The sequence below is a fragment of the Klebsiella sp. CN_Kp100 genome, assembly GCF_040065315.1.
Lineage (GTDB): Bacteria > Pseudomonadota > Gammaproteobacteria > Enterobacterales > Enterobacteriaceae > Klebsiella > Klebsiella oxytoca.
Genome location: NZ_JBEAIJ010000058.1, coordinates 115344 through 230686, shown reverse-complemented (window position 1 = coordinate 230686; position 115343 = coordinate 115344). Strand labels below are relative to the sequence as shown.

Sequence of the window (115343 nt, the reverse complement as noted above, 5' to 3'; positions counted from 1 at the left end):
CGCAGGCGCTGGTCGACGGCTGGAAAAAAACGCTCAATGCGCTGCCCAGGCCGCCGCAGGGCGTGCAGCCGTTGAAGGTGTTTGTTTATGATTCCGGCGAAGACAAGCCCTTTACCAGCGGGCGCTATGCTATGCCGACCGCGATTATCGAAGCAGCCGGAGGTCAAAACGTCATGGATGGCCTCGAAATAAGCTGGGGCACCACCTCATGGGAAAGCGTCGCGACGGCGGAACCCGACTTTATTATTCTTCTCGACTATCAGACCGGCAGCGGCGCCGACGCGCTGCGCCGCTTCCTCGAAAATCATCCGTTAATGAAGCAGACCCCGGCGGTGAAACATCAGCGTTATTTGAAGCTGCAGTATGCTGAACTGACGCCCGGTCCGGCGAATATTAAAGCGGCCGAAAAGCTGGCCCATGCGATGTATCCAGCGGCTAACCAATGAGTTCAACGCCATATCGTTACTACTGGGCCGCGTGGGGCGCGCTACCGGTGTTAGCCGGGTTGATGCTGCTCAGCGTGGCGAAAGGCAGCGTACCGCTATCGATGACGCAGGTTCTGGGGGCTTTACGGCTGCTTGATGTGCCAGTTTCGGACATGATGGCCCGTATCGTCATTGATTTGCGCGTGCCGCGAACGCTGCTGTCGGTGCTGACCGGGGCGGTGCTGGCGATGGTAGGCGGCCTTTTACAGACCACCACGCGCAACGATCTGGCCGATCCTTTTCTGTTCGGGCTCTCCTCCGGGGCATCGGCGGGGGCGGTGCTGGTGATTACCCGGTTCGGCGAGCGGCTAGGGGTGCTGACGCTGCCGGCGTCGGCATTCGTCGGCGGGATCTGCTCTGCGGTGGCGGTGATGCTGCTGTTTCATTTTAAAAAGCAGCGCGGCGCCGAGCATTTAGTCATTTGCGGGCTGGCTATCTCCTTTTTATTCGGCGCGCTGACCAGCTATCTGATTTTCTCCGGCGACCAGCGGGCCGCCAGTTCAGTGCTGTTCTGGTCGCTGGGCGGCCTCGGCCTGGCGCGGTGGGATAATTTACCTTATGCCGTATTCAGTCTGCTATTTCTCTGCGCTTTTATCCTGTTACGCTGGCGATCGCTGGATGGCCTGTTGGCCGGAGAACAGACCGCGCAGTCGCTGGGCATCAACGTCAGCCGCCTGCGGATGGAGGTGTTTTTCTGCTGCGCGCTGGCGACATCGCTGCTGGTGGCCTTAACCGGAGTGATCGGCTTTATCGGGCTGATGGTGCCGCATATGTGCCGCTACTTTTCCGGGGTTAAGCATCTGCGGTTGCTGCCTTTATGCGGCGTGTGGGGAGCTGTACTGCTGTGCGGCGGCGATATTGTCAGCAGGACGCTGCTGGCCCCGCAGGAGCTGCCTATTGGGATCATTACGGCCGGCATCGGCGGACTGTTTATTATTATTCTGCTGGCCCGGAGCCGGGCATAATCTTTATCAGCGCCGGGCCGCAAGCCCGGCATTTTCATCTGCTGCCACCTAAACGAATGGCAAACAAACCCTCAGAAGTTCGATCTCGCCGTCACGTCGCGGTACGTGCAACACCTTGGTAACCGAATTTATCTGTTTATAAAGCGTTTTCTCCAATGTAATTGTTTGAATATATTCTGCATGGCAGAATGTTGTCCTGTTCATTTCTTCGCAACTGACGTTTAATGAGAAAAATCCTAAAGAAAAGGGAGGTATGGTTGCCGTCGTCGGGGGCGCGAAATGTCGACAGGGTAAATTTTACGGGGATTTATCTGAAATTTGCTCGTCTGGACAATAAATATTAATCAAACCTATAATTCACCCGCTTCACTCATGGGTATATTCCCATGGCGCGTATTATACGCATTTCAATAAAGGATGATTGCACTTTCGTGAGGGAACGGAATGTTAACTATTTTCAGCCATAATCATTTTTTTAAAAGAGCCATGCGTCTGAAAATAAATGATATAAAAGCGGTCAGAAAGGCGAATCTCGTCGATCTGTGCTTAACCAGATACTCATCCAGCAGCCATGCGCAGTTTCATTTTTTGATAAATAGCTTTGAAATGAAAAAGAATTTTGTGTGTTTCAAGGTGGAAGGCAATATCATTTGCTTGATCAACAAGAGGCGCACCGCGCACATCGCCAGTATTATCGCCAGAGTCACTGACGGTATCCCTGTCGGTGAGGACATCACCCTAACGGAAAGAGAATTCCAGTATATTTTTATTATGAAATTTAACGTGCTGGCAAAAGACTATCCGGAACTGCTCGGCATCTCACCTAAAGCCTACAGCAACTATAAAAGAAGATTAATTGATAAATTCGGTTTTAACTCATTTCATGCGCTGTTGGCGCTGTCTAATTATTTACACGCTTTTTCGCTGATTGATAAATTCACCCCAGACTAATTGCCCGCGATGATACTGCGCGCAGGCTAATCTTGTTAATTACCGTCAACCTCCTGGTTTCAGTGCGCCGTTCTATCACCGTGCCATCGCTTCCGGCGCCCACTCTCCGGCTGGGCGAGCGTCGATGGCAGGCTACAGGTTTATTTGTTTACCCGGCCAATGATTTGCATAAAGCGCAGCTGCTGACCCAGCTCATCACTTCTCATGGCGGCATCGGTAGCGGCAAAATCATTATCGCACTTTTGCCACTCTAGCCACGCCTGACGGCCGGATGCCATATGACGGCAGTGATTGACCGCAAGATGCTGGCTCCCGGACCAGATTGCGCGCCAGCGGTCGGTGGTAAAAAGGGCGATGCCGCTAGCAATGAGCGCATGGATTTCAGGTCGCGTTTCAGCATCGCTGCTGCGCAGACCCGGGATGACAATAGCCACCGTTCCGCCGCCTTTGACATAAGGCGCAATGCGCTGGTCAAAGAACAGGGCATCGCGGGCAAAATAGTGCCAGGCATTGATACTGACCACGGCATCAAAGGCGTCGCGGGCAAAAATACCCAGTCCCGGCAGGGTGCTGATATCAAGATTGATCGGGGTGATTTTATTGTCCATGCCCGCTGCCGCAAAACGCCGGGCGTTATCGTCGGCGCGAACCCACAGATCCGCCGCGACCACCTCCACGCCGAATTCCGTCGCCAGATACATCGAAGATAACCCTGTCCCACAGCCCAGATCGAGAATACGCATTCCAGGCCACAGTTCCAGGGAGCGGCTAAGCTCTTCAACCAGCCTTAATACATTTGGCCCCATCATATTTTGATTAACATACGTCTGCGGGCAATTCGCCGGACTAAATTTATTCATCATCACCTTCATCCCTTGAAAATAGAGTCGTTGCTATCCGTTTCACACAATTTCTAAACAAATCTTAAACCGCCGGGCTATAATGAATGTGGATTTTGTAAAGAACTTTCAATAACGCCAGGGCTTATCTTGATACTGGAATTAATTCTGAATGCGAAAATCAGAATATACCTTTGAAAACACGATCTGGCGAATCAGGATGTTTATGATTAAGGATTTTCTGATGAAATAATTATTCATAACATTATGATTTAAATGGTTTTTAACAAATTGAAATCTTTAATTCTTCTTATCATTAGAATTTCCCTATGAGAAATTATTTATTTTGGTTAAATCTGCTGATTCCAGGGGTTGTACAAGGTGTGATTTAGAATAATTGCGGGCTCAGAACGGGGTTAATTGATGTGTGTCAATTAACAACCACCGTTTTCGTCACAGTTATTGTATTTGGTATAAAAATTCGGAACTTTTAATTTCAAGTCTCTTTGCGAATTATCGCATAATGGTCTCGCTCAGAAGGTATCTGAGATTTGATATTCTATTAATAGTTAGGGACGAAATAATATGAAATTAAAATTACTAACAGTGGCCGTCTCTACACTTCTTGCTGCAGGAACCGTGCAGGCAGCTGAGGTGTATAACAAGGACGGAAACAAACTCGACCTCTATGGGAAAGTGACCGGCCTGCATTATTTCTCCAGCGATAAGTCAGAAGATGGCGATCAGACCTATGCCCGTCTGGGCTTCAAAGGTGAAACGCAGATCAACGACCAGCTGATCGGCTACGGCCAGTGGGAATATAACTTCAGCGCCAATAACGTTGAAGGCGACAACTCCGGCGACAAAACGCGCCTTGCGTTTGCTGGCCTGAAGTTTGGCGAATTTGGTTCTCTGGACTACGGTCGTAACTACGGCGTTGCCTATGATATCGGCGCCTGGACCGATATGCTGCCGGAGTTCGGCGGTGATACCTGGACCCAGACCGACGTCTTCGCCACCGCGCGTACCACCGGCGTTGCCACTTACCGTAACAACGGTTTCTTCGGTCTGGTTGACGGTCTGAATATCGCCGTACAGTACCAGGGTAAAGAAGAGGGCAACGACCGCGATCTGGCGAAACAACATGGCGACGGCTGGGGTATGGCCTCGACCTATGAGTACGAAGGATTTAGCGCAGGTGCGGCCTACGCGGCATCCGATCGTACCGATGCGCAGGTCAGGGAAGGTCGCGTCAATCCAGACTTCTACGCCCGTGGCGAAAAAGCGGAAGTGTGGGCGGCCGGTCTGAAGTACGATGCCAATAACATCTACCTGGCGACCACCTATGCGGAAACCCGCAACATGACTAAGTTCGGTAAAGGCTATATCGCCAACACCGCGCAGAACTTTGAAGTGGTTGCTCAGTATCAGTTTGATTTCGGCCTGCGTCCGTCCATCGCCTACCTGAAATCAAAAGGCAAAGATCTGGGCCGCTATGGCGACCAGGATCTGGTTGAATACGTTGATGTAGGCGCGACTTACTACTTCAACAAGAACATGTCTACCTACGTGGACTATAAAATCAACCTGCTGGATGACACCAGGTTCACTAAAGATGCCAGCATCAGCACCGATAACATCGTTGCCGTGGGCATAACTTACCAGTTCTAAAATTCAGCCTTTTATCAGCCATGCCTGCCAGCTTACCCTCCTGGCAGGCATTTTTTATGGTGGCGAGCGGGCGATAATAAAAAGCCCGGCGCCGTTTCCCGCGCCGGGCAGAGTGAGAAGAGAGGGAATTTACGGCGCGGTAGTGAAAAACTCGCCGAATTTCACCGCCAGCCAGCCCACCGGCGTGGTGGCTCCGCCAACGATATTGGTAATTTCCGCCATCCCCTCCGGCACAGGAATATTAGAGTTGACCGCCGCCTGGGTGTATTCCCGCGAAATATCCGTTCCGACGTACAAAATGCAGGTGACCACCAGCGTGCCGGTGATAAACATGCGGAACATATTACGTTTGCAAAACGGCGTTACCATCGCCAGCAGGAACATCAGGGAGGCCAGATCGACAAACGGCAGCACGCGGTTGCCTGGCAGAATAATCGCCAGCACCACCGCCATAGGGATCAGCAGCAGGCCGGTTGCCAGCACCGAAGGTTCGCCAATAAGCAGTGCGGTATCCATGCCGATATAGAAGTCGCGGTTGGGGAATTTCGCCTTCAGCTTCGCTTCCGCGGCATCGCGCACGATCAGCAGGCCCTGCACTAAAATTTCGATCATTTTCGGTAGCAGCAGCATGGCGGCGGAAACTTTAATCGCCAGCGATACCGCCGCCGAGACATCGTACCCGGCCAGGAAGGCCAGCAGCAGCCCCAGCACGAAGCCCAGAGTGAGTGGCTCCCCGAAGACGCCGAATTTTTTATTAATGCTTTCCGGGTCGAAATTAATTTTATTGATCAGCGGGATCTTATCAATAATATAGTTACAGGCAATACCAAACGGCACGTAGGTTATACAGGTAAGATGGGGAAATGATATCCCTTGCAGATTATAGTTTTTTTGCAGATAGGGTGCGGTTAAATCCGCCGCCAGTAGCGTTAAGATAAATATGCCGAAAGTAATGCCGACGGAGAGCCAGTAGTTACCGGTACCGGCATAGACGACTGAACCCATAATGAGGAAAATCCAGTAGTTAAATATATCGATATTTACCGTTTTGGTTAATTTCAGCAGCAGCATGGCAATATTGATAACGATAAATCCCACCACAACCGGCAGCATCAGCGGCGAGCCCCAGCCGATAGTCGAGGCGGTCGGCCAGCCGGTATCGACCACCGTCAGGTGCAGGCCGATACGCTCTACCATGGCCTGCGATGCCGGCCCGAGGTTGGTTAATAGCAGGCCGATCACCAGTCCCACCCCTTCAAAGCCGATGCCTACCAGCATCCCGGCTTTAAATGCGGTGCCGATTTTAACCCCAAAGCACAGTGCGATAATAAAGAATATTACTGGCATCATCACTGATGCCCCCAGGCTAATAATGCTGTTGATAATATCCATAATATTTCCTTAAAAGGCGGCCGAATTGGGCGCGAGCGAACCCGTGCCCAATGGGCCGTAGCAAAAACCTTAAGCGGCTCTTTTAATATTTAACCGAGTTGCTTCAGCAATATTTCTGAAAAAATCTTCGGCGAATTGCTGAAGGCATCAATGGTACTGCCGGCAATATGCGGCGTTATCGTGACGTTATTCAGCGAATAAAACGCGCTATCGTCCGGCAGCGGCTCGTCATCAAAAGTGTCGAGGGCAGCGCCCATGATTTTACCCGCCCGAAGCGCGGCGATCAGATCGCCTTCATTAATTAATCCGGAGCGCGCCGTGTTGACGATGATGGCGCTCTCCTTCATTAATTCAAAATGATGGGCGTTGATCAGGTTTTCCGTTTCCGGGGTCATACGGGCATGCAGCGAAATCACATCCGCACGGCGCACCAGTTCGTCGAGAGTATCCACCTTTTCATAACTTTCATGGCCGGGGACGTACTTATCGTAAAAGATAATCTCGCTGCCGAAACCGCGCAGGAAGCCAGCCACCAGCTGCGCGATATGCCCCAGCCCGACCAGACCTACCACTTTGCCGCCCAGTTCAGGAATGGCCCGGTGGTTAGGACTCTCTTTGCGCCAGAACTTATCGCGCAGCGCATCGTGTGAGCGGGCGATATTGCGCATTTCCGCCAGAATCATCCCGACGGTAAATTCCGCCACGCTGCGGGCGTTACGCCCCGGCGTGTTCATCACCTCAATTCCGCGCGCTTTTGCCTCCGCCTGATTAACGTTTTCAATGCCGCCGCGCAGCACCCCGACGTATTTAAGCTTTGGCAGCTTGTCGAATACCGCCGCGTTAACCGGGGCGAACTGGACTATCAGGATCTCCGTCTCCTCAGCACCCTGAAGCAGAGCGGCAGGCAGCGCCAGCGCCTCAGAACCTTGCTGTTCAACCAGTAAATTATCCTCCTGCAGTTTTTCAATTGACTCGTGCGACCATTCGCGTACTTCAACTGCAATACCTTTATCTTTGAGCGCTTTCAGACCCGCGTCCATCATCGCTGCATTGATAAACAGATCGGCAATTGCCAGACATTTCATAATCATTCTCCATAAATTAACGCATCAACATACCGCCGGTGACATCCAGAGTCGCTCCCGTCATATAGCGGGTTTTCGGTGAGACCATGAAGACGCCGATGTCGGCAATTTCGTGCGGTTGGGCCACCCGGCCTACCGGTATACGGCTGACGTAATAGTCAGGATTCTGTTCAATGTTTTTACGGATCATCGCGGTATCCATGATGCCGACGGCGATGTTGTTGACATTGATTTTCTGCTTCGCCACCTCGCGCGCCAGCGAGATTGAGAAGGCCACCAGACCCGCCTTACTGGCCGCGTAATGAGCATGACCGGTGGTTGAACCGTGGAAGGCCGCCTGAGAAGTGATATTCAGAATACTGCCGGCCTGATCTTTCGCCAGGCAGTGGTTGACAAACAGCTGGCTCAGGTGGAACACCGCCTTCAGGTTGACGTTCATCACGCTATCCCACTCCTGCTGGGTGATTTCAGTGACGTAACCGCTCAGCCAGATCCCGGCGTTATTGACCAGAATATCGGCGTTCCCCAGGCGTTCGAGGCAGGTCGCGAAAAGATTCTCCCGGCTATGCTCGTCGGAAAGATCGGTTTTCACCGCAATAATTTCGACGCTGGCGCTACTTTTTACCGTAGCGATCAGCTGTTCCGGGCGCTCCTCATCACGCATATAGGTGAAGCAGATGTTGACCCCTTCTCGGGCGAGTGAAAGGACAAACTCTTTGCCGAGGCCCGTAGCGCCTCCGGTAACGATAGCCGTGCGGTGGTGTAAATTCAGATCCATACTTTCCTCACTTAATGCGTGATGTAGTTACTGCAGCTTTTCCACGGAGACTGCATTTCCGATAGCAGGTTTTTGTAAAGCTGATACTTATCCTGATAGACCTTGTTGCTGTCCGGGTCCGGTGTAACCGTTCGCGAAACGTGAACCATCTCATTTGAGGCGGCAAAGACGTCATCAAACCAGCCAACCATTACTGCGGCGGTCATCGCGGTGCCCAGCGTGCCGTGCTCTTTCACGTCGACAATCTCCAGGGTGGACTGGAAAATGTCGGCGAATATCTGCAGCCAGACCGCTGAGTTAGTCACGCCGCCCGCAATCCGAATGGTGCGGCTGAGCTGCGGGTTAATATTGCGCAACCGTTCGGTGTGATACAGGTGGCTGAAAGCAACCCCTTCATATATCGCGCGTAAAAAATGCGCTTTTTTGTGGAAACTATTCAGGCCGATAAACCCCGCAGAGGCATCCGGGATGGTGTTGGAACCGAAGACAAACGGGAAGAACAGCAGGTGGCTCTCCGCGGGCGTGGTTGTGGAGACCAGCTCATTGCACAGATCGTAGACTGACGATCCCTGCGCAGCGGCGGCGGTGCGATCGCTCTCCATAAAGTTATTGATAAACCACTCCAGATTACTGGCGGAGGTGGGGCTTGCCTCGGTAATCAACCATTTGCCCTCAATCGGATAAATCGAGGTCATAAAGAGATCCTGGTCAATAACCGGATGGTCGGTCACGTATTCGTTAATGCTCCATGTTCCGGTAATAATTGCCAGCTTATCCAGGGTATTGATACCGGATGCGACAGATGACGCCGAGATATCAAACACCCCGCCCGAGACCGGCGTTCCGGCACACAAACCGGTGAGATGCGCGACGTCATCGGTAATGTAACCGCAGCAATCGGTGGAGAGCTTGATGGGCGGAAGCTTATCGCGCAGATCGCCGAGTCCCCACCAGGCCAGCAGCGAGGCGTCATAGTCGCGGTCGCGAACGTTGATCAGGTTGGTTCCTGAGATATCGGTAAGTTCGAGAAAAGCTTCGCCGGTCAGATAAAAACGAATCAGATCTTTGACCATGAAAATGTAGCGCGCTTTACATAGCGTTTCAGGCTCGTTCTCTTTCAGCCAGGCGAGGAGGGCGACGGGCTGCCCGGCCCAGATAGACTGCATAGTTTTGGGCAAAATATCGCTAACAAACGTCGGGTCGCGGTACCACTTTTCTACCCAGGCCTTAGCCCGGCTATCGGTGGAGATAATTCCGTTGCGCACCGGGGCACCGGTTTCGTCCACCATATAAAGCCCGTTGCCGTGACCGGTTACCGCCACGCCTTTGATTTGGCTGGCGTCGATACCCGACTGCGCGATGGCTTTTTTAATGACTTCGACGTTAGCCGCCCAGAGTTCGTTGATATCCCGCTCGGTATGAAATTCCTTCGGGGTCAGCATTTGCGTTGATTTCGACGCGCTGGCCACCACGTTGCCGGCGCGATCGTAAATCGCCGCTTTTGTAACGGTGCCGCCGTTATCAATGCCCATGACATAGTGTTGTTTCATTCGCGTGGACTCCTTATGAGTTACCATAAACCGGGTTCGCTGGTGGTAATGCCTTTAAATCCGGCATGGAAAATTTTATCTACAAGGTATTTCCGCTTAACAAAGCCTCCGGCGATGAATATCACATCAAAGCCTTTTAAATTCCGGCTAATCAATTCCAGACACTGGCAGGCATATTCAGCAGGTAAGATTTCAATAGCATCTGGCGGGTTATGCTTAACAATATCGATGGAGTGATCCAGCGAGCGCGAGTCGATGAGCAGTACCCGAAAGATAGTTAACAATCCCTCTTTTTTGGCATAGCGTAGGGCCGAGAGATTGGACGAAATAACACCATCAACCTTGTAGTAATTTTTGAGCAAACTAATACCCGCCTGGTCAGGTTTAAAACCACCCAGTAGCTCGAGGTGAATAAGCACTTTCTTGCCACTCTGATGACATTTACCGATCAACGATTGCAGATTGCCAATATTCGCTTCGGATAACAGTACGTATTCTGATGCGCAGGCCAGCGCCTGTTCAAAATGTTTATATTTTCTGATTGAAGGAATGATGGTGTTATTTAAGAGCATATTAATATCCGATGTTATTTAGCCATATAGAGGCTGTAGGCATCTTCCGCTGTCGCATTTTCATGGATGATGGCATTCAGACCTGCTACTACTTTTGCCGGCTGTGGGTCCTGAGTGATATTGCGACCCACCGCCACGCCTTTTGCACCAACCTGCATGCAGTGATGAACAAATTTAAAATAACCGTCAATCCCGGTTTTCGGCCCGCCCAGCGCCAGCACCGGCACGCCGGCCGCTTCGACGATAAGCCGGTCGTCCTCGGTGCCGGTGAAGCGGGTTTTGATCACGTCAGCCCCCAGTTCAACGGCAATGCGGGCAGAGGCGGCGATAACGGCCGGATTGTTGGAGTCGTCGCTAGTGACGGGATAGCCGTACGGCAGGGATTCCACGATCAGCGGTACGTTCCAGCGGTCGGCGGCCTGCGCCAGCTGCATCGCCATGATATGCGTTTTCTCCTCATTGAACGCGCCGGGAAAAGTCATGCACACCACGCCTTCCGCCGCCACTTTCAGCGCGTCCTCAATGGAAAATACGGGGGTGGTATCGGGAACGGTATTGTCAAAAATACTCACTGTGCTATCGACGCGTAATACAACGGGGACGCAATTGAAAACTTCACGGAAATTTTTCAACATGCCCCAGGTCACCAGCGCGCAGTCCAGACCGCTGTCGACGAGGGCCGGGAGCTGGTTTATCGTATTATCAATACCATTAGTTTTGGTCGAAAAATAGTAGCCATCCAGCGCCAGAGTGACTGATTTACCATCTTTTGCGAAAATGCGAGAGAGACGACGTTCTTTAGACATTTTTGACTCCTGAGATAGAAAAAAAACAAAAAGGCCCTCAGAGACTTTCGTCTCTGAGGGCCTTCGATTCACTTACCCTTTTGATAATCGTTCAGCTACCCAAACCATTATCAATTAATTTTTCCAGCCTTACGGGTGGGGTTTAAATGGTGTTTAATTTAAATCCGTTCCCTTGCTTGAATTAATTACTAGCATGTCTGAGTTCTTTCTGTCTAGCCATTGTTGATAAACTGAGATGCCTGTCACAAATCCGGGTTGAGTTTAAACTTATCGGTACTGGCGAATGGGTTGTTGTACTGTTCTTCGCCAGCGATATTTATGATGAGAGCCTGCTGGAGGAAACTTTCAGGGGATATATTTACACCGGGAAATGTTTACCTGATTCATCATTCGGCTATTCCTTCATTTTTTTCTACTGAACTCAGATTGAAAACGATCCCTGTGCGCTGTTTCTGTTGGTCGACGCCGTGTTTTATCCTGGGGTCTGCGATGATTCGCCAATGGTCAGGAGAAAAGTCTTAAACAGATTATTTTAAAACCACGGCAGATCATCCTCTCAGTTGCCTTTTACTGAATGTAATGACGATTATTCTTATTTTTGACAGCAATAGACAGCTGCCTGTCGGGAATTTATACTTCGCCGCATTGAAATTTCAATATACATTTAGCTCAGCGTTTGTCGAATGTCTTCAGCGCTGCAGCGTCGTTTTAATAGCCCGTTATTAATCTTATTTTGCTCTCGGGGCAAAATATCTCTGTGGCGGCAACGCCAAAGCACTACATCTGGAAATGTTTATTAAGGATATATAATGAAAAAGTCTCTTCTGGCAGCATGCGCGACGTCCATTCTTTTTTGCTCCGGCGCCATGGCTGCGGACGTAACGGCTTCCGCAACGGCAAGCTGGGATGCTTCTGCAACAAAAGATACCACCAGCCTGTTGGTCGTTACGCCGCTGCGTTCCGTCTCTTTTGAATATGCCGAAGGTCTGAAAGCGTTTAATTCACAGGATGGGGCGTTTGATATTACCATTCAGGGGCAGGAGAACGCGTCCGATTTCGTTTTAACCTCTCAACTGGTGACCAACACCCTGACCCGCGCTACGGATAACTCAACGCTGGAAATTGGCGTGGCATGGAACGGTGAGAAGCTGTCCAAATCCACGCCGGTGAAAATGATGGATATTAACAATAATATTACCGCAGGCCTGGAAGCGCTGATCGCGGGATATGCTGATAAAGATAACCGCACCAGCACGCAGAGCGCCTTCCTGTTTACCGTCGATTCCGCTACCTCAAATGGTACCACCGCGACGCCTTTCGCTTCCCTTGCCGACGGCTACTGGAGCGGCGATGTGAAGGTGCAGTTTACCGCCGAGTGGACGCTGTCTCAGAGCTAATATCGCCTTTCAATATGCCAATAAGGAGGGGTCGCCCTCCTTTATTTTAATGATGAAAAAATTATACCCATTTTTATTTCTGCCGCTGTTAATCAGCGCTAGCGCGGCGGCGATTGGCGTTGGGGAAGTAACCTCCATTATGTTCGCCAATGACCAGATGCTGGCGAAAGAGATCGATAACGCCAGCGATTCGGCGCGATTTGTTAGCGTCAGCGCCCACCGCCTCTCTACGCCGATGGCAGGGGGCAAAATTATTCCGATGGAACAGCCCGGCGAGTTGCTTTCTACCCCGGCAAACGTAATTCTTCCCGCCGGCGCCAGAGAACATTTCCGCTTTATTTATCATGGTCCTGAAGATGATAAAGAGCGCTATTACCGGCTGTCGTGGCTGGATGAACCGGTGAGCGATCATCAGGCCAGCAGTAATTCACGTCACGGTATGGCGACAACCTCAGCGCAAATTAACACCATTCTGGTGGTGGCGCCGCGCAAGGCGAAATTTAACTATCAGCATCGCGGCGATACGGTGACGAATACCGGCAATGTGACCTTCCGGGTTATTTCCTATGGGCCCTGTAAAGATCCTGAAAAAAACAAAGGCGAGGGCTGCCGTGAACGTTATTACGTGATGCCCGGACTTAGCGCAAAAATAACGCATACGCAGGTCGCGAATAAACAGACGCGAATCGGTATCTGGCACGAAGGTAAATATATTCACGTCAAATAGAGAATTACAGATGTCAGGATGGTTATTCAGAAAAGGAATGCTGCTGCCGGGAATATGTCTCGTCTGTACCGTCGATGCTTCAGCCAACGAAAGCGCGGGCAGAGCGACGCTGCTGCGGGTGGGGGATTATGTTATTCCGCCCGTTTTTGCTGATGCGCTTAAGCAGGGGATGCGGGTACCGGTTTTTATCCGCTACAAAGAGGCGGAGCTGCCGTCGCGCAGTCGGCAAAAAATCGCCGATGCGCTGATTGCGACCAAGGACGGGGCGCTGACGATCCGCGAACTGACGCTGCTCTCCACGCCGGATAACCTGTCGCTATCTGCGCCGGTAGAGGAGATTGTCAATGGTCTGCAGGACCAACAATTTTCTGCGGATATGACGCTGCGTCTCTCCGGCGCGGCGCAGATCACTTTCGACGTCCGGGCATTTTACCTTGAAATGACCGTCGATCGCAGCGCGCTGGCGGCGACGACGCTTGCCAGGCACAGCGTTTTGGGCGACTCAACCGCCGGTGCGCCGTCGAACGTGCTCAATTATACCTTTGGTACTTATCATCACCGTTATAACGGCTACGACGGCACCAGCAGCTACCTGACGCTGGATAACACCGCGGCATTTCGCGAGCACCACGTGAATATCAACGGCTCTTTCTACGGTATCGGCTCTGGCGACAGCAGCGGTAACCTCTACCGGGCGATGTATGAGCGCGATATGGCAGGCCAACGCCTGGCGTTGGGAATGGTCGATACCTGGAATCTACAATCCATCGCCAGCATGAGCGCGCTGAATTCCAGCCGCATCTACGGCGTGAGCTATGGCAATAAAAGCAACTCGCGCCTTGAAGATACCGCCCTGTCCCTGACGCCGATTACCGTCTTTTTACCGGCGGCGGGCGAAGTGCATATTCTGCGCGATGGCAAATTACTGAGCATTCAGAACTTTGCGATGGGCAGCTACGAAGTCAATACCGCAACGCTGCCGTTCGGCATATATCAGGTTGAGGTGCAGGTTGTGATCAACGGCAAAGTGGCCAGCAGCCGCACGGAACAGATTAACAAAACCTACGCCCGTCGCTCGAGCGTCACCGAGCGCTGGTCGTGGCAAGTATTCGGCGGAATGCTCGAATACCATAAAACCGACTATCGACCACAACATGCCCGGCGCGAGGGGAAGCAGGAAACCTGGCTTAGCGGCGGCGCGGCGGCGGTCACGCTGCCCTGGCTCGCCGGGACTGGGTTTAAAACCACGCTATACGGTTTCGACAGCAACGCCGTAAACGAAAGCGAAGTGGATGTGATGTTCAACGAACGTCTGCGGGTTAATCAGCAGGTTTTGCTGGCCAACGACGGCAGCAGGAAAAGCATCACCACCCTCAATCTGAGTCTGCCTGCGGGCTATGGTTCACTTTGGGGTTCGCGAGAATTTACGCATATTGGCAATCACTTACCGCTGCGCAAAGGGGATTACTTTACCTGGGGGACAACGCTGCCGCTGCAATCGCTGACGCCCTACCTCGGCACATTGACCTTCAGCCGTACGGAAAACTACAGTAACAAAACGCGTTATAACAACCTTGATTACTCGCAGACGCTGGCGTCGGGGCGCTACGGTACCGTTACCCTGAGAACCGGGGTGCAGAATTACCACTATCAGCGCAACCAGGACACCACGCGGGATAAATACATTAACCTCGATTTTTCGTTGCCGCTGGCGGCGTGGTTCAGCGCCGGGGTTTCCAGCGAAAACGGCAACATGCTGGCGAATATGGCGCTCAGAAAACGCTTCGCCGATAGCGCCATAACTCAGGCGGGCATCTCAGCTTCCCGGCGGTTAAAAAGCAAAGAGAGCGAGAGCTACCGCAGCGATAAACGGGCGATCAATGGTTTTGCCAGCTACGACACTAAATACAGCAGCGGCACGCTATCCGCCACCCATGCTTCGGATAACAGTACCAACCTCAATTTCAGTACCCTGGGCAGCGTCGCCTGGGCCGGAAAAGATGTTGTTCCGGCCAAAGGAAGCCATACATCGGGGGTGCTGATCCATACCGATTTCCGCGACAACGCCACTATGACTGCCAAAATTAACGGCCAGCATTACCCGCTCAGCGGCCAGAAAAACTTTATTCCGCTGCCCGCCTATGGGCGCTACAGCGTGGAGCTGATGAATGACAAACGCAGCGCCGATAGCGTGGATATCGTCAGCGGCAGAAGCCATCAGGCGGTGCTGTATCCCGGTAATGTGGACGTTATTCGTCCGGAGATAAAACAGCTGGTTACGGTGTTTGGCCGCATTCGGCGCGATAACGGCACCGTCGCCGCCCACCTCGATATTCATAATCACATCGGCAAAGGGCGCACCGATGGACAGGGAGAATTCGCCATGGATGTTGATAAACGCTATCCGACCATCACTCTGGTCGAAAAAAACGGACAGCGCTGCGAGCTGGAGCTGAATCTGCAGGAAGCGCGCGGCGCGGTGTGGATGGGGGACCTGCAGTGCGAGGCGCAGATGCGTATGGCGGTACAGGGGGAGGGGCAGCGTGACACCTGGTAAACTGATTTGCGGCCTGGCGCTGGGCGCTTGCCTGGCGTCCACGTCATTCCAGAGCCTGGCGGTGAAAGCCAGCAGCAGCGGCTCGGGGAAAAATGACTATATGTTTATTGAAAACCATGTCGATAACGAATATTTCGTTACCCCCGGCAGCCTGGACCCGCGCTTTTCCGGCGCAAACGTCTGGACCCGCTACTCGACGAAGCAGCGCAGTCTGGGCTATATGGGCTACGTCAGCTGGAGCTATCGATCCTACTACTACGATATGTGGTTGTCGGACTCGCCGGTGAATTCACCGTTTATCGGCATTCGCTGTATGACCACCGGCGCCGACTGCCCGTCGCAGGGCTATATTTCCGGCGAGGTCATTGATAGTGAAGGTTTTTATCATACGATGTCCGGAAGCTCTTTGAACAATGGCGGCACCGGCTACGCCACGTTCTCCCCGGCAATGTATGAATATCTGCGCAACCGTCAGCCTGGCGAGAGCGATGCCTTTGTGCTCAATCTTTGTTACACCAAAACTAATTACGATGCGGCATCCGGCCAGCGCTGTCGGGATCTCGCCTCGGGCGCGACGTGGCGTTATTACACCATCAATGCCACTAAAGTCGGGCATTTAACGCTGAACAGCACCGGCGCGCTGGCGGAAATCTGGATTGCCAGCGACGGCACGCCCAGCGTCAATATCGGTAGCGAGCACTGCGAGGTCAGTATCGTCGGCGGCGAAAGTGGGATGACCTGTAAAATGGTGTCGTATCGCTATCGTCAAACCAAGCGGGTGACCTCTTCTCTGTCATTTGAAATGGTGGTCGATACCGCCAGGCTGGGCTTTAGTCCGGCGTCTAAAACCATCAAATATAGCGGCAATGGATCCACCTGGTATAACTGGAGCGCTTCCACTACCTATAGCAACGTCTTTACCCCCGAAGGCCAGTACGTTTATGTGTTCCTCTCGAAAACCTTTTTCCAGAACCTGATCCAACGCGGAATTAGCATTACCAATAACGACGATTTGTTTACCTTCTTCTTTGATAACAGTAACACCGCGCAGTCCGGGTTCTATCAGTTTACGGCGTCGAGTATGATCAATATTCTGCCGAAAGAGTATGGGATCAGTATTGTGTCCACGGACGGCAATGCTGCGCCGAAAGAGTCGGGCAATATCGGCGACCCGACGCCGATCGGCTTTGAATATCAGGTAACCGTCTCCTCCGAGCGTATGGCGGACGCGGTGACGGCTCAGGTGATCGGCGAAGGCACCTCTATTGATGGTGTCTCATACTGCCTGTTTACGTCGCAAGAGGGCGGCTGGCAGGTGCCGATCCCGGCCTTTCTCTCCTGGACGGCATCCACCGGAGAAACCCGCACCAGCCGCAATAGCTGCATCGATGCGGAGATCGATATGACCGCTGCGCGCTGGACGCAAACGCCGTGGAATGCGGCAATTGATGACGGCTACTATTTCACCACCCGCCTGCAGCTGCTGTTTCCGATGGACGATCCACGCTCCAGACGCACTCTCGACGGCAGCGACTGGATGGGAACGGTCAACGCGAGCGGCGAGGTCAGAGTGACCGCCAAATGGCTGGGCGTCGAGTGAGAGGCAGATTAATGAAAGCCGCTGCTATGCTGTTGGCCGCGTCGCCGCTGGCGGCGGCAGGGGCGTTTTTTAATGCCGTCGTGTATGAGATGCCCTCCGACCGAGCCTTTATCTCGCAGCCGCTGTATAACGACACGCCGCGTAATAATATGTACTCCATCGCGGCGTGGAAAATTGCCAAACCCGGCGCGGGGAATGAAGCGGTTCTGCCTAATCAGGGCGAACTGCTCTACGCCCCGCTGCGCTTCAATTTACCGCCGGGAAGCAGTGAATATTTCCGTCTCTATTACAAAGGCCCTGAAGATAATCAGGAGCGCTATTATCGCGTGGTATTCAAAGAGACGCCGGTGACGCTGATACCTTTCAGGACGACGCCGCAAAAGATGGATGTGCTGCCGGTGGTGGCGATGAGCACTATTCTGGTCGTCAGGCCGCGTCAGCAGCGCCTGGAGTGGCAGATAGATGAACGCCAGGGGGAGATTTACAATAGCGGAAATACGTTTTTTCGGGTGATTGTTCACCAGGGATGCGCGGGGAGTGATGAACGCGCCACGCAGCTGTATCTGCTGCCGGGCGAACGCTATCGCGACGCGGCTCTGGCAGGGAAAAACAGAAAATTCGTGGTGGCCAATCAGCGCTACTTTCCGTTGGGGAAGGCGTGCCCTGATTCTATTCAGTGAGCAACAGGGATTCGACCATCAGCTGCGCCAGCAGCAGCAGCAGGGCAATCAGCGCCAGCCATTTCGCGGGACGAAGCTTATGCTCCGGAATAGAGGTATTACGTAAGCGCACGAGCCATGGAGTATTTTTCATTATTGACGTCCTGTCCCTGATGTCTGTCAGCGAGATCGGCAGAAAATAGATCACGATCTAATTGTCTGATATTAATGGATTAGTAGGTAATAACCCATGATTAAATGAAGCTGGTTTAGCTTTCATTCAATAATTGGGACATAAATCATATCCACAATAAATAAAGATGATGGTCCATCCATAAACGCTATTTTCAGACCATCATCCGGTCGCCTGGGGTTTACAAGGGGTGGCGTCCTCCGTCTTCAGAGCTCATGGTCCCACGGCGGGTTAGCCCCCGGCCTGGAGACCGTCACCGCGGCGGCGCGCATACCGAGATCGACCGCGCGTCGCACCTGTTCTCGTGACAGTGTCACTAATTTAGGCTTCTCAAGGAGTCCGGCCTGCGAAAGGCTGGCGAGAATACCGGCATTGACCGTATCCCCGGCGCCGACGGTATCGGCAACCGTTACGCGAATCCCTGGAACATGAAGATGGAAATTAGCGGTCCAGGCATCGGCGCCGTCAGCCCCGCGGGTGACCACGATAAGCTTTGGTCCCAGAGCAAGCCAACGGCGTATGACCGCGTGTTCTTCGCCGGGTTCGGCAAACCACGCGAGGTCCTCATCGGAAAGCTTGACGATATCCGCCAGAGCAATCATCCGCATCATGCGCGCCAGGTGTTTCTGCCGGTCCTGGATGAAGATTTCACGAATATTGGGGTCGAGGAACATCACCCGGCGCGGCGCCTCTCTTACCATCAGCGCTTCATAAACGCTGCCGCACGGTTCGGCTATCAGGCTGATGCAGCCGAACAGGACGGCAGATACGTCATCACCGAGCGTCGGCAGGTCGCTTTCAGTCAGCATTCTGCCGGCGCTATTCTCATCGTAAAAGGTATAGCGCGCCTGTCCGCCTTCCAGCCTGACAAAGGCCAGCGTGGTCGGTAGCGGCGCGCGGGTTGAGGGCGAATAATCCACGCCGGAAGCGTCAAGCGTGTGGCGCAGCTTGTCACCCATAAAATCGTCCGATAAACCGGAAAACAGCGCGACCGCCATCCCCTGGCGCCCCAGGGCAATGGCGGTATTGAACGCCGCGCCGCCGACGCAGGGCGTAAAGGCGGGAGCATTTTCACGGCTCCGGCAGGGCAGCATATCGATCAGGGCTTCTCCGCAGCAAAGGATCATGGCTTTTCCTCCTGACTCACCGCGACCTGCGGCGGCGTTTCCAGGTTGTCGGCTACCTGCATCCAGTTGTTAGCAAATATCCCGCAGGCGGTCTTGATATCGACCCCGACCGGGAGCTCCGGACACTCGTTTTCCCCGTTGCTGCCCCAGTTCACCCAACCGGACTGACGGCGCTGGACTATCTGAAACGCGCCGGAGGGGCGGGAGGTCCACCAGATCATCGCCCGGCCGCTCGCTGAATCGTACTCGACGGTTTTACTGGCTGGTCCCGGGAACACGGTTTCATCCGGCATGGCGGAAACGTTGACGGGAGAATCAGTCAGGCGCCATTCCCGTTCATTCAGGTCGGCGCGAACGTGCGCCCGGGCGCGCACAACGCCAAGCCTTTCGCGGATTTCAGCTTCATCCAGCACGTTTTCCCAGCGGCAGAACATTCGCCAGTAAAGATCCCAGTGAGCGGAGGCCATATCGGCGAGCTGTTCGCGGAATTCGGCAAATTTCGGGCTCTGGTTTTCAGAGGTGGTAACGGTATGAGCCACCATGGCGACCAGCTCTTCGGCGTAGGGGTCGCCTGCGCGATAGCGGGTACCGCCGTAGGCCGCGAAGCGGTCAAACAGCAGTTTTCCCGGACCGCTTTCAAACTCGTCGCCGACGGTGATCTTGTTGGTCACCGAACGCCCGTTGATGACCGTCGAAAAGTCATCCACCCCGTAGCGCCGCTGAAACCACGGGGTATTCCAGCTGAACTTCCAGTCGATGGTGAAGTGCTTACCGCGCAGCTCCGCTAATAACCCATCGGGGATCGTGCCGTGCATGCGATAGTGATGATAGACCGGGCCTTCCTCAACAATTTCAATATCAACGAGGGTATGTTCCGGCGGGTTAATCAGCCCATTTTCCGGGGTAAAGAACGGACCGTAAAAACCGCCGATGGCGTTATTCCCGGAAGGAAGCAGCTCGACGTTGTCCTGCAAACAGCGAAAATGGCGCAGCCCCCACTTGGATGAACCCACGCCCTGGGCGGTTCCCCGACACATTTCCAGATCGAAGCAGCCGGTATTGAGGCGGACAAAACAGTCTTTCTCCCGGCCAGGCAGGCGGTGGATACCAGCGACTTCACCGACTTCAGCCGCCGTTAGCGGCCGCTCAAGCCGCATCCGGAGCGTGCCGCTGAAGCTTACCGTAGCGATAAAGGCGGTACTGTTTTGCGTCGACTCATGAGTGAGGCGCTGGCAAAGGATCCGCTGGTCCTCGCTGGTGATTGCCCACCACAGGGGCTCCTGCAGTTTCTCCGGGAGAGTAAACGTAATCGGTTCGCGATCCCGGGTACCGTTCATCGGGTCCGTCAGCGTAATGTGATATGTCATGGGCGTAGACTCCATTAAAATTTAAGCATGCGAAGACCCGCCGCCAGCGCGGCGGATAAACAAAGCGTCAGGGAAAGCTAGCGGGTACGGCCGATCTCTTTTTTCCGCCAGAAGGTAAACAGTTCCGGATGCTGCTTCAGTCCGTCAATCGCCACGGCAAGAATGATGACGATGCCTTTAATCAATAGCTGGGTGAAAAAGGGGACGCTCAGCAGAATCAGGCCGGTGCTGAGCACGCCGAGAATTATCGATCCAATCAGGGTGCCGATAATTCGCCCGCGTCCTCCGGCGAGGCTGGTGCCGCCCAGCACTACCGCCGCAATGGCGTCCAGTTCATATCCCGTACCCGCCGTAGGCTGGGCGGAAATGACCCGGGCGGCGAAGATAATGCCCGCCAGACCCGCGCAGACGCCGGCAATCATATAAACCGCCGCCAGTACGCGTTTTACCCGGACGCCGGCCAGGCGCGCGGCCTGGGCGTTGCCGCCGACGGCATAGATATGACGACCGAACCGCGTGCGCTCAAGAATGAACCACGCCAGCAGATAAACCACCAGCATAATAATGACCGGAACAGGGATGCCGGCGAGATAGCCATTCCCCAGCTCGCGGAAGCTCAGGCTACTCGATACAATAGGTTGCCCTTCGGTAATGGTGTAGGCCATCCCGCGCAGGAAGGTCATTGTGCCGAGAGTGACGATAAAGGGCGCAAGAGCGAGATAGGCGGTGAGCACGCCGTTCAGCAGACCGCAGAGCGCGCCCACGCCCACGCCGGCCAGAATCGCCAGCGGCGCAGGGATCCCGGCCATCGCCGCAACCACCGAGATCACGCCGGAGACGGCGACGATAGACCCGACGGACAAATCAATTCCGCTGGTTAAAATGACGAAAGTCATGCCCGCCGCCAGAATAGCGTTGACGGAAATCGAGCGGGCGATATTCAGCAGATTATCGACGCGGTTAAAGTTTGGCGCAAAGGTCGACATCAGGATCAGCAGCACCAGCAGAACGATTAAGATCCCCACCCGATCCCACCATTTCGCAAAATCAAACGGCGCTTTGACCGGCAGTTCCGTCACAGGTTTATTGTTGTCCATGGCATTCTCCGGATTGACTGGTAAAGGTTCCTGTTGCGTGCAGCATCACTTCTTCTTCCGTTGCTGAATATGAGGGTAACTGGTGAACGATTCGGCCGCCGCGCATAACCAGCACGCGGTCGCTGATGCCGATGGCCTCCGGTAAATCGGAGGAGATCACCAGAATGGCTTTCCCGGCGCGGGCGAGTTTGTCGATCAGTTCGTAAATTTCCCTTTTGGCGCCGATATCCACGCCGCGGGTCGGTTCATCGAGGATAAGCAGCCTCGAATCGCGCAGCAGCCAGCGCGCCAGCGCCGCTTTCTGCTGGTTTCCGCCGGACAGGGCGCTGACGGGCAGTTCGACCGCATTTTCCCGCAGCCGTAACCGGCGCATCTGCTCAAGGACGGCGGCGCGGATGGTTTTGCGTTTAACCACGCCGCTGGCGACAAAGTTCTCCAGCGAGCTGATATCAATGTTGTGCTCAACCGAATGGCCCAGAAACAGGCCCTGGGTTTTGCGGTCCTCGGTCACCATCCCGATTCCGTCGGCAATGGCGGCGGTGGGATCTGACGGCTGGCTTACCTTGCCGTTAATACGTACGCTTCCCTGGGTGCGAGGGTCGGCGCCGAATAACAGGCGGGCCACTTCGGTTCGGCCAGAGCCAACCAGCCCGGACATGCTGACGACTTCGCCCGCTTTGACCTCAAAGGAGACCGGGCCGGTTGCGCTACCCGCCAGATCCGCGACCTCCAGCAGTACTTTGCCGGGCGTACGCGGTTCGTGCTGATAGAGATCGACGATTTGCCGGCCGACCATCATGCGTACGATATCGGTGGTCGAGACGCTGCTCAGGGTTTCCGTGCCGATCCACGTACCGTCCCTGAACACCGTGACCCGGTTTGCCAGCTGCCATACCTCTTCCATGCGGTGCGAGATGTAGACCATCCCGACCCCATCCTGACGCATCTGCTCGATCAGCCGGTAAAGCTGGAGGGTCTCCGCCCGCGACAGGGCGGCGGTCGGCTCATCAAGCACCAGTACTTTTGCGTTTTCACTGACGGCGCGGGCGATCTCGACCATTTGCTGACGTCCGATGCTCAACGAGCCGAGCGGCGCCTGCGGGTCGATGTCCGCGTTAATCCGGTCCAGCTTCTCCCGGGCCTCCCGGAGCATCCGTTTGCGATCGAGAATACCGGCGAAAGAGGTCGGTTCCTGGCCGAGAAACAGATTTTCCGCCACCGTCATATCGGGAACCGTATTCAGCTCCTGATGGATGATGGCGATGCCATATTTGCGCGCATCTCTTGGCGTGCGAATATCAATCTCCTGCCCGTTGATATAGATCGCGCCGCTATCGCGCTGCTCGTTTCCGGAGAGGATCTTCATCAGCGTGGATTTACCCGCGCCGTTTTCCCCCATCAGGGCATGGACCTCTCCGGCGAATAAATCAAAGCGTACGTTGTTCAGCGCGAGGGTCGCGCCGTAGCGTTTTGAAATCCCTTCCAGCCTGAGCAAGGGGGGTGAAGTGATGTCGGCCATTGTCTTTGCCCTCCGGGATGAACCCAATTGTCATCCCGTTTTTGCCTCTTGAGTGATGATGTGATTACCAGCCCGGATAGCTATCTACGTTGTCGCGCGTGACCAGCACGCTGGGGATCAATACGGTAGGGGACGCAATAGGCTTGCCGTCAACCATATCCTGAGCAAGCGAGATGGCCTGGCGCACCATTTCGCCCGGGTTTTGCGTGGCGGTGCCGATAAAAGGTGAGCCGCTGCGCTTGAGTTCTTCAACCGCTTCCGGGCTGCCGTCTACGCCGGTGACTTTAATCGCACCGGCTTTGCCGGCCTGCTCAACGGCCAGCACCGCGCCGAGCGCCGAAGGATCGTTCATACCGAAAATACCGGAGACATCCGGATTGGCGGTGAGCATATCGGTGGTGACCATCAGGCCTGAAGCGCGGTCGTTGCGCGATGCCTGCTGCCCGACGATTTTGATATCCGGATATTTTTGCGCGACGTTTTTACAGCCTTTGATGCGGTCAATAATGGTTTGAATCGGCGTGCCGTCCACCAGCAGCACTTTGCCTTTGCCGCCCATCTGGCTGAACAGATATTCGCAGGAGGTTTCGCCGGCCTGGATGGCATTGGTCATGATCGCCGCGTCAGCGCCCCTGGCGGGCGTATCGACCGCGATAACGATAATTCCGGCGGCTTTTGCCCGCTGAATGGCCGGCTCGATGCCGGACTCATCGACGGCGGAAATAATGATCAGATCCACTTTCTGCTGAATAAAGGCGTCAATCTGCGTGTTCTGGTTTGCCAGATCGACCTGCGCATCTTGTACGTTAAGGGTTGCGCCGATTTTTGCCGCGGCCTGCTTTGCGTTCCTTTCCATTGCCGAGAAGAAGGGGTTGGACATGTCCTGGACCATTAAGCCGATGTGGGATATTTTTTTGCCCTCCTGCGGCGCGGCGCTGGCGGCGGGGATAAATCCTGTCATGGTGGTGATTACCGCAGTAACCGCGACAGCCAGAAATGCTTTGCGAAGTTTGGTCATATTCTGTTCCTTTCATTATCGTGTGGTATGACGTACGGCCAGGTGTGGGGAAGCCTCAGAAATAATCCCCTGATGTTGTTTTTTTACTGGCGGCCGATTATTCAGCCGTTATTTAAATCTCAAAATGATTAGAGAGGGCTGGCAAACGCGTTGCTAACGCTTTGCCGCTGTTAGCCGGCCCGCGCGCGCGAAGCGGCGTCGGGCAAGTCCATTCGGACGAAACGTTGTCAGCAATCTCTATAATGTCTTTTAATTGTTATGCGTTTTTTTACAGCCGCAGGACTGGCGAATAACCAGCTCGGCGGGAACTTTACGTTGGGTGTTGATTTCTCCTTTCCCTTCCGGGTTAATTAACTGGATAAGCATTTCAGCCGACTGTCTGCCAATCTCTTCGCTATTTTCATTGAGCACCGTCAGCGGCGGATTTAATAGCGGCGCCCAGTCGAATTCGTCGTAGGCAATCAGGGCCATATCCTCTGGAATGGCTATCTGGCGCTGCTGGAGCTGTTTGAGCGAACCCAGCAGAATAGGGTTGTTACCGGCAATAAGGGCATCCGGCAGCGCTTTCTGGTGGTCGAGGTACTGGCTCAGTTTGTCAGCAGCCGACTGCGCGTCGTTTTCCGTTTCGACAACTTCAAGCGTAGCGCCGCACCGCTCGGCGGCCTCGCGTATCCCGTGCTCGCGTTCAAAACGCGTGGTCCAGCGGTCCGGGTAGATAAGGAGCAGCCAGTTTTTATAGCCGTGCTGCGCCAGATGGTTTCCCACCAGCAGGCTGGCATGGTAATTGTCGGTCGTGACGCTGGGAAAGTTGTGCTCGCCGCGGGGCGGAGAATCAACGAAGACGACCGGGATATCCCATTTCGCCAGCAGAGTCAGGCTTTCCGGCTGCAGCGTCACGGTCGAAATGATCCCGGCCATCCGTGACTCGATCAGGCGGTTAATCATCCGTTCTTCCTGCGCGCGGTCGTAGATGCCGTTGACCGCAATATCGCCAAGCACCACGGTCCACTGCGAAGGCTGCAGCATCTGCTGAATGCCGGACATCAGGTTGAGATAGTAAGAGTTCGACGCATGGGCGGTGATCACCGCCACCGAGTCTCTGCTCGAACGGCGTAGCGCCTGGGCCGCGCGGTTGGGTACGTAGCCGAGCTCTCGCGCCACTTTTAAAATCAGCTCCCGGCTGTCGTCAGCGACGCCATCGCCACCGTTTAGCGCGCGCGAAACGGTAAACATGGAAAATCCCGTCGCTTCGCTCACATCCCGCATCGTTGCTTTACGCATTTTTCGCTCTCTGCTTTTAAGAAATTACCTGCGATATAAACGGTTATTGTCTGTACCTAAACGTTTATGAGAGTAAACATAAACGTTTAGGTTTGTTTGATCAGTGAGCCGCTTCTCGTTTTGTGAACAGAAGGTAAATAACGTTGTTTGTGAATGATTTCTATGAATTTATTGATTTAATGCATATTTGACCCGCCAGCCGCTTTGGTATTCTTGGCCTCTTCATTAGCGGTCAGACAGGGTAGTCGCGTTGGAAATCTTTTTTTAACCCACTGAAAAGTATTCTCTAAATATTTTTCACATTGCAAATATCACGGTCCGTTATCGACGGATCCGCTTTTGTATGGGTTAAAAAAAAGGTTCACCATGAAAGTCACATGGAACGTCAGCCCTGCGGGCTACCAGCTGCTAAGCAAACGCTGTCCCGCCTGCCATGGGCAGCAGAAATTCACGCCATCCGGAGCCTTCCGGATCAATTCGCAAAAAAAACAGCTCGATGTCTGGAGTATCTATAAGTGCGTCCGCTGCGCATACACCTGGAACATCAGCCTGTTCTCTCGTTTACCCGTCAGTAAAATAGATCCACACCTCTATGAGCGACTCATGGCAAACGATAAATCTGCTGCAGAGGACTACTCTCACGATTTGCAGGTTCTGCGGCGCAATAGCGCGTTGTTAGCGGGTTCGCCTGAATTCGTCGTACGGGAAGGCTGGCGAATCAGCCTTGTCCGTGCTGCTCAGGTCAGCGTCAACGTCTACGTCGAGCGCGCTTTTCAGGTCAGCTTACTGGCGGTGCTACGTAGACAGCTCGGCCTTAGCGGCAGCGCGATCCGCAAATGTCTGGCGGCGGGCGATATCGCCGGAATTACGCTGAAAGAGCTACGTTCGCCGAGGATACGGCCGGAAGGATACAGGCTTTATATCGTGAAGGAACTTCTTCTGGCGCGCAGGCGAATTTCATTAAATACCGGCTCAGATCTCAGGAGATGATAGCCCGTTTCCCCGGAGAGATTGCTATCCGGGGAGCTGACTCGCAAAAATGGAGCCCGGTTGTCCACGGTGGAAAAATAACCTTGCCTTTCTTACTGTGCATTTATACAGTTTCTGGCGACGGCGCGGCGACCAGTGTCGATCGGCTCGCCGAATATTGCGACGGCAAATTCTGTTTAAAAAAGGAGAAAACCCTGTCTATGGATACGCGTAAAGAAGTGCTGTTTGTCCTCATCCAGGAGTATGCCGACTGGGAGTTTTCGCTGCTGGCGCCCGGCCTGCGCCGGGGGTTTGGCGTATGGGAGCCGCGCTACGAAGTCAGGACCGTAGCTGCGGATGAGGGGCCCGTGAGGTCAATTGGCGGGGTGCGCTGTCTGCCGGATTATACCTTCCAGACGCTACCTGATGACTACGCTGCTCTGGTGCTGGTGGGAGGAATGAACTGGTGGGGAGAGGAGGCTCAGCGGGTTGTGCCTCTGGTTCAGCAAGCGCAGGCGCGGCAGATCGTCGTCGGCGCAATATGCGATGCTTCGGCATTCCTCGGCGCACACGGTTTTCTTAATGATGTTGACCATACCTCCAACGGCCTGGCATACCTGCAGAGCAGGGCGGGGTCAGCCTATCGCGGCGCCTCACGGTACAAAAACGTGCCATCGGTGCGCGACGGCAACCTGGTCACCGCCAACGGCGTTGGTTTTCTGGATTTTACCTGCAATATGCTGTCTGCCTTAAACGCGGCCCGCCAGGAAGAGATCGAAGCCATGAGGGCGACCTTTACGTCGGGAATGTTTACCGAGGGCTGATGCGGACAAAGCCGCATTCTGCATCGTAGTGGGCTGCGGTCGTCTCATCAGGCTAACCGCATCCGGCGCGCCGCTCAGAGACAGACAGGGTTTCGCAATGGACAACCCTGCCTGAATTTGCCGGCCAGCGGCCTCAGTCGGCGTTTGCGTAATAAACAAACGCCAGCTTATTGCCGTCCGGATCTCTGACGTAGGCGCTGTGGAAACCTTCACCGTACTGCGGGCGATGTCCCGGAGCGCCTTCATCGCTTCCTCCCAGACTGAGCGCCAGCTGATGCAGCTGCTGAATATGCTCAACCGAACGTGCGTTCAGAGCCACCATAACGCCGTTGCCGGTTGTTGCCTGCTGCTGATTAAACGGTTGGCCAACGCACAGCCCGATGGTGCTGTTTCCGCTGAATGTCCCCCACGATGCGCCTTGATCGCTTCGGCCGCTTTGCGGCTGCCCCAGCATCTCCATCAAAGGATCGTAAAAACGAATGGCGCGCGGCAGATCGTTAGTGCCGAGCATAATATAGGAAAACATGACGCCTCCTCCTTTTCGCCTGCAAGTTGTTGCCAATCTAGCAGCAAGGTGAAATGTCATGCAGTCCCGGCAGCCAGAAATCATACCTTCGTCGCGATTATTCAGCGAAAGCGTCCGCCCTGGGGGCTCCCCTCAGCTTAAATCGTGCAAATCTTTATCGTTGGCCGGCAGCAGCGATATTTCGTCGAAATTAACCCGCAGGCCGCTGCGCTGCGGCGTACAGCACATGATGCCCACTTTCGCGGCGCCGGTCGGAAAAGGGCACAGCCGCAGTAGCGGCCACTGGTGGCCATCCGTTGAGTACTGCAGGCGCAGCGCTTCGCCCCGACGGGTCAGGCGCAGCCAGAACTCGGCGGGGTTGCCTGGAAAAATGCCGGTGGCCCAGTCTGAAGTTCCCAGCGTCAGTACGCTACCGATGGCGGGCGCGCCGTCGTTGTACTCGATACCGGCCTTAAGCCAGTGCCGGGCGTCCTGCATTAACATAATCCCCGCCTGGTCATACAGGGTGCTGAAATCTGCGCGCACCCGCACCTGAAAGGTGAAATCCCCCGCGGCTTCCGTGGCATAGATATGCCCGGAGAAGCGCTCAAACCCGTACCAGGTTTCGCGCCAGAAGTCGGTTTCCTCATCGGTTACGACGCTAAGTGAGCCGTCCTCTTCCGACCATGTCGCGGGTTCGTTAATCCATTGAAATACCTGTTGCATCAGGCCTCCTGTCTTTGCTGAATAAGCGTTAAAAACTGCAGCGTGTCTTCGTCTGCCTGCTGCGTAAGGCGCGGATCCCACGCCGGACTGTCAGCGTCGCAAAAGCCGTGCTGCGCATTGAACATCCGGCAGGTCACGGAGGGAACGTTCTCCAGCTGATCTTGCATTACCCGGGGATCGAACGCCGGTTCCTCGCTGGCGAGAATCACCAGCGTCGGGCAGGGCGGCGCAACGTCGCTGTAGTGGCGGATCCGCGAGCCGTAGTGGCAAATCGCGGCGTTGCAGAAACCGCTTCTGGCGGCCAGCCAGGCCAAGGTGGCGCCCACGCTATAGCCGATGAGGATTAGCATGCCATATTTTGTTTTCAGCTCGGCCAGCAGCGACTCAATGGCGGTGGTGTCGAATCCGACGTTATCGTTAAAGTGACGCCAGGCTTGCTCCTGCTGCTCATAGGCGAACGGCGCAGAGTGGGGAAAAAGCGCTGGCGTGTAGACATCGAAGCCGCGGCTGCGCCAGGTCGCGGCGGTTCGCTGAATATGCGCATTAATGCCGTAGATTTCATGCAGCAGGATGATGGCTTTATCACACTCAGGTAACATAAATGCGCCTCGGTCGGATAAAAACAGGATTGTCAGGTGGCCGAATGATGGTGTCTGGGGAAACGGGCTAAATTTTGCAGCACTCAGGCCAGAGCAGCAAGCTCCCTTTTTACGTTACCCTGCATATCCCTTAGCGGCCAGGCGATATTGCCGGTGATGGATATTCATCACCACCGGCATTTTGCCGCATTAACCCCACGCTATGTTGGCCTGACGGTGGCTGTTTTCAGGTTGCGGGCGAAAGCCTTCAACTGACAGAGCATCGCCTCCCGATCGTCCTGGTGTTGTTCGATGATTTTCACTATTGCTGAGCCGGAAATAGCCCCGGCGGCTCCCGCTTTCATGGCATCCGCCACCTGTTCCGGGGTTGAAATACCAAACCCCTGAATCGGCGGTGGCGCCTGATAGTCACCAAGCTTAGAGACCAGATGTTCCAGCGGCAGCGCGGCGCGTTTTTCCGCGCCGGTTACGCCCGCCCGCGACAGCAGGTAGGTGTAACCGCGGCCGTGAGCGGCAATGTGTCGCAGCAGCTCATCGTCCGCATTGGGTGGGCAGATAAACACGGGCGCAATATCATGGCGCATCGCGGCCTCGCGGAACGGCGCCGACTCTTCGTACGGGACGTCTGCTACCAGTACAGAATCGACGCCCGCGCGGGCGCAGGTGGCATAAAACGTCTCGATTCCCCGGTTATACACCAGGTTTGCGTACATCAGCAGACCGATGGGCAGCGCCGGATACCTGGCGCGAATGGCGGCCAGCATGTCAAAGCAGCGCGCAGGGGTGACGTTGGCTGCAAACGCGCGCAGGGCGGCATTTTGTATTGTCGGGCCGTCGGCCAGCGGATCGGAGAAGGGAATCCCCAGTTCCAGCGCATCGGCTCCGCCCTCGATCAGCGCATCGATAATTTGCAGCGACAGATCCGGCTGCGGGTCGCCGAGCATCACGAAGGGAATGAACGCGCCTTCTCCCCGAGTTTGCAGTCGCGAAAACATATCGTTATAGCGTTTCATCACATTTCTCCTCGCGCTTGCAGAATGTCGTGCACGGTAAATATGTCCTTATCGCCGCGGCCGGAAAGGTTCACCACCAGCAGCTGCTCTTGTTGTGGATTGTCGCGCATCATTCTTAAGGCATGCGCGAGGGCGTGGGATGACTCAAGTGCCGGAATAATGCCTTCAGAACGGCTCAGGGTTTTAAATGCCGCCAGCGCTTCATCGTCGGTGACCGAAACGTATTCCGCGCGGCCAATACTGTTCAGATAGGCATGCTGCGGCCCGACGGCCGGGAAATCGAGGCCGGCGGAAATAGAGCAGGACTCTTTGATCTGGCCGTCATCGGTTTGCATCAGCGGCGTTTTCATGCCGAAATAGATGCCGGTCCGCCCGTGTTTCAACGGCGCGCCGTGTTCCCCTGTCTCGATACCCAGGCCAGCGGGCTCAACGCCAATCAGTCCGACCTGGGGCGTGTCGATAAAGTCAGCGAACATGCCGATGGCGTTGGAACCTCCGCCAACGCAGGCGATAACCGCATCCGGCAGGCGCCCCTCTTTTTCGAGGATCTGCGCTTTGGTCTCTTCGCCGATGATGCGCTGAAATTCGCGTACGATAGTCGGGAAAGGATGCGGGCCAGCGGCGGTGCCCAGCATAAAGTGGGCGGTCTCATAGCTCCCGGACCAGTCGCGCAGCGCTTCATTCGAAGCATCTTTCAGGGTGGCTGAGCCGCTGTGCACCGGGATCACTTCGGCCCCCATCAGGCGCATGCGGAAGACGTTTGGCGACTGACGTTCAATATCTTTTGCCCCCATGTAGATGCGGCATTTCAGGCCCAGCAGCGCGCTGGCCAGCGCCGAGGCCACGCCGTGCTGACCGGCGCCGGTTTCGGCAATAATTTCGGTTTTGCCCATCCGTTTTGCCAGCAGCGCCTGGCCGAGCACCTGATTAGTCTTATGCGCGCCGCCGTGCAGCAGATCTTCACGTTTGAGATACAGGGTAGTGCGCGTACCCTGCGTCAGGTTACGGCAGCGCGATAGCGCCGTCGGGCGACCGGCGTAGTTTTTCAATAGATGGGTTAATTCCGCCTGAAAGCGCGCATCTTCACGTGCGCTAACAAACGCCTCCTCCAGCTGGCGTAGCGCGGGGATGAGGATCTGCGGAACGTACGTACCGCCGAATTCGCCAAAGTAGGGGTTAAGTAAGGGACTCATTATTGCTCCTTGTTGTATGTGCAGTGTCTGATGATTCGGGGTCTGCCCCCGGAAAGGACGCTGCACATGAAGTGAAATCGGGTACTGCGCAGCGGCTCCCGGCTGCTTGCACTCCGGCAGATGCGTCCCATGCGTAAAATCCGGGCGAAAAAAAGCCCGCGTTTTAGCGGGCCGGGTATCGGTGTGCAAACTGCAGACGTGACGATACTGCCCGTTATCGGGAAGTACGCCACCAGCCGTGCAGATTCATGATGATTACGCGTTGCATTATTCGCTATCCTGAAATTTATCTTGTACTAGTAAACTAGTTTGATAGGTCAATGTCAATGGCATAATGATTGACGCCCAGAATCAATGGAGGCCGCTTTTCCGGCCAGGGCTGGCGTTACGCCAGATTGCTTTACGCCATCAAATCAAGGTAACGTTGTTTTTTCAGCTTATTTTCTATCTGGTTAGCGAGAACGTATGAATGTAAACCGTTCCGATATGGCCGACCTGGTCTATTTTTGCGCCATCGCTCGTCATCGCAGTTTTAGTAAGGCCGCCGTCGAGCTCGGCGTAAGCGCCTCGACGCTGAGCCATGCCCTGAAGGGGTTTGAGGCGCGGCTGGGCGTGCGTCTGCTGAACCGTACGACCAAAAGCGTAACCCTGACGGCGGCAGGCGAGAGTCTGGCCAGCGCGGTGAGCGAGCCGGTGGCCGCCATCGATGGCGCGATTGAACAGCTCAACCAGTTTCGCGACTCGCCTGCGGGACATATTCGGCTCAACGTCGCCGTCGAGGCAGCCACGCTGCTGCTGGCGCCGATCCTGCCCGTTTTTGCCGAACGCTATCCCGATATTGAGCTGGATATCGTGGCCAGTAACCGCATTGTTGATGTCACCGAAGCGCGTTTTGACGCCGGTATCCGCTATGGTGGAACCGTACCGGAAGATATGGTGGCGCAGCGCCTCTCCGCCGATGTGCGCTGGGTCGTCGCCGCGTCGCCCGATTATCTTGCCCGCTTCGGCGAGCCTCTGCACCCCAACGATCTTCAGCACCACCGCTGCGTCAGCAACCGTCTGGGAAACAATCGGATTTATAAATGGGAGTTTGAGCGCGGTGAAGAGCAGCTGACGATCAAAGTGCCGCCGCTGTTAACCGTCGATCTGGCGGAGACGGGCGTGGTGGCCATCCTTCAAGGATTCGGCCTGATGTACCTGCCGGAGCCGCTGATTAAGCAGCACGTCAGCGTGGGGCGCCTGCGTCTGGTGCTCACCGACTGGGCCTCTTACGGGCCGGGATTCTATATCTATTACTCCAGCCGACACCAGATCCCTACCGGATTGCGCCTGCTGATCGCGCTGGTCCGTGAACTGCAGCCGCTCGGTTTGTAGCCTGATTGATGAAAATGACTCACAGCCCCATTCGATAGCGAGGGCTGGCTCCTTCTTTTTGCGCGGCTTAACCTGTGGCAAAAGAGAAGGAGAGCTCAATGACATATTCGCCCCGCAATTTCGCCGGTCTGCTGTGGTTTGTGGCCATCGCCATCGTTCTGTTTAGTCATAACCGCGTCAGCCATGCCGCCGAGGTTAAAACGCTGGTTATCGTCTCTCATCCTTACCCTGAGCAATCGGTGTTGACGAAAGGTCTTGAAACCGCAGCGCAAAGCGTGCCCGGCGTGACCGTACGCAATCTTGAGACGCTTTACGGCTATGACAGCCGCAATATCAATGCCGATGCCGAGCGTCGATTGATGCGGGAACACTCGCGCGTCGTGTTTATCTTCCCGACCCACTGGTTCAACATCACGCCAATGATGAAGGCCTGGCTGAACGATACCTGGGGCAGCGTGGGGCCGGGCGTATGGCAGGGTAAAGAGATGCTGATTGTTACGACCGCCGCGGGAGGAGAATCGACATACGGCGAATCCGGGCGAACTGGCGTCAGCCTCGCCGACGTCTTCACGCCGATGAAGGCCAGCGCTCTGCATGCGGGAATGACCTGGCTTCCTCCGCTGGTTTTTCAGAGCGCCAGCCGCAGTCAACTGCCTGAGTACCAGCGTCAACTGGTGGAAAGGCTGAAGAATTAACGTGCCGGGAAGGAGTACAGGATGAAAGCTTTTATTGCCGCTGCGGCAATGTCGTTGATGCTGGGCGCGCCTGTCCAGGCAGAAGAAAAGAGAGGTGAAAAAATGGTTCCACTTAGCCCAACCGTACTGTCCGCTGAGGATGTACAGTCCGTCGCGCCCGCGCTTGTCCGCTTCGGCAGCGAGGTACTGATAGACGATCTCTGGCAGAGAAGTGAACTCTCGCGTCGCGATCGCAGCATCGTGACGGTGGCGATTTTGATCGCGCGTAACCAGCCCGCCGAGCTAAAACAGTATGTTGATGTTGCCCTGGATAACGCCGTCACGCCGGTCGAAATTTCCGAGATCATTACGCATCTGGCTTTTTATTCCGGCTGGCCTAACGCGATGGCCGCCGTTGCGGTCACGAAAGATATCTTTGCCGCCCGCGGTATCCGCCGCGAGCAGCTGGCTTCGGCATCTCCCGAGCTGCTGGCGCTTAATCAGGCGGCGGAAAATCAGCGCTCGTCAACGGTGGAGCACAACTTCGGCGCAATTTCGCCCGGGCTGGTGAAGTTTACCGCTCAACCGCTGTTTCTCGACCTGTGGCAGCGGCCGGGGCTGAAACCGCGCGATCGTAGTCTGGTGACGGTCAGCGCGCTGATCGCCGCCGGGCAAAGCGCGCAAATTGGCTACCACCTTAACCGGGCGATGGATAACGGCCTTACCGCGCAAGAGGCGGGGGAGATTGTTGCTCATGCCGCGTTCTATGCCGGCTGGCCAAACGCCTTTTCGGCAGTAGCGGTGGTGGGGGAAGTCCTGCGCGCTCGCGGTCTGGCAGGGTGAGCGGATGCTGAAAACGCTCGGTGCGGTGCTATCCATTTTGATCATGATGACGGGCGCGGCATCCGCCGCCGCCAGGGAGAACGCGGTGAAGATTGAGTTTGTATTTAAGGGCGTCACGGTCGTCGGCTTGCTGGACGAGAGCGTTGCGGCTAGTGCGTTTGTGGCGCAGCTGCCAATGACGGTGAAGCTTGAGGATTATGGTTCTACGGAAAAGATCGCCTGGCTGCCGGAGAAGCTGCGCGATGTGGATGCTGGCGAATCAATGACTCCGCGACGCGGCGATATGGCCTATTACGCGCCGTGGGGCAACCTGGCTATTTTTCGCGAAGACTTTCGCCACTCGCCCGGTCTGATAAAGCTCGGGCGGGTGGAAGAGGGACTGGCCTCGCTCGACCAGCCCGGCGCGGCAACGGTGACCATCAGGCGTTACTAAGTTTATCCAGCGTTAAATGACCCTGACGACTTTATTTAATGGGCTTTCTACAGCCCATTTGTTGAATTCTTTTCGCATCTCCGGCATCGCAAAAATCATCTACACTTTTTCTGCGCATCACTTTCAAACCTGACGAGACACGCTCGTTAAGGCTGAGCATCCGACCTTTACACCCGACCAACTGCAGGCGTCAGGCCCGCAGCCTTGTTTTCTCTTCAGAGGAGTTTGTAACATGGCATTTGTGACCACCAAAGACGGCGTCAACATTTACTTTAAGGACTGGGGCCCGAAAGAGGCGCAGCCCATCGTATTTCATCACGGCTGGCCATTAAGCGCCGATGATTGGGATAACCAGATGCTTTTCTTCCTGGCAGAAGGCTTCCGGGTGATTGCGATTGACCGACGCGGTCACGGTCGTTCAGATCAGGTGAGTGACGGTCACGATATGGATCATTATGCCGCCGATGCCTCCGCGGTGGCGGAGCATCTGGATCTGCATAACGCCGTTCATGTCGGGCACTCTACCGGCGGCGGGCAGGTCGCTCGCTACGTGGCGAAGTATGGACAACCGCAGGGGCGCGTTGCCAAAGCGGTGCTGATCAGTTCGGTTCCGCCCTTGATGGTCAAAACGGAGAGCAATCCTGGCGGGACGCCAGTTGAAGTCTTCGATGGTTTTCGCCAGGCGCTGGCTGCCAATCGCTCGCAGTTTTATCTCGACGTGGCGTCCGGCCCATTTTATGGCTTTAACCGCGAGGGCGCGGAGGTGTCCCTGGGCACTATTCAGAACTGGTGGCGGCAGGGCATGACCGGTAGCGCAAAAGCGCATTATGAGGGGATTAAAGCCTTCTCTGAAACCGACCAGACCGAAGATTTAAAAGCCATTACGCTGCCGGTGCTGGTGATGCAGGGCGATGACGATCAGGTGGTGCCTTATCAAAACGCGGCGATACTGCAGGATAAGCTGCTGCCGAACAGCCAGCTGAAAATTTATCCCGGCTTTCCGCATGGCATGCATACCTCCCACGCCGATGTGATTAACGCCGATCTGCTGGCGTTTATTCGCTCGTAGTCAGGCGGTATAAGAAGGCCGCCATGGCGGCGGCCTTATCGTCTATATCAGGCTTTCATGCTGGAGGATTTTGAGCATTTCATCCTTCAACATAAGTTTTTCTTTCTTCATCTGTACGAGCTCGAGACTGTATCCTTTGCCATCGACTCCTTCTATCCGGGAAATGTCGTGATCGAGTGCGTTATGTTTTTCGAATAGCGACTGAAAGCGCGGGTGCGTGGTTTTCAATCGAGAAATCAGCTCTCTGTATTCTGGAAACATGTACCTTCCTTGTTAATGGAGAAAGTGTGTACGACGACACACACATTCAGATTACCCATATGAATAAAATGGTAATGCGAACGAAGTCGCGTTTATGTTATGTAGCCATGAAATCTCAGGGGCCGGAGGCGGCCTGGAGGCATAGATGAATGTTGAAGAACCCACCGTTGCGTTGATTGGTCCCGGCGCAATTGGCACCACCATCGCCGCCGCGCTGCACGAGGTGGGTCGAACGCCTCTGGTATGCGGCCGGCGCGCTCACCCGCAGCTATCGCTACGTTTCGATGGCGGAACGATTGTGGTTCCGGGGCCAGTCGTCACTGAACCGTCTTCGGTCGTTGCGCCGTTCGATCTGCTTTTTGTGGCGGTAAAAGCAACGCAAATTGCCGCTATTGCGCCGTGGCTTAAAGCGCTATGCCATGCGCAAACGGTGGTTTGCGTGCTGCAAAATGGCGTTGAACAACGAGCGCTTTTCGCGCCTTATGTCGCGGAAGCGACGGTACTGCCGTCGGTCGTCTGGTTCCCCGCGCAGCGCGAACCGGAAGCATCGGTCTGGCTGCGGGCGAAACCGCGCCTGACGCTGCCCGATGCGCAGGGGGCTGAACGGGTACAGTATGCGCTACGGGACACGCGCTGCGCAGTGGATATTAGCGACGATTTTCTCTCCGTGGCGTGGCGTAAACTGCTGCAAAACGCGGTTGCGGGCCTGATGGTACTGGCGGGACGGCGGGCAGGCATGTTTGCGCGCGAAGATATCACCGCGCTGGCTTTTGCTTATCTGCAGGAGGGGCTGAAGGTTGCTCGCGCCGCAGGCGCCAGGCTGGACGAGAGCGTGGCGCAGGAGATCGTCGCGGGATTTCATCGCGCGCCTCCGGACTTAAGTACTTCTATACTTACCGACCGTGAGGCTGGTCTACCGCTGGAGTGGGATATTCGTAACGGGGTTGTGCAGCGTTACGGCCGTATTTACCACATTGCCACACCGTTAAGCGATGTGATTGTGCCGCTGCTGGCCGCCGCCAGCGACGGTCCCGGATAAAGGCGCGGGCGGCGGCACTAATCGATTATTGTTCTGCGAGCTCTGGCGACAGGTGACCAAAACGCCGGTGTGTTGCGTTTCCCGTGATTAGAGAGATTCTGCCAGTCGGTCTACGACAACTTTGCCGCTATTATCAAACTGGGTAATTCGATAATTCACACAATACGAACGACGGGTGGAAAATTGATTGAATAACGCCACCCGGCCTTTTTTATCGCCATTTTTACTCACAATTATCCATTCGGTGACGTCCGTTGAATTGCCGTTATCGCTGCTGGCGTCCTGCTGTTCCACCAGTCGATCCTCTTTTTCTACCTTCAAAAAATCTCGTAACATTTATTTATCTCCGCTCATCATTGTTTTTAACAATACTCTCTTTATCGATTCATTCAATTAAACATTTTAATCAAAGGTATTGATTATTAGTCTGAAATGCATTGGTTTAATAGGTGCGTATCCAATTGAATTAATAGAACATAAATTTAATCGCCTCATCCGAAACACCTATATTTTTCCATGAGTAACGGTTTTTTAGCCCGAATCTATTTACGTGACAACGTCACATAAATGTTAATGTCGACCCACCTCACAGATAAGAATTTAATATGATTGATGCGAACTTGATCACTTGACTGGTCAAGTGAGTCGCGCCTATGTTGAAGGCACCTTCTTATCCGTTCCGGAGAGTAAGAAACATGGCCATCATTCGAACGTTAAACGGGGATATTTCCGCTAATCAGCTGGGCGTAACCTACAGCCACGACCATATCTACTGTATTCCGCCCTATTGGGCCGAGCGTCAGGATGACGACCTCTTGCTCGACGATCCACAGGCTTCTGAGCGTGAATTAAGCGACTTCCGCCAGGCGGGAGGCAATGCCATCTACGACGCCACCGCGCCGGATTATGGTCGTCAGGCCGCTGCCGTCGCGGCCATGGCGCAGCGCCAGCAGCTGCACATTATTGCCACCGCGGGTTTTAACAAAGGGTTTCTGTGGAGTAGTCGGCGACCGGGCACAGCGCAAACTTTTGCCGAGTGGATTGAGCGTTCTGACGTCGACGAACTGGTTGAACACGTTTGCCGCGAGGTCACCGAGGGAATCGAAGGCACCGCGCATCGGGCCGGCGTAGTGAAATGTGGCACCGGCTATAACGCCATTTCCCCTCTGGAATACAAAACCATGGAGGTTATCGTTCGCGCCCAGCAGCGTACCGGGGCGCCGATGCACAGCCATACGGAAATGGGGACGATGGGACTCGAACAGGCGCGGATCTTTAAAAAATGGGGACTGGATTTGTCCCGCTTATGTTTTGCCCATATGGATCGCAATCCTGACCCCTGGCTGCACCGTCAGATCGCCAACACCGGGGCGTTTCTCTCATTTGACGGTATCAGCCGCATTAAATATCACCCTGAGCACATTCGCACCCAGGCCATCCTGGCGCTCTGCCAGCGCGGTTATCAAAAGCAGATTTTGATCGGCGGTGATTTTGCCCGTAAATCCATGAGCGCGCATTACGGTAAAGGAGGGCTGGGGCTGAAGTTCATCCTCAGCGACTGGCGGCCAAGATTCATGGAAGAGGCCCGGGAGGCGGGGTTTGACGGCGAAGCGTTGCTGCATGATTTCTTCGTCGAAAACCCGGCGCGTTACCTCGCTTTTGCCTGAGGAGGCGTCATGAAGCTGCATCATTTAAATGAGCGCGAGGCCAGGCGGGCGCTACAAAAGGCGCGGATAGCCTTACTGCCCCTTGGCGCGGTCGAACCGCACGGCGACCACCTGCCGCTGGATACCGATAACCTGCTGGCCGAGCGGTTTTGCGCGCGGCTTGATGAGCAGTTGGGCGAGTGCGCGCTGAGCCTGCCGGTTGTCTCCTATAGCCAGGTCTGGTCGCTGCGCGGGCATGCGGGCGCGATTGATATCGGTAATGAACGGCTGACGTCGCTGCTGGTGGCGCTGGCGGAAAACATGGCCAGCTACGGTATTACCACCACGGCGGTGATCAACGCGCATTACGGCAACTTTGACGCGATTAAAGCCGCTTCCCGCCAGCTTAAAGAGCAGGGCATCACGCTGCTTAGCTACAGCTGGGCGGGTATGGATGAAGAGGTAAAAAAACGACAAACCTCGGCGGTGGCTTATCCGGGATATATGCATGCCGATGAGGTCGAAACCTCGCTGATGCTGGCGCTGGCGCCGGAGTTCGTCAACATGGCGGAGGCGCGCGCGCACTATCCCGAATTCCCGCAGAATTTTCGCTATCAGCCGATGCGCTGGACCGAGTTTTCTGCTTATGCGGTGCTGGGGGACCCCACCCTGGCGAGCGAAGAGAAAGGGCGCGCGTTTGTTGCCCGGGCGCTGGCGACCACCCTGGCCTCCATTCGCCACCACTTAACGCAAGGAGCCCGTGATGATTGAACGTCAGTCGATAACCGTTGACTGCCCGGCCGCTACCCCGGAGGAGGCTATTCGCGAGGCGGGGAACGCGCTGTGCCGCGCGGGGGCCTGCAGCCCGCAATACGTCCAGGCGATGATCGCCAGCTATCGCGAGCTGGGCCCTTATTTTGTCATCGCCCCTGGTCTGGCCCTGCCGCATGCCCGTCCGGAACAGGGAGCGATCAAAGCGCAAATTAGCGCGATCCGGCTGCGCGAACCGCTGGCGTTTGGTCATGCGGAAAACGACCCTGTGCGGGTGGTTCTGGGCCTTTCGGCTACCAGCAGCGACGCGCATATCCACCTTATCCAGCATATCGTCACCGTGCTCAGCGATGAAAATAATCTGCATACCCTGATGCATTCAGACGATCCGGAACAACTTTATCGGCTGTTGGCCAGCGGCTCACAGCGTTTATAGCTGTAATTAACACGGAGTGAATAGCGATGAAAATTCTGACAGTCTGTGGTTTAGGTATGGGCTCCAGCCTGATTTTAAAAATGAACGTTGAGGCGGTATTAAAGCAGCACGGGATTCAGGCCTCCGTGGAACATATGGATGTCTCATCCGCAGCTTCGGCCAACGCCGATGTCGTCATCACCAATGCTGAACTGGTGGACAACCTGAAGCATCTTTCCTGCCCGGTGGTGGTAGTAAACAACTACATTGATAACGCAGAAATCACCGCGGCGCTGACCCAGGCGCACATTCTGCGCGCGGGAGAGCCAACATGAGCGAGTTTCTTGGCGTCCTGCGCTGGATCACCATCAACATATTTGGTGAGGCGTCGATTTTAATTGGCCTGATCGTGCTGCTGGGACTGGTTTTGCAGAAAAAATCGCTGGCAGACATTGTGTCCGGCACCCTGAAAGGCATTCTGGGTTTTCTGATCATCGGCGCGGGGGCCGGGATTATCGTGTCCGCGCTACTGATCTTTCAGCCGATCTGGACCGAAGTTTTCGGCCTCAGCTCGATGAATCTGACCAATATTATCGGTCAGGCGCGCTTTAGCGAACGCTACGGAAGCAGCGTGACGATCGCCATTGCCGGCGGTTTCGCTATCAATCTACTGCTGGCCAGGCTGACGCGCTTTAAATATATCTACTTGACCGGACACATGATGTTCTGGACCACCATGATATTTGCCGGGGTGATGGTGAACACCGAGCCCGCTATTTCTGCGCTACAGCTGACGCTCATGCTGACGGTTATCATGGGACTGTACTGGACCTTGCAGCCCGCGCTGGTTCAGCCATGGGTACGGAAAATTACCGGCAACGATAACGTGGCGCTGGGGCATACTTCCGCCTCGGTCGCGCTGCTGGGGGCCATTTTCGGCCAGATCTTCGCCCGTAATAAAATCAGTTCCGAAGATATCAAAGTTCCTAAAAAGCTCGGTTTTCTGCGCGATTCCAACGTGGTGACCGCGTTAACCATGGCGCTGCTGTTTTTTATCGGCACCTTTATTCTGCAAATCAAAGGCACCCCGAAAGCGGCGGAGATCCTTGCGCAATCCGGCGACCTGAGCTTCTACATCTATGCCCTTAAACAATCGCTGATGTTCACCGGTGGCATCGCCGTGGTGCTGCTCGGGGTGCGGATGTTTATTGGTGAAATGGTGCCCGCGTTTAACGGCATCGGCTCGCGGCTGGTTCCGGGGGCCAAACCTGCGCTGGACTGCCCGATTCTGTTCAACTTTGCGCCAAATGCGGTGGTGCTGGGGTTCGTCGGTGCCTTTGTGGGATCGCTGCTGTGGCTGACCCTGATCGGCCGCTATACCGGCTACGTATTTATTCCCAGCATGATCGTCATTTTCTTCCATGCCGGTACGGCAGGGGTCTTCGGCAATATCACAGGCGGCTATAAAGGCGCGCTGCTGGCGGGATTTATCACCTCAACGGTGGTCGCCTGGGGACAATATTTCTGCGTGACCGGCTTTATCAACAACACGATCCCGGATACCGCGCTGTGGGCGGGCGATAGCGATATGTTTGTCCTCGCGCCGCTAATCCATCTTTTGACCCGCTTGCTGACGTTCTGATATCAGGAGGAAGTCTATGAGCCAGGCACTGAAACAGTATTACAGTCAGATCCGCCAGAAGCTGGGGTTGCTTGAACAGCGCGCCGATGAGCTGAACCGGGCGGCAGAAATGATGGCCCACAGCATTCTGGCGCAGCGCAATATCTTCGTCTTTGGCGCCAGCCACGCCGGTATTCTGGCGGAGGAGATGAGCTATCGGGCAGGCGGTCTGGCCATCATCAACCCGCTTTTTACCCCTGCGCTGATGCTTAACGTCAGGCCGTTAACCCTTACCAGCGCGGTGGAAAATGTGGAAAATCTTGGCCGCGTGCTGGTTGAACAGTCGCCGCTGAGGGCCGACGATACTCTGCTGATTCACTCAGTGTCGGGGCGAAATGCGATTACGATCGATGTCGCGCTGGCGGCAAAAGCCTGCGGAGCCAGGGTTATCGCCATTACCAGCCTGGCGACGGCGGCACGAGTCTCTTCCCGCCACTCCAGCGGTAAACTGCTGGTAGACATTGCCGATATCACCCTTGATAACCACTGCGAGTATGGCGATGCGGCGGTGAGCCTGCCGGGGCTGGCGCAGAAAGTGGCGCCGCTCTCCACCATCATGGGGGCGGCCATCGCCAACAGCCTGGTACTGCGTATTTGCGAAATTATGCTGGAAAATGCGCGCACGCCGCCGGTTCTCGCCAGCGCAAACATAGACGGTAATCAGGAGATAAATCAGGATATACTGAGCGCATACAGGAGCCAGATACACTATCTCTGAGTTGGAGCGCAAGTATGTATGAGTCGGATGGACTCCCTCTCTATTTAAGAATAAAAGACGTTATCCTGCAGCGGATCCTCTCTTTTACCTATGACGATAAACTCCCGGGCGAGCTGCTGCTTGCCGGGGAGTTCAAGGTGGCGCGCGGCACGATTAAACAGGCGATAGATTCGCTGGCCAGCATCGGTATGGTTTATCGCGAGCAGGGAAAAGGCACGTTTATCAACCGCGATGCGTTGCAAAAATACTACACCGACCTGCCGGACGTACTGACCACCTTTGCTGCTCCCGGCGCGATAGAAGTGGAGGTGCTGTCGCTGATTTCAACCATGGCCGACCGCCACGTAGCGGAACAGATGGGGCTCGATTTGGGTAGCCAACTGATGCGTCTGGAGCGGTTACTCGTGCAGGGGGAGCGGCCGGTCGGCCACGTGCTGACCTGGCTTAACGGCCGAATTTATAACGACCTGAGTCACGTGGACGGCAGCCGATCGCTCTATAAACAGCTGCGGGAAACATTCGGCTACTCGCCGGCTAACGCGACCGAACGCTATACGCCGGTGTGCTGCGATATCCGCACGGCGGGATTGCTGAATATTGAACCCGGGCGCCCTCTGTTTCGCATTGAGCGCGTCGCGCGCGATCTTGATGACGTGGTCCTTGAATACAGCGTCACCCATACTCTGGACGCCAGCCTGTCGCTACAGATCGCCACCAGTCAGAGTAGCGTAAGTCAGCAGTGGAACTGCACGATCGAGAAAGGGCGCTGATCCGCCTTATATTACCGGCTTGCCACCCCAGCGACAGGCAGATGATAGCCAGCGTACCGCAGCAGCTTTGCCGTTGGCAGGCTGGCTTCCAATCGTTTAAAAATGGTTGAGCTCACTTCGCTCATGGCCTGCAAAAGAGCGACAGTTGCAAACCGGCATTAGCGTAACGCCTTCGCTATCGCGCTAAACATCAGCGACGCCTCAAGCGGTTGGGCGCTGAAGGAGGGTTCAGCCTGCGGCCAGGTCGACCACTGCACGATGACCAGATTTTCCGCCTGATTGACCATAATCATCTGACCAAATATCCCCAGCGCCCACAGCGAATGTTGAAGGGATGCCTGCGGAGCGGGCTCAACGTTGCTGGCATTGGCCGGCACTTCATTGTTCCACCACTGATAGCCGTAGAGACCGTTTGGATGTGCCGCGGATACTGAACCTGTCGCCCGGGTCCAGTTTGATGATTCGGCGACCCAGTTTTCCGGCAAGATCTGCTCGCCGTTCGGCAACACGCCGTTATGCAGGATGAACTCACCGAAGCGCCCCCAATCTTCTAGCGTGGCGTTAAAGCCATGCGCGCCCACGTCGTGCTCACCTTTTGTATAGGCATGCCACACGCCATCGCGCGCCATACCGTAGGGTTGCCAGATACTTTTCTCCAGATACGCCGCCAGCGTCATACCGGTGGCGCGTTCCAGGACATCACCCAGTAGCCAGGCGCCGCCGGAGGAGTAAGACCAGTTCTCTCCGGCCGGATGCGCCCGACGCAGGCCGGACACCAGCTGACGTACGCAGTCATAGGCGCCGGGTCTGGCTTCACACTCGGTAAGCCGGGCGAAGTCAGAGTGCGGATTAGTGTAGTCCTCATTCCACGCCACCCCGGAGGTGTGGCTAATCAGCTGCCTCAGCGTCACGCCTTCCCAGGCGGTGCCTTTCAGGTCGGGTTCATACTGGGTGACAAGATCGTCGAGCGAGTGAATTTTGCCCTGTTTAATCGCCACGCCCACTAGCGTGGATACCACGGACTTGCCCACCGAGCGCGAGGTCCAGAGGGTGGTGTCGGTATTGCCTTCCGCCAGATATTTCCAGGCAACTTTGCCATTTTTCAGCACCAGCATGCCGCTGACGTTCTGGCGCTGCAGATAATCCTGCAGGGTCCAGGTGTGGCCATTAACCTGATAGCTGGCGTGAGTTAACCGTTTTGCTGCGGCCTGCAACGGTACGGCATGACCGTGATGAAACACATCGCCTGCGTAATTGCGGTAGTCGTTACGAAAGCCGATTACCCGGTCGGTCTGGCTCCAGGTGAGCATTTTATGGGTATCCGGAAGCTGTGCATCAAAGGGAGCAGGGCACGCGCTAAGTTCGGTCCCGGGGCAGGCGGCCTGCGCGATGGGGGCCAGCAGGCCGCTGCAGAGGGTGATGACAACACTGGACAGCAGGCGACGATTAACCACTTTGTTTTTCATATTTTTTCTCGTTCAGCTCAGGAAGGCGTTTAGCTTAAAAAAATGCGGCCTATAATAAAAAACGCCTCATGGGGGAAAATCCCCCCGAATAACCGAGTGGAGAGCACAATGCCGACCCTGATGTATTCTTTTGCCCAACTGGAAGCCTTCACCGCTGTGGTTGAGTGCAAAAGCCTGGCGAAAGCGGCGCGCCAGCTGGGCAAGGACCGCACGACGCTTCGCGATTTGATTGAGTTCCTTGAAGATGGTCTGGGGTATGCGCTGTTTCTGCGTGAAGGTCGCAGCTTGCAGCTGACGCCGGAGGGGGAACAGCTGCAGCGTCAGGCGCACCTGCTGATGCGCCAGGTCAAAGCCTTTGAAGCCTTTGCCAAAGAAGTGCCGAATAGCGCCACGCAGGATATTACCCTGGCCTACGATCCCTTTACCCCCAGAACGTTGTTGCAGGCGCTGATTGGCGCCATGGCTCGGCGCAACGTTCGTCTGAGCCTGATTAACGCCTCGCGTGACGAGGCGGAAAGGCTGCTGGCGAGTGGATTGGCCGACCTGGGTATCTGCCAGGCGCGACATCGCAGCGTGGGCGACGCTATGGAGTGGCGCGCCCTGGGGTCAATCGAGATGGATTTTTACGCCTCCGAAGCGCTTTTTCCCGCCGCTAAACAACCGCTTTCTCTGCTGGAACTTTCGCTGGCGCCGCAGGTGATTATGCACCCGGATACTGACGAGCCCGTGGCCCGCCGTCTGCAGATTTCAGGGCGCACTATTTTTACCAACGAACAGGAGATGCTGCGCGCCCTGCTTGAACAGGGCTGCGGCTGGGGATTTTTGCCGACGCACATGAATGCGGCGCGGTGGAAAAACGTCAAAAAATTGCCGACCGAAGTGGGTAATCAGGGGATCGGCCAAACGATGGTGACCATCTGGAAGCCCGGCAACGACAGGCGCACGCTGGTGGCTGACGCGCTGGCCTTGTTGCCGGAACTGTGGTGAAAGCCGAGCCTCGCTGTGGGTTTGACGGCGACAGGCCGGGGCACAGGATGCCGCTGTGGTGGAACCGATATATAAATATATTTCCCTGACCACCATTCTGGTATTAAAACGTCTGCCGCAGAAGAATTAAACGCGATTAAGCAAGATATTTAACATACGACGCAAAGGCTCCGCCGCTCCCCATAAAAGCTGATCCCCAACGGTGAGTACCGAATATACAGGTTCATTATTCAGGGCCATTTTTTTATAACGGCCTATGCCTACCTGCAGCGAGCCACTGATATAGGCTGGGGTCAATTTGCTGACGCTGTCATTTTTATTATTGGGGACATAGTTAACCCAGGGATGGGCATTACCCACTAATTCAGCAAATTCAGCTTCGCTGACTTCACGCTTTAATTTTAAAGTAATCGCTGCGCTATGGCAGCGAATGACGCCAACCCGAATGCATAAACCGTTCACGGGAATAGTTCCGCGGGGCAAGCCCAGAATTTTGTTCGTTTCTGCTTCGCCTTTCCACTCTTCACGGCTATTGCCGTCGCCTAAATCGGCATCAATCCAGGGAATGATGCTTCCCATTAGGGGAGCGCCGAAGTGTTGGACGGGCATGCCCGCGCTGTTAATCAGTTCGCTGACTTTATTGACTAAAGGAAGGACTGAGCCGGAGCTGGTCAATTCCTCTGCCGATAAATGATTGCTCACCCAGGCGCTTTGCGCGATTAATTCTCTGACATGTTTAGCGCCAGCGCCGGATGCAGATTGATAGGTCATCACGCTCATCCATTCGATCAGGTCAGCCTTGAGCAAGCCGGCGAGCCCCATCAAGCTGAGGGTAATCGAACAATTACCGCCGACAAAAAGTTTTAGCCCTTGGTGGATTGCCCGATCGATATGGGTACGGTTAACCGGATCGAGAATGATACAGGCTTTTTCATCCATGCGAAGCGCCGATGCCGCATCGATCCAATAACCCTGCCAGCCATGCGTAATAAGTGCGGGATAAATGGCTTTAGTATAATCGCCGCCCTGGCAGGTGATAATAATATCCATATCGGCGAGTTCACTGACTGAATTCGCATCTTTAAGGATATAACTCTCGCCATCTATAGTTGGGCCAACGGTCCCCGCGCTGGAGGTACTAAAAAAATGTGCAGCGATATCACGGAAATCGTTTTCTTCAACCATGCGTTGAAGCAATACAGAACCTACCATGCCACGCCAACCAATAATGCCGACCTGTTTCATTTACTTAGCCTTTGCTCTGTTATAAAAAAGTTAAATCTTGCGTGGTTTTATATCGCACTCTTAAGTTCAGGTCATCAAAAATAAATGGAATTGATATCGTAATAAGAATATTTAATCAGGGGTTAGAGAAAGTAATAAGAGAATTTTCGAAGACCAAATAAAAAACCTAATCTGCTTACACTTATTCCTCTGCCGTTCTTTCATGCAACACGGCTGGGTGTGGCTTTCGCCGCGCATCATGCTGCTCTTTTCAGTCAACACGATCGCTGTCGGCAACGGCAAAAGGGGCCGAGGCAGAAAAAACTGGACGCTTGCGTCCGCAGGCGTAATATATGAAACATATATAAATCGTAATGGTACGTATAAATGGGTATTGTAAAAATTTCAGACCTGCTGCACGACGATATTCGTGACGCCAGTAAGGCGATGTCGCGTTCGGTCAACGCCCAGGCGGAGTACTGGATCCGTCTGGGGATGATGAGCGAGCTCTATCCCGAACTTAACCATCAGCAAATCAAGCTGATGATGCTCAAGTCCGGCTCTGACCGGTTGCTGGAGGTGATCAATGCTATCAATTCCCATTAAAACCACGCAGGAGCTCGCCAGCCAGCGCCATGCCGGCAAACTGCTGGCCTCGGTCTTCGACATGTTGGATAGCTTTATTCTGCCCGGCGTCTCGACCATGGCCATCAACAATCGGGTGGAAGATTTTATCGTCAACGACCTGCATTCGCGTCCGGCCAGCAAAGGGCAGTACGATTTTCCCTATGTGCTCAATACCTCGATCAATGAAGTCGTTTGTCACGGCATGCCAAAGGAAAGCGAGCTGCTGAAATCCGGCACGATCGTGAACGTGGATATTACGCTGGAGAAAGAGGGGCTGATTGCAGATTCCAGCAAAATGTATCTGATTGGCGAGGTTTCACCGCTGGCCCGTCGGCTAGTGCAGAAAACCTATGAAGCTATGTGGAAGGGCATTAAGGTTGTCAGACCGGGGGCGACGCTGGGCGATATCGGCCATGCGATCCAGACTTATGTTGAAGGTAATGGCTACAGCGTGGTCAGGGAGTACTGCGGCCACGGCGTTGGCAGAGAGATGCATGAAGATCCGCAGGTGCTACATTACGGCAAACCCGGCACCGGCGCCGTGCTCAAGGAGGGGATGGTGTTTACCATTGAACCGATGGTTAATCAGGGCGATAGCCGAATAAAAACCAGGAAAGACGGCTGGACAGTGGTCACTCGCGATAAAAAACTGTCTGCCCAGTGGGAGCATACCGTCGCCGTCACCGCCGAGGGGTTTGAGGTGCTGACCCTGCGAAAAGATGAAGTGATTCCGGATTAGCCTGAGTAACAGGTTTCACGCCTGCGCGGTGAAACCTGTCAGTCACCCGCCCGTAGTGACTATACGGGCATCTCTTTACGTCCCATATAACGCTCTTTCCATAACGCGCCCGCCACCCCAATATCCAGGAACGGGGAGGGCGGCATAAAGTTGGCCTGGCCGAGCGACTGCATCGCGGCGATCAGCGGGTTGTCCTGGCCCATCGCCAGATCGGCAAGCAGCGTCCCGGCGATGGTCTGTTTTGATACGCCGGCGCCGTTACAGCCCCCCGCAGTCCAGATCCGCTGCGCAAGACGCCCCCAGACCGGCGCGCCGTTGCGGGTGACGCTGATGGTTCCGGACCAGGTTCGCTCCAGAGGAACATCCTGCAGCTGCGGATAGGCCGTATGGAACAGCGCCAGATGCTGTCTTGCGGCGTTAGCGGTTTGTCCGGCGGTAATCACGCCGCGCAATGCCGGATCGACATGCTGGCGGACAAGAAAACGATAATCGTGGGTATAGCGTAGGGTGGCCCCGGCGATCGCATTGACCGGGGTTAATCCCCAGCTCTCCATCGCCGGCAGACGCTGGCGCTGATCGGGCGTAAGCGGGGCAGTAATGCTGGCGTAGGTCGCCATCGACGCCTGGCGGCTCACGGTTGGCGAGAGCTCGCGGGAGAGCGCATTGGTGGCGAGCATCGCCTGGTCGGCGCGGATGGTGCCCTGCAGGGTCGTCACCCTGACGCCGCCGTTTTCCTGGTGAAGAGCCAGCGCCGGGGTCTGGTGAAACACGGTGACATTATCCGGCAGATGGCGCGCGAGGCCCGCGATCAGTTTTGCCGGATTCACCAGAATGCAGCCGGGAGTGTAAATCCCTTTGCTGTAAAGGCGAGTTCCCAGCTTTTGATACAGCGCTTCGCCGTTCAGCAGGCTGTAAGGTTCCTGCATCAGCTGCAGGTTATCGACGTACTCCTGCATAATGGCTTCGCTGGACGGATCTATCTGGCAGTGGTATTTCCCGACGTTTTCCCATTCGCAATCGATCTGGTGTTTGCTCACCGTGTCATCGAGCAGGCGGATCCCCTCCTGCAGCAGAGCGCGATAGTCCTGCGCCTTTTTCAACTCGGCGGTAGAGCTGCCGATATTATGCGGCAGGCCGATAATAAAGCCGGAATTCCGCGCCGAGGAGCTGGTCGCGGCGCATTCTGCGTCAATAAGCACGATGCTCAGCTGCGGGTTGATGCTGGCCAGCCTGCGGGCAAAGCTTACCCCGGCATAGCCGGAACCGATAACCACCCAGTCAGCTTTAATGTCGCCGCTCAGCGAGGGCTGGCGATAAAGATCTTCTTCATTAAGCGGCCATCCCACCTGATTTTGATTGAAAGGTACTGATGCAAATCTCACGGTAAATCTCCCTGTGGAAAAAACACCTGCAGGGCAGGTGTGAATAATGGATTTGCCGCTCTCCATGTTTTTGCTCTGGAGGGGGAGTCGGCAAGAAAGGCGTTGTAACCAGATCAGCTTCCATCGCATCAGCAATCCTGAATGATACTTTTCTGGACAACAATTCAGCAGAATAACAACTAACAGGCCAAATAACACTCCATAATATACGGGTTTAACTTCCTCGTTTGTTAGTGACTAAACTCGGATCGCTGAGCGGTTTCACTCAGCGGCCGGTCACAGAGTAACAATTTATACCTTGTCGCCCCGACTCGAGTATCTGCAGAAATTCTTGTTGTGGATCATCATCACCTTAACCACATATCTATATTGTAACCTCGTCCGCAAGGTGGATTTTTGACCAGATGGTAAAAATATCGCCCCTCTTGCTTTTCTCTTTATACCTCGACCATCCATTTCATAAGATTATTCGTTTTTTAAACCTGCCTCTTTCCAAGATACGTTAGGAATTTTCTTATGGATGAATCTGAATGTGTTTAAGAGGTTTTGTTTTCATGTAACGTAATGATAAGTAAGTGTTTTTATTTTTTTATAACTATCTGTGCGATCTTTTTAAAATATACAAATAGTTTATTTTAAATTATTAGTAATATTTTCACACACCTTGTCGTATTAAATTACGCAAGCAGGATTTTATCCTGTGTAATGTTTTTATGTAAAATTATTAGCTCGTAATGATCGTTTCAGCAGGTGCATATGTTTAATCTTAAGATATTTCGCGATAGGATGATTTTGCTGTCAGGAATATACGTAACTCAAGAGGATATATATCGAGGCCTTGGTTTCTCTATATGCGAGTTATTACCTTCGAGAGTTATTTTCAGGATGGTTATCCAGTAACTTTTAATATAACGGAATGTATTATGAAAATTAGCAAAATTGCATCTGCTGTTGTTCTCACTATGGGTGTCGCCTCTTTCGCAGCTCAGGCCGATCAGGGAAGCGGCAAGGTCACCTTCTGGGGTTCGATTATTGATGCTCCATGCTCTATTAAAAATGGCTACGGCGATCAGCGTATCGAACTGGGTCAGATTTCCAATACGCATTTGGATAACGGCGGCATCTCTACTCCTCGTCCGTTCGACATTGAACTGGAAAACTGCTCCTTCGAGAAGGATTCAAACGGTGACCCGATGTATAACACCGTCACTGTCACCTTCAATGGCGGTAACGTTCCTAATGACATGACCATGCTGGCTATCACCGGTCAGGCTGCTGGCGCAGGCGTTCGAATTCAGGATTACTCAGGCACGATGGTGACTTTAGATAAGCCGACTGCCGGACGCATTCTTGGCATTGGCGACAACACCCTGAGCTTTAGCGCTTACCTGGAAAAAATTGCGTCAGTGACTAATGTCACTCCGGGTGATTTTGAAGCCGTGACTAACTTTACCCTGGCTTATCAATAAGTCATCGCCTGTTCTCAAGTAGTTTTATTCGGGCTGCGTCTGCAGCCCGATATTCAGGAGCACAGTCATGGTAAAAATTATGCGTTTCCTGACATCAAGTCTTTTATTGGGAATATCTTCAGTTGCTGTGGCATCCGAGCAGGGCATGGGGCTCGTCACAATGAATGGTCAAATTCAGGAATCAGCCTGCTCTATCCATACTGATGATATCTGGCAGGAAATACCATTTGGGGTGATTTCTTATAATGACCTTGACCAGGAAGGTAAAGCGATTATTAAACCCTTCGCTGTTCGCCTGGTAAACTGTTCACTGGAAAGAAGTGATGGTGGTTTATGGCAAAGCGTCAACATTACTTTTAGTGGGGAAACGGAAGTATTTCGTCGCGATATTTTTAAAGTTTATGGCGACGCTCAGGGGCTTGGTTTACGTATTCATAGCCAGGTCGGCGATGTGGCGCAAGACGGAATTCCGATGCCCGCCGTCATGTTACAAAATGATAATAATGAATTGCGTTATTTATTATCGCTGGTGCGCGGCGGAAAATCGTTGTCGGAAGGTGACTGGTACGGAATTATTCGCTTTATGGTGACTTACCAGTAAGTTGCAGCATCATTAAATGGCAGGGGTTTTAATTTCTCCTCATTCATTTTTCGCCGTAATGAAAACTTTCCCACTGGTGAATTCTGGTAGGCAATAAATGGATTTTAAAAAATGAAAAAAAACAGACCACCAGCTTATTACCTGCGGCGTCTGGGCGTTTACATTGCTATTGCCATTTTTGGTTCTACATCACCCGTTGTGGCGGTAGAGTTTAATGTGGATATTCTGGACTCTGAGGACCGTGAGAATATCGATTTATCCCGCTTTTCTCGGGCTGGATATATTATGCCCGGGACCTACACGCTGAGCATGCGCCTTAACGATCATGGGATTTCCGATCAGGATATCACTTTCGTTGAAAGAACTCGCGACGATCAACTGGTTGTTGAAGCCTGCCTGACGCCTGAACAAGTCGACTTACTCGGGCTGCGTGAAGATGCGCTCAAAATGATTCAGTGGCTTGATGGCAGTCGTTGTGCCGATTTCACTGCGCTTGAAGGTATTGTCTTGCGTGGCGATCTGTCCGAATCCTCCTTGCAAGTTTCCGTTCCTCAGGCGTGGCTGGAGTATCAGGATGCGTCCTGGTTACCCATTTCCCGCTGGGAAGACGGTATTCCCGGTCTGCTGTTTGATTACAACCTCAACACGAACGTCACGTTTCCGCGGCGCGGCAATCAGAGCCAGAGTGCCAGCGTTAGCGGGACCACCGGGGTTAACCTTGGTCCGTGGCGCTTAAGGGGGGATTACCAGGGAAGCTATTACAACACCACTGGACGCCCAAATAGCACCACCCGTAATTTTGACTGGAGCCGGTTTTACGCCTATCGCGCGCTGCCGCGCATCATGTCAAAGCTAACCGTCGGTGAGGATTATCTCACTTCCGATCTCTTCGATTCGTGGCGCTACACGGGGCTATCGCTGGTCAGCGATGAAAGCCAGCTGCCACCAAAACTGCGCGGCTATGCCCCGGAAGTTTCAGGTATTGCGCGGACGAACGCAAAGGTTACGGTCACCCAGCAGGGACGAGTGATCTATGAAAGTACCGTTGCAGCGGGGCCGTTCCGTATTCAGGAACTGAGCAGCGCCCTGACCGGCAGGCTGGATGTGCGGGTTGAAGAACAGGATGGATCGATTCAGACATTTTCCGTGGATACGGCTCAGGTTCCCTATCTGACGCGTCCCGGCCAGCTTCGCTACAAAATGACCACGGGTCGCCCAAGGGATTATCGCCATAGTACTCAGGGACCTTATTTTGCTACCGGTGAGCTCTCCTGGGGCCTGACGAATGCCTGGTCGGTGTACGGCGGCGGTATTTTCTCGCAGGACTACAACAGCGTGGCCTTTGGGGCAGGCAGGGATATGAGTGTCTATGGCACATTGTCCGCTGACGTTACCCATGCCAGCGCCCGCTTCCCGGGGGATAAAAACCGTCACGGACGATCCTGGCGACTCAGCTACTCCAAACGTTTTGATGAACTCAGTAGTGAAGTCACGTTTGCAGGTTACCGCTTCTCTGAGCGCGATTATCTCACCATGGGTGAGTATTTAGATATTCGCTACCGGGAAGGTTATATCGGTAATAGTAAAGAGCTGTATACCATCCAGGCGACCAAGAATTTTGAGGATCTACGCCTCTCCACGAGTATTAACTGGTCGCATCAGACTTACTGGAACCGACCGGCGACCGATCGCTACAGCGTGTCTCTCAATAAATATTTTGATCTCGGCGACTGGCGACATCTTTCGTTATCGCTCAACGCGGCGCGCAGCGAATTTAACGGACGTAAGGATGACACCGCCTATATCTCGCTCACCATGCCGTTTGGTTCAGGCACGGTTGGCTATAACGGAAGCATTAATCGCGACCGCTATACGCAAAACGCCAGCTGGAGCGATCGTCTGGAAAATAACGATTATTACCGCATTAATGCCGGTAACAGCATGGGCGGCGGGCAAGGAACGCGTAGTCAGATGAGCGGCTATTACTCGCACCTTGGCAGTATGGCCGATGTCACCACCAATTTTAACTGGGCACAAAGCCAATATACCTCTTTTGGTATCTCTGCCAGCGGCGGAATGACCGCTACGGCTGAAGGTGTGGCGCTGCACTCCGGTGGGGTGCAGGGCGGTACCCGGATGATGATCAGCACTGACGGGGTGAGCGGAGTACCTGTGGGCTATCAGGGCTACAGCAACGCCTTTGGTATTGCCGTGATCCCTGGCGTGCCGAACTATTTCCGCACCAGTGCCGAAATTGATGTTAATCGCTTACCAGACGACGTGGAGACTTCTGGCTCGCCTATTGCTGAGCTGGCGCTTACCGAAGGTGCCATTGGGTTCCGCCGTTTCGATGTGTTAAAGGGCGCGAAAGTGGTCGCCATCCTCAGCCAGGAAGATGGCCGTCATCCACCGTTTGGCGCGACGGTTCATAACGCTAAAGAGCGAGAGCTGGGAATGGTCAGCGATGGCGGATTAGCCTGGCTGACCGGCGTTAACCCGGATGAACATTTAACCGTGCACTGGGGCGGTTCTGCCCGGTGTGAAGTCGTACTGCCTCGAGTCATCCCTGCACAGCAGCTATTACTGCCATGCAAACCGATATCTCGCGGCTGAGAAAGTGAATGGTGATGGAATGAAAGTAAACAAAACGGTGATGGCTATTCTGCTGGGAACGCTGACTTCTGGACTGCTCAATGGTGCAGAAGCGGCGATTGCCCTGGACAGAACGCGGGCGATTTTTCCCGGTTCGGAGAAGAGTATTTCCCTGAACATTACTAACGACAGCGCATCAATGCCGTACCTGGCCCAGGGATGGATCGAGGATGAGCAGGGGAAAAAAATAAGCGGTCCGTTGGTCGTGGTACCCCCGCTACAGCGGCTTGAGGCAAAGAGTAAAAGCGTTATGCGCATCAATGCAATGCCGGATGCGTCGTTATTGCCTCAGGATAAAGAGAGCCTTTTTTATTTTAACGTGCGCGAAGTTCCGCCGAAAAGCGATCGGCCTAACGTGATGCAGCTAGCGCTGCACACCAAAATAAAGTTGTTCTATCGGCCAAAAGCCATCCTGCCGGAGAAGTATAGCCGTTGGGATAACCAGCTGGTGCTGCAGAAGGTAAACGGCGGATATCGCGTGGAGAATCCGACGCCTTATTACATGACGGTGATTGGCATTACGCCAGCGCCGAACATGGCCGTAGCGAAGGGGTTCCAGTCGGTAATGGTCGCGCCAAAATCAACGGCAATGGTGAATAGTTCGCACTTTACGGCGCCTCACGTCACCACGATTAACGACTTTGGCGGTAAACCCACTTTGCCGTTTAGCTGCAACGGTAACGTCTGCCGGGCGGCAGCCAGACCCGCATCTTGATGGAAGCGCATGTTGGACACAGGAGATGCCTGATGAAACATGGATTCGGTCGTACCACCTTGATTCTGTGGCTGTTAACAGCCGGAGCCGTTTCTGTGGCTAGTGCCGCAAATTGGGACACCGACGGCCTCAACGGCGGTATTCGCGCCACGGGCACGCTGGTTGCGTCTCCGTGTGTATTGTTGCCTGAATCGGCGGAGCAAGAGATCGATTTGGGCAGTACCGTTGCCTGGGGACTGGATCGTCCCGGTTCGGTCACCACGCCAGTCGCCATATATATCAAATTAGATCGTTGCCCTGGAGAGTATCAGTTTATGCGTGACCGTCAGTTAATGCGGGGTTCGCTACTGCTAAACGGGCAGTCCGCCGTAAGAATGACGATTTATGGAGAAGTCGAACCTACGGATAGCCGGTTCTTCCGGGTGCATGGCGGCGTGAAAGGGGTAGCGCTGCGATTGAGCGACCAGCGGGGCGAGCTTCTGCGCCCTGGTATGTCTGGTCGGCCGCAGATTCTGACTCCCGGGCGCAACGATCTGGTTTTTCAGGCGCAGCTGTGGCGTCTCCCTGCGTCGCTGATGGCCAACGAATGGCGCAGCGTAGTGAATGTTGGCCTGGAGTACGAATAATGAAAAGTCACGTAGCGCGAGCGCTAAGTCTGGTGGGCTTTCCCATGCTGCTGCTGGTCAGTATTCCGGCCACGCATGCTGATACGGACGTCTTCTTCACCGGTAACCTGGTGGCCGATCCGTGTGAACTGCACGTTGATTCAGAAGATCAGATTGTGGATTTCCGCAACATACCGTCAAAGACGTTTATTAAATATCACCTGAGTGAACGTGAGCGTTTCTCCATCATGCTCATCAACTGTGACCTGTCGCTGGGAAGCACAGTAGAGGTCACTTTCATGGGCGCGGAGGATGTCGATCAGCCCGGACTTTTCGCGGTTACCGGCACAGCCGCTGGGATCGCCATCGCCATTGAAGATGCGGATGGTACTCCGGTGCTACCTAACACCAAAATGCGGCCGACCGCTTTGACTGCGGGTGACACCAATTTAAATTTTCAGGCTTTTGTCTCCGCGCCGGTTCATAGCCGGGTGCGTGAAGGCGATTTTGAATGCGTGACAACATTTTTGCTGGAGTACGACTAGAGGTAACTCGTTATGAAGAAAACACTCGTTTTTGCCACGGTTGCAGTGTTATCGGCGAGTTCTTTGTTACCCGCAGAGGCGGCGTTAACGGTTAGCCGTTCACGAGTGATCGTTAATGAAGGTGACAAAAGCGTCAGCATGAGCGTGACGAATCGTAATACTCAGGAACCCTATCTGGCGCAGACCTGGATAGAGGATGAAGCAGAAACTAAAGTGACGAGCCCATTAATGGTTCTGCCGCCGGTGCAGCGTATCGAAGCCGGAGCCAAAAGCGCGGTGCGCGTTCAGGTGCTACCGGATGTCAGCAAGCTGCCGAAAGACAGGGAGAGTGTGTTCTGGTTCAACTTACGCGAAATTCCGCCGCGCAGCGATAAGCCAAATGTCTTAACGCTGGCGCTGCAGACCCGGCTGAAAATTTTCTGGCGTCCGGCTTCAATAAAGGTCGATGCGAAATACGAATCCTTTCCCGGCATTCAGAACGTGACGCTGGCCAAAAATGGCAACAACTATACGCTGAATAACCCGACGCCGTACCACCTGACGTTTGTCGAAGGCCGCAGCGCCGTGAAGGGGAAGGGCAAGGAAGGCTTTGAACCGGTAATGGTGGCGCCAAAGGCCCAGGCGACGCTGAACGTAGGCGCATCTGACCTGGGCGCAACGCCAGTTCTGGTTTTTGTTAATGATTACGGTAGCTTACGTTTGCTGCCATTCCAGTGTACCGGTTCCGTCTGTAAGGCGCTGCCGGTTATCACGCCTGAAAGCTGACGGGAGGCCGAACGTGAAAATTGGGAAATTAGGGCGCCTTGCGGCTTTATGCTGCCTGATTGCCTCATCACCATATAGCCTGGCTTCTGACGGTGGGACAACTACGTTGACTATCACCGGCAACATTGTCGAGCCAGATTGTGTGATTAATAACAATCAGCAGATCGTGGTGGATTTTGGTGAAGTGCTGACGACGCGTATTGACGGTTCGAACTATGAAACGCCGATTGTCTATACGTTGAGCTGCGCAAATTTAATTCGTAACACGCTAAAAATCAATATCAAAGGCACCGGAGCGTCATTTGACAGCCAGCTGTATATGACCGATGTGACCGGCCTCGGTATACAGGTCTATGGCGCTGGTAAAGCCGTTATCGTCCCCAATTCTGGGACGCTGAATTTTACCTATGCTGCCAATAGCCCACCGGCGCTCTATGCGGTACCGGTGAAGCAGACCAGCGCGACGCTGCCAAACGGGGCGTTTAATGGTTCGGCGACCATGGTGTTTAGTTATCAATGAGGATTATCTAATGCGTCAGCTAATAACAGCCGCACTTTTACTGGAAATCCTGTTGGTTGGCGTCAGCCCGGCGATGGCGGCCAACGAGGCAGACATCATTTTTAAAGGAGCGCTGGTTAATCCGCCGCCGTGCTCGATCGACAACGATAAAACCATTCATGTACCGTTTGGCGATCGTCTGTCGATCAAAAAGGTCAGTGATGGCGTTTATCGTAAGGATGTACCGTACAACCTGGTCTGTGACAGCACCGCTGGTAAAGACTGGAAACTGATGCTTAGCGTACGGGGAACTCTGGCGACATTTGATACGACCGATCGCGCGACGGTTGCGACATCGATGGGCAATATTGGCAATCTTGGCGTGAAGATCCTACGTGACGGCCAACCTTTTCAGTTTGATTCGCCGATAGAAATCAGTCTTTCGGCGATACCAAAAATCGAAGCATTGTTGGTGCAAAGGCCGAATATTGAGTTGGCTGAAGGGCCGTTCGAGGCGACGGTGACCTTGAAGGCGGAATATTTGTAACGGAGTCCCGTGGTCGGAATACTATTCAACGCGGTAGGGTGCTTATGGAAAAGAGAAAGTTAAAAAGATTAATACTGGCGGCGGGGATCATCCTCGGCAATGCTCTGCTATGGTCTGAATCTGCTTCGGCGGCGGATTGTAATGCCTTTGGCAATCAGGGGGGAGGATGCCCGACGGTACAATCGCTCCAGGCAAACGGTGGTTCGGTATCGGTTAACTGGGCTAGTGATTTAAGTGCGCAGACTTTCGCCTCAATAGAGGGCACCCGGGCTGCTACCTGGGGGCTATATATGATTTATGGCTGGTCGACATCGATGAACGGTCACTGGTTCGGCGGGGGAACCATGACTCCTATTTTAACTGTCAGCAATACCGATCCTGTGCGTACAGTTTCTGGCGGAACTACAACGGATTACTGTACTGATAATCCGTTTTATTGTACGCATCAGACAATGGCCGCTCGATTCTTTCAGAAATATGGTTTCTCCGGTACCGCCAGCGTGGCGTTGCCCTCTTCGTACCCTGCTCACGCACCGCCATGCCTGATTTTTGGGGCAATAAACCCGAGCACCGGTGATTTCTACACTGTTTTTGCTCCTGGATTAGCGGAACCTTGTCAGCCAGGATTCCCGGGGACTGTGGACCCACAGCCCGATCCGGAATGGTGTGGCATGAGCACCAGCGCGTTGACTTTTGCTTTTGGTGATATGGCGCCAGCCTCAGTCTCGGGGCAGTCGATGACGAAAAGCGCGGTGATGGCCTGTAGCGATGCCGGTGTGACTTATAATTTATATCTGAGTAATGTTTCTACCGCCGGAAGGAATAGTCTTGATTTAGGTCGAGGCATCACCGCTACGGTGAGTGCTAATAATCAGGCACTACAAACCAATAGGGTATCAACGGGTACAACAAATACGTTAAATATTACGGTGACTCTCAGTGGAACGCCTACCAGTACGGGATCAATTAGTGGTACCGGGATATTGGCTGTAAATTATTTATAAGATATAACAATGCCCGCTAATTTATTTCCGGGCCAATAGAATAGTATATTCATCATCGTCGTATTTAGTAGGGGGTTTTTACTTCTCTGATAATGAGTGCGGCGGTGAGGATAATTCTGGAGTTAATAATATAATGATTAAATCAGGTTTCATTGCAGTTATCATTGCCGGTTTTTTTATAACCGGCTGTGTCCCTAAAAAAACACCGTCGCTGATCACCTCGTCAGGAGAAGCGGTTTCGCCGCCGACAAATCCAGAGGGTGAGGTTGATATGGTGCAGTGCGAAAAGGAGCTAAGTGCGTTGGGTTCGGTTAATCAACTCAGGTATTCCGAATTAAAGGCTCGCTTTGAGCGAGTTATGCATGGCGCGTCAGGATATACCACCGTTCGCAACGCTGTAAATCCAGAAACGCGTAATGCCATTGATGCTTTGTATAAGTTCCAGGCGGTAAAACTATGTTCAGAGATCCGTGGGGAAATGCTTAATAGTCTGGCAGACAAACCAACAGGAGATAAGGTCGAATGAGTCATCGGGCAGGGAAAGCGACAGTCTTTATTCTTGGTATCGCGATGGTTCCTTGCGCTCAGACTGATGTTTTGAATTATGCCCGGGACTGGATACTGCGTGAGGGAGAAAATAAATCCCTCGCGCAACCGCAGACACAGGGAGAGAAACGTCCTGTATCGCATCCAAAGCCAGAAATGCAGCGGGTTAGGTCTGCTAAAGATAAGCCTAATCCCAGACTATCCGCTCCGGTTAAAGCCAAAACGGTTCCGGCTAACAACAGGGCGGTTGAAGTGAAAGTTAAAAATACGCCTGTAGTTCAGCCGAAAGACCGTAAAAAAGACGTAATCGGGGCGAGGGAAATAGAAACAGAGAGTTTGGTTAAATTCCCTGATGAACGTACTTTAGGTAGGTGGTTGAAATCGTTGATACAACATATTTACTTCACGCCACCAGAGAAGGAAATAAAAGAATTGTACCTGGCGCAGAAGGATAAAGTTAAACGCATTAGCGAAAAGCTAGCGCGCAATGAAAGTGAGATTGCTGGATTGAGGAGCGCTGAGAAAGAGCGCCTTTCTCTGATTAAGCGAGTTGCTCAACTGGAAGAAATAAACGCACAGTGGCAGGTGTTAACTCAGAAAATGCAAAAAAACCTGAAGGATGCTAAATATCCTCCGCTGCCTACAAATGAACCTGAATTGGAGGATTTTGCGGCCGGCATGGCAATGGGTATTGACATTATTACGCTGCTTGAACAACGAAGTGAGCAAGGCGTAAAGGTTGACCGGACCGTATTTCTGGCTGGAATAACGGAAACATTACGCGGTGAGCGCCGCCTGTCTCAGGCGGCCTTCGAGCAACATCTAAACAGGGCTAATCAGCGTGTTGCTAACGCTATTCAAGAAAACCTTAAGGATAAGGAGGCTCGCGATAGCGAGTGGTTGCAGAACTTTATTAAGCAGGATGGTACGCTGGTCGCCGATAAGGAAGCCTGGTTCAGGGTTCTCCATAGCGGTGAAGCGTTATTACCGGATAATGAGTCGGAAGATGAATTAACTATTTCATTTACACGTCGCTTCACTGACGGAACATTGATTGCGGACTCCGATATTTCAGGTCTGATACTACAAGAAAAATTAACCAATCTGCCGACTTGGTTGCAGGTCGTTGTTGAAAACACGCGCTTGAATGGCGAAGCTGAATTAGCAGTCAAAGTCAATGAATATGGTGATCCAAGTGAATATGGTTCCTATGTAGAGCACTGGTATATTCGCGTACAAAAACAACAGCCAATGTAAGTTTGGAAATTAATAATTTACGCTTCTTTTAATATATTACCAACCTACTGTAGAGTGTTTTTTCTCATTCAACTGTATGATTATATAAGGTGGGTATGTGTTAATGGAATGTTTTAAATGAATGCCAAAGGAGGTTCGAAATGGTATCTTTTGTCGAAAAAATATATTTACCTGTGCATATTGCAACTGCGGATAATTATTTTTCCATGGGGGTTATATTCCTTTTGAAAGAACTTTTTGAAGAGGAGTGCCACGGCAAAATCATCATTTCAAAGGTTAACGAACCTATGGCGGCCGATCTGATAGTACAAATACATTCACCGGGAGAGAAAGTATTCGACTGGGTGGGATGTGACGATTTTCGTATGAAGAATGAGTATAAATTTATGATGTTGGGTAAAAAATGGTTGAGCGTATATCCTCACAGTGAGCACTATGACCGTAATATTGTTTGTCCGGTCGTCAGCGCCGTTATCACTATGAGAAACTCAGTTGCCACTATCCGTAGAAAGTTATTTAATTTATTTTTCGCCGATTTAATGTGCGGCCCTCCGGACTTACGTAAACCAAATTGCGCCAATTGCCCTGGGCCCTACCAGCTGGCATGGCGAGAAAAATTGATGCTGGGTTATTTAAGTCAGGGGTTAGGGCATTACGCCATATCACAAAAAATGGGTTGTACAATTAAAGCACTCAGCAGCTATCGTCGTTCTATTATGCGTAAGCTTAATATAAATAAATATAGTGACTTCGCACTGTGGCTGGGGTCCAGATCCGTCTCTGAAAAGTATTCTGATATTGTTAATCAATACGAACAGAAACTTAATGAGGAAGGGGTTATATGGCAAACCAAAAAAATTGCTAACCCAGTCGAAGGTAACGACGATAAACACCGCGTGTTGCAAAGCATGAAACGTCTGATGATGCGCCGTTTGCATATAAGCGAGTCTGAGGGCGATGTCTGGCTAACGACGCGTGAGATTGCAAACGAAATGGATATTAGCATTTATAGTATGCGCTATTTATTATGCCAAATGGAGATGGCGGGGGCCGTAGTAAGCATCAAAACCGGGAAGGGGCGAAGTCATACTCTACGCTGGAAACTAGCAAGTTAGCCATAACGCTTAAACGCATGAAATTTCAATTTATGGAATTTTTGTACAATTACTTTGGATGGATTTCTTCTCTGTAAGCAATTGCTACGGCAGTGCACTTCCCATCCCTGACCCATAAAGCGAGTAAAGCATTAATCAGCAAAATTCCCTCTAAGAGCCTGTCACTAAGGCTCTTAGCAAATCACGAGGCTATTTAATGATGAGTCCTCTCAAACCGGCATACCGGAGTTTCTCTCCTGCACCTGCTCAACCCGCAGGGATGTAAGTGGGGAAGCCGGCTACCTTTACTCCGGCCGTGTAAGCGACCGGAAGGATAAATTTAACCCTGGTCAGAAACCTTTTTCAGCATGGCAAGGACCGCCCAACGTGTCGCGTCGTCAGCGATATTTTCAGGCAGAGCATCAGCTCGCAGATTGATATAAGCATCAACAGCCATTCTGATGGCAACGCTGACGGAGTCACGATCGTGCGTTGCCAGCGTGGAGGTCAGCAGGCCGTCAGGATCAATGCTGTGGAATTCAATGCGGCGAACCCCACGTTGCGGTAGATTTGCCCGACGATACAGCATAGGTCCCAGAATCTGCTCTCGAAAGAATGCCAGCATACCAATCGCTTCGAACAGTTCTCCTCTTCCCAGCTTAACCACTGCATAGTGAAGCCAGATCCAGGCTCGCGACTCAAACCACTCCGGCGTCATGTTAGGCCAGTGAGCGCTGGATTTTACCCGTTGTCGCTCCAGAGCCGTGTTATCACGAGTAAATAATACTGCTGGCTCCTCAACGCGTTGAGTGAGCATTTCCAGAGTGACAAATTTTAGATCGACATGGAGGAGCTCAGGCCCGTACAGGCATATTAGCAGGCGGGGTTCTCCGACATGTTCCCCGGTGAAAGCATGTAACAGATGGCCTAATGTTCCGGCGAGCTCCCTACGCTGCGCCATGACTTCGTCATAATAGCCAGGGTCTACGACAACGATAAAATCGAGATCGGAGTATTGATCAAATCCGCCATGAATAATCGAGCCGCCAGCGAGAAGGGAGTGAATCCGCGAGTCAGACTGAAACTTAAGCTTGAGTTGCTCTGCAAAACTTCTGTGTAAATCGGGTAACGTACTTAGCATACTTTTTCCTGTTCACAAAAAATACAAAGCATTTCAGAATAGCGAGTTGTTTATATTCAGGCCAGATTTTTTTTGCACGAACAGGCATGTCCTTAACTGCCGGTTATCCTGACGTATGAAAAATAGTACAGGGGCCGCAGGGCACCTGACACGCACGATCCGTTACCCTCCTGACCACCAGACAAAAAGTATGATTCAGACCTCTCTCCAAACAAAAAGTCAGAAATAAGTGTGTTGTCGATCACTTTTTGTTCAGATTCATATTGCTGAATTTCTGCTGATGCAGGTATACATAACAAAAAGTTTGGTTATCTAACATAAATTCAGGTCGACATGGAAAACATACAGCAGAATTTAGACGTCTTTATTCCGATGATGGAAGGGATAGCAAATCAGTTCGGTGACAACTGTGAAGTGGTCCTGCACGACCACTCCCAGGGGCTGGAAAGCAGTATTATCGCGATTATTAATGGCCATGTCACCGGCCGGAAAGTGGGCGATCCCAGCAGCAACCTGGGGCTGGAAGTGCTGCGGGGAACGGATGTCAACGGCGACAGGCATAACTACGTTACGCGCACCCGTGAGGGTAAAACGCTACGCTCCACCTCCATTTATATACGTAACAGCAATAAACAGGTTATAGGCGCACTTTGTATCAACCTCGACATTAGCGATATTTTACAGGCGGAAAAAACGCTCAGTAAACTGGCCGGTCATTCGGATAGCAGCGCCGCTAAAAAAGAGGACGTTAATGAGGTATTTGTTAAAGACGTCAATGAACTACTTGATTACCTGATTGCCGAGTGTATGGGAATTATTGATGTCCCCGTCGCCAATATGTCTAAGCAGGATAAACTCAACGCGATTAAATTTTTCGATGACAAGGGCGTTTTCCTTATTAAAAAGTCCGGAGAAAAAATCTGCGAATTTCTGAACATTTCGAAATATACCCTCTATGCCTACCTGGGAGAGGTCAGAGGGGAAAACCCAACAAGTGACGGCTAGCCGTCAGGAGGAAAAATGTTAACCACACCTTATGTTGCGCTGGATATGGATATTATGCAGAGGAATATTATCGCCATGACCTCCGGACTGGCTCGTCATAATATTCAACACTGGCCGCATATTAAAACCCATAAATCTGTACGCCTGGCTCAGCTCGAGCAGGCGCTGGGGGCGAGTGGAATTACCTGCGCTAAGCTATCTGAAGCGGAAGTGATGGCTGCGGGCGGAATTACCTCAATTCTGCTGGCCTATCCGCTGATTGGTGATGACAAATGTGAGCGCTATGCTGAACTGGCGCGCAAGATTACCATGCGAACCATTGTCGACAGCCTGGCGGGCGCACAGGGGCTCTCAAGCGCTGCGCTGAGGCATGGCATGACGTTTGACATCGATATTGCCATTGATTTCGGTGCCCACCGCGAAGGAGTACAGCCGGATCAATTGCTGACGTTCGCCCGTGAGGTGGCGGCGCTTCCGGGGTTAAGGGTTCGCGGGGTATTTACCTATGCCGGGACTATTTATCAATACCACAATGAGCAGGATATCCGCCGCGCGGCGCGCGAAGAAGCCGCTCTGCTGATGACCAGTCGGGATCTTCTTAATGCGCATGGTTTTCATATTGACGTTTTATCCGGCGGCTCAACGCTCTCTTCTTTTTATGCCGATGAGCTCAGCGGAATAACCGAATCCCGCGCCGGAAATTTTATTTTTGGCGATATGAACGCGATTAACGGCGGGATTTACACCGCCGCCGACTGCGCGTTGACCATTTGTGCGACGGTTGTCAGTATCCCGCTGCCGGGCTACGCCACGCTGGATGCCGGTACAAAATCGCTGACCTCCGATCTTTCCGCGACGCCCGGTTCTTACGGATTGATTCAGGAACATCCGGACGTCGCGCTGGTCAAGCTTAATGAAGAACACGGCTATCTGCGCTATGACCCAGAAAAAGTATCGCTCGCTATTGGCGATCGGCTGCATATTATTCCCAACCACTGCTGCGTGGTCGCAAATCTTGTCGATGAAATATATGCCTTCCGTAACGGAATATTGAGCGAAACGATAACTATCGACGCCCGCGGCAAAAGTTATTAATTAACTGAGAATATTATTATGACCGATACTGAATTAACTGCCGATGAACGGCAGGAGTTGACTACGCTCCTGTGCAGCCTGATACAGCACCCGTCGGAAAACCCGCCGGGCAATGAAAAAGCGGTCGCGCTGTTCATTGCTGATGTATTACGCGGCGAAGGCATTGACGTTGAAGTACAGGAGGCGGTAGAAGAGCGGCCGAACGTGATTGCCCGACTCAAAGGGCAGCGGCCAGGCAAGCGGCTGATCCTTAACGGACACTCTGACGTGGTGCCATGCGGCGCAGGGTGGTCGGTGGATCCCTTTGCCGCCGTCATTGATGGTGACCGTATTATTGGCCGCGGGGCGGCAGATATGAAATCCGGCGTTGCGGCAATGATGTACGCGGCGATCCTGATTCAGCGACGGCAGTACGCGTTCAACGGTGAAATTATTTTACTGTTCAACGTTGATGAAGAGCGCATCAACCTGGGGATGGAACATTTTGTGGCGCAGGGCGTCGAGGCAGATTACGCCGTTATCGGCGAGCCGACCTCGCTGGAGATCTGCGTGGCGCATAAAGGGGTGAGCCGAACCCGCTTGACCACGCACGGCACCGCCGGTCATGCGGCAAAGACGCGTAATCCGGACAGCGCCATCGACAAAATGGCGCGGCTCCTGCCGGGGGTGCTGGCAGAGTGTCAGCAGGTGAAGCAAAAGCATCACGATTTACTGGGCAACGCCTCTATGCTGGTGACCACCATTACCGGCGGCAGCGCGCCGAATATTGTCCCGCAATCTTGCGTTATTGAAATCGACCGCAGGGTACTGCCGGAAGAAAGACGTAATGAAATTAACGAAAGCCTGCAAAGATCGCTTAGCGACTCAGGACTAAAACCGCAGCACGACTACGACCTCGAAAACTATCTGTATATTCCGGCCTCGTCTATTGCAGAGACGCATCCGCTGGTGGAAGCCGCTTTTCAGACGGTAGAAGCGCTCACCGGCGCGGCCAAAAAAACGATTTTCGACGCCACCTGTGAAGCGCCGTTCTTCTCCGTAGGCTGCCAGATCCCGACCATCATTCTCGGCCCCGGTGATTTAGCTCAGGCGCACGTCAAAGATGAATATGTCAAAATCGAAGAGCTGCATCAGGCCGCGCAAATATATACCGCACTGGCATTATCTTTACTCAAATAAATATCAGGGAATTACCATGAATATTGAACAGCGATTAACCGAATTGGGTATAGTGCTCAGCGCGCCTGTACCGCCTAAATTTTCTTATGTGCCCATAAAACAGACGGGAAATTTATTGTACTCGTCAGGTAATGATTGTCGGGTCAACGGGGAATTACTTTATCAAGGAACCCTCGGCAGGGAACTCACGATAGAGCAGGGGCAGGCTGCCGCGCGCCAGTGCATCATCAATATTCTCTCATCCCTGAAAAGCTACCTGGGCGACCTCAATCGCGTGGCTGGCTGCGTTAAAATGCTCGGTTTCGTGCAGAGTGCAGACGTTTTCAAAGACCAGCCGTTGGTGATGAATAGCGCTTCGGATTTACTGATCGCAATATTTGGTGAAGCGGGTAAACATGCGCGTTCAGCAATTGGTACCAACACGCTGCCTTTTAATACGCCCGTTGAAATTGAACTTATTTTTGAAATTAAAGATTAAATTTATTTAGTATTTAACATTTATCTTTCCTCCGGGAATATATCCGGGTCCCTGTGACGGCATTATTCTGCGCCGTGCAGAATGCTGCCGTGGTTAACATTACAAAAGGATAATATATGTCCAGTCAAGCAAGCTCTCGCCTGAAGCGTTTGCAAATCATGGCATTATTGTTTTTGCTCGTGGCGGGTATTATTAACTTCCTCGACAGAACCTCACTTTCGATTGCCAATACCACTATCCGTGAAGAGATGGGGTTGACGGCAACGGAAATGGGATTGTTGCTCTCGGTATTCTCCTTTGGCTATGCGCTGTGCCAGCTGCCGATTGGCATGGTGATGGAACGGTTCGGCGTTAAAAAGGTGTATGGCTTTGGTATCTTCCTGTGGTCCGCAGCTCAGACCGCGCTGGGGTTTGTCGGCTCCTTCAGCCAGATGATTGTCGCCCGTATCGTTCTCGGCATAGGGGAGTCGCCGCACCTGCCTACCGGCGTAAAAGTCGTTAATGACTGGTATAACATCCGTCAGCGCGGCGTGCCGATGGGGATTGTGAATATGTCATCAACCCTGGCGCAGGCGCTGGCGCCGCCGCTGCTGATCGCCATGATGCTGGCTTTCGGCTGGCGCATGATGTTCATCATCATCGGGGTGAGCGGTATTATTCTTTCTATCCTCTGGTTTATGTTCTATCGCAACCGGGAAGATGCCGGCCTGTCGGCAGAAGACATCGCGCACCTGGAAGAGGAGACGCCTCCTTCCAGCAAGGAAAAGGTGACCCTGAGGGATTGGGCCGGTCTGTTTAAGCAAAAATCGATGTGGGGAATGATCATCGGTTTCAACGGCGTCGGCTACATGGTTTGGTTATTCCTCACCTGGCTGCCTTCTTATCTCGAAATGTCCCGCGGCCTGAGCCTGGAAAAAACCGGTTGGGTAGCGGCTATTCCGTTCCTGTTTGGCGCTGCCGGTATGCTGGTTAACGGCGCCGTAGCCGACTGGGTGATGAAGCGCGGCGCGGATAAAATGAAGAGCCGTAAATGGATGATCTGCCTTGGCCTGCTTTGCGCTGCCGGCTTTACGCTCCCTGCCGCTTATACTGACAGTACGTTTATGGCGGTCGCCTGCATTAGTATGGCGCTCTTCTCCATTCACTTTGCCGGTACCTCGGCATGGGGACTGATCCTGGTGTCGGTACCGTCACGGCTGATAACCTCGGTGAGCGGCATTCAGAACTTCGGCGGTTTTATCGGAGGGTCGTTTGCGCCAATTATTACCGGAATGATTCTGGATAATACCGGTTCATTTACCCTGGCGCTGGTGGCCTCTTCGGTCATCGCTTTTATGGCTTCGCTGGTTTACTTCTTTATGGTGAATAAACCGATTGTGGACCCGGCGGCAGCGTCCTGTTCATGATGGTTAACTGACAGACACACCCAGGCCTCCAGCCTGAACTGGAGGCTTATTTCTACCAGTTTTTCCAGTTAGCGCGAGGGACTACTGTAAATAGTTTTCTTGCATTTTAATAAAGTCAGCGTCGGTAAAGCCAAGCTCATTTTTAATATAAGCATTAACGCTGCCGGAGAGTGCCTTCATGGTGTTCAGTGTTTCAACGATAAATGCCTCCCGGGTATCGATCAGGGTAAGTAAGTAATCGAGTACATCCTGATTATCGGTAATTTGTCGATAGGCGGTCATCTTCACATTATTTCGCGCCAGGCGGTTTGCGCCGGTCAGCATGTAGTCGGCGATAATATCCTGTTCAGAAACGCCAAGCATGGAGAGTATCAATAAAGCGCCATAGCCGGTGCGATCTTTGCCCCCACGACAATGCTGAATATTCGGCGCATTGCCCGGGTCAAGCAGGACGTTAATCATCGCCTTAAAGGCTTTTTTTGACTTGTCGCTGAGTACAAAATGCCTGTACTGCTCAATGACCTGGCCTCCCTGACCGTTAATCAGTTCCGCCGGTATATCGCGTATAACGCTCTCGATCAGCGCGCGATCCTCATTGCTGGGTTCGGCGGCAAACTGGGCCGCCAGCTCTGCGGTTTGCGCCGTGGCATCCAGGTGGAAGGTCTTATTTTCCCCGATAAAGCCGTTGGGGCTTTTCGCGATTTCGTTGGCGCTGCGGTAATCGATAATGGTTTTTACCTCCAGGCCTTCCAGGTAGGCCTGAGCCTGCGGCGTCAAATTATACAGATGGTTGGAGCGATAGAGCAGGCCCCATTTAACCCTTTTGCCGCCTGCACCGCGATATCCTCCGATATCCCTGAAATTATTTATACCGGATATCGGCAGGGTTCTTTCGCCAAACAACCATGAATTTTGCGCATGTTCCACGATAAAATAGATACGCTGCCGCGCCTGCAAAGGGTCATCAAAATATACCGGACCTGAGATACGATCGGTAATCAAGTTACGCTCGGCGGTGTGAATATCGCGGTCTCGCGTCCAGTAGAGCGTGGCGTTATCTAATGCTTTGGAAAAATGAATTTCAAGCTGCGTATGATTATGACGAATAACGGAAAACTGCGGTGTTTCATTCATACATCTTCCCTTAATTTAAAATTCCCAACATCGAACAAATGACGCCGATGCACATCATGCCGATGATGAGCGCGACGGTATGTTTGCCCTTAAATTTTTTGACGAGGAAAAAGATACCCAGCGCAAATAGCAGGGTCAGCAAGTTAGGAATAACTTTATCGAACATCTCCTGCACTTTTATCGACTGCTCGCCAACCGCAATAACCAGCGGAGTTGATATTTTCACGGTTGTCGCTATTAACGACCCCAGCACCATCACGCCGACCACGTTGGCGATGTTGGAGATACGCTGGATAATGTTCGAGTTTTTCGACTGCTCGATTAAGTCTACGCCCTTGTTATAGCCATAGTGGATAAAGAAATATTTTGAGCCGACGTTAACGATATTAAACAGGATGAACATCAGAAGAGGGCCAATAATATTGCCCTGAAGCGCAAAGGCCGCCCCGATACTGCCGCAGATTGGCAGCCAGGTAAATTTGAGTAAGCTATCCCCGAGACCGGCAAAGGGGCCCATCAGCCCGGCTTTTACCGACACCACGGCTTCTTTTTCTTCTTCCGAGGTTTTTTCCTCCAGCGCGGCGGTGACGCCAAGGATCAGCGCGCCGGTATTCACCTGTGAGTTGTAAAACTCAAGGTGGCGCTTCATGGCTTTAATGCGCGTTGCTTTATCGGCATCAGCGTAGAGTCGCTCAAGCACCGGAATCATGCAATGCGCAAAGCCGATGGTTTGTAACTTCTCATAGTTATAAGAAAAGGACATTGACTGGATATTCCAGAAAATACGGTTTAGATCCTGCTTAGTCAGTTTTTTGTCCTGGGTTGCGGTTTCGGCCACCCGATAAGAGGCGATATCGCTCATAAGTCATATCCTTCTTCAGTGTCGGTAGTGGACTGCTGCTCTTTTTCCGCAGGTGAACTCTCGGCCTTCTGACCATTGCTGTAGGCCATGTCATAGAGCACGGCAAAAGCCAGAGCGATAAAGGTAATGGGAATGATCGGCAGCTTCAGATAGGTGGTGAGCATGAAGCCAAGCAGAAAGAAGAACCACATCCGGCCTTTCAGCAGCATTAAGAGGAGGATACAGACGCCGATGGCCGGGATCATTTTGGCGGCAACGCCCATACCGGTCAGAATACTTTCCGGGATGGCGGCCAGAATCCGACCCACCAGGTCCCCGCCAAAATAGACGGCCAGGAAGCAGGGGACGGCGCGGATCAGAAACCACAGCGGCGTAGAGAAATAATGGACTTTCAGCAGCTTACCATAGTCACCCTCCTGAATGGACTTCTCCGCCCATACGTTCAGGAAACTGGCGAAAGAGCGCCAGATGATAAGAAGCTGCTGGCAGAGTATCGACACCGGGACGGCGAGGGCGATGCCCGCAGCGATACCGCCTTTGGAGGAAATGCCCAGAGCGACGCCGATGATTGATCCGGCAATAATGTCGGGCGCGGAATAGGCCCCGACGTTGCCGATCCCCATCCACATCAGCTCCAGCGTGGCGGCGATCGCCAGCCCCTGAACCGTATCGCCCATAATAATTCCAGCAACGGTTCCCGTCAGAAGCGGGCGGCGTAGCATCTGCGGCCCGACGTCGTCCAGTGAGCAGATCCCTGCCCAGATGGCGACCAGAAAAGCTTCAATTAACATAGAGTATTCCCTGTTTTAAAAGTCGTCATACGCGCTGGCGTTAAATTAACGTTTGCAGATCAACTACCGGATCTTTGGGCACCATCTGTATTTCCACCGGTATATTCCTGGCTATTAGCGATTTAAAGGCTTGTTCTTCTTCCGGCGTTACCGCGACGGCGCGGGAAAGACTCTTTCTGCCTTCCTGCATTCGCATGCCGCCGACGTTGAGTTTGTCGATTTTCACCCCGTTTTCAACGAGCGTGTTTACATCAATACTGTTAGTGAACAGCAGCATGGTGCGTCTTTTAATTTCCGTTTTTTGCAGGATTTCGATAAATTTCTGCACGCCGAATACCTGTACCTTTAATTCCGGCGGCGCGGACATGGTTAAAACCGATTGCTGTATTTTGTCGCCAGCGACTTTATCGTTGATGATGAGCACTTGTTCGATATCGTGGTTTTTTACCCACGTGGTAATAACCTGGCCGTGAATCAGACGGTCATCAATTCTTGCGAGATTAATCGGCATATTTATTTCCCCTACAGATCGGTCGATTGTGTGTATTCAGCGTGTAACGTTTTTCCGACGTTAAAACAGCTACCCGGGAAAACGTCTTCAATAATTGTTGCAATCTCATCGCGCGGTAAATCACGATTGCTGAGCACTTCCAGCAGCGTCGGGATATTGAACCCGCAGAACAGCAGGATGTCCGGATAGGTCAAAAAGAGCTCGCTCGCCAGGTTGCATGGCGAACCGCCCATCATATCGACCAGTATCACCACGCCGTTTCCCTTATTGACCGAGAGATAGGTTTCGAGCAGCGTGGCGCGCACATCGCTGATATTGGCCTCAGGCTGCAGCGAAATCACCGACACGTTGCGCTGTTCACCGATAAGCATTTCCGCACAGGAAAGCGCCCCCTGGGCAAAAGGACCGTGGCTGACCAGAATGACAGGAATTTCAGTTTGCATACGTTCTCCCGGACTGACGTTGAGTGACATTGTTACTATTTATTGTTTCGATGTTAGTAATAGTATTACTTTAAGGTGAGGGAATACACAGGACAGAAGTCCCATTTATTCATTCTGCGAGGGTGATCACTCTTCAGTTATTCAGCGCCGTGTTGGGTTTACGGCGCCGCAGGCACGGCAAGGGCAGGAGGCTGGAGCGCGTTATTCGTCAGGATTTGTGATTCTGATTGTAGAAACGCTGGGCGCGGTTTTGGGTTTGTTTCAGCAGGCGATCGTCGTATTGCTGAATAAAGAGATTCGTCACCAGCATATTGATAACCGAGAGCTGCGACATTTTTGAACGGATAGGGATCAGGCGAGATACGCTTTCGCTGGTAATGGTGTGTAACAGAACGGTAGCGAGAGCAGAGATGCGGCTTTGCCCCATTTTGGTGATAGCAATTGACGGAACGCCCAGCTGCTGAGCCATGGTCAGCAGCTTAACGCTTTCCAGGTTTTCGCCGGAATGGGAGAGAATAATCACCAGGTCATGCTCATCCAGCGTATTGACGATGCTGTACTGAATACTGTAATCCGCGTGACAGCTCACGTCTTTCTTTATTTTGATGAGCTGATACTCCAGCTCTTTACCGACGAGTCCGCTGCTGCCGGCACCGTAAATCACGATCTTATTACTCTTCCTGATCAGCGCTATCGCCAGCTCTAGCTGTTCGATATTCACGATGGCATGGGTCTCATCAATGGAGGATTTTTCAATCAGCTGGATTTTATGATTGACGCTCTCTACAGAGTCATCAAGATTGATATCCTCCTGTAAAACCTTGTCGTGCTGGGGATGACCAGAAGAGGTGATCAGATCAATTTTAAGATCGCTGAAACCCTGATAGCCGAGTTTGTGGCAGAGACGCAGGATGGTTGTGGTGCTGACATCATTCGCTTTGGCCAGGGTCTGAATGCTCATGCTTTTTAGCAGCGGCTTATTCGCCAGAATATAGTCGGCGACAAGACGCTCTTTGGCGGACAGATTGTTATTCACTTCTCTTAGCTTTAGATCAAGCACCTGGCCACCTTTAAAAGTGAGACGATAATTGTTCGCCATCATACAAGATAATCGGAAGGTTGATAACCACTCTGCCATCAGGCAGATTTGTCGCCAGGCAATCAGACGGCACCAGGCGAAGAATGAAATATCAGGACGAATTACAGAGATTATTATTCAGCGATCCGCTCAGAATGGAGGCGCTTTATGCCGTTCAGGCGCTCGAACTCAACGATGGCTGGATCGGTGCCGGCCTGGTCAGAGATGCGGTTTGGGATCATCTGCACGGATACGGTCAAAGGCCGGTTTCGGGTGATGTGGATGTTGTCTGGTTCGATCCGAAAAGCTGCAGTGCTGCCCACGATAACGCGCTGGAAGCGGGGCTTTGCCAACGGTCACCCGCCTTTAACTGGTCGGTGAAGAATCAGGCCAGAATGCACCAGCGTAACGGTAATCAACCTTATCATTCAACGGAGAATGCACTTAGCTACTGGCCTGAGACGGCGACGGCCATCGCGGTCAGAATAGGGCGCTCTGGCCTTATTGAGGTCATTGCGCCTTACGGACTCGACGATCTGTTTGAACGTCGCCTGCGGCCAACGCCGGAATTTGAGGGCGATAAGCTGAATATTTTCCGCCAGCGCGTGGCGGAAAAACGCTGGCTGGAACGCTATCCTGTTCTGCAGCTTATGCTCCCGACCGGAGGCGGTCAAACCCAGCGGTGAGTCAGCGGTGAAGGGGATGCGCTAATCGCCCCCCTCTATCGATTGTCAGAAGAAATCAATGCGCGTATTGATCCCCACGGTGCGGCCCATATTGACCTGCGCGACAGCGCTGCTGCCGTTCATATAGCCGTAGGTACGGTAACGGCGATCGAACAGATTATCGACATAGACGGAAATATTCATCCGTTCAGTCGCCTGCCAGCCCAGGCTGCTGTCGAGGGTGGCGTAAGTCCCTTGCCGCAGCTGGTTATCGCCATCGAAATAATGCGGTCCCACCAGATTCACCGCCAGTCGGGGCATCAGCGCCCCATAACGGGTATCAATCATGCCGTTCACGCTGCTCCCCGCGCCGTAACGCGGAACAAACGGCACCCGATTGCCGTGATACAGCTCACTGTCATTGGTGAATTCGGAACGGATCATGTTGCCATTGATGTCCCATGACCAGCCGGGCGCAAACCGCCATTTTGCCTCAAGCTCAACGCCGGTGGCGTCGGCTCTCCCCGCGTTGCTTAAGGTCTGCATCCCGACCGGACCAGAGTAGAGCTGCATATCTTTGGTGTGGGTATAAAACGTCGCGGCTTGCAGCGTGACGTCGGCGGTCTCGTAGCGGGTGCCAATTTCGTAGTTGATGGATTTTTCCGCGCTGAACGGCCTGGCATCAAGGCCTGCGGTAGGCACGATATTATATCCGGAAGGTTTATATCCCTGCGCTACGCGGGTATACACCCGCCAGTCGTCGGTCAGCATATAGCCTGCGGAGAGCTGTCCGAGCACGTGGTCATCACTGCTTTTACCACGATCGCCAAAGGGGTTACCGAGCATACTGCCGTGATACTGCGTGCTGGCTTTATCATGTGAGAAACGCGCGCCGCCGCCGATGTCAAAACGATCGGTTAAATGCCAGGTCAGATCGCTGTAGGCGGCCAGCGTTTCGGCGGTGGTGTAGCCGGTGCTGCTTAAATAGGGCATGGTCGGCATATCGTAGGCTGAATTTAGCTTCTCCCGGGTATTCTGCCGGTACAATCCGAACACCATATCCACGGTCCGCGTCTCGCCGAGAGTCGCGGCGCGTAGCTCCTGCACATCCTGATTCCAGCGTTGGGGCATATTGACGATCAACGAGCCGGAAGGAAAAGTGCGCGAATAATTCTGCTGCTGCCAGGCACCGATCAGATTGAAAACCCAGTCCTCGGTGCTGTATTTCCCGCTGAGCGTCTGGCTGTCAGTGCAGCGCCGCATATATGGGTCCGGCGACCCCGGGTCGATCGACAGTTTACGGCTCTTAATATCATTCCATGCCACATAGGCATCCTGTGTCGCGCGAGTACATTCGCGCGAGGCGGCAAACCCCATTTCCCAGGGCTGGTCGTCCGGCGCCAGACGCAGTTTCACATTCCCTATGCTGGCGCGGGTGCCGCCTAAATCATCGCTTCCCGTCGCAGGGTTAATCATCTCGCCGTCATCAACCTGGCGTAACAGCGTTACGCTGCCATAGAGCAGACCATCCTGAAGAGGGCCGCTCAGGTTGAACTTGCTACGATAGCTGTCGCGGCTGCTGACGCCGCCTTCAATATAGCCGCGCGGGGTACTGTCCGGCTGCTGCGTGACGATGTTGATAATCCCGCCCTGAGCGCTTTTGCCATACAAGGTTCCCTGGGGACCCCGCAGCAGCTCCACGCTTTGCACATCGGTTAGCGCCTGGATGGTGTTAGTAGATAGCTGGGGAACCCCGTCGACATACAGGGTGACGGCAGGGTTATAGAAGTCCTGGGCAGAAGAGATGCCGCGAAGCGAGATCGTTGAAAAAAGCATATTGCCGCTATTTTCAATATTGAGTCCGGGCAATACTCGGGGGAGTTTGTCGCTGGCGGTAACGCCTGCGTCGCTTAACTCCGTCGCGCTGATAACGGTAGAAGAGACGTTATTGGCTGATGCCGAGCGGGAAGACTGTTTACTGGCGGTGACCACCAGCGTGGTTTCGTCTTGCTGTGCAGTCTGGGCATGAGCCATGCCCGGGAGCAGAAACCCTCCCACAATCAGAGGGTAAAACCGTGTCATTTTCATTGTTATGAGTCCCTGTAAAACGGCGAAACGCCAAAAATAGCCACAACGGTGAATTGAAAATGATAACTATTTCTAATTGTGCTGCTACCCGAAACGGGTTTATTTCCACCTGTTTCGGGTAGGGTTGCGCTTATTGTGACGTCTGGCGACAACGCTCGGTGGCGAGCGCCGTCAGGCGTTTTTTATCTACCTTGCCGACGGCGGTGAGCGGCCAGTGGGTCAGAAACTCAATTTGGTCCGGAATTTTCCACGCGCTGAGCCCCAGCTGGGTTAGCTGGTGACGCAACTGTTGATAGTCAAATGGCGTCTGCTGCGCGATGATAAACGCGCAAATTCGCTCGCCAAGCAGCGTGTCCGGCGCGGCAACCACGGCGCAATCCTTTACCGCCTCCAGACGCATCAGCGCCGCTTCCACTTCCGCCGCGGCAATTTTCTCTCCGGCGCGGTTGATCTGCTCTTTTATGCGTCCCTCAACGTACAGGTTTCCCGCCTCATCGCGCCTGACATTATCGCCCGTACGGTAAAATCCTTGCGCGGTAAAGGCCCGGGCATTGTGCTCGGGAGCGCGATAATAGCCCGAAATCGTGTAAGGGCCGCGCGTTAATAACTGTCCGGTTTCGCCAGGCGCAACGTCGTTCTCTTCTTCGTCAACGACGCGAATTTCATCCAGGGGAGATAGCGGGCGCCCCTGGCTATGGAGAACGCTGACCAGCGGATCGTTGAGACGGGTAAAGCAAAGCAGCCCCTCCGCCATGCCGAATACCTGCTGCAGGGTGCAGTTAAAGGTGGCGATAATCTGCTCTGCCAGCGTCGGATCGAGGCGGGCGCCGCCAACCTGAATGACGCGCAGCGAAGAGAGATCGCTCTCTTCCCACTCTCTGGCCTGCGCCCAGAGCTGCGCCAGGGCCGGCACCAGCGCGACGTGCGTCGCCCGGCATTCGGCGATTAATGGCATCACCTCATCGCAGCTGGCGCTGTTGGTCAGCACCACCTTCCCGCCGCAGGCAAGCGTTCCCAGAATACCGGGACAGGCCAGCGGAAAATTATGCGCCACGGGAAGGACGGCGAGATATACGCTTTGGGCGTTGATGCCGCACAGTTCGGCAGAGCCGCTGAAGTTATAGCTATAGTCGGCGTGCCGTCGCGGAATAAGCTTTGGCGTCCCGGTGGTGCCGCCTGAAAGCAGCAGCAGCGCGGTGGCGGAAACCTCGGGCTGCCGCCACGCCTGAAGCTCGCCGCGCAGCGAGAACAGCGGCGTAAAATCGTCATCTGCGCATTGTTCAATGGTCAGAACATGACGCAAGCAGGCGTGTTTATGCATCATCTGGCGGGCCAGCCCTGCATGGTTTTCCCCGTGAATAAAATAAGCGACGGGTTGCGCCAGCGCGATCAGCGCGTCGATATCCAGCTCCCGCTGGGAGGGCATCGCCAGAACGGGGATCGCGCCGAGTCTTAACAAGGCGAACAACAGGATCACGAAGGCGTTGCCGTTTGGAAGCTGCACAATCACATGCTGCCCTGAACGCAACCCCAGCGAGTCTAACCCTGCGGCAAGCTGGTCGACCCGGACATCAAGCTCGCTGTAGGTTAGCGCACCCCCGTCATCAACGAGCGCTGTTTGCGTGGAATAACGCGCCGCCCAGCAGCGCAGCTGTGCGGCAATAGGTAAGGGATACTGTTCAATCAGAGTGTTAAAAGAAGCGTGCATGCGTCACCTTTCAGAAGTACTGGACTGTTTTTGCACAGCGGTCAGCGTCGAAAATGCGTCGGGAAAATGGCGGACAATCTGCGTAAAGAAGGCGCGGGATTGTTGAATGGGATAGAAGTGATCGCCGTCGATTGTAACCGGCCCGGTAACGTGGGTCAGCCACTGACGCCAGGCGTCGACCTGCTGCCGGGAGGCTTCGCGGTCGCGGCTGCCGCATATGAGCAGCGCAGGCGTGCGCAGCGGCGAGGCGCGATCGGGCGATTCGTAGTGATAATGCTCGGTGGCGTAAAAATCGGCGCGCAGGAGGGGAAGAAACAGCGATATTAACTCCTCGTTTTCCCGCAGCTCAGGCGAACATCCGCCAATATCTATCAGCTCAGCGATAAAGTCGGCATCATCGCGATGGCTGAGTCGGCGTTCGGAATGGAGGTGAGGAGCATGGCACCCCGAAATAATCAGGCCATGCGGCGCATGTCCTCGTTGCTCCAGAAGGCGACAGGTTTCAAACGCCACCTGCGCGCCCATACTGTGCCCGGCGAGCAGCAGCGGCGCGTCAGGAGATACGTTCTGTTGCAGTTCGTTCGCCAGCCGTACCGCCAGCGGCATAATGCTGTTGAGCGGCGTCAGATGGCGCAGGCGATCGCGTCCCGGCCAGGTTACCAGGGAAAGCGCGATGTCCGCCATAGGCTGCTCTCGCCAGCAGCGAAACGCGCTACTGCTGCCGCCCGCGAAGGGGCACATCACCAGATGCGCCGTACTGGCGCTGCGGGCGGGCCATAACGGAGTACACATGGCAGATTGCATCATCGGGACTCCTCATCGTGGCGGTAGAAAGCCGTTAACCGTTCATGACGCGGCGGCTTCAGGTGACGGATCTCGGCATTGCCGGTCGCGCGTAAAATCTGCTGCCATAGGTACGACACCGCCAGCTGATGAGCGCCGTGGCAGGCGGCAGGCGCATTTTCGCCCGCCAGATGGCTGCGCAGCTGATGGAGTAATCTTCCGACGCCCTCAGGCCCGGCGGTTTCACAGCAATCACGCCAGCTCAGGGGCGCCGGGCTGCGCGTCTGACCCGGCGGGTCGCGCAGGATCTCCGGTCTGCGGTAGAGGCTGTGAGCATTCTCCTGATGTTCGGCGACAAACAGGCTGGATGACCAGATGACGGGGCCGTAGCTCGCCTCCAGCGAAAGATATCCTTCCGGCCATCCCAGCAGCAGACGGTGCATAATCAGGCTGTGCATATCCGGATCGTCAGGATCGAGATAGCGCTGAAGCAGCAGGCACGCCTCTCCCTCCGGCCAGTAGAGTCTCAGACAGTGAAAGTCGCTGAAGCTGCCGACCACTTCGCACGCCACGCTGGCGGCATCCACGCCCAGACCCAGCAGCAATAAATCGAGAGTGGAGTAGAGCAACTGCCGGCTGGTGGTGGCATGGACAATCGACGGCCCCTGATCCAGACAGCGACGTAACTGCTCCGCGTCCCTGAGCCACACGCGACCGGCAAGCGCGTGCGGATAAAACGTATTGACCCAATAGCAACGCCCCTGTTCCTGCGCCAGCGCTTGTAATGAACGGACATCATCCGGGTGGAGGGGATGCTCCTGAATAACGTGCGCGCCGTGAGTTAAAAAGTGCCGGGCAAGCTGCGTTCCGCTCCCGCCGGCGACGGTCGAGCGCACGACGATACAGGCGATATCCGGCATCTCCTTGATCTGTTCGAGCGAGGTATACAGCGGGATACCAAACGCCTGGGCCAGCTCTTTTGCGCGCGGGCTTCCCTGGGCCAGCAGGCCAACCAGTTCGAGCCCCTCCTGGGGCTGCATAAAGGCGTTGAGGTACATTTCGCCGAATTTGGCGCCCACAATCAGTACGCGTTGTTTGTCGAAGGTGGACGGCATCATAAGGTGTTCTCCGGTTGCGTTGAGGTTGCGCCAAGCCAGCGCTGGATATGCTGCGCGCAAGCCTGAACGTGGGGGGGCTCCAGCATGATTTGCCAGTGACTGGCTTTAATCGCATAGCGGTCGGCGCGGTCCATCCAGGCCCGCCATTCGGTCTCCGCTGGCGTCCAGCGCGCGGGTCTCATTACGGCATGCAGGATGAGGCAGGGAAGCGCAACGGCTTCGCCCGGCTTATGCCCGGCCAGTAAACGCAGCAGATGCGCGATGTTGTCGATCCACGTTTCTGCCGCTTGCCGCGTCAGGTTTTGCGGCACCATTCCCGCCGTTCTGGCAAGGTCGATGAAGACGGCAAGCTGGCGGGCGGGCGTCAGCCGGTCAAAATGTTCCGGCAGCGCCAGCGGCGTATTCCCTTCGGCTAACAGCCGCAGCAGGGCCGTCCGGTTGGCGCAACGAAAATCCTGTCGACACACGGGATCGATTAACGCCAGCCGTACCTGCTCGCCTTTGGCGTACAGACGCTGCGCGGCGCCAGCTGCAAGAAAAGCGCCGTACGACCATCCCGCCAGCACATAGGGGCCGTGTGGCTGCTGGCGACGGATGGATGCGACATACTCATCGATCATCCGATCAAGCGTGGCAAAACGCTGCGGCGATTTTGCCTGCAGGCCGAATACGCGCCTGTCCAGCGCCCGGGCAAGCGGCAGCCAGGCGCTGATATCGCCGTCGGAAGCGTGGAAAACAAACAACGTTTCATCACCCGCGCCGTGGCAAATGAGCACAGGATTGTCCTCTGCCGACGAACAGGCCTGCAGATGGGCGCAGAAGTCGCTGAGCGTTGAATGGGTGAACAGATCCTGAAGGCTGGCGCTGGCAATTCCTCTGCGGTTCAGCTGCGCGACCATCCTTGTCGCCATCAGACTGTCGCCGCCCAGCGCAAAAAAGTCGTGATGTCTGGCCACGGGGCGAGAAAGCAGCGATTGCCAGAGTTCAGCGACCTGTTTTTCCAGCGTCGGATCGCCCCCGGCGACCGGGGTCGATTCGGCTGGGGCAATCTGCGCAACGGACGGGGTACGCAGCGGCGCAAGTAACGCTTCTTGTTGGCGAATCCGTAATGCGGGCAGGCCGGAGCCAAAACGCTGCTGCAGATAGCGTCTTACGGCTGCTTTATCCGGTCGATTCACGCCAGGCGAACGCGCGACCAGCAGATGCTGGCGCAGCGGCGAGGATTCCTGCGTCGGCCACGCCAGCTCGTTGAAAAACCCGGCTTGCGCAAGCACTTCCTGCCACGCCGAACGGGCGAGCATGGGTTTCTCATCCCGGCGGCGGAAATCACGGTATCCGCTCAATCCCTCGATAAAGCCGACGCTCGCCAGCTGGAATACGCTGTTTCGCTCCGTCGCCTCGACGATCAACAAACGTCCGCCGGTTTTCAGCAGCAGCTTTAATCGGCGCAACGTCTGAACGATATGACTGGCGTCGTGAAGCACATTGACGGCAATAATCAGGTCGTATCCTTCTGCCGGATGGGCGGCGAAATCCAGCGGCTGGTTAATGTCGAATAAGGCGTAAGAAACCCGCGATTGATCGTGGAAACGGCTCCGGGCATCGTTGAGGAACTGCGTGGAGACATCGGTGAAATGGTATGAACGTCGCGTGCTTTGCGTGGCCTTCAGCACCGGCTCCGCGGTGGCTGCGGTTCCGGCGCCCACCTCAAGGATGTGTTCTGCGCCGCACAGGGCGGCAATCTGTGCAGCATAGCGATTCAGACAGGCGCTGGCGGGGTTTTCGCGATACAGCGCGTCGGTTACGCGCAACGGCTCATTGAACAGCAGTTCCAGCGGCGAACACTGCCCGGAGAAAAGGTCGTCGTGGCGGGAAATAGAGGCGTCCAGATACTGCGCCAGCGCCTGACTCCATTGGGTTGGCGGGCAGGCATCCTGCGGCCCGGGGATCTCGCTGAACGCCATGCGGCAGCGCCAGCTATCCCCCTCGCGGGCCAACCATTCTCTTTCCGTCAGACACTGTAGCCACTGGCGCAGCAGACGTCGCCGGGCCCCCTGCGCGGCCAGCGCCTGTACAATTTCGCTAAAGCGATGGGCGCTCTCCGGCGAGGTGAATAAACCATGGCGAGTCAGCGTGTCGGCGATCCCTCGTAGCGCACGCGCCTCCAGCCAGCGCCAGGTCGTGTCCAGTTCATCAAGTTGCGCCTGCTCAGGCAACGGCAGCGCCAGCGAGGCGAGATCGCGCTCAGCCGGGGCGAGCGCGGAGGGGGACGGCCCCTCGGCCATGACGATATCCAGCGTTAATGCGCCATTTTCGCTTAGTTCCGCTCTGGCCCGCTGGATACCGGGATAGTCCAGCGTCGCCTGCTCAATATCCCGCAAATCGTAGTCCGTCTGCGCGTTGAGCGGCCAGCGGCGGCGCGGGTTCTGTTCGGCAATACCGCAGGCCATCGTCTGCAGGCTTTCAGGGCTGGCAATAGCAGCCTGCAGGATGGCGCAATAGTCTGTAAACATGGCTTGCGCTGTGCCCGGCTCCAGCACGTTATCCATGCAGTACCAGCTAAACGTCAACTCGCCATCGCTCTCCATGACCTGATGATCCAGCCAGACCTGCGGCGTTTGCGTGAACACATAGCAGGGTTCACCGAACAGACGACTCATCGCCCGATCGATAGCCATGCCTTCCAGCGTCATTCCCAGCATGCTGGTAAACACCACCGGCATCAGCGGTTGATGCTGCGATCCGCGCAGGCGCCCCAGCTCGCGGATCACCTCGACGCCGTTCATTTCGCTGTGCGCCATGTTCTGCCACAGGCGCTGCTGGGTTCGTTGCATCTGCTCTTGCAGCGTCGCCGGCGCGGTGAAGTTAAAATCGACCAGCGTGACGGAGGTAAAATCACCAATCAACTGGTTGATTTGCGGATGAACCGGCTGGCGATTAAAGAAAGTCAGGTTCAGGGTAAATTCAGCGGTACGGCTCCAGCGCTCGAGGGTGGCGGCAAACAGCGTGAGCAGCGCGGCAGAAGGGGTGAGCCCTTGCTGCTGCCAGCGCTGCTTAACGGCCTGCCACGCAGGCTTGCCGATCGTTGAGGTGAACGTGGTGAAGTGTGGAGTTTCCGGCGGCGTCTCCACCACCGGCAGTTCCGGCGCCAGGGGTAACTGCGGTAGTTTTTCCTGCCAGTACTCCCAGGCATCGTGCCATGCCGCCGTCTGCCGGCGCGCCTGTTCAGCCATCACATAATCGCGAAAGGTGATATCGAGCGGCGCCAGCGTCTCTCCGCGCCAGGCCTGCGCCAGATCGTCCATCATAACTTTAAAACTCTGCACATCGAACTGCAGAAGATCGAGGTTCATGTGCAGGCGATAGCGACAATCGTCGATTTCGCTGACCACCAGTTCAAAAAGAGGCCACTGGTCGGCGGGTAAAACGCGATAGCTCAGTTCCTGCCGCCGTTTTTCCAGCGCCAGGCGCTGCTCCTGCGGGGAGAGCGCGCGCAGATCGTCGCGCGGGATGCGATACGTCGGGGTTGTCGCCAGAACGCGCTGTTGGCCGTCGGCATCCACCACCATTCGCAGCATATCGTGACGGGCAATAAGCTGGTTCCATGCTTTCTCCAGTAGGGAGAGGTCGAGTTCATCGTGGCGTTTATCCCACTCAAACAGCACGTGACAGGCAACGCCGCCATAACCAATAAGATGGGTTCTTCCCAGCCAGTAGGCGTGCTGAATCGGCGTCAGAGGGAAGGGGGCATAACGCTCATCGGCGTCGTGCCGTAACGCTTCCGGCTGCGAAGCGGCAGGCGTCTTCTCTGGTATAGAACAGATAAGCTGCGTGAGCCCGCGCGGCGACAGATCCTGCCACGCCCATTCCGCATTGATGCGCACGCCCAGGTAGTGCTGAATATCGCTACTGAGCTCAAGAAAGAGCAGCGAATCCATGCCCAGCGGCAACAGATCCTGATTTGCCTGCAGCGATGCCGGATCGCTTAGCCGTAACTGAACTGCGATGCGTTTTTTCAGCCATGTCATTACCGCCGTTTCATCGCTCAGGCTGCCGTTAAAGACGTTGTCATCCGCAGGAGGGCTGACCGGCACTGCGGCTTTTTCTGCGGACCCGCTATGGAACAGGGCCTGTTGTAGCGGAGGCATGTTGTCGCTGAAAACACGCATCGCCAGCCGCCATGGGGCACCGCGCATCACCGCCTGTTCCAGATGCCAGCAGCCTTCGGCATTGCTTAACGCGCCCATGCCGCGGCTGGCCAGCGTCGCCAGCATTTCCGGCGTGGCCGCCCGACCGCTTTCCCCCCAGGCGCCCCAGGCAATGGTTATCGTTTTCGGAGTATCATCAGAAGTATGTTGCCGCGCCAGCCCGTCCAGATAGCCGCAGGCCAGCGCATGGGCGCTTTGACCCGGCGCGCCGAGGGCGGCGGCTGCGGAGGAGTAAAGAATAAGATAGCGTGCGTTGTGGTCGCTCAGGCTTTGCCGCAGCTGGTCTGCCGCCTGCGCTTTCACCGCGAAAACCGCGGCCAGCTGGCGATCGTCCAGATCCTGCAGCGGCCCATCAGCCAATACGCCTGCGGCGTGGATCGCCCCGGCAATGCCGCCATCGCCCGCCAGCTTATCGAGAACCCTGGTCAGCTGTCGGGCGTTGCCAACATCACAACGGCAGACGCGGATTTGCACGCCCTCGATGTCGCCCGGCCAGGAGGCATCCACGCGCGGCGCCAGCAGGGCAATACGTTGCGCCCCTTTTTCCTTGAGCCAGTTAACGGCAAGGCGGCCCAATCCGCCAAACGCGCCGGTCACCAGATGCCAGCGGGTATCGCCAGCGAAGACATTTGCCGGAAGATCGGCGGCGCGCCCTGGATTCGGCGCCAGGGAGGGGAGCCAGAGGGCGTTGCCCCTTGCGGCGAGCCAGCGCTGAGAAAGGGAGACGGTGCTCAATCCCTGACGCAGCGTTTCCCATGGCGTGTTTTCGGCCAGATCGATGGCGGCAATCAAGCGTTCCGGCTGTTCATTGGCCGCGACGCGAAGCAAAGCCCACAGAGCGTGATGAGACGCGGCGAGCGCCTCATTCTCCTCAACCTGCCACGCGCGGCGAGTGATCGCAATCAATCCTCCGGCGCCGGTGGTCAGGGCTTCCTTCACTTGTTTCGCTAACGCCAGCGTCTGTTCGCTCTCCTCGACAATCATGAGCACCGAAGCGGCCTGCGGATCGTGAAGGATACCGCATTGCGCCAGCTCATTTTCGTGCGCAAGCGTACCGGCGCTGAAGCGAAATGCCAGTGGGCGGCCATCGCTGGCGGCGCTGAAGGGCGTCCAGCGCCATTGATAATGCGTCTGCGGCGCAGGAACAGGCGCGGCGGGAGCCAGCGGCAGCCACTCGCCATCAGGATGACGGGCTTCCACGCGCATCTCGCCGCGGGAAAAGGCGGCGTTTCGCCAGCTTAAGCGCACCTCCCCCAGCCACTGCGGGGGGATGACCTGGGGCGGTTCCACGGGGGAATTGTTGTCGTGCCGCGCTGAGAGCCGCCGCCAGGCCTCCTGCCAGCGGGCGTTAAACCGTTCCGGCTGACCCGCGCAATCGGACCAGTCGGCGAGATCATCAGCATTATCCGGCAACGTCTGCCCCAGTGCGGATGCTGATGACGAGGATATCCCCTGACCGGGCAGCGTGGCGAGAATGATATGTTCGCTCATACCGGCGGTCGGGCTACCCTCCTGCGGTAGCCACGTCACTTTGCTGAATCCGGCACGGCGACACTGCTGCTGCCACTGTTGGGGGGTGAGGAAGAGCTCGCCTTCGCGGGCGTCGATATCCTGGAGCGGAAGCACCAGCGGGCCAAAAACGAAATCAAACAGACGCATTGGCTGGGTGATTTCGCGCATCAGCAGGCGTCCGCCCGGTTTGAGCAGAGGGCGCAGATTATCGAGCGTGCGGCCAATATGGCGAGTGGCGTGGATTACGTTCGCCGCCACGATAAGATCGTATGAGTTTGCCTGGAACCCCTGGGACTGCGCCTCTTTTTCGAGATCCAGTTCGTGGTAGCGCACAAAGCCATAGTCGGCGAATTTCTGCTGGGCGCGGCGGGTAAACAGGGCGGAGATATCGGTGAAGTGGTACTCCAGCGCCGGAACGCCGTTGAGTTCCGGCAGCAGCCACGCGGTGGTGCCGCCGGTACCACCGCCGACTTCCAGGATTCGTAAAGGGCGCTGGGGCTGACGCGTCTGGACGAGACCGCGTAAGATACCGGCGGCGATTTGGTTGAAATAGCGGCCAAAGCTGAATTCCTGATAGAGGACCTCCACGCCGTCGGAGGCGCCCTGCGGGAAGATGATCGCCACCGGCTCTTCCTCGCCGCTCATCATTTCATACAGCCGTTCGCCGGCGCGGGCGATGGTCTCGGGAATAGCCTGAAAACCTTCACAATAGCCAGCAAGCTCCGCCAGCAGAGCTTCCCTCTGCTCATGTTCAATCGGGCGGGCGCGGAAATAACGCCCGTCAGCGTAGCGGTAGTCGCCGTCGGCCACGCAGTTATTCAGCAGGCGTTGAAGCAGCTGCTGGTAGCGCGGCAGCAGACGGCCGCGGCGCATAATGGTCATGGCGTCGACGCCGCTGGCAATGGCATCGTCCGCACAGCGTTGTACCAGCCGATCGACATAGATGGCGTGTAGCCGCGTGGCGCAGCGTTTAAGCGCTTCCAGCCGGGGAAGATCGAGCGCTGCCGCGGCGCGACTCGCCACCTCAGCGCCAGCGGACAGCACGACGTCGTCAGGCTCGCAGACGTTGGAAACGTGCTCTTTCCAGTAACGCTCGGTCGCGAACGGATAGCGTGGCGCAGAGATACGTTGCCCATTGCCCGCCAGTAAGTCTGCCCACGGCAGGGTGACGCCAGCGGCGTACAGCTGGAGCAGCGCCTGATTCAGGACAGCGCTCGCCTCCTGGTTACGGCGGGCGCTGGCTATCCAGTAGGCGTTATCCCGGTATTCGCGCTGTCCGGAGGCAATCAGCTGGGCATCGGGTCCCATCTCTACAAAAACGCGGGCGCCGAGCTTGTGCGCCGCCTGAATACTCTGGATAAAGCGCACCGGCTGGCGCATATGGCGGCGCCAGTAATCCGCCTGATTGAGCGTCGACGCATCTATGGCCGCGGCGGTGAGGGTGGAAATAAGCTGTAGCTGCCCGGGCTCTGCGTGCAGCCCGGCGCAGGCGTCCTGAAAACGATCGAGTATCGGCTCCAGTAAGGCGGAGTGCGCCGCGCCGGAAACGCTCAGGCGACGATAGCTGATATCACGCTGCGAAAGCGCGGCGCAAAATTCCGCAATACGGGCTTCCGGCCCGGAAAAGACCGTATGCCGGGTGCCGTTGTTGGCCGCCAGATCCAGCTCAAACTGGCGGGCCAGCGGCATCAGCGCCTCTTCTTGCGCGAACACCGCCACCATCGCGCCGTTTGCGCACAGCTGCATCAGCGCCCCGCGGCGGCAAACCAGCGGCATAACCTGTTCAATCGTATAGTGTCCGCAGACCACGGCGGCGGCAAATTCGCCCACCGAGTGACCGATGGCGTAATCCGGCTGCAATCCCTCGGCGCGCCAGTGCGCCGCCATGGCGATTTCAAAGGCAACGATGGCCGGCTGCGCCCAGGTCATCTCCTCCAGCTGCGCCGAGTCGGGATTAAACATCGCGTCGCGCAGGGAGGGCGTGAGCATTTCACGACAGGCGGAAAAACAGCGTTCCAGCGTGTCGGCAAACACCTTCGAATGCTGGCACATGGCGTGGCCCATGGTCCGCCAGTGCGAGCCCTGCCCGGTAAACAGCCACACCTGCTTACCGCTCACGCCGTGGCCGCTATAAACCGGCGCCCCGGCCTGTTCTCCAGCCCAGGCGCTAAGAGTAGCGGCGGTATCATCATTTAATGCCGTCGCCAGACGAAAGGGGAGATCGAGACGGCGGGCGCGCAAAGCCGTGAAGGCCAGATTACTGGCATCCGCGTTTTCCCTCAGCGCCCGAGCATAGTCCGTAGCCAGCTGCCGCAACGCGGTGTCGCTGGCAGCGCTGAGCAGCAGCGCGGTGCTCCTGCTACCGTCATCCGCACCAGGCAACGGTAATTTGAGCTCATCGGGCAGCGAGGCGACGATCATGTGGCAGTTTGTGCCACCAATGCCAAAGGAGGAGACGCCCGCGTAGCGTATTTCGTCCTGCCACGTCTGGGCCGTCACCGGCACGGTGAACGGGCTTTCGTCGAGCTTGAGCGCCGGGTTTGGCGTGGCAAAATTTAGCATCGGTGGAATTTGTCGGCGGTTGACCGCGAGGACGGTTTTCAGCAGCCCGGCAATCCCGGCCGCCGTATCCAGATGGCCAACATTGCTTTTTACCGAACCGAGCGCGCAGCGCTGATGCGGCGGGCGGGGCGCATAAACGTTGCGCAGCGCTTCAATTTCAATCGCGTCTCCCAGCGGCGTGCCGGTACCGTGGGTTTCAATGTAGCCAATCTGTCTGTCATCGATCGCCGCCAGCATTAACGCCTCTTCGATGACCGCTTGCTGTCCTGCCACCGACGGCGCGGTATAACCCACTTTTCGGCTACCGTCGTTGTTGACCGCGCTGGAGAGGATCACGGCAATAATCGGATCCTCTGACAGCAGCGCATCTCTCAGGCGGCGCAGTACCACGCAGCCGAGACCGTTGCCGGCCCAGGTGCCTTCTGCCGAGGCGTCAAAAGGGCGACAGTGGCCATCGGGAGAGAAAATCATCCCGGGCTGGTAGCGGTAGCCCGCCTGCTGGGGGAAAGAGAGCGCCACGCCGCCGGCCACCGCCATATCGGATTCCCCCGCGCGCAGGCTTTCGCAGGCCAGATGCACCGCGACCAGCGAACTGGAGCAGGCGGTCTGTACCGATAGCGCCGGGCCGTGCAGATTGAGCTTATACGCGGCGCGGGTGGCAATATAGTCCTTATCATTACCCATCAGCGACTGCAGACCCTTGACCTGCGCGACTTCCGTGACGTTCAGGGCTTCGCGGCCGGGATAGGTGCTCATCCGGGAAGAGGCGAAAACGCCGGTCTTGTGGGGGACGGCGCCGGGGGCATAGCCGGCATGCTCCAGCGCATGCCAGACCGCCTGCAAAAACAGCCGCTGCTGCGGATCGATAGATTCGGCTTCTTGCCGCGAGTAGCCAAACAGGGCGGCGTCGAAGCAGTCGGCGTTGTCTAAAACCGTCCCGATATTGACGTAATGAGGATCGTCAATCACCGTGGCATCCAGACCGGCGGCCAGCAGCGCCTCGCGGGTAAAGCGCCTGCTGCATTCACGGCCTTCCAGCACGTTTTGCCAGAACGTTTCGCCATCGGGCGCTTCAGGAAAATGGCAGGCGTAGCCGATCACCGCGACAGGTTCGCAGTCCGGGTAGCGTTCAGCGATCGATGCATCAATGGAATCTGCTGTCGGCGCAGAAGAGAAGCGCAAGTTATCCATAATCGGTCTCGTTTCCTAAGAGTCACAAAGTCAATGGCACGCCGCGCTTGCGCGACGGCGTCCCGGAAAAAATCAGTTTGGTTCGCGCTAAATCCGCCGCTGGCGTCGGCGAACCGGGCGAGAGCGTGTGGCTTTCTCCTCCATCGCGACGCCGGTAAGGTATTCGGCCAGAGCGGCTGGAGAGGAGTGGGTAAAGAGATCAAGCAGCGTCAGCGTGGAAAATTCGTGACGTTGTAACAAAATGTGCAGTTGCACCAGATTTAGCGACGTGGCGCCCGCCTCAAAAAAGTTATCCGCGGGCATAATCGATTCGCCCACCACCTCGCGAAAGGCGTCGCAAATCAGACGGACAGTGCTCTCGTCCGCCGCCACGCCGGACACCGGGCGCTCAGGGCAACCGCGCGGAGCGGGCGCGGGGCTTGGTTCCGCGAGTTTAACGGGGGGAACCAGCGCGGCGAGCGGAAGCTGCCAGCAGCTCTCTTCCTCGGCCATCCGATTGAGCAATTCGCCATACTGGGCAAACTGTCGCTCCACCTGTTCGGCAGGAAACAGGGCGGCGACAAAATCCCAGTTAAAGCGCAATTCACCTTCGGACTCATAAACCTGGTGATCGAGCCAGACCTGCGGCGTCTGCGAGATACCCCAGACCGGTTTGAGTAAATTGCACCGGGCGAGGAAATTATCCTGCGCGAAGCCGAGCGCGCTGGTGAAGACAACCGGCATGGTTACGGCGGGCAGATTTTGCCGTTGCGCCAGCTGACGCATCACGCGGATGGCGGATACATCGCGATAATTGAGGCTCTGGCTCAGGCGCTGCTGCAGTCGCTGCGCGCTGTGCAGCCAGTTGTCGCCAGGCCGCCAGCTCAGCAGCATCAGCGAGGTGAAGTCGCCCAGAATCTGGTTGATTTGCGGATGCACCGGACGGCGGTCGAAAAGCGTCAGGTTAAGCGTGAAGTCAGGCCGCGCGCTCCATGCCGAGAGCACCGTCGACCATACCGATAAGAGTAAGGCCGACGGGGTAAGGTGGGCTTCAGCCGCCCGCTGTTTCAATCGGCGCCAGCGCGCGCTGTCCATGGCCCCGTTCAGGCGGGCAAAGCGCGGCGTCGCAACGTCCTGAGGCAAGCAGCGCAGCGGCAGCGCCGGCGCCGGAGGGATGTCGTCCAGCTGAGTCTGCCACCAGGCCAGGGAGTCTGGGTCTGGCGCCCGCAGCGCGGGTTGCTGCAGATAATCCCTGAAAGTGACGGGGAGCGGCGGCGGCAGCTGTTGCGGATAGCGATAGCCGTTTTCCAGCTCCGCCAGCAGGATCTGCATGCTTAGCCCGTCAAGCAACAGGTTATCCAGGCACAGCCAGAGTCGGGCGGGCATCCCGTCGACGTATCCGACCTGGAGATCGAATACCGGCCAGATTTCGGGGTTGAGTACCTGATGCGCCAGTTTTTCACGTAGCCGCAGCGCCTCGTCTGGCGTTGGGCAAACGTGCGCGGGTATGATCCAGGGGGGAGTCTGTTCGAGAACCTGCAGCTGTCCATCGTGAACAACGGCGCGCAGCATATCGTGGCGGACGATTAAACGATTCCAGACCCTCTCCAGCCGGCGGATATCCAGATCGGCAACCTCAAATTCAACGAAGAAGTGGGAGCCTACGCCGCCCAGGGCAAACCCCGGCTGCCGTCCGACCAGGTAGGCCTGCTGCACGTCGGTAAGCGCGAAAGGCTGGTAGCGATCTTCAGGATAGTGGGTGAATGGCTGTTCGACCGGGAGGTCGGTTTTACGCAGGGTAGCGGCAAAATCCGCCAGTCGGGGATGATTAAACAGATCGCTTAATTGCGCGGTATAACCCGCCTGATGGAGCTGTCCGGTCAGCCGGGTGGCCAGCAGGCTGTCGCCGCCTTGCTGGAAAAAGTCGGTCTCCCGGGTGACGGTGCCGATCGACAACAGCTGCTGCCAGATGGCGGCCACGCATGTTTCCGTATCGCCCTGAGGTAAATCCGCTTCGGCCGATGTTTCCGCCTCAGGGGTATGGCGACGGGTCAGCGCCTGATAGTCAATTTTCCCGTTAGCGGTCAGCGGGAAAGCGTCAAGGAAGTGGATCCGTTGCGGCACCATCCACCCGGGCAAGCGTTCGGCAAGGGCGGCCTGTAGTTTACGCGGGTCCCGGCGCATCTGGCTGGCCGGGCACTGGACGAGGAAGCGTTGTAATCCGCCGATTTCATCGCCATGCTGACAGCTGAAGTCGGCGGCGCTGAATATTGTTGCCCACGCTGCGCTGTTATGCAGTAAAGCCTCCGGTTGTCCAGCGGTTAACAGAAGCGTGCTGAGCAGGGCAGACGGCGTCAACTGGCGAAACTCCATGACGTAGAGCAGCGCTCCGGGGACGGCGAGCCGTTGTAAGGTCGTAAGGAGTCCGGGATCTTCTGGCAGCAAACGATGCAGGGCATTATTCAGCCAGACAATGTCCGCCGAATGCGCGTGCGCCGCCAGCGTCTCCGCATTCCAGAGGGTCAGACGGGCATCAGGCCATGGGGCAAGCCGCTGTCTGGCGCTCAGCAGCAGCTCCTGGCTATGTTCAAGCCCGACATACTCAACCTCGCCAGCGTTGAGGCGGGACAACAGGCACTCTGCGGCGCGGGCGGTGCGGACACCCACCTCCAGCAGGCGTACCGGGCGCTGTAACCGTCGGGAAAGCTGTTGGCACATTGTCGCCAGCTCCTCAATATACAAGGCGCTGGCCGGATGGTCGAAAGCCAGACTTTCCGGCGACCACCGCGCATCATTCAGTAATGACAGTTCGTGGCGCGCGCCGCGAAGAATCTGCATTAAGGTGAGGTCATGCCCGCTGAACGAAGGATGGCGCTTTTCCGGCGCTTCTGCCGCGCAGACCTGATAACCCTCAGCAGCGGGCTGCAGCCGCTGTTGAGCCGCAAGAAAGGCTAACCAGCGTTCCATCACGGCCTGCCAGCGCGGCTGGATAGCGAGCGAATCGATCAGGGAGAGCGGATCGACGTCAGAGGCGTGGGCCGGATGCAGTTTTAACAGGCGATACTGCAGAAAATCAGCGACCTGAGCGGCGGAGATTTCTGGCGGGCAGGCGCAGCAGGGCAGCGTTCCTGCCAGGGTACGCCATTCCTGCGGCAGCAACGGATCGCGATGATGGGGAACGCAAAAAGCCTCCCCCTGGGGAACAACCCAGGCCGCCAGGGTCTTCTCTTTCTCCCCGATCGCCTGAACGGTGGCTTGTTTCACGCCCGCCACCTGGCCGAGCGCGCTCTCAATTTCGCCCAGCTCGATGCGATATCCCCCGACCTTGACCTGCTTATCGCGGCGGCCGAGGAACTCTAAGGTACCGTCTGGCCAGTAGCAGCCGAGATCGCCGGTGCGATACCAGCGCTCGCCCGATTGCGTCAAAAACTGCTGCTCGCTGCGCAGAGGATCGTTGAAATAGCCTTCAGCGACCCCGAGGCCACCAATCCACAATTCGCCGGGCACCCAGTCGGGGCAGTCCCGGCCCCGCTCATCGACTACCCGGTAGCGCTGGTTAGCCAGCGGAAAACCGTAGGGGATGGCGCGCCAGTGCTCAGGAACCTCTCTGACCTCGCAGACGTTAGACCAGATAGACGCCTCGGTGGCGCCGCCCATGGCGATAAACTGCCCTTGCGGCCGATAGGCCCGAAAGCGGGCGGGAAGATCGAGACCGATCCAGTCGCCGGAAAGCATTACCGCGCGCAGATTTGCCGGCGCAGCGTCGGCAAAACCCTCGCACCAGGTCAGCAGCATATCGAATAGCGCCGGGACGCTGTTCCAGAGCGTGACCTGATGGCGTTGGATCAGTTCACACCACGCGCGGGGATCGCGCCGTTGCTCTTCCATCACCATAACCAGCGCGCCGCCGGCGCTCAGGACGCCAAAAATGTCATATACCGATAAATCAAAATGCAGGCCGGACAGCGCCAGCACCCTGTCGCCTGGACCTACCTGATAGCGGTTATTGATATCGCAACAGGTGTTGAGCGCTCCCCGGTGAGAAATGACCACGCCTTTCGGTGTGCCGGTAGAACCGGAGGTGTAGAGAATGTAGGCCGGTTGTGTCGGTGCGCGAACCACCGGGTTGCCGATCGGTTCATCCTCAATGGCCTGCTGCCAGGCAAGCAGGGGAATATCGTCTGACCACGCGCTGGCGTCGTGCTGGCAAATCAGCACCAGCCGAACGCTGGCGTCAGCATAGATTTTCTCGCGCCGCGCAGCGGGCTGGTCCAGCGAAACCGGAACGTAGACCGCCCCGGCCAGCAGCACGGCCAGCACCGCAACCAGCTGTCCCGCGCCTTTTGACATGCCGATCGCCACATTGTCGCCCGGCTGCACCCCGCACGCGATTAACCTGCCGGCGCAACGGCGGGCAAAGTCCGTCAGTTCACGGTAGTTCCACTGATAATGAGCATCTGTGACCGCCAGCGCCTCCGGCTGCTGGAGGGCGATGCGGAAAATGCCTTCATGCAGCAGTCCTGCGGGAATGGGCGCGTCGGTCGCGTTGACCCGCTGGCGAATCGCGCGCTGCCTGGCGGGCAGGGTATCCGGGAACGGTTTTTGCCATGCGCTGTCATCTTCGCAGAGCTGGTTAATCAGCTGGCAGTAGGCCGCGAACAACGTCGCTACTAATGCCGGAGGGAACAGGGCGTCATTGCTGTCCCATTGCAGCCAGACCTCGCCTTGGTGTTCGAAGGCCAGATGATCTATCCACACCTGTGGCGTCTGCGAGATGCCCCAGTCCGGCTCGCCCAAAGGCGGTTCCGCGCGGCTGCTGTAGAGAGAGCGTCCCAGATTGCTGGTAAATACCACCGGGGCCCCGTGGGGATAGCGCTGCTGGCGTTTGAGCTCCCGGAGGAGTTCGACGCCGGACCAGTGACGATGCTCCCAGTCTTCGGTAAAGGTCAGCTGATTCTTCTGCGCGAGGCCGCTGACGGTATCGCCGTCGCAGGCGGTATCCAGCAGCAGAATATTGGTGAAGTCGGCAAGCATAGCGCTAACCGCCGGGTGCAGCGGTTGGCGGTCGAATAACGTTACGTTGAGCAGCAGCCGCGTCAGGCCGCTCCAGCGAGCCAGGACGGCGGAAAAACAGGTTGCCAGCGCCATTGTCGGGGTGACGCCGTACTCACCGGCCCGTTGGCTGAACGCATGCCACTGTTTGGCCGGGACAATCATGCGGCGTCGGGTATTACGGACTTCACGTAGCGCGGCGGGGTCGCAGGCCAGCGGCAAGAGCGGCGCAGGAGGAAGCGCAGGCGCTTTCGCCAGCCAGTACGCGCGGGCTTCGTCTCGCAGCGGTTGATGCACCTTCTGCTGGTGCAGCAAATAGGAGCGGAAATCATAGCGGGGGTCGATAGCCGGCAGCGATTCGCCCGCCAGCAGAGCATTAAGCTCATCGAAGAAGAGCGTAAAGCTGGAGGCATCCATAATCAGCAGGTCAATATTGACATGGAGGCAGTGGCGATTATCGGGCAACAGCGTCAGCTGAAAATCAAACGTTTCGCCGATCTCCACGCGTAAAAGGCGGTGGCTCAGGCGCTGGCGCAGGGCGTCCAGATAGACCTGGCGGCTGGCGGCGTCGTTCTGGCGCAAATCATGAACCGTCACGCCGTTCCAGTAAGGTTGCTTTAACCAGACCTGCTGTCCGTCGGTGCGAAAGGCGATATGCAGCATCGGGTGGCGCTGCATCAGGATCGCGATGGCCTGTTCCAGCTTTTCCGCCGTCAGAGAATTCCCGGCAAACTCCTGATACAGATGGCAGCCCACGCCGCCGAGAGGCTGTCCAGGCATTCGCCCCGTCAGGTAGGCATGCTGGACCGGCGTCAGAGGGAAGGGGGTACCCTCGGTCATGGTCGGCCAGACGCTTTCACCGGATGCCGTTTCCTCCGCCGGTTTCTCCGGCGAACGGCTGCGCATCAGCTGGCGCCACCCGCCCAGCGTGGGGGCGGCATACAGTTCGCGCAGGGTCACGCGGTAGCCCCTTTTACGAAACCAGTCTAACCATCTCATCAATCTGATTGAATCCAGGCCCGCCTGGATCAAATTGCACGCTTCATGTAGCTGCTGCGGCGTTAAATTTAGCTCCTGCTTTAGCCGCTCGCGTAATTGTTGATAATCAGCCGCGTTGCCGTTGTCCGGTAACCGCGGTTCCTGAGATGGTGCGCCAGAAATCATTCTTCCTCCTGATGGCACGTCTTAGCGGAAAATACTCCTTACATGAGAATAATAATTATTAACAATTGAGTGCTACCCGAAACGGGTCTATTTATGCCCGTTTCGGGTTAATCACTGGAGGAAAGCACTGAGGCCCGGAGGGGGGTTCCGGGCCGCTGACGGGGAGGGGTCAATCGGCGATCAGATGACGCGTTTAAAGCTGGAAGGGGTGACGCCAAACTGTTTCTGGAAAGCGGCAGAGAAGTGGCTGGCGTTGGCGTAGCCCAGATCGGCGGCTACCGTCATAACGGAGGTATTGCCATTGGCCAGCCTTCTTCGTGCCTCCTGCATGCGTTCAGCCTGAAACAGGCCATAGACGCTGTTGTTAAACAGAACGCGGAAGCCACGCTTAATTTTCAGCACGCTCAAACCGGACTCTCTCGCCAGCTCAGCAACGCCCGGCGCCTGCGTCAAATCGGCCAGCAGCAGATCCTTTGCCCGCAGCAGTTTCTGGCGCTCCACCGGGTTGAAGTGGCAGGAGAAGCAGCTGGCGTCTTCGCGGTGCTCATCCAGGACCAGGCTTAGCATCACCAGACTCTGTCCCTGTAGCCAGAGCGTCGAAGGTTTTTGTTCATGGCTGAATCCGCCGTGCATCCGCATTAGCGCATGACGCAAAACCTGGGCCGTTAAATGGGTTTCCGCATTGCAGCGCTGCTGCTGGCAACAGCAGTGGGAGTCGATCTTATTTTTAATGACTGTACTGATATCCGGTACCCACAGCGCGAGGGTTTCAGGGCTGAAGGAGAGGGTGATGCTCTCGAATCGGCCGCCGTAGGAGGCGCTGCCGCGGCAATCTGGCGTGTGGGTAATGTAATGGCGATTGCGGGCCAGTTCCCACTCGGTGTGGCGTCTGAGCCCCTGGATGGCAAAGCGCGAGGTGCCCTCGAGGATGCACGAGAAGTTAATCCTGCCCAGATCATCGTGAAGCTGTAACGTCTCAGGCTGCGCAAAATGGCCTCTCCAGAGCAAAATATCCATCCCTTCCTGCAACGAACAGCGCAGCAGTTCACACTGGGCCGGGATAGTACCGTCGTTAGCGGGTTTCCCGACCACCAACTGATGAATTGAGATTGCAGATTGCGTTTGTGGTGACTCCGTCATGACCGGGTTATCTCCCTGTGGCTTAAACCAATGCGGGTAAAAATAGAACCGAATGGGGTAGATGAGTAATTGATAATGGTTATTATTCACATTAATTCTCAGAACGCCACCCTGAAATAGCGTTTTTGGCGTCCGTAAAAATTCATCAGGAAATTCAGCCACTCCCATGTCATCTCAATCATCCAATACTGAATCTCTGTCCCGGTTTCCGCTCTGGCAGGTGATAACCCCGGTTCGCCGGAAGGTCATTCTGGCGATGGCGCTGGCGGGTCTGGCGGCCATCACCAGCCTTGCGGCGCTGCTTTTTCTGGCATGGAGCCTGCGCGATCTTCGCGTCTCGCCCGACGTTATTCCACTCTGGTCGTTGGGAGGGCTATTTGGCTGCGTGGCGCTGACTTTTGTCCTGCGCCTGCAGGCATTTAACACCTCGCATTATGCGGCGTTTCATCTGGAGAATATTCTGCGCAGCAGATTAGCGCAGAAAGCCGTGCAGCTTGCCCCGGGCGCGTTACAGCAAATGGGCAGCGGTGCGATGGCGAAGGTGATGCTGGATGATGTGAAGTCGTTACACATTTTCGTTGCTGACAGCACGCCGCTGTACGCTCGCGCGATAGTCATGCCCCTGGCGACCGCCGCTATCCTGTTCTGGCTGGACTGGCGACTGGCCATTGCCACGCTGGGTGTGCTGGCATTGGGTTCACTGATACTTACTCTCGCCCGCCAGCGCTCGGGAGAGATGGCTCAGCGTTATCATCAGGCGCGCGAGCAGGTCAGCGCCGCGGTGATTGAGTTCGTGCAGGCCATGCCGGTGGTCAGAACGTTTGATAGCGGCAGCACCAGCTTTTTGCGCTATCAGCATGCCCTTGAGGAGTGGGTCGATGTGCTCAAAATCTGGTATCGCAAAGCCGGCTTTTCCGCGCGTTTTTCATTCTCGATCCTCAATCCGCTGCCGACCTTATTCGTTCTGATCTGGTGCGGATACGGCCTGATGCAGGCGGGCAGCCTCGATTTTATCGCCTGGGTGGCCGTTTTACTGTTGGGCAGCGGGATGGCGGAAGCGGTGATGCCCATGATGATGCTCAATAACCTGGTCGCGCAAACGCGTTTAAGCACTCAGCGTATTTATCAGGTTCTCGCGATGCCGGAACTCTCCCGTCCGCTTGTCGATCGGCAGCCGAACGATGCGAGTATTACCTTTGAGCAGGTGAGTTTTCATTATCCACAAGCGCGCGCAGGCGCGGCGCTGCAGGAGGTGAGCTTTCATGTACCTGCCGGAAAAATAGTGGCGCTGGTCGGGCCGAGCGGCGCCGGGAAAAGCACCGTGGCGCGACTCCTGCTGCGTTATGCCGATCCCGATAAAGGCCATATTCGCATCGGCGGCGTGGATCTGCGCGATATGCAGACGGACACCTTGATGCAGCAAATCTCGTTTGTATTCCAGGACAACTTCCTTTTTGCCGACACCATCGCCAATAACATTCGTCTGGGCGCGCCGGATACGCCGCTGGAAGCGGTGATATCGGCGGCCAGAGTGGCGCAGGCCCATGAATTTATCAGCGCGTTGCCGGAGGGGTACAGCACCCGCGTCGGGGAGCGCGGCGTCTTTCTCTCCGGCGGTCAGCGGCAGCGCATCACCATCGCCCGGGCGCTGTTGCAGGATCGCCCCATTCTTGTGCTCGATGAGGCGACGGCGTTTGCCGATCCGGAAAACGAAGCGGCGCTGATCAAAGCCCTCGCGGCGGCCATGCGCGGCCGGACGGTCATCATGGTCGCGCATCGACTCTCCATGGTGACTCACGCCGATATGATCCTGCTGTTTTCCGACGGGCGGCTCCGGGAACGCGGGAGCCACCGGCAACTGTTGGCCCAGGGCGGCTTGTATCAGCAGCTGTGGCTGCGCTATCAGCAGGCGCAGCAATGGATGCCGGGGAGAACACAACCAGAGGAGGCGGAAAATGAAAGCCATTAATCCCGCGGATAACCTGGCCTGGCGCGTCATCTGGCGCCAGCTTATCTCCAGCGTTGGCAGTCAGGCAGGGATGCTGCGGCGCAGTATGATTGCGCTGCTGCTGGCGGCATTGATGCAGGGGATTGCCTATGCCTGCCTCTATCCGATCGTTGATGCGCTATTACGTGGTGAAGCATCGCCGCTTCTCACCTGGGCTTTGGCTTTCAGCGCTGCGGCGTTCGCGGCGCTGGCGCTACGCTGGTATGGGCTGGGCTTTGAATACCGTGGTCATCTGGCGCAGGCCACCCATGAACTGCGCCTGCGCCTGGGCGAACAGCTACGCCGCGTGCCGCTGGAAAGACTCCAGCGCGGCAGAGCGGGCGAAACGAACGCCTTGTTGCTGGGCAGCGTGGATGAAAATCTCAACTATGTGATTGCGATAGCCAATATTTTGCTTTTAACCATCGTCACTCCGCTGACCGCATCGCTGGCAACGTTGTGGATCGACTGGCGGCTGGGGCTGGTGATGTTGCTGATCTTTCCCATGCTGGTGCCGTTTTATTACTGGCGCCGGCCGGCGATGCGCCGACAAATGCAGACCCTGGGCGAAGCGCACCAGCAGCTGAGCGGGGATATCGTTGAATTTGCGCAAGGGATGATGGTTTTGCGTACCTGCGGCAGCGATGGCGAAAAAAGCCGGGCGTTGCTGGCGCATTTTAATGCGCTGGAAAGCTTGCAGAGCCGCACGCATCGCCAGAGCGCCGGCGCGACGATGCTGATCGCCGGCGTCGTGGAGCTGGGCCTGCAGGTGGTCGTGTTAGCCGGGGTGGTCTGGGTAGTAACGGGGACTCTGAACCTCGCCTTTCTGATAGCCGCCGCCGCGATGATTATGCGTTTTTCGGAACCAATGGCGATGTTTATCAGCTACACCTCGGTGGTGGAACTGATCGCAAGCGCCCTGCAGCGTATTGAGCAGTTTATGGCGATCCCGCCGCTTCCTGTCGCAGAACGCGGCGAGATGCCGGAGCGTTACGATATCCGCTTTGACACCATTTGCTACCGCTATGATGACAGCGGCGATCCCGCGCTCAACAACCTCTCTTTGACCTTTCCGGCCGCCAGCATGAGCGCGCTGGTGGGCGCCTCAGGCGCCGGTAAAACCACGGTCAGCAAACTGTTAATGCGCTATGCCGATCCGCAGCAGGGAGAGATTTCTATCGGTGGCGTCGATATTCGTCATCTGACGGCGGAACAGCTCAATAGCTTGATTTCCGTCGTGTTTCAGGATGTCTGGCTGTTTGATGACACGCTGCTGGCGAATCTCCTTATTGCCCGCCCGCAGGCCACGCAGCAGGAGGTGGAAGAGGCCGCCCGCGCGGCGCAGTGTCTTGAATTCATTTCCCGTCTTCCGCAAGGCTGGCTGACGCCAATGGGCGAGATGGGCGGGCAGCTTTCGGGCGGCGAGCGCCAGCGAATTTCCATTGCCAGGGCCTTATTGAAAGATGCGCCGATCGTCATTCTCGATGAGCCGACCGCCGCGCTGGATATTGATAGCGAACTGGCGGTACAGAAAGCTATTGATAGTCTGGTTCACAACCGGACGGTAATTATCATCGCCCATCGCCTGTCAACCATCGCCGGGGCCGGAAACATCCTGGTGATGGAAGAGGGAGAAGTGGTTGAACAGGGCACGCATGCGCAGCTTCTCTCCCGTCAGGGACGTTACCAGGCGCTGTGGCAGGCGCAAATGGCCGCGCGCGTCTGGCGTGATGCAGAGGTTGACGCATCTGAGGAGCGACTGCATGAGTGATGTTCAGTCGCAGGTGAAACCGTTAACGACCGGACGGGTGATTTTTGCCATTGCCGGGATCTATGTGACGCAGAGTCTGGTATCGGCGCTCTCTATGCAGTCCCTGCCTGCGCTGGTGCGCGCCGCCGGCGGCGCGCTGGCCCTTGCCGGCGCGACAACGCTGTTTATGTTGCCCTGGGCGCTGAAGTTTATCTGGGCGCCGTGGATTGAGCGCTGGCGCCTGCCGCCCGATCGCCCGGAGCGTCGTTCCCGCCTGTTAATCCTCCGGGGTCAGGTCGGGTTGGCGGCGATCCTGACGGTTGCCGCTGCGACCGGCGCGGTCGGGCGAACTGGGGGATTTCCCGACACGCAGATCGCCGCATTGTTTGCGCTGTTTTTACTCGCGGGTACGGTTGCCGCCACCATCGATATTGCCAGCGACGGCTTTTGTGTCGATCAGCTCAGTCGCGCAGGTTACGGCTGGGGAAACAGCGTCCAGGTCGGCGGCAGCTATCTGGGAATGATGTGCGGCGGCGGCGTCTTCCTGATGCTAGCGGCGGCATTCGACTGGCCGGTGGCCATGCTGATCATGGCGGCGCTGATCCTGGTCTTATCCGTTCCCCTGTGGCGCATTGCCGAACCCATGCGCATCACGTCTGTACCGCATGTTCCGGCGTTGGGTTATGCGCTTAAAAGGCGACAGGCGCGGCTGGGTTTACTGTTGGTGCTGATGCTGAATACCGGGATGCGGTTCGTGTTGCCTCTTCTGGCGCCGCTGCTGCTGGATCAGGGGTTGAGCATGACGGCGCTCGGCGCGCTATTCAGCGCTGGCAATATCGCGGCTGGTATCGCAGGAACGCTGGCGGGCGGGGTGCTGATGAAATACACCTCCTCCGGCAGAGCGCTGCTTGCGGCTTATGGCCTCCAGGGCGTCGTGCTGCTGGCAATAGTAACGACGTTGCTGCTGGCGCCGGGACATTTGCGGCTGCCGTTACTCCAGGGGCTGATCATCCTGCAATCCATTTCGCTGGCCTGCGCCCTGGTCTGTCTTTACGCCACGCTGATGACGCTTTCATCGCCTCTGCAGGCTGGCGTCGATTTTACGCTCTTTCAATGTACTGATGCCGCCATCGCCATTCTGGCCGGCGTGGTTGGCGGCGTAATTGCGCAGCATTTTGGCTATGCGGCCTGCTTTATGTTTGGCGGCGCATTCACGCTGCTGGCAGCGTGGATTGCTTCTACCCGGCTGCATTCGACAAACGCAATTGAAGGATCCGGGAATAACACAGAGAGGTAAGGGATGAAAATCAGTGAATTTTTACATCTGGCGCTCCCAGAGGAACGGCGGCTGCCGACGATTTGTGGCGTCTTACGCCAGTTCGCCGATGAAGAGTGCTATGTCTATGAGCGGCAACCGTGTTGGTATATCGGCAAAGGATGCCTGGCACGGTTGATCATTAATGCTGACGGCACGCGGGCGACCTTCATCAATGCGGACGGAGAGCAGCAATGGGCGGTGGATTCCATTACCGACTGCGCGCGTCGTTTTATGGCCCATCCTCAGGTGAAAGGGCGTCGGGTATATGGCCAGGTCGGGTTTAACTTTGCGGCGCATACCCGTGGGATAGCCTATCACGCTGGCGAGTGGCCATTGCTGACGTTAACCGTTCCCCGTGAGGAACTGATTTTTGAACAGGGAAATGTCACCGTTTCTGCCGACACCGCCAGCGAATGCCGACGTCTGTGCGAGTGGGTAAAAGCAGCCGGTACGGCGACGCCGTGTAACACCGTGACTGTGGATACCGCTGACAACGGTGAAGCCTATCAGGAGCAGGTGGCGCGCGTGGTTTCGGCGATCCGCCGCGGTGAATATGTCAAAGCGATTGTCTCGCGGGCTATTGCCTTGCCATCGCGTATTGATATGCCCTCCACGCTATTATGCGGGCGGCAGGCCAATACGCCCACCCGTTCGTTTATGTTTCGCCAGCAGGGGCGAGAAGCGCTGGGGTTTAGCCCGGAGCTGGTGATGGCGGTCAGCGGAAGCAAAGTCGTCACTGAACCCCTTGCGGGTACCCGCGATCGCATGGGGGATCCGCAGCAGAATAAGGAGAAAGAGACCGAGCTGCTGCATGACGGTAAAGAGGTGCTGGAGCACATCCTGTCGGTGAAGGAGGCGATCGCTGAACTGGCGGTGGTCTGCCAGCCGGGCAGCGTGGTGGTTGAAGATTTGATGTCGGTTCGCCAGCGCGGTAGCGTTCAGCATCTGGGATCTTGCGTCAGCGGCCAGCTTGCGGAAAGTAAGGATGCCTGGGATGCATTTACCGTGCTGTTTCCGTCGATTACCGCCTCGGGTATCCCCAAGAATGCGGCCCTGAGCGCGATTATGCAAATTGAGAAGACGCCGCGGGAGCTCTATTCCGGGGCGGTGCTGCTGCTGGAGGACACGCGCTTTGATGCGGCGTTAGTCCTGCGATCCGTATTTCAGGACAGCCAGCGCTGCTGGATACAGGCGGGGGCGGGGATCATTGCGCAATCGACGCCGGAACGCGAACTGACGGAAACCCGGGAAAAATTAGCGAGCATTGCGCCCTATTTAAGGGTGTCTGCGTAACGACGGCCAACTCTGCGTAAGGCCAAAAGTGCCAGCAGGCTGGCACTTTCTTTCTACGTTATCAGGCGCTTACTGTGCGTCAGCCAGCGCCAGCCGGGCCTCTTCCTGCTCGGTGATTTTACGCTGTTGCTCAAGCTCCAGCGCGCCGCGATGAGAGAGGTAGCAGAACAGGATGCAGCAGACGATCCCGCCCATCAGCAGATAGAACCCGCCGTGCCAGCCCATTTTATCGACCATCACGCCAAACAGGCTGGTGCCTAACGAGGCGCCAAAGATATAGCTCATAAATCCGCGCAGACCCACGGCTGAACCAACGGCAAAGCTGGGGACGATCTCCATGGTCTGGACCGAGGCCAGAAACTGCGGGACGTAAATCAGGCAGCCCACAATCGCCGCGAATACCGTGACCATCAGCAGAGATTCGCTTTTCCAGTAGCCGATCAGACAGATGAAGATTAGCGCCATGCAGATCATGGCTAACGGCATCCGGCGCCCTTTGAACAGCTTGTCGGAAAGCCACCCGGCCAGTAGGGTAGAAGGAATCGCTGCCCACTCAAAAAACAGGAAGGCGACGCTCATCTGCTCTTTAGAAAAATGTTTCACCGTCAGCAGATAGATAGGCAGCCAGCTGATCATGCCGAAACGCACCATGTAGACAAAGACATCGACGAAGGAGACATACCAGGCGTTTTTGTTGCGCAGGACGTAGGTGCAGAAGATCTGGAACGCGCTCATGTTCTCCGGCGCTTGCTGATTATGTTTGGTCTTCAGCACCACTTTTTCTTCCGGCATCATCTCTTCCAGCGAAGGCAGGCCTTCCTCGCGCGGCGAACCTTTACCCAGCACCAGTACGCTGATGGCGAATACCACCGCCACGCAGGCCGGCACAATGTAGCTGGCGCTCTGCCAGTGCTCGGTACCGAGAATCGCAAATGCGGCGCCGACGATCGGGGCGACAATCCCGCCGCCGACGTTATGGGAAATATTCCAGAAAGCCCCTACGCGGCCACGCTCCCGACGCGGGAACCAGTTAGCGATGGTAATAAAAGAGGGGCCGACCCCCATCCCCTGAAACAGGCCGTTCAGGACAACCAGCGCAGCGAAGATCCAGAATGCGGTACTGAATCCTAACCCGACGTTGACGATTGCGCACAGTACGAGACCGCAGGCCATAAACACTTTCGGGCTGGCTTTATCCGCAAGGCTGCTCATCACGCCTTTACTGATACCGTACGCTATCAGCATACAGCTGCTAAGCAAGCCGATCTGCGTGGCGCTAAGGTCTAACTGCTCTTTCAGATAGGGCGTGGATAATGTGAAGTTATTGCGCACAATATAGTACGCCAGATATCCCAGAAATACGCTTAGCAGCGCCTGCATGCGGTATCGACCATAAGTTGCCTGAATTTTCTCAGCAGGAACTTTATTCGCCGACGGCCCTTTTTTTAATAATGATAACATGTCGTCACCTGTATTTTATATTGATGTGAACATCAGGAGTATTCGACCTGAAGGGTGAAATAAGCGGCTATAAAATACAAATCGTCGAAATGAGTCAAAACTGACTCAAAATAATGAATTGATAGGTTACTTTTGACTCATATTGAATGAGCGAGAGCCTGCGGAAATAATTTTGCGCTGATTTTATGTCAGGCTTGTGCGGATACCAGCAAATTCCCCAATCATTATCTGGTAATCTTTCCTGATATTCCCGGACGCCCGTTTGACTATTTTGCCGGTCGCGGTGATTAATTCGCCAGATTTCATAAACGGGTAAGTTTTGTCTCAACGCTATTTTTACGGTATTTCAATATTTATGAACGGGATCACAAACATGTCTCTTCGTCGGGGCGGGATAGTGAGCAAAATGCTCGCGCTGATGCTGCTGACCGCCTGGCTGAGACCCTGTGCGGCGCAAAGCAATGAGCTGGTGATGGCGACGACATTTTCTCCCAGCGCCACCGTGTGGATTATCGATCGCTGGCAGACGGAGCCGGGGTCAGTGATGATCAGGACGCTCAACCGCACCAGCGCCTCGCTGGAACAGCTGCTTGATACGGCAAATGCCGAAAATGTCGATCTGATCCTGACCTCGTCGCCGATGCTGCTGCAGCATCTTCAGGAGCATCAAAAACTGGCGCCGTTCAGCGGTGCGCCGGCAGTCAGCCAACATCTGGTGCCGGAATCTATCCGCTCCACCTCCGTGGCCGTGGCGATTTCCGGGTTCGGTTTGCTGATTAATCGCTCGGCGCTGATGACACGGCATCTGCCTGCGCCAGCGGACTGGGATGACCTGACCGATCCCCGCTATCAGGGGGCGCTGCTGATGAGCAGTCCGTCGCGTTCGGATACCAACCATCTGATGGTGGAGTCGCTGCTGCAACAAAAGGGCTGGATTAAGGGATGGGAAACGCTGTTGACGAGTGCCGGAAACCTCGTGACCATTTCATCCCGCAGCTTTGGGGTGGCGGATAAGATTAAAAGCGGCCTGGGCGTGGCCGGTCCGGTGATTGATAACTACGCCAATCTGCTGCTGAACGATCCGCACCTGGCTTTTACCTATTTCCCGCAGTCGGCGGTTTCGCCGACCTATGTCGCGGTGCTTAAAAACAGTCAGCACGCCAGCGAGGCGCGGCGGTTTATTCGCTATCTGTTAAGCCCGGAGGGCCAGGCGATCCTCGCCGATGCTAATACCGGGAAATACCCGGTAACGCCGCTGGCGGCAGGCAATCCGCGGGCGGCGCAGCAGGCGGTGCTGATGAATCAACCGCCATTGAACTATCGGCTGATCCTCAAACGCCAGCGTCTGGTTCAACGGATGTTCGATACGGCGATCAGCTTTCGTCTTGCCCAGCTAAAAGATGCCTGGCGAGCGCTGCATAGCGCGGAGGCCCGTCTCAAGCGTCCGCTGCCCGAGATTCGCGCGTTGCTGACCCGTGTGCCGGTCGATCCGGCGAGCAGCGAGGATGAAGCCTGGCTGGCTCAGTTCGACAATAAGAGCTTCGCGGAACAGCAGATGATGGAGTGGCAGCTCTGGTTTCTCAACAATCAGCGGCAGGCGATTAATAAACTGGAAGAACTGAAATGATGGGCAGGTCCATGCTGCAACGTCTGCGGCAAATCAGTATCAGTAGCAGCCTACGCGGGGCTTTTCTGATGGGGGCGCTGCTGACGCTGATTGTCAGCAGCGTCAGCCTCTATTCATGGCATGAGCAAAGTTCGCAGATCCGCTATTCGCTGGATGAGTATTTTCCGCGCATCCATTCGGCTTTTCTGATTGAAGGGAATCTCAACCTGGTGGTCGATCAGCTCAATGAATTTCTGCTGGCGCCGAATACCACGGTACGGCTGCAGCTGCGCAACCAGATTATCCAGCATCTGGATAAAATAGAGCGGTTGAGCCAGGGGTTGTCGCCGGCAGAACGCCAGCAGCTGGCGGTGATATTGCAGGACAGCCGCGCGCTGCTGGCGGAACTGGATCGCGTGCTCTACAACATGTTTCTGGTTCGCGAAAAGGTGGGAGAGCTTTCGGCGCGGATCGACTGGCTGCACGATGATTTCACCACCGAGCTGAATTCGCTGGTGCAGGATTTTACCTGGCAACAGGGAACGCTGCTCGATCAGATTGAAGCCCGACAGGGGGATGCGGCGCAGTACCTGAAACGCTCCCGGGAAGTGCAGAATGAACAACAGCAGGTCTATACCCTGGCTCGTATTGAAAATCAGATCGTTGACGACCTGCGCGACAGGCTCAATGAACTGAAATCCGGTAATGATGACGGCATGCTGGTGGAGACGCATATCCGCTATCTTGAAAACCTGAAGAAAACGTCGGATGAAAATATTCGTGCGCTGGATGACTGGCCGAGCACCATTACCCTGCGACAAACGATCGATGAGCTGCTGGAAATTGGCATGGTGAAAAATAAGATGCCGGACACTATGCGCGACTACGTTACCGCGCAAAAAGCGCTCGTGGAAGCCAGCCGGGCCAGAGAAGCAACACTGGGACGCTTCAGAACGCTGCTGGAAGCCCAGCTTGGCAGCAGTCACCAGCAGATGCAGATGTTTAATCAGCGTATGGGGCAGATTGTCCGGGTCAGCGGCGGGTTAATCCTGGTGGCGACGCTGCTGGCGCTGCTGCTGGCGTGGGGGCTGAATCATTATTTTATTCGCTCGCGGCTGGTGAAGCGCTTTACCGCGCTGAATCAGGCGGTGGTGCAGATTGGTCTGGGCCAGACCGAGGCGACCATTCCGGTTTACGGGCGCGACGAGCTGGGACGTATTGCCGGTTTACTTCGCCATACCTTGGGTCAGCTTAATGCGCAAAAACAGCAGCTTGAACAGGAGATAGGCGAGCGGAAAGCGATTGAGGCCGATCTGCGTGCCACTCAGGACGAGCTGATCCAGACCGCTAAACTGGCGGTGGTGGGGCAGACGATGACCACCCTGGCGCATGAGATCAATCAGCCGTTGAATGCGCTGTCGATGTATCTTTTTACCGCAGGAAGGGCAATCGAGCAGGGACAGACGGAGCAGGCGCGGACGACGTTGAGCAAAGCGGAAGGGCTGATCAACCGCATTGACGCGATTATCCGCTCCCTGCGCCAGTTTACCCGCCGCGCAGAACTGGAAACAGCGCTGCACCCGGTCGATTTGCGCCAGACATTTACCGTGGCGTGGGAATTGCTGGCGATGCGACATAAACCTCAGCAGGGGACGCTGCTGATACCGGATGACACCGTCTGGATCCTGGGAGACGAAGTGCGTGTTCATCAGGTGCTGGTGAACGTGCTGTCAAATGCCCTTGATGCTTGCCCGCACGCAGCGCAAATCACCGTGAGCTGGCAAATCCAGGGCGAAAGGCTGTGCGTGTTGATTGCCGATAACGGCCCCGGCTGGCCTGCGGCCTTACTCCCTTCGCTGTTAAAGCCGTTCACTACCAGTAAAGCCGTGGGACTGGGAATAGGGCTTTCGATATGTGTTTCGCTGATGACGCAAATGGAAGGGGCGTTGCGCCTGGCGTCGACGTTTACGCGCAGTGCCTGCGTGGTGCTGGAATTCAATTTGACGGATGTAAAAGATGTTGAGTAATAACTGTTCGATTCTGCTGATTGATGATGATGCCGATGTGTTGGATGCCTATACGCAGCTGCTTGAGCAAGCGGGGTATCACGTCAGTGCCTGTAATAATCCTTTTGATGCGCGGGAGCAGGTGCCGAAGGACTGGCCCGGCATTGTTTTAAGCGATGTCTGCATGCCCGGCTGCTCCGGAATCGATTTAATGACGTTGTTTCATCAGGATGACGATCTGCTGCCGATTCTGCTTATCACCGGTCACGGCGATGTGCCGATGGCGGTGGAGGCGGTGAAAAAAGGGGCCTGGGATTTCCTGCAAAAGCCGATCGATCCGGGCAAGCTGCTCACGCTGGTGGATGCCGCGCTGCGTCAGAGGCAATCGGTGATCGCCCGTCGCCAGTATTGTCAGCAAAAATTACAGGTTGAGCTTATTGGCCGTAGCCAATGGACGGATCGGTATCGCCAGCGCCTTCAGCAGCTGGCAGAGACGGATATTGCGGTATGGCTTTACGGCGAGCCGGGAACCGGCCGCATGACCGGCGCGCGTTACCTGCACCAGTTAGGGCGTCACGCCGACGGTCCGTTTATCTCCTGCGAACTAAATACGGCTAACGCCCACACGCTGAATGAACTGATCGCGCAAGCCCAGGGCGGGACGCTGGTCTTAAGTCACCTGGAGCATCTGACTCACGGGCAACAGCATCATCTGGTACAGCTGCAGAGTCATGAGAAACGGCCTTTTCGCCTGATTGGTATCGGTAATGCTTCGCTGGTGGAACTGGCCGCCAGCAGCCAGATAGTGGCGGAACTCTATTACTGCTTCGCGATGACGCAAATTGGCTGCCAGCCTCTGTCAAAGCGACCTGATGATATCGAGCCGCTGTTTCATCACTATTTGCAAAAAACCTGTCAACGGCTGAATCATCCCGTCCCGGAGGTGGATGCCGGTCTGTTGAAGGGGATGATGCGGCGAGTGTGGCCAAATAACGTTCGCGAACTGGCGAACGCCGCCGAGCTGTTTGCGGTGGGGGTATTACCGCTCGCGGAAACGGTGAATCCGCAGATGCTTGTCGGCGAACCGACGCCGCTGGATCGGCGGGTTGAGGACGTCGAGCGGCAGATTATCACTGAAGCGCTGAATATCCACCAGGGACGTATCAATGAGGTGGCGGAGTATCTGCTTATACCGCGTAAAAAACTCTATCTCAGAATGAAGAAGTATGGCCTGAGTAAAGAGCATTACAAAGGGGTGTAAGGCAGTTTAAGGGGAGGAGGTGACGATGCGGTCATTTCCTCTGCGCAAAAGCAGGACCGGTACCCGCGGTGAATTTTCATGTCGGGAAATAATTTCTTTGATTTTTTTATTAATCGTATGACAAATATTGTTTGTTACCTCAAGGTTCTGGGTATATAAAGAAACGGCAGTTAAGAGCATACGAAAATAATAACGTATTAAAAATGATACCTTAAAAAAATAACGAATTCTCGGGGTTAATTTTGATACGTTAAAAGTCACTGCAATAAATCAGGTTATGTGATCGCGGTTAGTGAATTAGCATAGTTGCATTTCATAAAATAGCCAAATAAACACCACGTTTTTATTACCTGAATCAGCGTCAAATAAACCTGACGCTACTTTATATTACTGAGGCCATATTATGGAAACCGTTCAAAATACCCTCGTCGCTCGCGAGAGCAGCGGCTGGAGAAAGAGTGATACCGTCTGGATGCTGGGTCTGTACGGTACTGCGATTGGCGCAGGGGTGCTTTTTTTGCCAATTAACGCCGGGGTCGGCGGTTTAATTCCGTTAATCATCATGGCTATTCTTGCATTTCCGATGACGTTTTTTGCCCACCGTGGTTTAACTCGTTTTGTTCTGTCGGGCAAAAACCCGGGAGAAGATATTACCGAAGTTGTGGAAGAGCATTTCGGTACGGGCGCCGGTAAGCTCATCACGCTGCTGTACTTCTTCGCTATTTATCCGATTCTGCTGGTCTACAGCGTGGCTATTACTAACACGGTCGATAGCTTTATTACTCACCAGCTTGGTCTGGTGTCTCCGCCGCGCGCCATTTTGTCGCTGATTCTCATTGTCGGCATGATGGGAATCGTCCGCTTTGGCGAAAAAATGATTGTTAAAGCCATGAGCGTGCTGGTGTTTCCATTCGTCTTTGCGCTGATGGTGCTGGCGCTGTATTTGATACCGCAATGGAACGGCGCGGTACTGGATACGCTGTCGCTGAGCAGCGCCTCCGCAACGGGGAACGGTCTGTGGATGACCCTGTGGCTGGCAATCCCGGTCATGGTGTTCTCCTTTAACCATTCGCCAATTATCTCCTCCTTTGCGGTGGCAAAGCGGGAAGAATATGGTCAGGACGCTGAGCGCAAGTGCTCGCGTATCCTGGGCTTCGCCCACATCATGATGGTGCTGACCGTGATGTTCTTCGTGTTCAGCTGCGTACTAAGCCTCTCACCGGAAAACCTGGCGGAAGCGAAGGCTCAGAATATCTCCATTCTTTCCTACCTGGCGAACCACTTCAACGCGCCGGTGATTGCCTGGATGGCGCCGATTATCGCCATGATCGCGATTACCAAATCCTTCCTTGGCCACTACCTCGGGGCGCGTGAAGGTTTCAACGGCATGGTGATTAAATCTCTGCGCGGAAAAGGTAAATCCATCGAAATCAACAAGCTGAACAAGATTACCGCGCTGTTTATGCTGGTGACGACCTGGCTTGTCGCTACCCTGAACCCAAGCATCCTGGGCATGATTGAGACCCTGGGCGGTCCGGTTATCGCGATGATTTTGTTCCTGATGCCAATGTATGCCATTAACAAAGTCCCGGCCATGCGCAAGTACAGCGGTCATATCAGCAATGCGTTTGTGGTTGTCATGGGGTTAATTGCCATCTCCGCCATTTTCTTCTCTCTGTTTAGCTAAGTATTCAGCGCCGCCTGCCACAGGCGGCGCATCCGTTTTGCTATGTAACCGCATGGGTGCCACATGATTAGCGTTTTCGATATTTTCAAAATCAGCATCGGGCCGTCCAGCTCACATACCGTCGGGCCGATGAAAGCGGGAAAACATTTTGTTGATACCCTGCAGGAAAAGGGCCTGCTGCAAAAAGTGAATCGTCTGGTAGTGGATGTGTATGGTTCACTTTCATTAACGGGTAAAGGTCACCACACCGATATCGCCATCATTCTCGGACTATCGGGATATTTACCGGATACCGTGGATATCGACGCCATCCCCGGTATTATTCGTGATGTGAACACCATGCATCGTCTGTTTATAGAAGAAGGCCAGCGAGAAATTCAGTTCCCGGTGGCGGAATGCATGCGTTTTCATAATGAATTTCTGCCGCTGCATGAAAACGGCATGAGCATTACGGCGTTTTGCGACGGCAAAATTGCCCATTTCCAGACCTATTATTCCATCGGCGGCGGTTTTATCGTGACGGAGGAAAACTTTGGTAAGAATCAGGATGCCGAAGTCGATATTCCGTTCCCGTTCTATTCCGCACGTAATCTGCTGGCGCACTGTCATGACAACTGCCTGTCGATTTCTGCCGTGATGATGAAAAATGAGATCGCTCGCCACGGCAGAGAGAGCGTGGAGCAAAATATGGCGAAAATCTGGGAGACCATGAGAAACGCCATTAACCGGGGTATGAATACGGAAGGCATCTTGCCGGGGCCGCTGAAAGTACCGCGCCGTGCTTCTGCGCTGCACCGCGTGCTGGCGCCCCAGAGCCAGTCGATTACGCCACTGAGCGCCATGGATTGGGTCAATATGTTCGCGATGGCGGTGGGAGAGGAGAACGCGGCGGGCGGGCGAGTGGTTACCGCGCCGACTAACGGCGCCTGCGGCATTGTTCCGGCGGTACTGGCCTATTACGATCGTTTTATCAAAGAGGTGACGCCGGAAATCTATATGCGCTATTACCTGACGGCGGGCGCCATTGGCATTCTGTACAAGATGAATGCCTCGATTTCCGGAGCAGAAGTTGGTTGCCAGGGAGAAGTGGGCGTGGCCTGCTCAATGGCCTCTGCCGGTCTGGCCGAACTGCTGGGCGGCAGCCCGGAGAAGGTGTGCATTGCCGCGGAGATCGGCATGGAGCATAACCTCGGCCTGACCTGCGATCCGGTGGCCGGGCAGGTCCAGGTCCCCTGTATCGAGCGTAACGCGATTGCGGCAGTGAAGGCGATTAACTCGGCCAGCATGGCGATGTACCGGACCAGCGATCCAAAAGTCTCACTGGATAAAGTCATCGAAACGATGTTTGAGACAGGCAAAGACATGAATGCCAAATACCGTGAAACCGCCCGGGGCGGTCTGGCAATAAAAGTCGCGGTATGTGAATCCTGATTTTGTATAAAACCGCCTGTGCGCGCTGCAGGCGGTTTACTCTTTCTCTGGCCGCGAAACTTGCCGGCCGTCTTCTGAAGTCCCTTAGCTTTTTTTCTCCGCGTCCGGCGGTGTGAAAGACCATACCACGCTGTTCGAAGCCGATGAGGTGTACCACTCGTTAATGGTGGCATTAGCCTCGCCAGGCGGCGTAGCAGTGGGCAATTTCTCTTTTGCCTGAGGCGTTTTTTTACGGATACGGATACGGGAAGGGGTCTCGGCATTGAGCTGCGCCTTAAAGGTGCGCATGTGCGAATCGAATAAAATCGACTCCAGCTGATGCAGACGATCCAGACCGCGCAAAATGCCAATAAGCGTACTGAGGGTCACCGACTCACCCAATTCAACGCGCTTAATGGTTGCCGCACCTACCTGGGCGCGTTCGGCCAGCTCAATCTGTGACAATCCCAGCTGTATACGCGTTTCTTTAATTCTTCGGCACAGTTCAGAAATAATTTCACTGTCGGGCATGGTACTGAAACGCATCTTAATTCCTCTACTGCGTATTAATTCTTAACTGATTATTTAACATGTTACTTTGTAAATAAAGTGGATAATGTCTCTTTTGCGAGAGTGGCGACATTGTTTTTCTCGTATGTCATCAGGTCGTTAGCAGTTATGAGGTTTTCAGTTACTTAAGAAGTGCCGTGGCTATCTTTTTTCATTATCCGAATAGAAATGGGAGCAGAGATCGCCGGAGGTGATATGATTTACACCGACTTTATGAACACGAAGAACGTGGAGCAGGGAAGTGCCGCGACTCCTTCAGGGCATTCTGGCGCTGATTATTATCAAAAATGTCATTTTTTTTGCTTTGTTAGATTCAAATGTTCTTGTCGATTGTATCGAATTCCTTATTTTGTGTCGGCATTGCAATTTGGCTTTATCTATTAGTGAAAAGAATGGCCGTAATAGATCTCACCTGGCTCGAGTACCCGGGAAAACATTCCCTGGCTATTTATGTGATTTCAGTCATCGCTTTTGATGTTCTGCTTTACTGTCATATCTGGCATTCTTTATTTGTTGCAGTCTACACCTGGCTAATTCCGCGCAGTATTCCTCTCCAGGGAGCAACGTTGTTTTTTTCTGTGCTGTTTTCATCTGTTATATGCTTTACACCGTATCTGATACAAAAAACGATGTTTTTCGTTAAAAGAGCGATCTAAGCCGACTGACAACCCGGCCACACAACCTGATGTCTGCCTCTGTAATGGCGGAAACCCGGGAGCAGGGTGGTTACCCGATAAACTGATGAAAATGGGATTTACCGTAGCTGATAGAAAAATAAGCAAACAGCCTGTGCGAGGAGAAACAGGCTGTTAAATATAACAGATGCTATATTAAGCTCTGATGAAATTTATCAGGATCGTTATTTATAAACTTCAGCAGTTGCTTCAAAGTTTGGACCATGCTCACGAGCCGCGGTAATCACATAGAACTTGCCACCTTTTTCATCAGCTAATTTTGAAAGCTGATCGTGCAAGTCAGAGGGAGAAGAGAATTGACCGCCGGAAGGTCCTACAGAGATACTGCCTACATGGGTCAGTTTAAAATGGTCAACTTCTTGTTTCGTAATCAACTGAGAGGCTGAGGCGCCAAATGCAAACACGGATAACGCTAATGCAGCTAATACCTTTTTCATTATCTAATCTCCTTTAAATAAAGCTCATCGAAAGCTTTTTCATTTTAAGTATAGTAGCCATTTTCAGTATCGCCAAAAAATGACGGTGAACACCGTGGCAATCCCAGGATTAATCCAGCGTTATCCTGATGGCAGGAATCAAGATAGCAAGACTTGCGGTGAAGCCAGGTGACCATGTCTAAGAAATTCAACAAAGGATGTTGGCATGAGAGCACGGCAATATGCAGACGATACGTTTTCGTCTTTGTTGTCAGACGTTGGCTGAGAATATCCTGAGTGGTTCTGGTTCTTGAGCCGGTAAAAGAACAACACCGCTGCATATACCATCCGGGAGGCAGTTAGCGATAACATGTCGCAAGATCCCGGCAGCGGGAATGGAAACGCCGGGAGCATTAGCAGAATCCCTGGCGGGTTAACCTGAGTTCTGGTCACAACCGCATAATCTGGCTGACACCATATTTGTCAAAGCTAAGTTCAGAAGTCCGGGGCCGCGGTCGATGACATCATGAAGGATTTTTAGGCGGTTGATTTCTTTCACTGTGAACATCCCGGCGTCATGTATAGCCACAGAAAACTCCTCATCAGGAAAAGTGAAGTGAGATGTTGACCAGCCATACAGGTCTGAGAACCTATATATGGCCTGGACATTCCTGATGGATGATGGACCACAAATAGGCATTAGCATTGAGCCGTTACATCATTAGTGCGCATAATGTATATTATGTTAAATGGACTTTTCGAAGCTTAACGCCTGCACACCTGGTTCTTAATTCGCCGTCTTGCTCGCCTGCTCTTCTTCCTGAACTTCTTTCACTGGCGTCCCCTGGTGAAATCTGAGCTGCCAGCATTCCTGATGATTTGCACAAATATGGCTCCTCTGCCAGATTGACGAACGAAGCGTTTTTTTAGCAGTGCGTCCGTCTGAATCGATAACCTCGCTGCGGTACGTAAGCAACGCGCAATCTTTGGTTAGTAAAGCCAACTGAAAGCTGTAAGCGTTGATGGCCTCCACGTCCTCGTTAATTAATGCTGCTACGGTCTGCGTTTTATCGTAACGTTCTCCGCTACGGCCTATCTCCAGAAATTCGTCATGCAACAACTGCTGCAAAAGCTGCGCGCTGCGGCGTGTTGATGCCTGATGCAGGCTAACTTCCAGGTGGAAAATTAACTCAAACAATTGCAGGTTTACGGGATCGAACATTATTACCTCTTTTTCAACATGACAAAAACCCGGCCATCTGCGCCGGGTTGTCTTGTAGGCTAAGGCCTTCTGAATAGCGCAATACTGCGCCCGGCCAGAACAAAATCAATCGTCTCGGTAATAATCGTGCCGTCTGTTTTTTCCTCTGCGGTCGACAATTCGAGAACCCAGCCGCCTTCGCCAAACTGCGGGATCTGGAACGGAACATCGCCTTCAAAGGGATTGAACAGCATCAGCACGTCATGCCAGATGCCCTCCTCCTTCTCAAGATCGGGTCGACTGATGGCAAGGCCTAAGGTCGAACCCTCATCCCATTGCTCTGATTGCTGCAAACCGCCGCCGGCGTTAAACCAGCGTATATCCAGCCCGTCGCGCCAGCTTTCACGACGTGAAAGCGGTTGCTCCGCGCGCAGTGCAATCAGATGCTGGGTGAAGTCTCGTAATGCACGATCCCGCTCAGACTGCGCTTCCCAGTTGAACCATGA

98 protein-coding genes and 1 other annotated feature (2 of these 99 cut by a window edge) are annotated in these 115343 nt (G+C 55.0%); of the genes, 55 read left to right on the top strand and 43 right to left on the bottom strand.

Annotated features, from left to right (window positions below; all coding sequences use genetic code 11):
* From ABLV12_RS25590 to ABLV12_RS25580, 3 genes are all read left to right on the top strand, one after another.
* Nucleotides 1–446: the 3' portion of an ABC transporter substrate-binding protein gene (locus tag ABLV12_RS25590; RefSeq protein WP_017145830.1), read on the top strand. The gene continues 511 nt to the left of window position 1, outside the view; the window shows 446 of its 957 coding nt (coding positions 512–957); its start codon lies off the left edge, out of view; its stop codon occupies nucleotides 444–446.
* Nucleotides 443–1450 (top strand): iron ABC transporter permease, encoded by a 1008-nt coding sequence (locus ABLV12_RS25585; protein ID WP_064395902.1) that lies wholly within the window; start codon nucleotides 443–445, stop codon nucleotides 1448–1450. Before ABLV12_RS25590 ends, ABLV12_RS25585 begins: the two co-directional genes overlap by 4 nt.
* Nucleotides 1451–1894: 444 nt before the next feature.
* Nucleotides 1895–2401 carry a hypothetical protein gene (locus ABLV12_RS25580; RefSeq protein ID WP_064395903.1) on the top strand — a complete coding sequence of 169 codons (507 nt, stop codon included), beginning with the start codon at nucleotides 1895–1897 and terminating at the stop codon, nucleotides 2399–2401.
* Between the two features lie 140 nt (nucleotides 2402–2541).
* Here ABLV12_RS25580 and ABLV12_RS25575 read toward each other — a convergent pair whose 3' ends face one another.
* Nucleotides 2542–3264 carry a methyltransferase domain-containing protein gene (locus tag ABLV12_RS25575; protein WP_016807433.1) on the bottom strand — a complete coding sequence of 241 codons (723 nt, stop codon included), beginning with the start codon at nucleotides 3262–3264 and terminating at the stop codon, nucleotides 2542–2544.
* A 561-nt stretch (nucleotides 3265–3825) separates the two neighbouring features.
* Here ABLV12_RS25575 and ompC point away from each other — a divergent pair.
* On the top strand, nucleotides 3826–4911 hold the full coding sequence (gene ompC, locus ABLV12_RS25570) for a porin OmpC (protein ID WP_017145831.1): 1086 nt from the start codon (nucleotides 3826–3828) through the stop codon (nucleotides 4909–4911).
* A 129-nt stretch (nucleotides 4912–5040) separates the two neighbouring features.
* On the opposite strand, the gene ABLV12_RS25565 is transcribed toward ompC, so the two are convergent.
* The 6 genes from ABLV12_RS25565 to ABLV12_RS25540 form a co-directional block, all read right to left on the bottom strand.
* On the bottom strand, nucleotides 5041–6303 hold the full coding sequence (locus ABLV12_RS25565; RefSeq protein ID WP_004113196.1) for a PTS transporter subunit IIC: 1263 nt from the start codon (nucleotides 6301–6303) through the stop codon (nucleotides 5041–5043).
* 89 nt (nucleotides 6304–6392) lie between these two features.
* The gene (locus ABLV12_RS25560; protein ID WP_064344369.1) at nucleotides 6393–7388 is read right to left on the bottom strand and encodes a 2-hydroxyacid dehydrogenase; all 996 of its coding nucleotides are present in this window, start codon (nucleotides 7386–7388) and stop codon (nucleotides 6393–6395) included.
* Nucleotides 7389–7404: 16 nt separating this feature from the next.
* Nucleotides 7405–8166 carry an SDR family oxidoreductase gene (locus ABLV12_RS25555; protein ID WP_004102236.1) on the bottom strand — a complete coding sequence of 254 codons (762 nt, stop codon included), beginning with the start codon at nucleotides 8164–8166 and terminating at the stop codon, nucleotides 7405–7407.
* Nucleotides 8167–8177: 11 nt separating this feature from the next.
* On the bottom strand, nucleotides 8178–9716 hold the full coding sequence (locus ABLV12_RS25550) for an FGGY-family carbohydrate kinase (protein WP_064395906.1): 1539 nt from the start codon (nucleotides 9714–9716) through the stop codon (nucleotides 8178–8180).
* A 20-nt stretch (nucleotides 9717–9736) separates the two neighbouring features.
* The gene (locus ABLV12_RS25545; protein ID WP_004102232.1) at nucleotides 9737–10288 is read right to left on the bottom strand and encodes a glycerol-3-phosphate responsive antiterminator; all 552 of its coding nucleotides are present in this window, start codon (nucleotides 10286–10288) and stop codon (nucleotides 9737–9739) included.
* Between the two features lie 14 nt (nucleotides 10289–10302).
* Nucleotides 10303–11094 carry a phospho-2-dehydro-3-deoxyheptonate aldolase gene (locus ABLV12_RS25540; RefSeq protein ID WP_004102230.1) on the bottom strand — a complete coding sequence of 264 codons (792 nt, stop codon included), beginning with the start codon at nucleotides 11092–11094 and terminating at the stop codon, nucleotides 10303–10305.
* An 809-nt stretch (nucleotides 11095–11903) separates the two neighbouring features.
* Here ABLV12_RS25540 and ABLV12_RS25535 point away from each other — a divergent pair.
* The 5 genes from ABLV12_RS25535 to ABLV12_RS25515 are packed head-to-tail and all read left to right on the top strand — an operon-like array spanning nucleotide 11904 to nucleotide 18055.
* Nucleotides 11904–12491, top strand: coding sequence for a common pilus major fimbrillin subunit EcpA (locus tag ABLV12_RS25535; protein WP_004113189.1), 588 nt, complete (start codon nucleotides 11904–11906; stop codon nucleotides 12489–12491).
* 49 nt (nucleotides 12492–12540) lie between these two features.
* Nucleotides 12541–13218: a hypothetical protein gene (locus ABLV12_RS25530; RefSeq protein WP_004102226.1), complete on the top strand. Its 678-nt coding sequence runs from the start codon at nucleotides 12541–12543 to the stop codon at nucleotides 13216–13218.
* 10 nt (nucleotides 13219–13228) lie between these two features.
* Nucleotides 13229–15775: a TcfC E-set like domain-containing protein gene (locus ABLV12_RS25525; RefSeq protein WP_004113187.1), complete on the top strand. Its 2547-nt coding sequence runs from the start codon at nucleotides 13229–13231 to the stop codon at nucleotides 15773–15775.
* A gap of 1 nt (nucleotide 15776) precedes the next feature.
* Nucleotides 15777–17375, top strand: coding sequence for a fimbrial protein (locus tag ABLV12_RS25520; RefSeq protein WP_224314039.1), 1599 nt, complete (start codon nucleotides 15777–15779; stop codon nucleotides 17373–17375).
* Between the two features lie 11 nt (nucleotides 17376–17386).
* The gene (locus ABLV12_RS25515; protein ID WP_348867454.1) at nucleotides 17387–18055 is read left to right on the top strand and encodes a molecular chaperone; all 669 of its coding nucleotides are present in this window, start codon (nucleotides 17387–17389) and stop codon (nucleotides 18053–18055) included.
* Here ABLV12_RS25515 and ABLV12_RS25510 read toward each other — a convergent pair.
* From ABLV12_RS25510 to ABLV12_RS25480, 7 genes are all read right to left on the bottom strand, one after another.
* Nucleotides 18045–18188, bottom strand: coding sequence for a hypothetical protein (locus ABLV12_RS25510; RefSeq protein ID WP_004102219.1), 144 nt, complete (start codon nucleotides 18186–18188; stop codon nucleotides 18045–18047). The two genes, ABLV12_RS25515 and ABLV12_RS25510, sit on opposite strands and share 11 nt — an antisense overlap.
* 245 nt (nucleotides 18189–18433) lie before the next feature.
* Nucleotides 18434–19354: a carbohydrate kinase gene (locus ABLV12_RS25505; protein ID WP_105890219.1), complete on the bottom strand. Its 921-nt coding sequence runs from the start codon at nucleotides 19352–19354 to the stop codon at nucleotides 18434–18436.
* Nucleotides 19351–20721, bottom strand: coding sequence for a hypothetical protein (locus tag ABLV12_RS25500; RefSeq protein WP_348867453.1), 1371 nt, complete (start codon nucleotides 20719–20721; stop codon nucleotides 19351–19353). Before ABLV12_RS25500 ends, ABLV12_RS25505 begins: the two co-directional genes overlap by 4 nt.
* A gap of 77 nt (nucleotides 20722–20798) precedes the next feature.
* Nucleotides 20799–21818 (bottom strand): ribose ABC transporter permease, encoded by a 1020-nt coding sequence (locus tag ABLV12_RS25495; RefSeq protein WP_224299591.1) that lies wholly within the window; start codon nucleotides 21816–21818, stop codon nucleotides 20799–20801.
* Complete coding sequence (locus ABLV12_RS25490) at nucleotides 21805–23337, bottom strand: sugar ABC transporter ATP-binding protein (protein ID WP_032728295.1); 1533 nt, start codon at nucleotides 23335–23337, stop codon at nucleotides 21805–21807. The genes ABLV12_RS25495 and ABLV12_RS25490 overlap by 14 nt, the downstream gene beginning before the upstream one ends.
* A 64-nt stretch (nucleotides 23338–23401) precedes the next feature.
* Nucleotides 23402–24355, bottom strand: a complete 954-nt coding sequence (locus tag ABLV12_RS25485) for an ABC transporter substrate-binding protein (protein WP_004102208.1) — start codon at nucleotides 24353–24355, stop codon at nucleotides 23402–23404.
* Nucleotides 24356–24604: 249 nt separating this feature from the next.
* A complete protein-coding gene (locus tag ABLV12_RS25480) occupies nucleotides 24605–25636 on the bottom strand; it encodes a LacI family DNA-binding transcriptional regulator (protein WP_201505975.1) in 1032 nt (343 codons plus the stop codon).
* A gap of 366 nt (nucleotides 25637–26002) precedes the next feature.
* Between ABLV12_RS25480 and ABLV12_RS25475 the strand changes: the two genes are divergently transcribed.
* Nucleotides 26003–26626 (top strand): DUF1062 domain-containing protein, encoded by a 624-nt coding sequence (locus tag ABLV12_RS25475; RefSeq protein WP_047719817.1) that lies wholly within the window; start codon nucleotides 26003–26005, stop codon nucleotides 26624–26626.
* 200 nt (nucleotides 26627–26826) lie between these two features.
* Nucleotides 26827–27429: a DJ-1/PfpI family protein gene (locus ABLV12_RS25470; RefSeq protein ID WP_201505974.1), complete on the top strand. Its 603-nt coding sequence runs from the start codon at nucleotides 26827–26829 to the stop codon at nucleotides 27427–27429.
* Between the two features lie 133 nt (nucleotides 27430–27562).
* On the opposite strand, the gene ABLV12_RS25465 is transcribed toward ABLV12_RS25470, so the two are convergent.
* The 5 genes from ABLV12_RS25465 to trpB all read right to left on the bottom strand — a co-directional run bounded on the left by ABLV12_RS25465 (nucleotide 27563) and on the right by trpB (nucleotide 31465).
* Entirely contained in the window at nucleotides 27563–27955 is a 393-nt protein-coding gene (locus ABLV12_RS25465; RefSeq protein WP_004102202.1) for a VOC family protein, read from the bottom strand.
* A gap of 132 nt (nucleotides 27956–28087) precedes the next feature.
* Nucleotides 28088–28660 (bottom strand): DUF1349 domain-containing protein, encoded by a 573-nt coding sequence (locus tag ABLV12_RS25460; RefSeq protein WP_004102200.1) that lies wholly within the window; start codon nucleotides 28658–28660, stop codon nucleotides 28088–28090.
* Entirely contained in the window at nucleotides 28660–29259 is a 600-nt protein-coding gene (locus tag ABLV12_RS25455) for a dienelactone hydrolase family protein (RefSeq protein ID WP_017145840.1), read from the bottom strand. Before ABLV12_RS25455 ends, ABLV12_RS25460 begins: the two co-directional genes overlap by 1 nt.
* 200 nt (nucleotides 29260–29459) lie before the next feature.
* Entirely contained in the window at nucleotides 29460–30272 is an 813-nt protein-coding gene (gene trpA / locus ABLV12_RS25450) for a tryptophan synthase subunit alpha (RefSeq protein WP_325905667.1), read from the bottom strand.
* Nucleotides 30272–31465 (bottom strand): tryptophan synthase subunit beta, encoded by a 1194-nt coding sequence (trpB, locus tag ABLV12_RS25445; RefSeq protein ID WP_348867452.1) that lies wholly within the window; start codon nucleotides 31463–31465, stop codon nucleotides 30272–30274. The genes trpA and trpB overlap by 1 nt, the downstream gene beginning before the upstream one ends.
* A gap of 146 nt (nucleotides 31466–31611) precedes the next feature.
* Nucleotides 31612–31706: a sequence feature (Trp leader region), on the bottom strand.
* A 224-nt stretch (nucleotides 31707–31930) separates the two neighbouring features.
* Here trpB and ABLV12_RS25440 point away from each other — a divergent pair.
* From ABLV12_RS25440 to ABLV12_RS25420, 5 genes are all read left to right on the top strand, one after another.
* Nucleotides 31931–32839: a LysR family transcriptional regulator gene (locus ABLV12_RS25440; RefSeq protein WP_201505971.1), complete on the top strand. Its 909-nt coding sequence runs from the start codon at nucleotides 31931–31933 to the stop codon at nucleotides 32837–32839.
* A 98-nt stretch (nucleotides 32840–32937) separates the two neighbouring features.
* A complete protein-coding gene (locus ABLV12_RS25435; protein ID WP_032746045.1) occupies nucleotides 32938–33534 on the top strand; it encodes an NAD(P)H-dependent oxidoreductase in 597 nt (198 codons plus the stop codon).
* A gap of 21 nt (nucleotides 33535–33555) precedes the next feature.
* Nucleotides 33556–34356: a carboxymuconolactone decarboxylase family protein gene (locus ABLV12_RS25430; protein WP_064372129.1), complete on the top strand. Its 801-nt coding sequence runs from the start codon at nucleotides 33556–33558 to the stop codon at nucleotides 34354–34356.
* 4 nt (nucleotides 34357–34360) lie between these two features.
* Nucleotides 34361–34789 carry a cyclophilin-like fold protein gene (locus ABLV12_RS25425; protein WP_064395937.1) on the top strand — a complete coding sequence of 143 codons (429 nt, stop codon included), beginning with the start codon at nucleotides 34361–34363 and terminating at the stop codon, nucleotides 34787–34789.
* 232 nt (nucleotides 34790–35021) lie between these two features.
* A complete protein-coding gene (locus ABLV12_RS25420; RefSeq protein ID WP_348867451.1) occupies nucleotides 35022–35858 on the top strand; it encodes an alpha/beta hydrolase in 837 nt (278 codons plus the stop codon).
* Nucleotides 35859–35900: 42 nt separating this feature from the next.
* On the opposite strand, the gene ABLV12_RS25415 is transcribed toward ABLV12_RS25420, so the two are convergent.
* On the bottom strand, nucleotides 35901–36119 hold the full coding sequence (locus ABLV12_RS25415) for a YdcH family protein (RefSeq protein WP_064344355.1): 219 nt from the start codon (nucleotides 36117–36119) through the stop codon (nucleotides 35901–35903).
* A 145-nt stretch (nucleotides 36120–36264) separates the two neighbouring features.
* On the opposite strand from ABLV12_RS25415, the gene ABLV12_RS25410 reads away from it, so the two are divergent.
* A complete protein-coding gene (locus tag ABLV12_RS25410; RefSeq protein WP_126489134.1) occupies nucleotides 36265–37158 on the top strand; it encodes an oxidoreductase in 894 nt (297 codons plus the stop codon).
* A gap of 87 nt (nucleotides 37159–37245) precedes the next feature.
* Here the strand turns inward: ABLV12_RS25410 and ABLV12_RS25405 are convergent, their stop codons facing one another.
* On the bottom strand, nucleotides 37246–37494 hold the full coding sequence (locus tag ABLV12_RS25405) for a hypothetical protein (RefSeq protein ID WP_004102175.1): 249 nt from the start codon (nucleotides 37492–37494) through the stop codon (nucleotides 37246–37248).
* 359 nt (nucleotides 37495–37853) lie between these two features.
* Between ABLV12_RS25405 and ABLV12_RS25400 the strand changes: the two genes are divergently transcribed.
* Genes ABLV12_RS25400 through ABLV12_RS25370 form a run of 7 tightly spaced genes read left to right on the top strand, consistent with a single transcriptional unit; the run spans nucleotide 37854 to nucleotide 43159 of the window.
* Nucleotides 37854–38825 (top strand): phosphotriesterase, encoded by a 972-nt coding sequence (locus tag ABLV12_RS25400; protein WP_016808921.1) that lies wholly within the window; start codon nucleotides 37854–37856, stop codon nucleotides 38823–38825.
* A 9-nt stretch (nucleotides 38826–38834) separates the two neighbouring features.
* Complete coding sequence (locus ABLV12_RS25395) at nucleotides 38835–39575, top strand: creatininase family protein (RefSeq protein ID WP_004113156.1); 741 nt, start codon at nucleotides 38835–38837, stop codon at nucleotides 39573–39575.
* The gene (locus tag ABLV12_RS25390) at nucleotides 39568–40011 is read left to right on the top strand and encodes a PTS sugar transporter subunit IIA (protein WP_004102169.1); all 444 of its coding nucleotides are present in this window, start codon (nucleotides 39568–39570) and stop codon (nucleotides 40009–40011) included. Before ABLV12_RS25395 ends, ABLV12_RS25390 begins: the two co-directional genes overlap by 8 nt.
* 26 nt (nucleotides 40012–40037) lie before the next feature.
* Nucleotides 40038–40325: a PTS sugar transporter subunit IIB gene (locus tag ABLV12_RS25385; protein WP_004102167.1), complete on the top strand. Its 288-nt coding sequence runs from the start codon at nucleotides 40038–40040 to the stop codon at nucleotides 40323–40325.
* A complete protein-coding gene (locus tag ABLV12_RS25380) occupies nucleotides 40322–41632 on the top strand; it encodes a PTS ascorbate transporter subunit IIC (RefSeq protein ID WP_004102166.1) in 1311 nt (436 codons plus the stop codon). Before ABLV12_RS25385 ends, ABLV12_RS25380 begins: the two co-directional genes overlap by 4 nt.
* Nucleotides 41633–41648: 16 nt before the next feature.
* Nucleotides 41649–42389 (top strand): SIS domain-containing protein, encoded by a 741-nt coding sequence (locus tag ABLV12_RS25375; RefSeq protein WP_024274197.1) that lies wholly within the window; start codon nucleotides 41649–41651, stop codon nucleotides 42387–42389.
* A gap of 14 nt (nucleotides 42390–42403) precedes the next feature.
* Entirely contained in the window at nucleotides 42404–43159 is a 756-nt protein-coding gene (locus ABLV12_RS25370; protein ID WP_004102164.1) for a GntR family transcriptional regulator, read from the top strand.
* A gap of 158 nt (nucleotides 43160–43317) precedes the next feature.
* On the opposite strand, the gene ABLV12_RS25365 is transcribed toward ABLV12_RS25370, so the two are convergent.
* The gene (locus ABLV12_RS25365; RefSeq protein ID WP_348867450.1) at nucleotides 43318–44625 is read right to left on the bottom strand and encodes a serine hydrolase; all 1308 of its coding nucleotides are present in this window, start codon (nucleotides 44623–44625) and stop codon (nucleotides 43318–43320) included.
* 108 nt (nucleotides 44626–44733) lie between these two features.
* On the opposite strand from ABLV12_RS25365, the gene ABLV12_RS25360 reads away from it, so the two are divergent.
* Complete coding sequence (locus ABLV12_RS25360; protein WP_064344351.1) at nucleotides 44734–45612, top strand: LysR family transcriptional regulator; 879 nt, start codon at nucleotides 44734–44736, stop codon at nucleotides 45610–45612.
* A gap of 126 nt (nucleotides 45613–45738) precedes the next feature.
* On the opposite strand, the gene asd is transcribed toward ABLV12_RS25360, so the two are convergent.
* Nucleotides 45739–46857 carry an aspartate-semialdehyde dehydrogenase gene (gene asd / locus ABLV12_RS25355; RefSeq protein ID WP_108703829.1) on the bottom strand — a complete coding sequence of 373 codons (1119 nt, stop codon included), beginning with the start codon at nucleotides 46855–46857 and terminating at the stop codon, nucleotides 45739–45741.
* Nucleotides 46858–47223: 366 nt separating this feature from the next.
* Here asd and ABLV12_RS25350 point away from each other — a divergent pair, with 366 nt between their 5' ends.
* Both ABLV12_RS25350 and map read left to right on the top strand, forming a co-directional pair.
* Nucleotides 47224–47442 carry a ParD-like family protein gene (locus ABLV12_RS25350; protein ID WP_004102160.1) on the top strand — a complete coding sequence of 73 codons (219 nt, stop codon included), beginning with the start codon at nucleotides 47224–47226 and terminating at the stop codon, nucleotides 47440–47442.
* Complete coding sequence (gene map, locus ABLV12_RS25345) at nucleotides 47423–48202, top strand: type I methionyl aminopeptidase (protein ID WP_064395949.1); 780 nt, start codon at nucleotides 47423–47425, stop codon at nucleotides 48200–48202. The genes ABLV12_RS25350 and map overlap by 20 nt, the downstream gene beginning before the upstream one ends.
* Before the next feature lie 59 nt (nucleotides 48203–48261).
* On the opposite strand, the gene ABLV12_RS25340 is transcribed toward map, so the two are convergent.
* Nucleotides 48262–49584, bottom strand: coding sequence for an FAD-binding oxidoreductase (locus ABLV12_RS25340; RefSeq protein ID WP_064351532.1), 1323 nt, complete (start codon nucleotides 49582–49584; stop codon nucleotides 48262–48264).
* 923 nt (nucleotides 49585–50507) lie between these two features.
* On the opposite strand from ABLV12_RS25340, the gene ABLV12_RS25335 reads away from it, so the two are divergent.
* The 13 genes from ABLV12_RS25335 to ABLV12_RS25275 all read left to right on the top strand — a co-directional run bounded on the left by ABLV12_RS25335 (nucleotide 50508) and on the right by ABLV12_RS25275 (nucleotide 61904).
* The gene (locus ABLV12_RS25335; protein ID WP_016808930.1) at nucleotides 50508–51053 is read left to right on the top strand and encodes a fimbrial protein; all 546 of its coding nucleotides are present in this window, start codon (nucleotides 50508–50510) and stop codon (nucleotides 51051–51053) included.
* Nucleotides 51054–51120: 67 nt separating this feature from the next.
* Nucleotides 51121–51654: a fimbrial protein gene (locus ABLV12_RS25330; protein WP_004113138.1), complete on the top strand. Its 534-nt coding sequence runs from the start codon at nucleotides 51121–51123 to the stop codon at nucleotides 51652–51654.
* Nucleotides 51655–51765: 111 nt separating this feature from the next.
* A complete protein-coding gene (locus ABLV12_RS25325) occupies nucleotides 51766–54267 on the top strand; it encodes a fimbria/pilus outer membrane usher protein (protein ID WP_160886512.1) in 2502 nt (833 codons plus the stop codon).
* A 19-nt stretch (nucleotides 54268–54286) separates the two neighbouring features.
* The gene (locus ABLV12_RS25320) at nucleotides 54287–55021 is read left to right on the top strand and encodes a fimbria/pilus periplasmic chaperone (protein ID WP_016808933.1); all 735 of its coding nucleotides are present in this window, start codon (nucleotides 54287–54289) and stop codon (nucleotides 55019–55021) included.
* A gap of 32 nt (nucleotides 55022–55053) precedes the next feature.
* Nucleotides 55054–55647 carry a type 1 fimbrial protein gene (locus ABLV12_RS25315; protein ID WP_016808934.1) on the top strand — a complete coding sequence of 198 codons (594 nt, stop codon included), beginning with the start codon at nucleotides 55054–55056 and terminating at the stop codon, nucleotides 55645–55647.
* Nucleotides 55647–56171 carry a fimbrial protein gene (locus ABLV12_RS25310; RefSeq protein ID WP_016808935.1) on the top strand — a complete coding sequence of 175 codons (525 nt, stop codon included), beginning with the start codon at nucleotides 55647–55649 and terminating at the stop codon, nucleotides 56169–56171. Before ABLV12_RS25315 ends, ABLV12_RS25310 begins: the two co-directional genes overlap by 1 nt.
* A gap of 12 nt (nucleotides 56172–56183) precedes the next feature.
* Nucleotides 56184–56936, top strand: a complete 753-nt coding sequence (locus ABLV12_RS25305; protein WP_263796019.1) for a fimbria/pilus periplasmic chaperone — start codon at nucleotides 56184–56186, stop codon at nucleotides 56934–56936.
* 13 nt (nucleotides 56937–56949) lie between these two features.
* Nucleotides 56950–57456, top strand: coding sequence for a fimbrial protein (locus ABLV12_RS25300; RefSeq protein WP_023320975.1), 507 nt, complete (start codon nucleotides 56950–56952; stop codon nucleotides 57454–57456).
* Nucleotides 57457–57466: 10 nt separating this feature from the next.
* Nucleotides 57467–57982 carry a fimbrial protein gene (locus ABLV12_RS25295; protein ID WP_160886505.1) on the top strand — a complete coding sequence of 172 codons (516 nt, stop codon included), beginning with the start codon at nucleotides 57467–57469 and terminating at the stop codon, nucleotides 57980–57982.
* Nucleotides 57983–58026: 44 nt separating this feature from the next.
* Entirely contained in the window at nucleotides 58027–58986 is a 960-nt protein-coding gene (locus ABLV12_RS25290) for a hypothetical protein (RefSeq protein ID WP_142473096.1), read from the top strand.
* 133 nt (nucleotides 58987–59119) lie between these two features.
* Nucleotides 59120–59512, top strand: coding sequence for a hypothetical protein (locus ABLV12_RS25285; protein ID WP_160886503.1), 393 nt, complete (start codon nucleotides 59120–59122; stop codon nucleotides 59510–59512).
* The gene (locus tag ABLV12_RS25280) at nucleotides 59509–60789 is read left to right on the top strand and encodes an FKBP-type peptidyl-prolyl cis-trans isomerase N-terminal domain-containing protein (RefSeq protein ID WP_348867449.1); all 1281 of its coding nucleotides are present in this window, start codon (nucleotides 59509–59511) and stop codon (nucleotides 60787–60789) included. Before ABLV12_RS25285 ends, ABLV12_RS25280 begins: the two co-directional genes overlap by 4 nt.
* Before the next feature lie 140 nt (nucleotides 60790–60929).
* Nucleotides 60930–61904, top strand: coding sequence for a LuxR C-terminal-related transcriptional regulator (locus tag ABLV12_RS25275; protein ID WP_348867448.1), 975 nt, complete (start codon nucleotides 60930–60932; stop codon nucleotides 61902–61904).
* 319 nt (nucleotides 61905–62223) lie between these two features.
* Here ABLV12_RS25275 and ABLV12_RS25270 read toward each other — a convergent pair whose 3' ends face one another.
* On the bottom strand, nucleotides 62224–63024 hold the full coding sequence (locus tag ABLV12_RS25270; protein WP_160886497.1) for a nucleotidyltransferase domain-containing protein: 801 nt from the start codon (nucleotides 63022–63024) through the stop codon (nucleotides 62224–62226).
* A 333-nt stretch (nucleotides 63025–63357) separates the two neighbouring features.
* On the opposite strand from ABLV12_RS25270, the gene ABLV12_RS25265 reads away from it, so the two are divergent.
* From ABLV12_RS25265 to ABLV12_RS25245, 5 genes are all read left to right on the top strand, one after another.
* Complete coding sequence (locus tag ABLV12_RS25265) at nucleotides 63358–64029, top strand: helix-turn-helix transcriptional regulator (protein WP_017145864.1); 672 nt, start codon at nucleotides 63358–63360, stop codon at nucleotides 64027–64029.
* 15 nt (nucleotides 64030–64044) lie between these two features.
* The gene (locus tag ABLV12_RS25260; protein WP_348867447.1) at nucleotides 64045–65124 is read left to right on the top strand and encodes an alanine racemase; all 1080 of its coding nucleotides are present in this window, start codon (nucleotides 64045–64047) and stop codon (nucleotides 65122–65124) included.
* 18 nt (nucleotides 65125–65142) lie between these two features.
* On the top strand, nucleotides 65143–66303 hold the full coding sequence (locus ABLV12_RS25255) for a M20 family metallopeptidase (protein WP_348867446.1): 1161 nt from the start codon (nucleotides 65143–65145) through the stop codon (nucleotides 66301–66303).
* Nucleotides 66304–66319: 16 nt separating this feature from the next.
* On the top strand, nucleotides 66320–66781 hold the full coding sequence (locus ABLV12_RS25250; protein ID WP_017145866.1) for a RidA family protein: 462 nt from the start codon (nucleotides 66320–66322) through the stop codon (nucleotides 66779–66781).
* A gap of 116 nt (nucleotides 66782–66897) precedes the next feature.
* On the top strand, nucleotides 66898–68187 hold the full coding sequence (locus ABLV12_RS25245; protein WP_016808947.1) for an MFS transporter: 1290 nt from the start codon (nucleotides 66898–66900) through the stop codon (nucleotides 68185–68187).
* A gap of 81 nt (nucleotides 68188–68268) precedes the next feature.
* Here the strand turns inward: ABLV12_RS25245 and ABLV12_RS25240 are convergent, their stop codons facing one another.
* The 6 genes from ABLV12_RS25240 to ABLV12_RS25215 all read right to left on the bottom strand — a co-directional run bounded on the left by ABLV12_RS25240 (nucleotide 68269) and on the right by ABLV12_RS25215 (nucleotide 72988).
* Nucleotides 68269–69321, bottom strand: a complete 1053-nt coding sequence (locus ABLV12_RS25240; RefSeq protein ID WP_238759262.1) for a tyrosine-protein phosphatase — start codon at nucleotides 69319–69321, stop codon at nucleotides 68269–68271.
* 10 nt (nucleotides 69322–69331) lie between these two features.
* Complete coding sequence (locus tag ABLV12_RS25235; RefSeq protein WP_004113118.1) at nucleotides 69332–70183, bottom strand: PTS system mannose/fructose/sorbose family transporter subunit IID; 852 nt, start codon at nucleotides 70181–70183, stop codon at nucleotides 69332–69334.
* A complete protein-coding gene (locus tag ABLV12_RS25230; RefSeq protein ID WP_004113116.1) occupies nucleotides 70180–70974 on the bottom strand; it encodes a PTS sugar transporter subunit IIC in 795 nt (264 codons plus the stop codon). The genes ABLV12_RS25235 and ABLV12_RS25230 overlap by 4 nt, the downstream gene beginning before the upstream one ends.
* A gap of 40 nt (nucleotides 70975–71014) precedes the next feature.
* A complete protein-coding gene (locus tag ABLV12_RS25225) occupies nucleotides 71015–71485 on the bottom strand; it encodes a PTS sugar transporter subunit IIB (RefSeq protein WP_004102114.1) in 471 nt (156 codons plus the stop codon).
* Between the two features lie 11 nt (nucleotides 71486–71496).
* On the bottom strand, nucleotides 71497–71928 hold the full coding sequence (locus tag ABLV12_RS25220; RefSeq protein WP_004102113.1) for a PTS sugar transporter subunit IIA: 432 nt from the start codon (nucleotides 71926–71928) through the stop codon (nucleotides 71497–71499).
* Nucleotides 71929–72136: 208 nt separating this feature from the next.
* Nucleotides 72137–72988: a MurR/RpiR family transcriptional regulator gene (locus tag ABLV12_RS25215; protein WP_032704848.1), complete on the bottom strand. Its 852-nt coding sequence runs from the start codon at nucleotides 72986–72988 to the stop codon at nucleotides 72137–72139.
* A gap of 122 nt (nucleotides 72989–73110) precedes the next feature.
* On the opposite strand from ABLV12_RS25215, the gene ABLV12_RS25210 reads away from it, so the two are divergent.
* A complete protein-coding gene (locus ABLV12_RS25210; protein ID WP_032746056.1) occupies nucleotides 73111–73692 on the top strand; it encodes a nucleotidyltransferase family protein in 582 nt (193 codons plus the stop codon).
* Nucleotides 73693–73737: 45 nt separating this feature from the next.
* Here ABLV12_RS25210 and fyuA read toward each other — a convergent pair whose 3' ends face one another.
* The 7 genes from fyuA to ybtA form a co-directional block, all read right to left on the bottom strand.
* Nucleotides 73738–75759, bottom strand: a complete 2022-nt coding sequence (fyuA, locus tag ABLV12_RS25205; protein ID WP_004102110.1) for a siderophore yersiniabactin receptor FyuA — start codon at nucleotides 75757–75759, stop codon at nucleotides 73738–73740.
* Nucleotides 75760–75889: 130 nt separating this feature from the next.
* Nucleotides 75890–77467: an AMP-binding protein gene (locus ABLV12_RS25200; RefSeq protein ID WP_348867445.1), complete on the bottom strand. Its 1578-nt coding sequence runs from the start codon at nucleotides 77465–77467 to the stop codon at nucleotides 75890–75892.
* A 3-nt stretch (nucleotides 77468–77470) separates the two neighbouring features.
* Nucleotides 77471–78274 (bottom strand): alpha/beta fold hydrolase, encoded by an 804-nt coding sequence (locus ABLV12_RS25195; protein ID WP_348867444.1) that lies wholly within the window; start codon nucleotides 78272–78274, stop codon nucleotides 77471–77473.
* Nucleotides 78271–79368 carry a Gfo/Idh/MocA family oxidoreductase gene (locus ABLV12_RS25190; RefSeq protein ID WP_348867443.1) on the bottom strand — a complete coding sequence of 366 codons (1098 nt, stop codon included), beginning with the start codon at nucleotides 79366–79368 and terminating at the stop codon, nucleotides 78271–78273. Before ABLV12_RS25190 ends, ABLV12_RS25195 begins: the two co-directional genes overlap by 4 nt.
* Entirely contained in the window at nucleotides 79365–88841 is a 9477-nt protein-coding gene (gene irp1 / locus ABLV12_RS25185; protein ID WP_348867442.1) for a yersiniabactin polyketide synthase HMWP1, read from the bottom strand. Before irp1 ends, ABLV12_RS25190 begins: the two co-directional genes overlap by 4 nt.
* Before the next feature lie 87 nt (nucleotides 88842–88928).
* Nucleotides 88929–95036, bottom strand: coding sequence for a non-ribosomal peptide synthetase (locus ABLV12_RS25180; protein WP_160886485.1), 6108 nt, complete (start codon nucleotides 95034–95036; stop codon nucleotides 88929–88931).
* A gap of 180 nt (nucleotides 95037–95216) precedes the next feature.
* Complete coding sequence (ybtA, locus tag ABLV12_RS25175) at nucleotides 95217–96176, bottom strand: yersiniabactin transcriptional regulator YbtA (protein ID WP_160886483.1); 960 nt, start codon at nucleotides 96174–96176, stop codon at nucleotides 95217–95219.
* 256 nt (nucleotides 96177–96432) lie between these two features.
* Between ybtA and ybtP the strand changes: the two genes are divergently transcribed.
* The 4 genes from ybtP to ABLV12_RS25155 are packed head-to-tail and all read left to right on the top strand — an operon-like array spanning nucleotide 96433 to nucleotide 102524.
* Entirely contained in the window at nucleotides 96433–98145 is a 1713-nt protein-coding gene (gene ybtP, locus ABLV12_RS25170; RefSeq protein ID WP_160886588.1) for a yersiniabactin ABC transporter ATP-binding/permease protein YbtP, read from the top strand.
* Complete coding sequence (gene ybtQ / locus ABLV12_RS25165) at nucleotides 98132–99934, top strand: yersiniabactin ABC transporter ATP-binding/permease protein YbtQ (RefSeq protein WP_160886481.1); 1803 nt, start codon at nucleotides 98132–98134, stop codon at nucleotides 99932–99934. The genes ybtP and ybtQ overlap by 14 nt, the downstream gene beginning before the upstream one ends.
* Nucleotides 99927–101210: an MFS transporter gene (locus tag ABLV12_RS25160; protein ID WP_348867441.1), complete on the top strand. Its 1284-nt coding sequence runs from the start codon at nucleotides 99927–99929 to the stop codon at nucleotides 101208–101210. Before ybtQ ends, ABLV12_RS25160 begins: the two co-directional genes overlap by 8 nt.
* 3 nt (nucleotides 101211–101213) lie before the next feature.
* Nucleotides 101214–102524, top strand: coding sequence for a salicylate synthase (locus ABLV12_RS25155; protein WP_160886479.1), 1311 nt, complete (start codon nucleotides 101214–101216; stop codon nucleotides 102522–102524).
* Between the two features lie 69 nt (nucleotides 102525–102593).
* Here ABLV12_RS25155 and pgtP read toward each other — a convergent pair whose 3' ends face one another.
* Entirely contained in the window at nucleotides 102594–103985 is a 1392-nt protein-coding gene (gene pgtP, locus ABLV12_RS25150; protein ID WP_004102086.1) for a phosphoglycerate transporter PgtP, read from the bottom strand.
* A gap of 406 nt (nucleotides 103986–104391) precedes the next feature.
* On the opposite strand from pgtP, the gene pgtC reads away from it, so the two are divergent.
* From pgtC to ABLV12_RS25125, 5 genes are all read left to right on the top strand, one after another.
* Complete coding sequence (gene pgtC / locus ABLV12_RS25145; RefSeq protein WP_016808960.1) at nucleotides 104392–105612, top strand: phosphoglycerate transport regulator PgtC; 1221 nt, start codon at nucleotides 104392–104394, stop codon at nucleotides 105610–105612.
* Nucleotides 105609–107618, top strand: coding sequence for a two-component system sensor histidine kinase PgtB (gene pgtB, locus ABLV12_RS25140; protein ID WP_004102084.1), 2010 nt, complete (start codon nucleotides 105609–105611; stop codon nucleotides 107616–107618). Before pgtC ends, pgtB begins: the two co-directional genes overlap by 4 nt.
* Nucleotides 107608–108858 (top strand): two-component system response regulator PgtA, encoded by a 1251-nt coding sequence (pgtA, locus tag ABLV12_RS25135; protein WP_023320954.1) that lies wholly within the window; start codon nucleotides 107608–107610, stop codon nucleotides 108856–108858. The genes pgtB and pgtA overlap by 11 nt, the downstream gene beginning before the upstream one ends.
* 403 nt (nucleotides 108859–109261) lie before the next feature.
* Entirely contained in the window at nucleotides 109262–110545 is a 1284-nt protein-coding gene (locus ABLV12_RS25130; RefSeq protein ID WP_004102080.1) for an HAAAP family serine/threonine permease, read from the top strand.
* A 63-nt stretch (nucleotides 110546–110608) separates the two neighbouring features.
* Nucleotides 110609–111976 carry an L-serine ammonia-lyase gene (locus ABLV12_RS25125; RefSeq protein WP_004102078.1) on the top strand — a complete coding sequence of 456 codons (1368 nt, stop codon included), beginning with the start codon at nucleotides 110609–110611 and terminating at the stop codon, nucleotides 111974–111976.
* Between the two features lie 84 nt (nucleotides 111977–112060).
* On the opposite strand, the gene ABLV12_RS25120 is transcribed toward ABLV12_RS25125, so the two are convergent.
* The 4 genes from ABLV12_RS25120 to glgX form a co-directional block, all read right to left on the bottom strand.
* Nucleotides 112061–112501, bottom strand: coding sequence for a helix-turn-helix transcriptional regulator (locus ABLV12_RS25120; protein WP_004102076.1), 441 nt, complete (start codon nucleotides 112499–112501; stop codon nucleotides 112061–112063).
* A gap of 883 nt (nucleotides 112502–113384) precedes the next feature.
* Nucleotides 113385–113657, bottom strand: a complete 273-nt coding sequence (locus ABLV12_RS25115) for a DUF1471 domain-containing protein (RefSeq protein ID WP_004102072.1) — start codon at nucleotides 113655–113657, stop codon at nucleotides 113385–113387.
* 766 nt (nucleotides 113658–114423) lie between these two features.
* Nucleotides 114424–114858: a DUF4440 domain-containing protein gene (locus tag ABLV12_RS25110; RefSeq protein WP_004102070.1), complete on the bottom strand. Its 435-nt coding sequence runs from the start codon at nucleotides 114856–114858 to the stop codon at nucleotides 114424–114426.
* 59 nt (nucleotides 114859–114917) lie between these two features.
* Nucleotides 114918–115343: the final stretch of a glycogen debranching protein GlgX gene (gene glgX / locus ABLV12_RS25105; RefSeq protein ID WP_348867440.1), read on the bottom strand. The gene runs 1650 nt beyond the window's last position; the window shows 426 of its 2076 coding nt (coding positions 1651–2076); its start codon lies beyond the right edge, outside the window — the gene reads right to left on this strand; it ends in the stop codon at nucleotides 114918–114920.

Excerpts from the sequence above, each read along its gene's own strand:
- ABLV12_RS25125 (WP_004102078.1), top strand. The coding sequence starts at position 110,609 with ATGATTAGCGTTTTCGATATTTTCAAAATCAGCATCGGGCCGTCCAGC.
- ABLV12_RS25320 (WP_016808933.1), top strand. The coding sequence starts at position 54,287 with ATGAAAGTAAACAAAACGGTGATGGCTATTCTGCTGGGAACGCTGACT.
- ABLV12_RS25460 (WP_004102200.1), bottom strand. The coding sequence starts at position 28,660 with ATGCAACAGGTATTTCAATGGATTAACGAACCCGCGACATGGTCGGAA.
- ABLV12_RS25285 (WP_160886503.1), top strand. The coding sequence starts at position 59,120 with ATGATTAAATCAGGTTTCATTGCAGTTATCATTGCCGGTTTTTTTATA.
- ABLV12_RS25530 (WP_004102226.1), top strand. The coding sequence starts at position 12,541 with ATGATGAAAAAATTATACCCATTTTTATTTCTGCCGCTGTTAATCAGC.
- ABLV12_RS25385 (WP_004102167.1), top strand. The coding sequence starts at position 40,038 with ATGAAAATTCTGACAGTCTGTGGTTTAGGTATGGGCTCCAGCCTGATT.
- ABLV12_RS25475 (WP_047719817.1), top strand. The coding sequence starts at position 26,003 with ATGAAAGTCACATGGAACGTCAGCCCTGCGGGCTACCAGCTGCTAAGC.
- ABLV12_RS25420 (WP_348867451.1), top strand. The coding sequence starts at position 35,022 with ATGGCATTTGTGACCACCAAAGACGGCGTCAACATTTACTTTAAGGAC.
- ABLV12_RS25245 (WP_016808947.1), top strand. The coding sequence starts at position 66,898 with ATGTCCAGTCAAGCAAGCTCTCGCCTGAAGCGTTTGCAAATCATGGCA.
- ABLV12_RS25425 (WP_064395937.1), top strand. The coding sequence starts at position 34,361 with ATGCTGAAAACGCTCGGTGCGGTGCTATCCATTTTGATCATGATGACG.
- ABLV12_RS25330 (WP_004113138.1), top strand. The coding sequence starts at position 51,121 with ATGGTAAAAATTATGCGTTTCCTGACATCAAGTCTTTTATTGGGAATA.
- ABLV12_RS25545 (WP_004102232.1), bottom strand. The coding sequence starts at position 10,288 with ATGCTCTTAAATAACACCATCATTCCTTCAATCAGAAAATATAAACAT.
- ABLV12_RS25555 (WP_004102236.1), bottom strand. The coding sequence starts at position 8,166 with ATGGATCTGAATTTACACCACCGCACGGCTATCGTTACCGGAGGCGCT.
- ABLV12_RS25560 (WP_064344369.1), bottom strand. The coding sequence starts at position 7,388 with ATGAAATGTCTGGCAATTGCCGATCTGTTTATCAATGCAGCGATGATG.
- ABLV12_RS25510 (WP_004102219.1), bottom strand. The coding sequence starts at position 18,188 with ATGAAAAATACTCCATGGCTCGTGCGCTTACGTAATACCTCTATTCCG.
- ABLV12_RS25410 (WP_126489134.1), top strand. The coding sequence starts at position 36,265 with ATGAATGTTGAAGAACCCACCGTTGCGTTGATTGGTCCCGGCGCAATT.
- ABLV12_RS25210 (WP_032746056.1), top strand. The coding sequence starts at position 73,111 with ATGAAATATCAGGACGAATTACAGAGATTATTATTCAGCGATCCGCTC.
- ABLV12_RS25130 (WP_004102080.1), top strand. The coding sequence starts at position 109,262 with ATGGAAACCGTTCAAAATACCCTCGTCGCTCGCGAGAGCAGCGGCTGG.
- ABLV12_RS25280 (WP_348867449.1), top strand. The coding sequence starts at position 59,509 with ATGAGTCATCGGGCAGGGAAAGCGACAGTCTTTATTCTTGGTATCGCG.
- ABLV12_RS25160 (WP_348867441.1), top strand. The coding sequence starts at position 99,927 with ATGAGTGATGTTCAGTCGCAGGTGAAACCGTTAACGACCGGACGGGTG.
- pgtC (WP_016808960.1), top strand. The coding sequence starts at position 104,392 with ATGCTCGCGCTGATGCTGCTGACCGCCTGGCTGAGACCCTGTGCGGCG.
- ABLV12_RS25515 (WP_348867454.1), top strand. The coding sequence starts at position 17,387 with ATGAAAGCCGCTGCTATGCTGTTGGCCGCGTCGCCGCTGGCGGCGGCA.
- pgtB (WP_004102084.1), top strand. The coding sequence starts at position 105,609 with ATGATGGGCAGGTCCATGCTGCAACGTCTGCGGCAAATCAGTATCAGT.
- ABLV12_RS25575 (WP_016807433.1), bottom strand. The coding sequence starts at position 3,264 with ATGATGAATAAATTTAGTCCGGCGAATTGCCCGCAGACGTATGTTAAT.
- trpA (WP_325905667.1), bottom strand. The coding sequence starts at position 30,272 with ATGAAACGCTATAACGATATGTTTTCGCGACTGCAAACTCGGGGAGAA.
- ABLV12_RS25195 (WP_348867444.1), bottom strand. The coding sequence starts at position 78,274 with ATGATGCAATCTGCCATGTGTACTCCGTTATGGCCCGCCCGCAGCGCC.
- fyuA (WP_004102110.1), bottom strand. The coding sequence starts at position 75,759 with ATGAAAATGACACGGTTTTACCCTCTGATTGTGGGAGGGTTTCTGCTC.
- ABLV12_RS25360 (WP_064344351.1), top strand. The coding sequence starts at position 44,734 with ATGCCGACCCTGATGTATTCTTTTGCCCAACTGGAAGCCTTCACCGCT.
- ABLV12_RS25370 (WP_004102164.1), top strand. The coding sequence starts at position 42,404 with ATGTATGAGTCGGATGGACTCCCTCTCTATTTAAGAATAAAAGACGTT.
- ybtA (WP_160886483.1), bottom strand. The coding sequence starts at position 96,176 with ATGACGGAGTCACCACAAACGCAATCTGCAATCTCAATTCATCAGTTG.
- ABLV12_RS25480 (WP_201505975.1), bottom strand. The coding sequence starts at position 25,636 with ATGCGTAAAGCAACGATGCGGGATGTGAGCGAAGCGACGGGATTTTCC.
- ABLV12_RS25380 (WP_004102166.1), top strand. The coding sequence starts at position 40,322 with ATGAGCGAGTTTCTTGGCGTCCTGCGCTGGATCACCATCAACATATTT.
- ABLV12_RS25485 (WP_004102208.1), bottom strand. The coding sequence starts at position 24,355 with ATGACCAAACTTCGCAAAGCATTTCTGGCTGTCGCGGTTACTGCGGTA.
- pgtA (WP_023320954.1), top strand. The coding sequence starts at position 107,608 with ATGTTGAGTAATAACTGTTCGATTCTGCTGATTGATGATGATGCCGAT.
- ABLV12_RS25295 (WP_160886505.1), top strand. The coding sequence starts at position 57,467 with ATGCGTCAGCTAATAACAGCCGCACTTTTACTGGAAATCCTGTTGGTT.
- ABLV12_RS25260 (WP_348867447.1), top strand. The coding sequence starts at position 64,045 with ATGTTAACCACACCTTATGTTGCGCTGGATATGGATATTATGCAGAGG.
- ABLV12_RS25190 (WP_348867443.1), bottom strand. The coding sequence starts at position 79,368 with ATGATGCCGTCCACCTTCGACAAACAACGCGTACTGATTGTGGGCGCC.
- ABLV12_RS25270 (WP_160886497.1), bottom strand. The coding sequence starts at position 63,024 with ATGCTAAGTACGTTACCCGATTTACACAGAAGTTTTGCAGAGCAACTC.
- asd (WP_108703829.1), bottom strand. The coding sequence starts at position 46,857 with ATGAAACAGGTCGGCATTATTGGTTGGCGTGGCATGGTAGGTTCTGTA.
- ABLV12_RS25400 (WP_016808921.1), top strand. The coding sequence starts at position 37,854 with ATGGCCATCATTCGAACGTTAAACGGGGATATTTCCGCTAATCAGCTG.
- ABLV12_RS25495 (WP_224299591.1), bottom strand. The coding sequence starts at position 21,818 with ATGGACAACAATAAACCTGTGACGGAACTGCCGGTCAAAGCGCCGTTT.
- ABLV12_RS25435 (WP_032746045.1), top strand. The coding sequence starts at position 32,938 with ATGACATATTCGCCCCGCAATTTCGCCGGTCTGCTGTGGTTTGTGGCC.
- irp1 (WP_348867442.1), bottom strand. The coding sequence starts at position 88,841 with ATGGATAACTTGCGCTTCTCTTCTGCGCCGACAGCAGATTCCATTGAT.
- ompC (WP_017145831.1), top strand. The coding sequence starts at position 3,826 with ATGAAATTAAAATTACTAACAGTGGCCGTCTCTACACTTCTTGCTGCA.
- ABLV12_RS25315 (WP_016808934.1), top strand. The coding sequence starts at position 55,054 with ATGAAACATGGATTCGGTCGTACCACCTTGATTCTGTGGCTGTTAACA.
- ABLV12_RS25505 (WP_105890219.1), bottom strand. The coding sequence starts at position 19,354 with ATGATCCTTTGCTGCGGAGAAGCCCTGATCGATATGCTGCCCTGCCGG.
- ABLV12_RS25225 (WP_004102114.1), bottom strand. The coding sequence starts at position 71,485 with ATGCCGATTAATCTCGCAAGAATTGATGACCGTCTGATTCACGGCCAG.
- ABLV12_RS25535 (WP_004113189.1), top strand. The coding sequence starts at position 11,904 with ATGAAAAAGTCTCTTCTGGCAGCATGCGCGACGTCCATTCTTTTTTGC.
- map (WP_064395949.1), top strand. The coding sequence starts at position 47,423 with ATGCTATCAATTCCCATTAAAACCACGCAGGAGCTCGCCAGCCAGCGC.
- ABLV12_RS25275 (WP_348867448.1), top strand. The coding sequence starts at position 60,930 with ATGGTATCTTTTGTCGAAAAAATATATTTACCTGTGCATATTGCAACT.
- ABLV12_RS25415 (WP_064344355.1), bottom strand. The coding sequence starts at position 36,119 with ATGTTTCCAGAATACAGAGAGCTGATTTCTCGATTGAAAACCACGCAC.
- ABLV12_RS25465 (WP_004102202.1), bottom strand. The coding sequence starts at position 27,955 with ATGTTTTCCTATATTATGCTCGGCACTAACGATCTGCCGCGCGCCATT.
- ABLV12_RS25405 (WP_004102175.1), bottom strand. The coding sequence starts at position 37,494 with ATGTTACGAGATTTTTTGAAGGTAGAAAAAGAGGATCGACTGGTGGAA.
- ABLV12_RS25540 (WP_004102230.1), bottom strand. The coding sequence starts at position 11,094 with ATGTCTAAAGAACGTCGTCTCTCTCGCATTTTCGCAAAAGATGGTAAA.
- ABLV12_RS25250 (WP_017145866.1), top strand. The coding sequence starts at position 66,320 with ATGAATATTGAACAGCGATTAACCGAATTGGGTATAGTGCTCAGCGCG.
- ABLV12_RS25265 (WP_017145864.1), top strand. The coding sequence starts at position 63,358 with ATGGAAAACATACAGCAGAATTTAGACGTCTTTATTCCGATGATGGAA.
- ABLV12_RS25335 (WP_016808930.1), top strand. The coding sequence starts at position 50,508 with ATGAAAATTAGCAAAATTGCATCTGCTGTTGTTCTCACTATGGGTGTC.
- ABLV12_RS25455 (WP_017145840.1), bottom strand. The coding sequence starts at position 29,259 with ATGTTACCTGAGTGTGATAAAGCCATCATCCTGCTGCATGAAATCTAC.
- pgtP (WP_004102086.1), bottom strand. The coding sequence starts at position 103,985 with ATGTTATCATTATTAAAAAAAGGGCCGTCGGCGAATAAAGTTCCTGCT.
- ABLV12_RS25115 (WP_004102072.1), bottom strand. The coding sequence starts at position 113,657 with ATGAAAAAGGTATTAGCTGCATTAGCGTTATCCGTGTTTGCATTTGGC.
- ABLV12_RS25395 (WP_004113156.1), top strand. The coding sequence starts at position 38,835 with ATGAAGCTGCATCATTTAAATGAGCGCGAGGCCAGGCGGGCGCTACAA.
- ybtQ (WP_160886481.1), top strand. The coding sequence starts at position 98,132 with ATGAAAGCCATTAATCCCGCGGATAACCTGGCCTGGCGCGTCATCTGG.
- ybtP (WP_160886588.1), top strand. The coding sequence starts at position 96,433 with ATGGCGCTGGCGGGTCTGGCGGCCATCACCAGCCTTGCGGCGCTGCTT.
- ABLV12_RS25440 (WP_201505971.1), top strand. The coding sequence starts at position 31,931 with ATGAATGTAAACCGTTCCGATATGGCCGACCTGGTCTATTTTTGCGCC.
- ABLV12_RS25365 (WP_348867450.1), bottom strand. The coding sequence starts at position 44,625 with ATGAAAAACAAAGTGGTTAATCGTCGCCTGCTGTCCAGTGTTGTCATC.
- ABLV12_RS25350 (WP_004102160.1), top strand. The coding sequence starts at position 47,224 with ATGGGTATTGTAAAAATTTCAGACCTGCTGCACGACGATATTCGTGAC.
- ABLV12_RS25470 (WP_201505974.1), top strand. The coding sequence starts at position 26,827 with ATGGATACGCGTAAAGAAGTGCTGTTTGTCCTCATCCAGGAGTATGCC.
- ABLV12_RS25390 (WP_004102169.1), top strand. The coding sequence starts at position 39,568 with ATGATTGAACGTCAGTCGATAACCGTTGACTGCCCGGCCGCTACCCCG.
- ABLV12_RS25550 (WP_064395906.1), bottom strand. The coding sequence starts at position 9,716 with ATGAAACAACACTATGTCATGGGCATTGATAACGGCGGCACCGTTACA.
- ABLV12_RS25580 (WP_064395903.1), top strand. The coding sequence starts at position 1,895 with ATGTTAACTATTTTCAGCCATAATCATTTTTTTAAAAGAGCCATGCGT.
- ABLV12_RS25240 (WP_238759262.1), bottom strand. The coding sequence starts at position 69,321 with ATGAATGAAACACCGCAGTTTTCCGTTATTCGTCATAATCATACGCAG.
- ABLV12_RS25565 (WP_004113196.1), bottom strand. The coding sequence starts at position 6,303 with ATGGATATTATCAACAGCATTATTAGCCTGGGGGCATCAGTGATGATG.
- ABLV12_RS25180 (WP_160886485.1), bottom strand. The coding sequence starts at position 95,036 with ATGATTTCTGGCGCACCATCTCAGGAACCGCGGTTACCGGACAACGGC.
- ABLV12_RS25290 (WP_142473096.1), top strand. The coding sequence starts at position 58,027 with ATGGAAAAGAGAAAGTTAAAAAGATTAATACTGGCGGCGGGGATCATC.
- ABLV12_RS25490 (WP_032728295.1), bottom strand. The coding sequence starts at position 23,337 with ATGGCCGACATCACTTCACCCCCCTTGCTCAGGCTGGAAGGGATTTCA.
- ABLV12_RS25255 (WP_348867446.1), top strand. The coding sequence starts at position 65,143 with ATGACCGATACTGAATTAACTGCCGATGAACGGCAGGAGTTGACTACG.
- ABLV12_RS25310 (WP_016808935.1), top strand. The coding sequence starts at position 55,647 with ATGAAAAGTCACGTAGCGCGAGCGCTAAGTCTGGTGGGCTTTCCCATG.
- ABLV12_RS25110 (WP_004102070.1), bottom strand. The coding sequence starts at position 114,858 with ATGTTCGATCCCGTAAACCTGCAATTGTTTGAGTTAATTTTCCACCTG.
- ABLV12_RS25375 (WP_024274197.1), top strand. The coding sequence starts at position 41,649 with ATGAGCCAGGCACTGAAACAGTATTACAGTCAGATCCGCCAGAAGCTG.
- ABLV12_RS25325 (WP_160886512.1), top strand. The coding sequence starts at position 51,766 with ATGAAAAAAAACAGACCACCAGCTTATTACCTGCGGCGTCTGGGCGTT.
- ABLV12_RS25120 (WP_004102076.1), bottom strand. The coding sequence starts at position 112,501 with ATGCGTTTCAGTACCATGCCCGACAGTGAAATTATTTCTGAACTGTGC.
- ABLV12_RS25305 (WP_263796019.1), top strand. The coding sequence starts at position 56,184 with ATGAAGAAAACACTCGTTTTTGCCACGGTTGCAGTGTTATCGGCGAGT.
- ABLV12_RS25155 (WP_160886479.1), top strand. The coding sequence starts at position 101,214 with ATGAAAATCAGTGAATTTTTACATCTGGCGCTCCCAGAGGAACGGCGG.
- ABLV12_RS25200 (WP_348867445.1), bottom strand. The coding sequence starts at position 77,467 with ATGCACGCTTCTTTTAACACTCTGATTGAACAGTATCCCTTACCTATT.
- ABLV12_RS25430 (WP_064372129.1), top strand. The coding sequence starts at position 33,556 with ATGAAAGCTTTTATTGCCGCTGCGGCAATGTCGTTGATGCTGGGCGCG.
- ABLV12_RS25220 (WP_004102113.1), bottom strand. The coding sequence starts at position 71,928 with ATGCAAACTGAAATTCCTGTCATTCTGGTCAGCCACGGTCCTTTTGCC.
- ABLV12_RS25230 (WP_004113116.1), bottom strand. The coding sequence starts at position 70,974 with ATGTTAATTGAAGCTTTTCTGGTCGCCATCTGGGCAGGGATCTGCTCA.
- ABLV12_RS25500 (WP_348867453.1), bottom strand. The coding sequence starts at position 20,721 with ATGACATATCACATTACGCTGACGGACCCGATGAACGGTACCCGGGAT.
- ABLV12_RS25585 (WP_064395902.1), top strand. The coding sequence starts at position 443 with ATGAGTTCAACGCCATATCGTTACTACTGGGCCGCGTGGGGCGCGCTA.
- trpB (WP_348867452.1), bottom strand. The coding sequence starts at position 31,465 with ATGAGTCCCTTACTTAACCCCTACTTTGGCGAATTCGGCGGTACGTAC.
- ABLV12_RS25525 (WP_004113187.1), top strand. The coding sequence starts at position 13,229 with ATGTCAGGATGGTTATTCAGAAAAGGAATGCTGCTGCCGGGAATATGT.
- ABLV12_RS25235 (WP_004113118.1), bottom strand. The coding sequence starts at position 70,183 with ATGAGCGATATCGCCTCTTATCGGGTGGCCGAAACCGCAACCCAGGAC.